General features: G+C 59.4%; 103 protein-coding genes (2 of these 103 cut by a window edge). 42 read left to right on the forward strand and 61 right to left on the reverse strand.

What is annotated here, in order from left to right; genetic code table 11:
• The 5 genes in view from PH558_RS20630 to PH558_RS20650 are tightly spaced (at most 14 nt apart) and all read right to left on the reverse strand, a layout consistent with a single transcriptional unit that may run on beyond the window.
• Nucleotides 1–1029, reverse strand: partial view of an LLM class flavin-dependent oxidoreductase gene (locus PH558_RS20630; protein WP_285206224.1) — the 5' portion only. The gene continues 300 nt to the left of window position 1, outside the view; only the first 1029 of its 1329 coding nucleotides appear in the window; the start codon lies at nucleotides 1027–1029; the stop codon falls past the left edge of the window.
• Nucleotides 1026–2246 carry an acyl-CoA dehydrogenase family protein gene (locus PH558_RS20635; protein WP_285206225.1) on the reverse strand — a complete coding sequence of 407 codons (1221 nt, stop codon included), beginning with the start codon at nucleotides 2244–2246 and terminating at the stop codon, nucleotides 1026–1028. Before PH558_RS20635 ends, PH558_RS20630 begins: the two co-directional genes overlap by 4 nt.
• 14 nt (nucleotides 2247–2260) lie before the next feature.
• On the reverse strand, nucleotides 2261–2599 hold the full coding sequence (locus tag PH558_RS20640) for a DUF3088 domain-containing protein (protein WP_285206226.1): 339 nt from the start codon (nucleotides 2597–2599) through the stop codon (nucleotides 2261–2263).
• 11 nt (nucleotides 2600–2610) lie between these two features.
• Nucleotides 2611–3966: an LLM class flavin-dependent oxidoreductase gene (locus PH558_RS20645; protein WP_285206227.1), complete on the reverse strand. Its 1356-nt coding sequence runs from the start codon at nucleotides 3964–3966 to the stop codon at nucleotides 2611–2613.
• Nucleotides 3967–3977: 11 nt separating this feature from the next.
• Nucleotides 3978–5156, reverse strand: coding sequence for an acyl-CoA dehydrogenase family protein (locus PH558_RS20650; RefSeq protein WP_285206228.1), 1179 nt, complete (start codon nucleotides 5154–5156; stop codon nucleotides 3978–3980).
• 308 nt (nucleotides 5157–5464) lie between these two features.
• Here PH558_RS20650 and PH558_RS20655 point away from each other — a divergent pair, with 308 nt between their 5' ends.
• The 5 genes from PH558_RS20655 to PH558_RS20675 are packed head-to-tail and all read left to right on the forward strand — an operon-like array spanning nucleotide 5465 to nucleotide 10377.
• Entirely contained in the window at nucleotides 5465–6820 is a 1356-nt protein-coding gene (locus PH558_RS20655; RefSeq protein WP_285206229.1) for an LLM class flavin-dependent oxidoreductase, read from the forward strand.
• A gap of 6 nt (nucleotides 6821–6826) precedes the next feature.
• Entirely contained in the window at nucleotides 6827–7657 is an 831-nt protein-coding gene (locus PH558_RS20660; protein ID WP_285206230.1) for an ABC transporter ATP-binding protein, read from the forward strand.
• Nucleotides 7658–7671: 14 nt separating this feature from the next.
• Nucleotides 7672–8748 (forward strand): ABC transporter substrate-binding protein, encoded by a 1077-nt coding sequence (locus PH558_RS20665; RefSeq protein ID WP_285206231.1) that lies wholly within the window; start codon nucleotides 7672–7674, stop codon nucleotides 8746–8748.
• 31 nt (nucleotides 8749–8779) lie between these two features.
• Nucleotides 8780–9598 carry an ABC transporter permease gene (locus tag PH558_RS20670; protein WP_285206232.1) on the forward strand — a complete coding sequence of 273 codons (819 nt, stop codon included), beginning with the start codon at nucleotides 8780–8782 and terminating at the stop codon, nucleotides 9596–9598.
• A 2-nt stretch (nucleotides 9599–9600) separates the two neighbouring features.
• On the forward strand, nucleotides 9601–10377 hold the full coding sequence (locus PH558_RS20675; protein ID WP_285206233.1) for an ABC transporter permease: 777 nt from the start codon (nucleotides 9601–9603) through the stop codon (nucleotides 10375–10377).
• Nucleotides 10378–10607: 230 nt separating this feature from the next.
• On the opposite strand, the gene PH558_RS20680 is transcribed toward PH558_RS20675, so the two are convergent.
• Nucleotides 10608–11450 carry a DUF1236 domain-containing protein gene (locus PH558_RS20680; protein ID WP_285206234.1) on the reverse strand — a complete coding sequence of 281 codons (843 nt, stop codon included), beginning with the start codon at nucleotides 11448–11450 and terminating at the stop codon, nucleotides 10608–10610.
• A gap of 306 nt (nucleotides 11451–11756) precedes the next feature.
• Between PH558_RS20680 and PH558_RS20685 the strand changes: the two genes are divergently transcribed.
• Nucleotides 11757–12131 (forward strand): hypothetical protein, encoded by a 375-nt coding sequence (locus PH558_RS20685; RefSeq protein ID WP_095438997.1) that lies wholly within the window; start codon nucleotides 11757–11759, stop codon nucleotides 12129–12131.
• A 234-nt stretch (nucleotides 12132–12365) separates the two neighbouring features.
• Entirely contained in the window at nucleotides 12366–12620 is a 255-nt protein-coding gene (locus tag PH558_RS20690; protein ID WP_285206235.1) for a DUF982 domain-containing protein, read from the forward strand.
• Nucleotides 12621–12755: 135 nt separating this feature from the next.
• Here the strand turns inward: PH558_RS20690 and PH558_RS20695 are convergent, their stop codons facing one another.
• Nucleotides 12756–14756 carry an ABC transporter ATP-binding protein/permease gene (locus tag PH558_RS20695; RefSeq protein WP_285206236.1) on the reverse strand — a complete coding sequence of 667 codons (2001 nt, stop codon included), beginning with the start codon at nucleotides 14754–14756 and terminating at the stop codon, nucleotides 12756–12758.
• A gap of 334 nt (nucleotides 14757–15090) precedes the next feature.
• Here PH558_RS20695 and PH558_RS20700 point away from each other — a divergent pair, with 334 nt between their 5' ends.
• The 3 genes from PH558_RS20700 (at nucleotide 15091) to PH558_RS20710 (ending at nucleotide 17770) form a co-directional block, all read left to right on the forward strand.
• Nucleotides 15091–15339: a hypothetical protein gene (locus PH558_RS20700; RefSeq protein ID WP_095438999.1), complete on the forward strand. Its 249-nt coding sequence runs from the start codon at nucleotides 15091–15093 to the stop codon at nucleotides 15337–15339.
• A gap of 188 nt (nucleotides 15340–15527) precedes the next feature.
• Nucleotides 15528–17315, forward strand: a complete 1788-nt coding sequence (locus PH558_RS20705) for a thiamine pyrophosphate-requiring protein (RefSeq protein WP_285206237.1) — start codon at nucleotides 15528–15530, stop codon at nucleotides 17313–17315.
• 179 nt (nucleotides 17316–17494) lie between these two features.
• Nucleotides 17495–17770 carry a hypothetical protein gene (locus PH558_RS20710; protein ID WP_095438681.1) on the forward strand — a complete coding sequence of 92 codons (276 nt, stop codon included), beginning with the start codon at nucleotides 17495–17497 and terminating at the stop codon, nucleotides 17768–17770.
• A gap of 19 nt (nucleotides 17771–17789) precedes the next feature.
• On the opposite strand, the gene PH558_RS20715 is transcribed toward PH558_RS20710, so the two are convergent.
• The 6 genes from PH558_RS20715 to budC form a co-directional block, all read right to left on the reverse strand.
• A complete protein-coding gene (locus tag PH558_RS20715; RefSeq protein ID WP_285206238.1) occupies nucleotides 17790–18683 on the reverse strand; it encodes a DUF72 domain-containing protein in 894 nt (297 codons plus the stop codon).
• A gap of 71 nt (nucleotides 18684–18754) precedes the next feature.
• Nucleotides 18755–18964: a hypothetical protein gene (locus PH558_RS20720; RefSeq protein ID WP_095438682.1), complete on the reverse strand. Its 210-nt coding sequence runs from the start codon at nucleotides 18962–18964 to the stop codon at nucleotides 18755–18757.
• Between the two features lie 109 nt (nucleotides 18965–19073).
• A complete protein-coding gene (locus tag PH558_RS20725; RefSeq protein WP_095438683.1) occupies nucleotides 19074–19400 on the reverse strand; it encodes an oxidoreductase in 327 nt (108 codons plus the stop codon).
• Between the two features lie 171 nt (nucleotides 19401–19571).
• Nucleotides 19572–21665 (reverse strand): catalase, encoded by a 2094-nt coding sequence (locus PH558_RS20730; RefSeq protein ID WP_285206239.1) that lies wholly within the window; start codon nucleotides 21663–21665, stop codon nucleotides 19572–19574.
• Nucleotides 21666–21752: 87 nt separating this feature from the next.
• Entirely contained in the window at nucleotides 21753–22190 is a 438-nt protein-coding gene (locus tag PH558_RS20735) for a PPC domain-containing DNA-binding protein (RefSeq protein WP_095438684.1), read from the reverse strand.
• 16 nt (nucleotides 22191–22206) lie between these two features.
• Nucleotides 22207–22971: a meso-2,3-butanediol dehydrogenase gene (gene budC / locus PH558_RS20740; RefSeq protein WP_285206240.1), complete on the reverse strand. Its 765-nt coding sequence runs from the start codon at nucleotides 22969–22971 to the stop codon at nucleotides 22207–22209.
• Nucleotides 22972–23166: 195 nt separating this feature from the next.
• On the opposite strand from budC, the gene PH558_RS20745 reads away from it, so the two are divergent.
• From PH558_RS20745 to PH558_RS20765, 5 genes are all read left to right on the forward strand, one after another.
• Nucleotides 23167–24021, forward strand: coding sequence for an SDR family oxidoreductase (locus tag PH558_RS20745; RefSeq protein WP_483314170.1), 855 nt, complete (start codon nucleotides 23167–23169; stop codon nucleotides 24019–24021).
• A 147-nt stretch (nucleotides 24022–24168) separates the two neighbouring features.
• Complete coding sequence (locus PH558_RS20750; protein ID WP_285206241.1) at nucleotides 24169–24351, forward strand: hypothetical protein; 183 nt, start codon at nucleotides 24169–24171, stop codon at nucleotides 24349–24351.
• A gap of 10 nt (nucleotides 24352–24361) precedes the next feature.
• A complete protein-coding gene (locus PH558_RS20755; protein ID WP_095438688.1) occupies nucleotides 24362–24568 on the forward strand; it encodes a hypothetical protein in 207 nt (68 codons plus the stop codon).
• Between the two features lie 135 nt (nucleotides 24569–24703).
• On the forward strand, nucleotides 24704–25153 hold the full coding sequence (locus tag PH558_RS20760; RefSeq protein WP_285206242.1) for a DUF2231 domain-containing protein: 450 nt from the start codon (nucleotides 24704–24706) through the stop codon (nucleotides 25151–25153).
• On the forward strand, nucleotides 25150–26493 hold the full coding sequence (locus PH558_RS20765) for a PQQ-dependent sugar dehydrogenase (protein WP_095438690.1): 1344 nt from the start codon (nucleotides 25150–25152) through the stop codon (nucleotides 26491–26493). Before PH558_RS20760 ends, PH558_RS20765 begins: the two co-directional genes overlap by 4 nt.
• A 172-nt stretch (nucleotides 26494–26665) precedes the next feature.
• Here PH558_RS20765 and rpsU read toward each other — a convergent pair whose 3' ends face one another.
• The 12 genes from rpsU to PH558_RS20825 form a co-directional block, all read right to left on the reverse strand.
• Nucleotides 26666–26869 (reverse strand): 30S ribosomal protein S21, encoded by a 204-nt coding sequence (gene rpsU, locus PH558_RS20770; protein ID WP_095438691.1) that lies wholly within the window; start codon nucleotides 26867–26869, stop codon nucleotides 26666–26668.
• Between the two features lie 36 nt (nucleotides 26870–26905).
• Nucleotides 26906–27061: a hypothetical protein gene (locus tag PH558_RS20775; protein WP_285206243.1), complete on the reverse strand. Its 156-nt coding sequence runs from the start codon at nucleotides 27059–27061 to the stop codon at nucleotides 26906–26908.
• A 245-nt stretch (nucleotides 27062–27306) separates the two neighbouring features.
• Nucleotides 27307–27837 carry a BON domain-containing protein gene (locus PH558_RS20780; protein ID WP_244575454.1) on the reverse strand — a complete coding sequence of 177 codons (531 nt, stop codon included), beginning with the start codon at nucleotides 27835–27837 and terminating at the stop codon, nucleotides 27307–27309.
• 50 nt (nucleotides 27838–27887) lie between these two features.
• Nucleotides 27888–28037: a hypothetical protein gene (locus PH558_RS20785; RefSeq protein ID WP_095438695.1), complete on the reverse strand. Its 150-nt coding sequence runs from the start codon at nucleotides 28035–28037 to the stop codon at nucleotides 27888–27890.
• A gap of 220 nt (nucleotides 28038–28257) precedes the next feature.
• Nucleotides 28258–28671, reverse strand: a complete 414-nt coding sequence (locus PH558_RS20790) for a curlin (protein ID WP_162751380.1) — start codon at nucleotides 28669–28671, stop codon at nucleotides 28258–28260.
• A gap of 229 nt (nucleotides 28672–28900) precedes the next feature.
• Complete coding sequence (gene csgH / locus PH558_RS20795; protein ID WP_285206244.1) at nucleotides 28901–29299, reverse strand: curli-like amyloid fiber formation chaperone CsgH; 399 nt, start codon at nucleotides 29297–29299, stop codon at nucleotides 28901–28903.
• Nucleotides 29300–29363: 64 nt separating this feature from the next.
• Nucleotides 29364–29801, reverse strand: a complete 438-nt coding sequence (locus PH558_RS20800; RefSeq protein ID WP_095438698.1) for a curlin — start codon at nucleotides 29799–29801, stop codon at nucleotides 29364–29366.
• A 273-nt stretch (nucleotides 29802–30074) separates the two neighbouring features.
• Entirely contained in the window at nucleotides 30075–31055 is a 981-nt protein-coding gene (locus PH558_RS20805; protein WP_113406987.1) for an ABC transporter ATP-binding protein, read from the reverse strand.
• Between the two features lie 3 nt (nucleotides 31056–31058).
• A complete protein-coding gene (locus PH558_RS20810) occupies nucleotides 31059–31883 on the reverse strand; it encodes a carbohydrate ABC transporter permease (RefSeq protein WP_285206245.1) in 825 nt (274 codons plus the stop codon).
• On the reverse strand, nucleotides 31880–32743 hold the full coding sequence (locus PH558_RS20815) for a carbohydrate ABC transporter permease (protein ID WP_285206246.1): 864 nt from the start codon (nucleotides 32741–32743) through the stop codon (nucleotides 31880–31882). Before PH558_RS20815 ends, PH558_RS20810 begins: the two co-directional genes overlap by 4 nt.
• A gap of 56 nt (nucleotides 32744–32799) precedes the next feature.
• A complete protein-coding gene (locus PH558_RS20820) occupies nucleotides 32800–34071 on the reverse strand; it encodes an ABC transporter substrate-binding protein (protein WP_483314176.1) in 1272 nt (423 codons plus the stop codon).
• Between the two features lie 72 nt (nucleotides 34072–34143).
• Nucleotides 34144–36477 carry an alpha-L-rhamnosidase gene (locus PH558_RS20825; protein ID WP_285206248.1) on the reverse strand — a complete coding sequence of 778 codons (2334 nt, stop codon included), beginning with the start codon at nucleotides 36475–36477 and terminating at the stop codon, nucleotides 34144–34146.
• A gap of 137 nt (nucleotides 36478–36614) precedes the next feature.
• Here PH558_RS20825 and PH558_RS20830 point away from each other — a divergent pair, with 137 nt between their 5' ends.
• Complete coding sequence (locus PH558_RS20830; RefSeq protein ID WP_285206249.1) at nucleotides 36615–37637, forward strand: LacI family DNA-binding transcriptional regulator; 1023 nt, start codon at nucleotides 36615–36617, stop codon at nucleotides 37635–37637.
• Between the two features lie 204 nt (nucleotides 37638–37841).
• On the opposite strand, the gene PH558_RS20835 is transcribed toward PH558_RS20830, so the two are convergent.
• The 4 genes from PH558_RS20835 to PH558_RS20850 form a co-directional block, all read right to left on the reverse strand.
• A complete protein-coding gene (locus PH558_RS20835) occupies nucleotides 37842–38864 on the reverse strand; it encodes a LacI family DNA-binding transcriptional regulator (RefSeq protein ID WP_095438704.1) in 1023 nt (340 codons plus the stop codon).
• A gap of 108 nt (nucleotides 38865–38972) precedes the next feature.
• Nucleotides 38973–39980, reverse strand: coding sequence for a zinc-dependent alcohol dehydrogenase family protein (locus tag PH558_RS20840; RefSeq protein WP_095438705.1), 1008 nt, complete (start codon nucleotides 39978–39980; stop codon nucleotides 38973–38975).
• A gap of 10 nt (nucleotides 39981–39990) precedes the next feature.
• A complete protein-coding gene (locus tag PH558_RS20845; RefSeq protein ID WP_285206250.1) occupies nucleotides 39991–40761 on the reverse strand; it encodes an L-iditol 2-dehydrogenase in 771 nt (256 codons plus the stop codon).
• Nucleotides 40762–40944: 183 nt separating this feature from the next.
• Nucleotides 40945–42258 (reverse strand): ABC transporter substrate-binding protein, encoded by a 1314-nt coding sequence (locus PH558_RS20850; RefSeq protein WP_285206251.1) that lies wholly within the window; start codon nucleotides 42256–42258, stop codon nucleotides 40945–40947.
• A gap of 277 nt (nucleotides 42259–42535) precedes the next feature.
• Between PH558_RS20850 and PH558_RS20855 the strand changes: the two genes are divergently transcribed.
• Both PH558_RS20855 and PH558_RS20860 read left to right on the forward strand, forming a co-directional pair.
• Nucleotides 42536–43534, forward strand: a complete 999-nt coding sequence (locus tag PH558_RS20855) for a tagatose kinase (RefSeq protein ID WP_285206534.1) — start codon at nucleotides 42536–42538, stop codon at nucleotides 43532–43534.
• A complete protein-coding gene (locus tag PH558_RS20860; protein ID WP_285206252.1) occupies nucleotides 43531–44799 on the forward strand; it encodes a D-tagatose-bisphosphate aldolase, class II, non-catalytic subunit in 1269 nt (422 codons plus the stop codon). Before PH558_RS20855 ends, PH558_RS20860 begins: the two co-directional genes overlap by 4 nt.
• A gap of 33 nt (nucleotides 44800–44832) precedes the next feature.
• Here the strand turns inward: PH558_RS20860 and PH558_RS20865 are convergent, their stop codons facing one another.
• Together PH558_RS20865 and PH558_RS20870 are read right to left on the reverse strand one after the other, a co-directional pair.
• A complete protein-coding gene (locus PH558_RS20865; RefSeq protein ID WP_285206253.1) occupies nucleotides 44833–45408 on the reverse strand; it encodes a peroxidase-related enzyme in 576 nt (191 codons plus the stop codon).
• Entirely contained in the window at nucleotides 45405–45887 is a 483-nt protein-coding gene (locus PH558_RS20870) for a CMD domain-containing protein (protein WP_285206254.1), read from the reverse strand. The genes PH558_RS20865 and PH558_RS20870 overlap by 4 nt, the downstream gene beginning before the upstream one ends.
• A 160-nt stretch (nucleotides 45888–46047) precedes the next feature.
• Here PH558_RS20870 and PH558_RS20875 point away from each other — a divergent pair, with 160 nt between their 5' ends.
• The 10 genes from PH558_RS20875 to PH558_RS20920 all read left to right on the forward strand — a co-directional run bounded on the left by PH558_RS20875 (nucleotide 46048) and on the right by PH558_RS20920 (nucleotide 56409).
• Nucleotides 46048–47046: a LysR family transcriptional regulator gene (locus tag PH558_RS20875; protein WP_285206255.1), complete on the forward strand. Its 999-nt coding sequence runs from the start codon at nucleotides 46048–46050 to the stop codon at nucleotides 47044–47046.
• On the forward strand, nucleotides 47043–48533 hold the full coding sequence (locus PH558_RS20880; protein ID WP_285206256.1) for an NAD(P)-binding domain-containing protein: 1491 nt from the start codon (nucleotides 47043–47045) through the stop codon (nucleotides 48531–48533). Before PH558_RS20875 ends, PH558_RS20880 begins: the two co-directional genes overlap by 4 nt.
• Entirely contained in the window at nucleotides 48526–49266 is a 741-nt protein-coding gene (locus PH558_RS20885; RefSeq protein WP_285206257.1) for an amino acid ABC transporter ATP-binding protein, read from the forward strand. The genes PH558_RS20880 and PH558_RS20885 overlap by 8 nt, the downstream gene beginning before the upstream one ends.
• A gap of 14 nt (nucleotides 49267–49280) precedes the next feature.
• A complete protein-coding gene (locus tag PH558_RS20890) occupies nucleotides 49281–50099 on the forward strand; it encodes an amino acid ABC transporter substrate-binding protein (protein WP_285206258.1) in 819 nt (272 codons plus the stop codon).
• A 56-nt stretch (nucleotides 50100–50155) separates the two neighbouring features.
• Nucleotides 50156–50863: an amino acid ABC transporter permease gene (locus PH558_RS20895; protein WP_285206259.1), complete on the forward strand. Its 708-nt coding sequence runs from the start codon at nucleotides 50156–50158 to the stop codon at nucleotides 50861–50863.
• A gap of 16 nt (nucleotides 50864–50879) precedes the next feature.
• Nucleotides 50880–51572, forward strand: coding sequence for an amino acid ABC transporter permease (locus tag PH558_RS20900; protein ID WP_285206263.1), 693 nt, complete (start codon nucleotides 50880–50882; stop codon nucleotides 51570–51572).
• 196 nt (nucleotides 51573–51768) lie between these two features.
• The gene (locus PH558_RS20905) at nucleotides 51769–52782 is read left to right on the forward strand and encodes a sugar ABC transporter substrate-binding protein (RefSeq protein WP_285206264.1); all 1014 of its coding nucleotides are present in this window, start codon (nucleotides 51769–51771) and stop codon (nucleotides 52780–52782) included.
• Nucleotides 52783–52845: 63 nt separating this feature from the next.
• Complete coding sequence (locus PH558_RS20910; RefSeq protein WP_285206265.1) at nucleotides 52846–54396, forward strand: sugar ABC transporter ATP-binding protein; 1551 nt, start codon at nucleotides 52846–52848, stop codon at nucleotides 54394–54396.
• Nucleotides 54386–55405: an ABC transporter permease gene (locus PH558_RS20915; protein WP_285206266.1), complete on the forward strand. Its 1020-nt coding sequence runs from the start codon at nucleotides 54386–54388 to the stop codon at nucleotides 55403–55405. Before PH558_RS20910 ends, PH558_RS20915 begins: the two co-directional genes overlap by 11 nt.
• Before the next feature lie 2 nt (nucleotides 55406–55407).
• Complete coding sequence (locus PH558_RS20920) at nucleotides 55408–56409, forward strand: ABC transporter permease (protein WP_285206267.1); 1002 nt, start codon at nucleotides 55408–55410, stop codon at nucleotides 56407–56409.
• A 101-nt stretch (nucleotides 56410–56510) separates the two neighbouring features.
• On the opposite strand, the gene PH558_RS20925 is transcribed toward PH558_RS20920, so the two are convergent.
• From PH558_RS20925 to PH558_RS20950, 6 genes are all read right to left on the reverse strand, one after another.
• On the reverse strand, nucleotides 56511–58559 hold the full coding sequence (locus PH558_RS20925) for an O-linked N-acetylglucosamine transferase, SPINDLY family protein (protein WP_285206268.1): 2049 nt from the start codon (nucleotides 58557–58559) through the stop codon (nucleotides 56511–56513).
• Between the two features lie 377 nt (nucleotides 58560–58936).
• Complete coding sequence (locus PH558_RS20930) at nucleotides 58937–66829, reverse strand: beta strand repeat-containing protein (RefSeq protein ID WP_285206269.1); 7893 nt, start codon at nucleotides 66827–66829, stop codon at nucleotides 58937–58939.
• 290 nt (nucleotides 66830–67119) lie between these two features.
• Nucleotides 67120–68415 carry a flagellar hook protein FlgE gene (locus tag PH558_RS20935; RefSeq protein WP_113353417.1) on the reverse strand — a complete coding sequence of 432 codons (1296 nt, stop codon included), beginning with the start codon at nucleotides 68413–68415 and terminating at the stop codon, nucleotides 67120–67122.
• A gap of 369 nt (nucleotides 68416–68784) precedes the next feature.
• Nucleotides 68785–69606: a bestrophin-like domain gene (locus tag PH558_RS20940; protein WP_244575455.1), complete on the reverse strand. Its 822-nt coding sequence runs from the start codon at nucleotides 69604–69606 to the stop codon at nucleotides 68785–68787.
• 149 nt (nucleotides 69607–69755) lie between these two features.
• Nucleotides 69756–70082, reverse strand: a complete 327-nt coding sequence (locus PH558_RS20945; protein WP_095438722.1) for a hypothetical protein — start codon at nucleotides 70080–70082, stop codon at nucleotides 69756–69758.
• A gap of 205 nt (nucleotides 70083–70287) precedes the next feature.
• A complete protein-coding gene (locus PH558_RS20950) occupies nucleotides 70288–71061 on the reverse strand; it encodes an AraC family transcriptional regulator (RefSeq protein ID WP_285206270.1) in 774 nt (257 codons plus the stop codon).
• 95 nt (nucleotides 71062–71156) lie between these two features.
• Here PH558_RS20950 and PH558_RS20955 point away from each other — a divergent pair, with 95 nt between their 5' ends.
• Nucleotides 71157–72077, forward strand: coding sequence for a DMT family transporter (locus tag PH558_RS20955; RefSeq protein ID WP_285206271.1), 921 nt, complete (start codon nucleotides 71157–71159; stop codon nucleotides 72075–72077).
• Between the two features lie 66 nt (nucleotides 72078–72143).
• On the opposite strand, the gene PH558_RS20960 is transcribed toward PH558_RS20955, so the two are convergent.
• Both PH558_RS20960 and PH558_RS20965 read right to left on the reverse strand, forming a co-directional pair.
• Complete coding sequence (locus PH558_RS20960) at nucleotides 72144–73238, reverse strand: hypothetical protein (protein WP_285206273.1); 1095 nt, start codon at nucleotides 73236–73238, stop codon at nucleotides 72144–72146.
• 400 nt (nucleotides 73239–73638) lie between these two features.
• On the reverse strand, nucleotides 73639–74835 hold the full coding sequence (locus PH558_RS20965; RefSeq protein WP_483314171.1) for an MFS transporter: 1197 nt from the start codon (nucleotides 74833–74835) through the stop codon (nucleotides 73639–73641).
• Nucleotides 74836–74929: 94 nt separating this feature from the next.
• Here PH558_RS20965 and PH558_RS20970 point away from each other — a divergent pair, with 94 nt between their 5' ends.
• Complete coding sequence (locus PH558_RS20970; RefSeq protein ID WP_095438727.1) at nucleotides 74930–75739, forward strand: AraC family transcriptional regulator; 810 nt, start codon at nucleotides 74930–74932, stop codon at nucleotides 75737–75739.
• Between the two features lie 3 nt (nucleotides 75740–75742).
• Here PH558_RS20970 and PH558_RS20975 read toward each other — a convergent pair whose 3' ends face one another.
• From PH558_RS20975 to PH558_RS20990, 4 genes are all read right to left on the reverse strand, one after another.
• Entirely contained in the window at nucleotides 75743–77371 is a 1629-nt protein-coding gene (locus PH558_RS20975; protein WP_285206274.1) for an MFS transporter, read from the reverse strand.
• Nucleotides 77372–77571: 200 nt separating this feature from the next.
• On the reverse strand, nucleotides 77572–78513 hold the full coding sequence (lepB, locus tag PH558_RS20980) for a signal peptidase I (protein ID WP_285206275.1): 942 nt from the start codon (nucleotides 78511–78513) through the stop codon (nucleotides 77572–77574).
• Between the two features lie 315 nt (nucleotides 78514–78828).
• Nucleotides 78829–81231 carry a putative bifunctional diguanylate cyclase/phosphodiesterase gene (locus PH558_RS20985; RefSeq protein WP_113406970.1) on the reverse strand — a complete coding sequence of 801 codons (2403 nt, stop codon included), beginning with the start codon at nucleotides 81229–81231 and terminating at the stop codon, nucleotides 78829–78831.
• A gap of 12 nt (nucleotides 81232–81243) precedes the next feature.
• Entirely contained in the window at nucleotides 81244–81711 is a 468-nt protein-coding gene (locus PH558_RS20990; RefSeq protein WP_095438730.1) for a putative pterin-binding protein, read from the reverse strand.
• Between the two features lie 225 nt (nucleotides 81712–81936).
• On the opposite strand from PH558_RS20990, the gene PH558_RS20995 reads away from it, so the two are divergent.
• On the forward strand, nucleotides 81937–82152 hold the full coding sequence (locus tag PH558_RS20995; protein ID WP_146214439.1) for a hypothetical protein: 216 nt from the start codon (nucleotides 81937–81939) through the stop codon (nucleotides 82150–82152).
• A 110-nt stretch (nucleotides 82153–82262) separates the two neighbouring features.
• Here PH558_RS20995 and PH558_RS21000 read toward each other — a convergent pair whose 3' ends face one another.
• The 4 genes from PH558_RS21000 to gcl are packed head-to-tail and all read right to left on the reverse strand — an operon-like array spanning nucleotide 82263 to nucleotide 87049.
• Nucleotides 82263–83531, reverse strand: coding sequence for a glycerate kinase type-2 family protein (locus PH558_RS21000; protein ID WP_285206276.1), 1269 nt, complete (start codon nucleotides 83529–83531; stop codon nucleotides 82263–82265).
• 15 nt (nucleotides 83532–83546) lie between these two features.
• On the reverse strand, nucleotides 83547–84431 hold the full coding sequence (gene glxR / locus PH558_RS21005; RefSeq protein ID WP_285206277.1) for a 2-hydroxy-3-oxopropionate reductase: 885 nt from the start codon (nucleotides 84429–84431) through the stop codon (nucleotides 83547–83549).
• A 5-nt stretch (nucleotides 84432–84436) separates the two neighbouring features.
• Nucleotides 84437–85252 (reverse strand): hydroxypyruvate isomerase, encoded by an 816-nt coding sequence (gene hyi / locus PH558_RS21010; protein ID WP_285206278.1) that lies wholly within the window; start codon nucleotides 85250–85252, stop codon nucleotides 84437–84439.
• Nucleotides 85253–85264: 12 nt separating this feature from the next.
• Entirely contained in the window at nucleotides 85265–87049 is a 1785-nt protein-coding gene (gcl, locus tag PH558_RS21015) for a glyoxylate carboligase (RefSeq protein ID WP_285206279.1), read from the reverse strand.
• Nucleotides 87050–87243: 194 nt separating this feature from the next.
• Here gcl and bhcR point away from each other — a divergent pair, with 194 nt between their 5' ends.
• Nucleotides 87244–88071, forward strand: a complete 828-nt coding sequence (gene bhcR, locus PH558_RS21020; RefSeq protein WP_285206280.1) for an HTH-type transcriptional regulator BhcR — start codon at nucleotides 87244–87246, stop codon at nucleotides 88069–88071.
• Nucleotides 88072–88133: 62 nt separating this feature from the next.
• On the opposite strand, the gene guaD is transcribed toward bhcR, so the two are convergent.
• A complete protein-coding gene (gene guaD, locus PH558_RS21025) occupies nucleotides 88134–89477 on the reverse strand; it encodes a guanine deaminase (RefSeq protein WP_285206281.1) in 1344 nt (447 codons plus the stop codon).
• Nucleotides 89474–90712 carry a urate hydroxylase PuuD gene (locus PH558_RS21030; RefSeq protein WP_285206282.1) on the reverse strand — a complete coding sequence of 413 codons (1239 nt, stop codon included), beginning with the start codon at nucleotides 90710–90712 and terminating at the stop codon, nucleotides 89474–89476. The genes guaD and PH558_RS21030 overlap by 4 nt, the downstream gene beginning before the upstream one ends.
• Before the next feature lie 155 nt (nucleotides 90713–90867).
• Between PH558_RS21030 and PH558_RS21035 the strand changes: the two genes are divergently transcribed.
• The 3 genes from PH558_RS21035 to PH558_RS21045 all read left to right on the forward strand — a co-directional run bounded on the left by PH558_RS21035 (nucleotide 90868) and on the right by PH558_RS21045 (nucleotide 92582).
• Complete coding sequence (locus PH558_RS21035; protein WP_285206283.1) at nucleotides 90868–91806, forward strand: LysR family transcriptional regulator; 939 nt, start codon at nucleotides 90868–90870, stop codon at nucleotides 91804–91806.
• A gap of 81 nt (nucleotides 91807–91887) precedes the next feature.
• Nucleotides 91888–92139 (forward strand): type II toxin-antitoxin system Phd/YefM family antitoxin, encoded by a 252-nt coding sequence (locus PH558_RS21040; RefSeq protein WP_285206284.1) that lies wholly within the window; start codon nucleotides 91888–91890, stop codon nucleotides 92137–92139.
• 2 nt (nucleotides 92140–92141) lie between these two features.
• A complete protein-coding gene (locus PH558_RS21045; RefSeq protein ID WP_285206285.1) occupies nucleotides 92142–92582 on the forward strand; it encodes a PIN domain-containing protein in 441 nt (146 codons plus the stop codon).
• Here the strand turns inward: PH558_RS21045 and xdhC are convergent.
• The 4 genes from xdhC to uraH are packed head-to-tail and all read right to left on the reverse strand — an operon-like array spanning nucleotide 92572 to nucleotide 97639.
• Entirely contained in the window at nucleotides 92572–93423 is an 852-nt protein-coding gene (gene xdhC / locus PH558_RS21050; RefSeq protein ID WP_285206286.1) for a xanthine dehydrogenase accessory protein XdhC, read from the reverse strand. The genes PH558_RS21045 and xdhC overlap by 11 nt on opposite strands.
• Before the next feature lie 4 nt (nucleotides 93424–93427).
• On the reverse strand, nucleotides 93428–95782 hold the full coding sequence (gene xdhB / locus PH558_RS21055) for a xanthine dehydrogenase molybdopterin binding subunit (protein WP_285206287.1): 2355 nt from the start codon (nucleotides 95780–95782) through the stop codon (nucleotides 93428–93430).
• Nucleotides 95783–95785: 3 nt separating this feature from the next.
• Nucleotides 95786–97270: a xanthine dehydrogenase small subunit gene (xdhA, locus tag PH558_RS21060; protein ID WP_285206288.1), complete on the reverse strand. Its 1485-nt coding sequence runs from the start codon at nucleotides 97268–97270 to the stop codon at nucleotides 95786–95788.
• Nucleotides 97271–97273: 3 nt separating this feature from the next.
• Nucleotides 97274–97639 (reverse strand): hydroxyisourate hydrolase, encoded by a 366-nt coding sequence (gene uraH, locus PH558_RS21065; RefSeq protein WP_113406957.1) that lies wholly within the window; start codon nucleotides 97637–97639, stop codon nucleotides 97274–97276.
• A gap of 580 nt (nucleotides 97640–98219) precedes the next feature.
• On the opposite strand from uraH, the gene PH558_RS21070 reads away from it, so the two are divergent.
• Nucleotides 98220–98705, forward strand: coding sequence for an ureidoglycolate lyase (locus tag PH558_RS21070; RefSeq protein ID WP_285206289.1), 486 nt, complete (start codon nucleotides 98220–98222; stop codon nucleotides 98703–98705).
• Between the two features lie 150 nt (nucleotides 98706–98855).
• On the opposite strand, the gene PH558_RS21075 is transcribed toward PH558_RS21070, so the two are convergent.
• The 7 genes from PH558_RS21075 to PH558_RS21105 form a co-directional block, all read right to left on the reverse strand.
• Nucleotides 98856–100148 carry an NCS2 family permease gene (locus PH558_RS21075; RefSeq protein WP_095438746.1) on the reverse strand — a complete coding sequence of 431 codons (1293 nt, stop codon included), beginning with the start codon at nucleotides 100146–100148 and terminating at the stop codon, nucleotides 98856–98858.
• 446 nt (nucleotides 100149–100594) lie between these two features.
• Complete coding sequence (locus tag PH558_RS21080) at nucleotides 100595–102247, reverse strand: GMC oxidoreductase (RefSeq protein ID WP_285206290.1); 1653 nt, start codon at nucleotides 102245–102247, stop codon at nucleotides 100595–100597.
• Nucleotides 102248–102277: 30 nt separating this feature from the next.
• Nucleotides 102278–103360 (reverse strand): ABC transporter ATP-binding protein, encoded by a 1083-nt coding sequence (locus PH558_RS21085; RefSeq protein WP_285206291.1) that lies wholly within the window; start codon nucleotides 103358–103360, stop codon nucleotides 102278–102280.
• A 4-nt stretch (nucleotides 103361–103364) separates the two neighbouring features.
• Entirely contained in the window at nucleotides 103365–104249 is an 885-nt protein-coding gene (locus PH558_RS21090) for a carbohydrate ABC transporter permease (protein WP_285206292.1), read from the reverse strand.
• Nucleotides 104249–105136, reverse strand: coding sequence for a carbohydrate ABC transporter permease (locus PH558_RS21095; RefSeq protein ID WP_285206293.1), 888 nt, complete (start codon nucleotides 105134–105136; stop codon nucleotides 104249–104251). The genes PH558_RS21090 and PH558_RS21095 overlap by 1 nt, the downstream gene beginning before the upstream one ends.
• Before the next feature lie 70 nt (nucleotides 105137–105206).
• Nucleotides 105207–106439 (reverse strand): ABC transporter substrate-binding protein, encoded by a 1233-nt coding sequence (locus PH558_RS21100; protein ID WP_285206294.1) that lies wholly within the window; start codon nucleotides 106437–106439, stop codon nucleotides 105207–105209.
• Nucleotides 106440–106498: 59 nt separating this feature from the next.
• Nucleotides 106499–107452: a sugar phosphate isomerase/epimerase family protein gene (locus tag PH558_RS21105; protein WP_285206295.1), complete on the reverse strand. Its 954-nt coding sequence runs from the start codon at nucleotides 107450–107452 to the stop codon at nucleotides 106499–106501.
• Nucleotides 107453–107673: 221 nt separating this feature from the next.
• On the opposite strand from PH558_RS21105, the gene PH558_RS21110 reads away from it, so the two are divergent.
• Nucleotides 107674–108750 (forward strand): LacI family DNA-binding transcriptional regulator, encoded by a 1077-nt coding sequence (locus PH558_RS21110; RefSeq protein WP_285206296.1) that lies wholly within the window; start codon nucleotides 107674–107676, stop codon nucleotides 108748–108750.
• Here PH558_RS21110 and PH558_RS21115 read toward each other — a convergent pair.
• Complete coding sequence (locus tag PH558_RS21115) at nucleotides 108739–109638, reverse strand: helix-turn-helix domain-containing protein (protein WP_285206297.1); 900 nt, start codon at nucleotides 109636–109638, stop codon at nucleotides 108739–108741. The two genes, PH558_RS21110 and PH558_RS21115, sit on opposite strands and share 12 nt — an antisense overlap.
• Nucleotides 109639–109749: 111 nt before the next feature.
• Between PH558_RS21115 and melA the strand changes: the two genes are divergently transcribed.
• From melA to PH558_RS21140, 5 genes are all read left to right on the forward strand, one after another.
• Nucleotides 109750–111066 (forward strand): alpha-glucosidase/alpha-galactosidase, encoded by a 1317-nt coding sequence (melA, locus tag PH558_RS21120; protein WP_285206298.1) that lies wholly within the window; start codon nucleotides 109750–109752, stop codon nucleotides 111064–111066.
• A gap of 187 nt (nucleotides 111067–111253) precedes the next feature.
• A complete protein-coding gene (locus tag PH558_RS21125) occupies nucleotides 111254–112048 on the forward strand; it encodes a DeoR/GlpR family DNA-binding transcription regulator (protein WP_095439007.1) in 795 nt (264 codons plus the stop codon).
• Nucleotides 112045–113043 carry an N-acetylglucosamine kinase gene (locus PH558_RS21130; protein ID WP_285206299.1) on the forward strand — a complete coding sequence of 333 codons (999 nt, stop codon included), beginning with the start codon at nucleotides 112045–112047 and terminating at the stop codon, nucleotides 113041–113043. The genes PH558_RS21125 and PH558_RS21130 overlap by 4 nt, the downstream gene beginning before the upstream one ends.
• Nucleotides 113036–114292, forward strand: a complete 1257-nt coding sequence (locus tag PH558_RS21135) for an ABC transporter substrate-binding protein (protein WP_285206300.1) — start codon at nucleotides 113036–113038, stop codon at nucleotides 114290–114292. Before PH558_RS21130 ends, PH558_RS21135 begins: the two co-directional genes overlap by 8 nt.
• Nucleotides 114289–115028, forward strand: the 5' portion of a protein-coding gene (locus tag PH558_RS21140) for a carbohydrate ABC transporter permease (protein WP_285206301.1). It continues 178 nt past the right edge of the window; the window shows 740 of its 918 coding nt (coding positions 1–740); its start codon is at nucleotides 114289–114291; its stop codon lies beyond the right edge, outside the window. Before PH558_RS21135 ends, PH558_RS21140 begins: the two co-directional genes overlap by 4 nt.

Genomic DNA, 115028 nt, shown 5'->3' on the forward strand with positions numbered 1-115028 from the left:
GCGTCGCGCCAGGGCGAGGGTGGCGCGAAAGAAAGTGTGGCCACCATCGGCGGGTAGGGGAATATCATCCGGTAGGGGCTCATCGAGTTTCAGCCTACCTGGATCGACCTGCAGAACGCCGGACAGGCGCGCAAGGCTGTATTCCAGCGGAATGAGTTCGCGCAGTTCCTCCTGCCGCCGCCTGGCTTCCGCCTCGGTGCTGCCGATGATGGTGGCAAGGCCGGCAAGCACCAGCAGGCTGTCGGGCCTGCGGCCATAGCGGGCGGCTCTCGTTCGGAGGTCGCGGGCGTAATCGAGCGACTCCTCAAGGGATTGCGAGGCTGAGAACACCGCCTCGGCATGCCGGGCGGCAAGCTCACGCCCGTCATCCGAGCCGCCGGCCTGCACGATGACGGGATGTCCTTGCGGCGGGCGAGGGACGTTGTGGGGGCCATGAACGGAGAAATGTTTGCCGCGATGGGCAATCGCATGGACCTTGCTGGTGTCAACGAACCGCCCGCTTTCTACATCGCCGATGAAGGCGTCTTCTTCCCAGCTGTCCCACAGGGCCTTGACGACCGATGTAAACTCTTCTGCGCGCTCATAGCGGCTCTGATGCGCGACCGGCTTTTCCAGCCCGAAGTTCCGGCTTTGCGAGAGATCGGCGCTGGTGACGACATTCCAGCCGACGCGACCGCCACTGGCGTGATCAAGCGTCGCGAAGCGACGGGCGATATTATAGGGCTCGTTATAGGTCGTCGATGCAGTGGCGATCAGGCCGATATGCTCGGTATGGGCGGCAACCGAAGCCAGCACGATAGTCGGCTCGAGAGATGTCAGCGGCCGGAAATCGACGCGATCGGAAATGGCGGCCTGATCGGCAAGAAAGATCGCGTCGAAAGTGCCGCGCTCGGCAATGCGGGCGACATTAATGTAGTGATTGATATCGAAGGATGCGCGCGGATCGCTTCCCTGCATGCGCCAGGCAGCCGGCGAAAAGCCGGAATGCAGGATGTTGATGTTGAGATGAAGCTCGCGTTTCCTGCTCATTGGAATATCCCCGGTTCCGGAAACTCGCCATCCAGGAACCATGTTCCGACGTTGCGGGTCTTGTATTCGGCGGGGTTGTGCAGCGTGTGGATGCGCACATTGCGCCAGAAGCGATCGAGTCCGAGCGGCCTGACGGCGGACCGCGCACCCATGACCTCGAAGATCTCGCTGGTCACTTCAAGGGCGACGCGGCCGGCAAGCACATTGGCGGAGGCGACCGCGATTGCCGCCTCGCCGCGCTCCTCTGCTGTCAAATCGTGCCCCTTCGCATAGACGGTATCGACGGCCGCAAGCGCCCGATCGGCAAGCGCCGTTGCGGCCTGCACCTTGATCCACAGCTCGCCATATTGCCTCTTGATCCATGGGTCGTCGGAATGCCGTTCGACGCCGGAATAGATCCATGGGCGCGATTTCGTGACGGTATAGTCACGCGCCGCCGCCAATGCCCCTTGCGCGGAACCGACGAAGACATTCAGCAACACGCTTTGCTGCTGCAGGGGTGCAAGCAGCGCGATCGGATCCTTGGGGCGATCCGGCAGGATCTCGCTCCCGTCGATCTCGACATCCTTGTAGAGAACGCGGCCGCTTCCCGTCTGCCGCTGGCCGATCCCGTCCCAATCGTCGGTGATGGTGATGCCTTTGCGGTCAGCCGGGATATAGGCAAAGCTCCGCTTGTTGGTCGTCCCGTCTTCCCATGCGACCATCAGATAGTCTGCGACATGCGAGCCGGAGGCAAACGGCCTGAAGCCGTTGAGAATGACTTTCCCGGCCTCCTGTCGGCCGAAGAGGCTCTTGGAAAAGCTATTCGTCGTATTGCCCCAGAACCAACGTCCGGCGGCCGAGCGGCGCAGGATGTCCTGGGATCGCTCGTCGTGGAGCGTGGTAACGGCGTTTTGCAGCGGGCTGAAATGATAGCCATAGAGGTGACCGAGCGAGCCGTCCACCTTGGCGAATTCGCGCACGATCCGCATAGCGGTGGAATAGGGTTCGCCGGCGCCGCCGAACTCTTTCGGGATCACCAGATTGACCAGGCCGCTTTCCTTGAGGAGCCTGATCTGCGCCTCGGGCCTGCCGCCGGATTGATCTCTCTCGATGGCATCGCGGGCGAATATGTCCCGCAATTCGACGGCCTTGGCGAGATGGGGATTCGATTTATCGGCCTCGAAGAGAGAGGGCAGTGGATGGGGTGGTTCGAAGCCGTCTGGTTTTATGGTCATGGCGCGCCTCGTCCCTAATGTAGGCGCGGAAAGCCGTGCCGCTCGGCAAGCAGCTCGAGGATGCGATCGGTCGAATTGACGAAGCGCGTGTCATTCCAGTCGGCGGCGTCATCAGGCGGGTTTTCCGCGAGAATGAGAAGCGGCAGCGACTGGTTTTCCTCGCCGGCAACCTCGATCACCTTGTGTCGTGGTCGCAGGAAGGCAACCCTTTCGACATCGATCGCCGCGGCAAGATCCGGGAATGAGGCGAGCAGTCCCTCAACGGCGTTGCAATAGGGGCAGACGAAGCTGACGCCTGGATGTTTCGGATCGGCAAAGCCGGGTGAAATGAGGAACAGCTTGTCACGCGCCATTTGGTCTTCTCCTATTCTGCTGCGACCGCATTGCCTGCGGAAAAACGATTGGCCGGACGCTTGAGCCCGAGATTTTCGCGCAGCGTCGTGCCTTCATATTCGGTGCGGAACAGGCCGCGGCGGCGCAACTCCGGCACGACAAGCGTGATGAAATCGGCAAGTCCGCCGGGCATGATCGGCGCCATGATGTTGAAGCCGTCGGCGCCGTAATTTTCGAAGCGTTCTTCCATCACGTCGGCGATCTGTGTCGGCGTGCCCACCACCTGCCAATGACCACGGGCACCGGCAATGCGCAGATAGAGCTGTCGGATGGTCAGGTTTTCGCGGCGGGCGAGATCGAGCACCAGTTCCTGGCGGCTCTTGCCGGCATTGGTGACTGGCGGCTCCGGCGGCACGGGACCGTCAAGCGGATAGGAACTTAAGTCGACGCCGGTCAATTGCGAGAGGAGGTTAAGACCCACTTCCGGCTGGATAAGGTTCTGCAGGGCCTGGAATTTGTCTTGGGCTTCTGCCTCGCTTCGCCCGACGACCGGAAAGATTCCCGGCAGAATCTTCAAGTCGTCGGGCGAACGGCCATATTTGCCGAGCCGGCCCTTGACGTCGGCATAGAAGGCTTTTGCCTCGTCAAGCGTAATTTGTGCAGCGAAGATCGCCTCGGCAGTGCGCGCAGCCAGTTCCTTGCCAGGCTCGGAGGCTCCGGCCTGCACGACAACCGGGTGCCCCTGCGGCGAGCGCGGAATGTTCAACGGCCCGCGCACCTTGAAGTGACGCCCCTTATGGTCGAGCCGATGCAGCTTCTCCGGATCGAAATAGCGGCCGCTCTCGCGATCGCGGATGAAGGCATCGTCCTCCCAGCTGTCCCAGAGGCCAAGCACGACATCGGCGAATTCCTCCGCGCGGTCGTAGCGGTCGGCATGCAGGACCTGTGCGTCATGGCCGAAGTTGAAGGCGGCGTCCGGATCGGAAGAGGTCACGAGGTTCCAGCCGGCGCGGCCGCCGCTTAGGCGGTCGAGCGAACCGAACTGGCGCGCAAGGTTGAAGGGATCGGAAAAGCTTGTCGAGGCGGTGGCGATCAGGCCGATATTGCGGGTGACGCTGGCAAGGGCCGAGAGCAGCGTGATCGGTTCGAACGGATAGATGCCGCTATGCGCCTTCCGGCTTGCCGCATCCAGGTCCTTCAGACGAGCAGCAACACCGTCGGCAAAGAAGATGGTATCGAACTTGGCGGCCTCGGCGAGTTTCGCGAGTTCCAGATAGTTCTCGAACTCGGTCCCGACTGATGCCTCGAGATGCCGCCAGGCGGCGACATGGTGGCCGGTGAAGAGCAGGAAGGCGCCGAGCTTGATCTGATCCTTGCGTGTAGCCATGGAATGTCCTTTCAGCGATACATCGCCGGAATGGGGAATTCACCCGTCAGCAGCCATGTGCCGAGCGTGCGCTTCTTGTATTCGGCAGGATTGTGCAGTGTGTGGGTGCGCACGTTGCGCCAGAAGCGATCGAAACCGTTTGCCGTCGTTGCCGATCGCGCGCCCATGACCTCGAAGATCTCGCTGGAGACGGCGAGCCCGACCTCACCGGCATAGAGGTTTGCCGTGGCGATATCGATAGCGGCAGCGCCACGATCTTCATGCGTCAGGCCCGGTCCCTGGTTGAAGGCCTCGTCGAGGCTGCGTGCGGCTTTGTCGGCAAGCTCGGTGGCTGCGAGCGTGCGGATGTAGAGATCGCCATACTGCCGCTTGATCCAGGGATCGTCGGTGTGTTTGTCGACACCTGAATAGATCCAGGGTCGGGACGATGCCGTCGTATAGGTCCGGCCTTCCTCCAGCGCTCCCTGTGCGCTGCCGACGAAGACGTTGAGGAGGACGCTTTGCTGCAGCAGGGACGTCAGCGACGTGTAAGGGGTCAGCGGAACCGCCGGAGAGCTGATAAGCTCGTCGTCGGCGATCTCGAGATTATGAAAACTCACCGTGCCGCTACCGGTCTGGCGCTGGCCGATGCCATCCCAATCATCTTCGATGACGATACCCTGGCGATCGGCTGGCACGGCCGCCGTCAGGCGCTCGCCCTCGGCATTTTCGAAGGAGATCTGAATGTAGTCGGCAACGTGGGAGCCTGAGGAGAAGGGGCGCTTGCCGTTGATGAGCCAGCCATTGTCGATGCGCCGTCCCGATGATGTTTTCGACATGGCGTTGCCGGAATTGCCCCAGACAAAATTGCCCGCCGCGGAGGCTCTGAGCAGCCGCTCCCGCTGTACATCCGACCCCCGAAACAATACGAGGTTCAGGGGAAGGTGGTGGTAGCCGAAGAGATGTGCGAGCGAGCCGTCAGTGCGGGCAAATTCCCGCACGACCCGCAGGATGGAGAGCCAGGAAGCGCCGCGACCGCCATATCGGGTCGGAATTTGCGCCGAAGGCAATCCGCTCTCCTTCAGCAGGCGGATCTGTTCGGTCGGCCTGCCACCCAATCTGTCGCGCTCGACCGCATCCCGGTCGAAGGCTTGCCGAAGCTCGACGGCTTTTGCGACGAGGGGATCGGATGTGTCTGATTGGAAAGACATGTCTGCTCCACGCCCATGGATTTGAACGGCGCATCGCCGCTTTGAGGCATGAAGGGTTCGGTGATTGCAGACCTAAGTCCAGCAATATCTATTTGATCGGGTAGGAAGAAATTCTTTCCCTCTCTATCGGAAAAACTTGGGCGACCCAATTTCCAGCCGTTACGAGCAGTTGCCGTGAAACGATCTCCGCCGGTTCGGCATGTCGCGTGACGAACAAATCCGAACTGGCGGCGGTAAATAGAATATAATTTCTATAGATTATAATCTTTAGCGTTTAGCCTTCTTCCGCAGCGATGATGGAGAAGACGATGACGGGCAGACAAAAGCAACTAAAGCTCGGGGCTTTCCTTTATCCGACCGGGCACCACATTGCTGCCTGGCGGCATCCACTGACGCAGGCTGATGCCGGTTCCAACTTTGTCCATTATGTCGAGCTTGCGCAAATCGCCGAAGCGGCCAAATTCGATCTGATCTTCCTGGCCGATGGTGTTGGTACCCGCGGAGATGATACCGAGGCGTTGCAGCGTACAGCGCAGCGCTATGTCGCGCAATTCGAGCCGATCACATTACTGTCGGCACTCGCGGCGGTGACGAAGAATATCGGCTTCGTGGCGACCGCCTCGACGTCCTTTAACGAGCCATATCATATCGCCCGCAAATTCGCCTCCCTCGACCATATCAGCGGCGGCCGCGCTGGCTGGAATCTGGTGACCTCCTCCAGCGATCATGAAGCGCATAATTTCGGCAGGGACGAACATTATGCCCATGCCGAGCGCTACGAACGGGCTGAAGAATTCGCGGATGTCGTTCTTGGCCTTTGGGACACCTGGGAGGAGGACGCTTTCCCCCGCAATAAGCAAAGCGGCATCTATTATGATCCGCAAAAGCAGCACATCCTCAATCACAAGGGTAAGCACTTCAAGGTGCGGGGGCCCCTGAATGTGTCGCGCACGCCGCAGGGCCACCCAGTGCTCGTGCAGGCGGGCTCCTCTGAGCCTGGAAGGGAGCTTGCCGCGCGTACAGCGGAAGTCGTCTTTACCGCCCATCAGACCATCGAAGATGCGCGAGCCTTCTACGCGGATATCAAGGGTCGCCTTGCGAAATACGGCAGGGACCGGGATGACCTCAAGATCATGCCCGGCATCTTCCCGGTCGTCGGCAGAACGCGCGAGGAAGCGCAGCAAAAGTTCGCCGAACTGCAGGATCTCGTCCATCCGGTGGTCGGCCTTTCCCTGCTGAATGGCATGGCAAGCGGTGTCGATCTCTCCCAATATCCGCTCGACGGTCCCATTCCGGCTCTGCCTGAGACAAATGGCAGCAAGAGCCGCCAGAAATTGCTGCTCGATCTCGCCAGGCGCGAAAACTTGACGATCCGGGAACTTTATCTCCGCATCGCCGGCGCGCGCGGGCACTGGCAGATCGTCGGAACCCCGACTGAAATTGCCGATCAGATGGAGGAGTGGTTCAAGACGGGTGCGGCCGACGGCTTCAATGTCATGCCGCCGCAGCTGCCGACCGGTCTTTATGATTTCGTCGAGCATGTATTGCCGGAACTGCGGCGCCGCGGCCTTTTCCGTAGCGATTACGAAGGTTCGACGCTGCGGGAAAATCTCGGATTGAGAGTGCCTCTACATCCGGCGCGGCATGCCGTTGCTGCGGAGTAATCGGCTATGGGCAATTCCCTGCATCTCCAAATCAGCCACGTCACCCGCCAGTTCAAGGTGAATGGCGAGATATTGACCGCGCTGGACGATGTCAGCCTCGATATTGCCGAGGGCGAGTTTGTCACCATCGTCGGGGCGAGCGGCTGCGGAAAGTCGACGCTTTTGCGCCTCGGTGCCGGTCTTGATCTTCCGACATCAGGATTCGTTGGTCACGCGGGGCGGCCCGTCAAGGAGCCGAGCCTCGATCGTGGCATCGTCTTTCAGGAGCCGAGACTTTTCCCCTGGCTGACCGTCGCCCGCAATATTGCGCTTGGGCTGGAGAATTCCGGGCTGCCCAAGGCAGAGAAGAGCAGGCTCGTCGAATCCCACCTCGAACTTGTCGGGCTTTCCGGTTTTGCCAAAGCCTATCCGCACCAGCTTTCCGGCGGGATGGCGCAGCGCGCCGGCATCGCGCGGGGATTGGTCAACCGTCCCAATGCTTTATTTCTCGATGAACCCTTTGGTGCGCTCGACGCCATCACCAAGGCAAGGCTGCAGGACGAGTTGCAGACGATCTGGGCGAAGGAACGCATCACCATGGTTCTGGTGACGCATGATGTCGAGGAAGCCGTCTATCTCGGCGATCGCGTCGTCGTCATGTCACCCCGGCCGGGTCGCATCCGTGACATCGTTCCGGTGGACTTGCCGCGCCCACGTGATCGCACCTCTCCCCAGCTAGTCGAAATTCGCAACCGGGTTCTCGAGAGCCTCAACGCCACGACGTCAACGCCTCGCCCGCCATCGAGCATTGCAAGTCCGGCGGTTGAAACCCGGCCTGCCGTCGTCGCCGCAGAATAATCACGGAGCAACAGATGAAACTGTCCATTATTTCCCGCTTGGTCGCCGGTGCGGCGGTCGCCCTGAGCTTGTTATCCGCCTCGGCCTGGGCGCAGGATCCCCTCGTCATTCACGTCGGCTACGCCGCGATTGGCGTCGACAACAAACCCTATGCCGAGGGAACGTCGGCTGCGACGGCGCGCGCCGGCGAATTTCTGGAAAAGGAATTTGCCAACGATCCGAACGTCAAGATCGAATGGACCTTCTTCAAGGGCGCTGGCCCGGCGGTCAATGAAGGCTTCGCCAACGACCAGCTCGACTTTGCCTATCAGGGCGATCTTCCCGCACTGATTGGGCGGGCAACCGGCCTGAAGACGAAGTTTCTGCTGGCGAGCGGGGCGCGTAAGCCGCTCTATCTCGCTGTTGCCAAGGGATCCGGCATCAAGACGATCGAGGATCTGAAGGGCCGCAAGGTCGCGCTGCAGCGCGGCACCAACGGCCATCTCTCCGCAATCAAGATCTTGCAGGCACATGGGCTGACGGAGCGTGACATCCAGGTCGTCAATCTGGATACTGCCGGTACCGTGGCGGCCCTGACCAGCAAGGATATCGATGCGGCTTTCGGTGACACGCAGCTCATCAATCTGGCGGCCAAGGACAGCGCCGATGTCATCTACACGACCAAGGGCGACGATCCGCGCTTTGGCCGTAACGCCGGGATCATCGGCCGGGAGGCCTTTATCGAAGCCCATCCGGAGATCACCCAGCGTGTCGTCGACGCTTTCGTCAAGGCGGCGCAATGGTCGTCGGAAGAGCAGAACCGCGCGGCCCTCTTCGAACTCTGGCACAAGTCCGGCACGCCCGTTCCGATCCTGGAGGAATATTTCCGCAATGATACGCTCACCTATCGCAACTCGCCGCTGATCGATGATCTCCTGGTCTCGCAGTACAAGGAGCAGGCGATCAAGAGCAAGGAATACGGGCTGATCCGCCGCGATGTGGATCTTAACGGCTGGTTCGAACCGAAATATCTCAACAATGCGCTGGAAAAGCTCAGGCTGACGAAATTCTGGCAGCCCTATGGTGCCGACGGAAAGCCGGTTGCCTCCTGATCGGAGACGCGATCAAGACAGGGAGGCTGGCGTGAGCGCTGTTGTCGAAACTACCGGCCGGGCCGGCTTGCCGCTATCACCGGCAAGGCTCCAGCGCTTTGTCGTTCTCGTGACCGGCCTGATCTTTCCGCTTGGCCTGTTTGGCCTCTGGTGGGTAGCCTCCGCCAGAGGCTGGCTGCCGGAGCAGATCCTGCCGCCGCCGGCCTATGTCTATCAGACCGGCCGCGACATGATCCTGAGCGGCGAGCTTCTCTATCATACCGGAGTGAGCCTCGGCCGTGTCGTCATCGGCTTTGCCATAGGTGCCGGGCTCGGCCTGTTGCTCGGCATCGCCATGGGGCTTTCCGAAACGGTCGAGGACTATGTAAAGCCGCTCTTCCTCGCCTTCGCCCAAATCCCGACGCTCGGATGGATTCCGCTCTTGATGCTGCTTGTCGGCATCGAAGAAACCCTGAAGATCATCATCATCGCCAAGGGCGCCATCGTGCCGATGACGATGAATACGCTCGCCGGAATCCGCGGCGTCTCGCCGAAATATCTTGAGGTCGGCAGAGCGCTGCGCTTCAGCCGCTGGCAAACCCTGCGTCTGATCGTGCTGCCGGCTGCCGTTCCCTCTATATTCACCGGTATCCGTTACGGCCTTACCCATTCCTGGACATCGCTTGTCGGTGTCGAGTTGCTCGCCTCTTCCGAAGGGCTCGGCTATCTTCTGGTCTGGGGGCGGCAGATGTTCTGGCTCGATACCGTCATCGTCGCGATGATTGCCATCGGGCTTGTCGGCTTCGTCATGGACAAGGGGCTGGATCGCACTGAACTGCTGATCCAGCGGTGGAAGCGGCAGGAGCTTTGACAATGGCAAGAGCAAGCCGTTTCGTACGTTTCCGGAGAGGCATAACGTTGCCGATCCTTCTCCTTGTGGCCTGGGAGGTTTCAAGCCGGACGGGTCTTGTGGATGCGCGCTTTCTGCCGTCGCTGGAGGATGTCGTCGGCACGGCCAAACGTGAGCTGATCGACAATGATCTTGTCGGCGAACTGGGTTTCAGCCTGATGCGCAATATTGCCGGCTTCCTGATTGGGTGCGTGCTCGGTGTCGCTTTTGCGAGCCTGCTGGCGCTCTCGCGGATTGCCGACCGGCTGATCATGCCCACCTTCAACGGACTGAAGCAGATCTCCCTTCTCGCCTGGATACCGCTCATCTCGGTCTGGTTCGGCTTTGGCGAACAGGCGAAGATCGTCTTCGTCGCGCTCGCCGCCTTCATTCCTATCGTTCTTAATACCTATGACGGCATGCGCGAGGCCCCGGCCGAACTGCTCGAGGTCGCAAGGGCGCTAAGGTTCAATGCGCGGCAGAAAGCATTGCGGATCTATATTCCGGCGGCAATGCCATCGATCGCAACGGGCGTCCATCTGGGCCTCATCTATGCCTGGCTGGCAACGGTCGGTGCAGAATATTTCCTGGCTGTCGGTCCGGGCATCGGCGGGCTGGTCATCGCCGGTCGGGAGCGGTTCGACATGGCGCTCGTCATGGTCGGCGTTTTCGTGCTCGGCTTCGTCGGCTTCACCCTAAACCGTCTCGCCTATGCGCTTGAAGCTTATTTGTTGCGCTGGCGGCCTAAGCAGACCGCCTAGCTACAAATCTCATGCTCGATGCATCAAGCGGCTAAACCCGGTTGCTCGGTTACTTCTATCGGAACCGTTCCCGGTCTTGTCCCTGCCAGACAAGTTTAATCGTCCGATGCTGACGCAATGGCTGGCAGGATCACAGTTCCTACGGCTTTTGTCTTGCTTGCCCTCGGGCTTCGGACAAGACACATGCCGGCGGACGCCATGAAAACTCTGGCGTCCGCAAACTTCGAGAACTAGGCATCGATGATGTAGACGATCGTGAATGTCGAAGGATCGACGATGACGATTCGCCCGTCTGCAAGGACGAAGAAACGATACGCCTTGTATTGCGGAACTATCTGGACGATGCGCGGCGGCAGCGGCTCCAGCTGGATCTTCCGGGGAATGGCTGCGCCTACCGATACCGAGAAATCCGTCTCGCGAACGGGAGCGACATGGACCTCTTTAACCACCTGCCGGATCTGTGTTTGTTGCTCGACGGATACCTGGACTTGCGAGCCGCTCTGCGTATTTGTTTTTGTCGTTGTTTTGTTTCCCGTCTCACTTCCGGTCGTGTCTGTTTGCTGATCCTGCTTCGTGCCACTGGGGGATTTCATATTGCTGTCCGATCCCCCCGTAGAACCTGCTTTGTTGGTATCTGTACCAGCTTGACCTGTCCCTTGCTCATCGTTCGAGCTGTTGGTGCTGCGGGATTGTGGAGATGCTGAGTTTTTGTTCGATCCTCCCTTGGTACCATTGTCCTGTTGGGTTTGAGCCCCGGATTGGCCTCCTGTCTGGTCTGTTGATCCGGTGCCTGTCGAGCTGCCGCTCTGGCTGCCATTCGACTTCGAATCCTGCTTGCCCGGCGTAGATTGAGCGGGTGCCTGGCCGGAGGAACTATCTGAATTTCCTTTCAAGTCTTTGGTGGAGGTTCCGGACTGTGGCTGTTGCTCGCTGGTGGATGGCTTACTGTCGCGCGCTGTGCCGTTCTTGGGGATGACCTGGGTATCCTGTGCGCTTGCGGGTGTGGTCGCTGCGAAGGAAACACCGATTGAAAGGGCCGTCATCAGGATGGCAAGTCTGTTGGTCGTCTTCATGATTTTCTCTCTTCTTGCTGTTGAGTACATAACGGCGTGCCTCCGCCGCTATAGGACGAACAAGGTGACGGGCCCCATGTTCCGGCATTGGACTTCAGTCGCACAAGCATGCGACTGAAGGCCCGATCGTGAGCTTCCAACGTGCTGCAGCTATTATTTGCGGTGGCTAAGCCTTCTCGGACTGTGTCGGCATGGCGCAACTTTTGGTCACTCCAAGCGGGCTCTTTGAAGGAACTTTGCAACGCGATCGGCATTCCCTTCTTTGTTGTTTGCGTTCTGAAACAAACCCCGCTGAAGGAGGTCACTGTGATCAAACCCCTAATTCTATTTGGCCTCGCGCTGATGCCGACAGCGGCTTTCGCGCAATCCGCCGATCTTGAGGCAACCTGCAAAATCGTAGCCAAGAACTTCTTCCTGTCGGATAGCCTTGCAATCGGCGCTATCCAATCCTTTCCGGAACTGAAGCCGCCTGGTGTGCGCATGGCCTATTCCACCCGTCAGGGAACGTCTCCCGCGGAAATGACCGACACTTTCGAATGTGAATTCGACAAGCCTGACAAACCCCATAATCTCGCTAAGTTCTGCGTATCGACCACTTGCTATACGCCCAACGAGAGCGATGCGGACCGCAAGCGACGGTTCGAGGAAATGCGCGTTCTCTTGCAGCGGGCAGAAAAATAGTCGTGTGAACGGTGAAAGAATGTTGGGTTTTGTACTTGCCTTGGAAGCCCAAGATTTACCTGTCGATCAGAGCGATCGTTCGGTCGGGATGATCACGGTCCGCACGGCGGGGAAAGGGCTCGCCGAGTTCGCTCTAACGAAAGTTCGAGGTTGGATAGACTTCGCTTGCAGTCTTGGCAAGAACCGCGGCGGAACATTCAGATTGTGGTGCCGTTTTGCCGTAAGAGGACAGTCATGACACAACAATTGTGGAGCAAGCCAATCACCGTCGAGACGCGCAAACCCGGTCAGCGTCTGACGATCGCCAACACGGAGACTGCGACCTATTACTTGCTGCGGAACTGGCCGGCAAAGTCGCACGGAATCGCCTTCAAGAATGCGAAGCGAACGTTGATCAGCGCCCACGAAGGTCACGTGGAGGCGCTCGTAGCAAGAGCCGCATTCCTCGCTGCGCTTGAAGAAAGCGGAATCCAAATATTTGAAGCATGATGGGCGACTCGCGATCGATCCGGCTTTGAACCTTGCTGGCAGCCATATTCTCAGCGGCCATTCGCTCCTTTAGGCTACACGAAAGAGCACGTGTTGTTCACGGTGCTACCGAACTGACAATCAGGCAAACGTCTGTCAATCCGAAAGGCGCTGCTTTCCATGAGCCAAGTTGCCTTTTGGTGCAGGCCTTTGGTCATCCAAGAGGCGCAGAAGAAGGTTCCGCCTTTTCCCGCGTTGCGCAAGATCAATGTCGCTGACAAGCATTGCGCCACCCTCACGCCGCTCCAGGGTGATCTTGCGGCTATGGAAGGCCTCCAGCTCGGCTCTGTGCCCGACGCTGATAATGGTGACCTTCGGCAGTTCGCGGATCACCATCTCCATCATCTTGTCCTGGCTCTTTTCGTCGAGCGCTGATGTTGCCTCATCCAGGACGATGATATCGGGATCGTGTAGCAGAAGACGCGCGAATGCGAGTCTCTGTTTCTCGCCGCCCGACAGCGTCTGGTCCCATGGCGCATCTTCCTCAATTCTGTCGTTGAGATAGTCAAGGCCGACCTTCTCAATGGCCGCTTTGATCTCGTCCAGAGTCCAGTCCTCAGCTGCTCGGGGATAGGCGACGGCGCGGCGAAGTGTGCCTGATGGGATATAGGGTCGCTGTGGCAACATGAACAATCGGCTATCGGGATGAAAATCGACGCTGCCGTGGCCCCAGGGCCAAAGACCGGAAATCGCCCGTACGAGCGTGCTTTTTCCCGTGCCGGATTCTCCGGCGACCAAAACCCGTTCACCAGGATCGATCTCGACCTCCGTTTCCTTGACCACGGACGTGCCATCGTCGAGCGTGACGGAGAGATCATTCAGGCGCAACATCGCCTTGCCTTCGGTTTCACCGTGCTTGATGCGTCCGAGGGAATCGCTCTTTTCGGCGCGTTCCAAGCCGTCAAGGGACGTCATGAGTGAAGCGACGCGATGTGCGGAGGCATTCCAGTCGGCAAGTCGCGGATAGTTGTCCACCAACCATCCGAACGCACTCTGCACGATGGCGAAGGCAGAGGCGGACTGCATTACTTGACCGAGCGTCATACTGCCTTCGAGAAATTTCGGTGCGCAAAGCAGGACCGGCACGACGGGCGCGATCAGCATCGATCCCTGCGAGATAAGTGTCGTGCGCATGTATTGGTGCGCCAACCGTGCCCATTGCCTCAGCACATTGCCAAAAGTCCTTTCGAGGTCATTACGCTCCTCCTCTTCGCCGCCGAGCAATGCGATGCTCTCGCCGTTTTCGCGCACATGTGTCAGCGTATAGCGAAATTCGGCTTCCACCTGGTTCTTGACCTCGGAAATCTCCACGAAGTGGCGGCCTATGACTGCCATCGAGGTGGATGTGATCACGGCATAGAGAACCGCGGTGACGACAAGAAAGCCAGGGATTGTGATGACTGAACCAGCGATCTGGAACGATAGGGCGCCGCCGATCGTCCACAGGACTACGATGAAGGTCGATGCCGACAGGAATGCAGAAATGACGCCGGCCAGGAAATCGACTGGGGACTCGGTGGCGATCCGCAAATCCTCGGAGAGGCGCGCCTCCGGGTTCTTGTGGCCTTCACCGCCGATCAGATTCAGCTGATAATAACGGCCGTTCGCGAGCCAGCGCGCGATGAGCCCGGTCGTCAGCCAGGAACGCCATCGCCTCTGGATCATCATGCGAATGTAGACTTGTACCGTAACAAGGGCGACACTTCCGAGCACCAGGGGCAGAAACACCGCGCTCAGGACATAAACGGTGTGGGCATTGCGTTGCTCAATGGCGTCAAAAATCGCGCGATTCCAGATATTAATGCCATACTGGACGCAGACGTTCAGGCCGATCAGCGCAAGTAGTCCGATCGTGCACGGCCACGCAAAGCCGTCTCCGCGGCGACTCCAGTAGCCCCGCGCACTGATCCAGAAACGTGCAAGCAAGTACCCTTTGCGTGCCCGTTCTGCCTCCTCAGGCGTCATGTCCGGATCGGGTTCAATGATATTTGCTGGTGGCTCGACATCAATAGCCGGGCCTTTCTCCCGGCGTGGCCTTTCACGCCCAGGCGACTTGGCGCCATCGACCGATTTCGAATTGGATTTAACGTCGGTCATAAGCATGACAACGGACTAAAATTCAAAAAGTTTCACAATATGAATGTAGTCGATGGTGGCGGCCATGTGTCGGGAAAATGAGGCAGTTGTTACGCGAACCCTCGGCAAGTAACGGTAGGTACATGTAAAAGCGTAAGTGGATTGGTTACCGTATCTCACCCCCCGAAGAAGGAAGGTTCACTCTCGCCGCTGGAAGAACGTATCTCATGGACGGATCGCGTGCCCTTGCCTCGTCTTAGCCAGTGCTATTGCGCAGATGGCAGCGCCAATGATGAGACGGCTTCAGGGAACCCGTCCATCGTAAATGGCGTTTCAATGTCAGGAGGAATTCATCATGTGCCCGCAAAAGCCAATCACAGCTTCGCTTTTCGCACCCGCGCTTGGGCTGCCGAATCCGATACAATACTATCCCGAGCAATCACCCCGTCTTCCCGCTTCAGAGAGTGAAAAAGAAGCGTATGAGGAGGGAGTCAAGGCGGGAAAATGTGAAGCCGAGAATAGAAAGAACCCTTATCCTGACAACAGCGAACAGGCCAAAGCCTACGAGCACGGTTACCTCGATGGTCAGAAGATCCGGTCGTAGCTACACTGCTTTTGAATGAAATGTCATAGAGCCGCGTCGGACGACGATCGATGCGATGGGCGGCGGTGAAAGCGCTCCGGACGCCCGGCTTTTCCAATGACTACGTCTTCTGATAGTGGGAACATAAGGGGTCTCTGCTTGTTGGACCGCCACGCGCTTTGATGGCGCGCGACAAGTGGAGACGGATCATGGCAAAGACAGTTGGCGACTTTATCGTGCAGCGCCTTTATGATTGGGGCGTGCGGCGCATCTTCGGCTATCCCGGAGATGGCATCAACGGTCTCTTCGGGGCTTTAAACCGGGCTGAGGGAAAGATTGAATTCATTCAGGCTCGTCACGAGGAGATGGCCGCCTTCATGGCATCGGCCTATGCCAAATTTTCGGGCGAGCTTGGCGTTTGCGTCGCGACGTCTGGACCGGGTGCCACGCATCTGGTGACCGGGCTCTATGATGCACGGTTGGATCATCAGCCTGTATTGGCGCTTGTCGGCCAGCAGGCTCGTCGGGCGCTTGGCGGTCACTATCAACAGGAAGTCGATCTCGCATCGCTCTTCAAGGATGTTGCAGGCAACTTCGTCCATCAGGCATCAGCTCCCGCACAGGTACGCCATCTGGTCGATAGGGCCGCGCGCATCGCGCTGGCGAACAAGACGGTCACTGCCGTCATCTTGCCGAACGACCTGCAGGAGATGCCCTATGAGACGCCGCCACGCAAGCATGGCTCGGTCATGTCGGGCGTCGGCTATGTGGCACCGAGAACGGTGCCGCATGAGATCGATCTGAAGCGCGCCGCGTCGGTCCTGAATGTCGGAAAGAGGATCGCTATGCTCGTCGGTGCCGGCGCGCTCGGCGCGACCGAAGAGCTGATCGCGGTCGCGGACCGGCTGGGAGCAGGAGTGGCGAAAGCCTTGCTCGGCAAGGCCGCCCTACCGGACGATCTGGCGTGGGTTACCGGCTCCATCGGCCTCCTGGGTACCGAACCGTCCTGGGACCTGATGCGAGACTGCGATACCCTGCTGGTCGTCGGCTCCGGTTTTCCCTATTCGGAGTTCCTGCCCGAAGAAGGTGATGCAAAAGGGGTCCAGATCGATATCCGGCCTGACATGCTCTCCCTGCGTTATCCCATGGAGGTCAATCTTGTCGGCGACGCCCGGGAGACTTTGCAGGCACTGTTGCCGCTTCTCAAGCAGAAGCAGGATCTCTCCTGGCGCAAGGAGATCGAGACTAATGTCGGCGAGTGGTGGCGAACGCTGGAGGCGAGGGCGCACGCGGAAGCCAATCCGGTCAACCCGCAGCGTGTCGTCTGGGAGCTTTCGCCACGCCTGCCCGACGGTGTCATCGTCACGAGCGATTCCGGTTCGTGCGCCAATTGGTACGCGCGCGATTTGCGCATGCGCCGCGGCATGATGGCGTCTTTGTCCGGCGGTCTCGCATCCATGGGGGCGGCGGTGCCCTATGCGATCGCCGCGAAAGTCGCGCATCCGGATCGGCCAATCGTCGCCCTGGTCGGTGATGGCGCCATGCAGATGAACAACATGGCGGAGTTGATCACCGTGACGAAATACTGGCGCAAATGGTCCGACCCGCGCATGGTCATCTGCGTCTTCAACAATGAGGATCTCAACCAGGTAACTTGGGAGCAACGCGTCATGGAAGGCGACCCCAAATTTGATGCCTCGCAGCGGATTCCCGATGTCCCCTATCATCGCTTCGCCGATATGATCGGCCTTCAGGGCATTTTCGTCGATCGACCAGAGGCGCTTGGCGCCGCCTGGGATGAAGCGCTTGCCGCCGAGCGGCCTGTCGTGCTCGAGGTCAAGACGGATCCTGAAGTCCCGCCAATACCGCCGCACCTGACTTTCGAGCAGATGCGCAACCTGACCGCCGCCCTGCTGAAAGGGGATCCTGAAGAAAGCGGTGTGGTCAAAGGGACGCTGAGACAGGCGCTGAGTGCGATCCTTCCCGGTCGGCGCTAAATAGGTGAACGACGACAGGCAAATGGCGGCCGAGATGAGGTGCTGCGGGAACCAATGTGGGGAAGGGTGGTTTGGATCGATATCAATCGATCCAGCAGGTTCCGAATGAGATGTGAGCATGGCCGAGACGGCGAAGTGCTCCGGACGCAGCGACAGGCGACAATTTCAGGAGGTGTAAGGTGGAAACCTATCACAGATATCGCAAGAACGACGCGCCGCCAGGCTCCATCGTCATCAAGTTCTACCATTCCGGCGATCAGATCCGAGGATTCCTGCGCAAGGTCACATCGCCGGGGGAAGATGACACGATTTTTCCGGGTGAGGAAATGGAGCCAGAGGACGCCTTCCGAGCCGCTCGCAACAAGATGTCCGATGAACTTATGCGGCCCATCTATGTCGAACTGTCGGAAGGCGTGAATTGGAATCCGGCCTGGGGGCGGCTTGAACAAGCATGATGCCGCCGCATGCTCTTCCTTATGGGCTCTTTTGCCAGACCAGGCCAAGATACCGGCTGAGCCGCTGCGCATCGGCTGGCGCCCGCACTTTCACATCATTATCGAAATAGACATAGACATCGCGGCCACGTCGTGACCGCTTCAGCGGCTTCAGGACACGATTGGCATTGTCCGGCTCGCGCCCATGCGCCCAATCGTCGATGCGCTCCGCCCATACGCTCAACGCTTCGTCATCGTAACCGCTGACATATAGCTCCTCCGAACCATGCAGACGGCAATAGACAAAGTCCGCGGTGACATCCATCAGCAACGGCCATTCGACGGTATCGGCGCAAACGAGCCCGATTCGATGTTTCCGCAAGAGTTCAATGAAGTCGGCATGCACGAAGCTCTCGTTGCGGATTTCGAATGCATGCCGGATCGGTCTCCTTTTGTCCGCAATCAGCCAATCTCGGCCGTTCAAGCGCTCATCATGCCGCTTGGCCAGGGAAATTGCCTCATCCGTGTTCTTTGGCAGCATCTGAATGAAATTGGAGAACAGTTCTCGATCGAACCGCAGCCGGGGTGGAAACTGCCATAGGATGGGACCGAGCTTTGCTCCCAGCCGCAATAGGCCGGAAGCCATGAAATTGGCAAGCGGCACCTCGATATCGCGAAGCCTTCGCAGATGAGTTATGTAGCGTGATCCCTTGACCGCAAAAACGAAGTCATCCGGAGTGGCCTCCCGCCATCTTGCGAAGGTTTCGGGTGTCTGTAGGCCGTAGAATGTGCCGTTGATTTCGATGGATGGAAATTGCGAGGAGGCGTAGGACAACTCGTTTTTCTGAGCGAGTTCCTTCGGATAGAAAACGCCGCGCCAGGGCGCGTAGGTCCAGCCGGAAATTCCGATGCGGATCGTTCCAGTTTTTACCATGGTTCATATCGCGTCCGGATCGGCTCGCCTGTGCAAGAGACGATATCGCAATTCACTGCCTATCGACCCTGTCAGGTAACGTTGATGGACGGCAGGAACGACATGACCTCGTTGCGTTGCCTTGGTGTCAGACTTTCGATTTCCCTTTTCCAAAAGGTTTCAGCTTCAGGCGGATCAGCCTCCCAGCTGTTGGTCGACAGGATGTTGTCATCCATTACCAGAAGTCTTTTTCCACCGAGTCTTAGATATTCCTCGGCAAGTTCCTGGGCGCCGTTCATCATGATTTTTCTCCTTGACCGGGCTGCCTGCTGCCGGTGACCCACACCACGGACACCGGCAGCTAGGAGGCGTGCGAAATGCGGGTAGCATTCCGGATTTCGCACGCCGTTATTATTGCGGGCAATTTTTGCTGGATGTGGTGTCGCTCGACTGGCTGTTGTTTTGCGTATCCGTACCTTGCGTCGTGTTCTTGCCGGTTTTCATGGCATTGCAGTCCTGGGACTGGCCGTTGGAATTTGGAGTGCCATTGGTTCCAGTCGTATTGCTATTGGCACCTCCATTTCCGTTGGAGGTGCCATCGTTCTGCGAACCGGTGCCGGCGCCGTTACCACTTCCGGAACCGCCCGTGCCTGTTCCGCCGGAGCCTGATTGCTGAGCCATGGCTGCTGTAGCCATGCCGATCGAAAGGGCACAGACTGCGATCATTCTCGTCAACATTGGTATTTCCTTTCTTTGGCTTTGCCGCCTTCCAACTCCAACGGCGGGCAGTTGTTTCCGGATTTTCCGATATTTGCTCGCCGAAATCAGATCAGGGGTGTGTCGGGATAACCGGTGGACACCGCTGGTTGCCAATGGAGGCGGTCGGCGATGTCAAGAGAGGTCGCGCCATCAGGCGAGCATGCGGATACGGGGCTCGCGGTCCCAGTAACGCTTGGGTGCGGCACTCAGGAAGGAGGCGAGATCCACGATACCGGCGTCGGGTTGAATGCCCGCCTTGTCGAGAAGCGCCTTGGCGGCAGGGTTATGACCGATCGCCTTTAGGTGTCCGAAAGCATCCATCACCCATTGCACGGCTGCGCCCTCGTTGAGGAGCGAGGCTGCGCCTTCCTTCGAGAGGATGACGGCAACGGCATCGAAAAGCTGCGAAGGCGAACCAAGGAGCTGTCCGTCGGCACGGATCGTATTTCCGTCGGAAAGCTTCGTCTCCCCGACCTTGGGAGCGACGATAAAGGGCCTCGCCTTGGCATCGTTCAGGGCGCCGACGAGATCGGAGATCGCCTTGGCGTCGCTTCCGCCGGCGATCAATATGCCGATCAGCCGTCCCTCCAGTGTCTCCTTCATGTTCTTATGAATGGAAAGTGCGGCGGACGCATCGAGATCGATCGGTTCACGCGCCGGCAAATTCCTGGTCGGGTTGATGAGCCCGAGGCCCGCGGCGACCCTGTTGGCAAGCCCTGCATCGACATTCATGAGGTTTCCGACCATGCGGGGCGGGACGTGCTGAAGCTGCACCTTCGATAATTCGAAGACGAAGGCTGATGCGATGTGAGCCTGTTCCGACGGCGTCTGGGATTTCCAGAAAAGACGCGCCTGACTGTAATGGTCGGCGAAGAGTTCACTGCGCACGCGCAGCTTGTCGCCCTGTTCATCCTTCGCAGCCTGATGCTCATAGGTGCGGAAACCCGTCACCGGACATTCGCGCGGGCCGCCGGTTTCGCTGTTCTGGCCAAGGCTATTCGGTTCGTAGTTTGCGCGGCCCTTCGGCACTTGCATCTGCATCTGCCCGTCGCGCTGGAAATTCATGACGGGGCATTTGGGCGCATTGATTGGCAGTTGATGGAAGTTCGCGGTCCCGAGGCGGGATTTCTGCGTGTCGAGATAGCTGAAGAGCCGGCCCTGCAGCAGGGGATCGTTGGTGAAATCGACGCCGGGGACGATGTTTGCCGGGCAGAACGCCACTTGCTCGGTCTCCGCGAAGAAATTGTCCGGATTGCGATCGAGAACCAGCCGTCCGACGATCTTTACCGGCAGTACCTCTTCCGGGATAATCTTTGTGGCATCGAGGACGTCGTAGGGAAGGTTTTCGGCAAAGGCATCGTCGAAGAGCTGAAGGCCCAGTTCCCATTCCGGAAAATGCCCGGCCGCAATCGCTTCGAACAGGTCGCGGCGATGATAGTCGTTATCGGCCGCCTGCAACTTCAATGCCTCGTCCCAAACGAGCGATTGGATGCCGAGCTTCGGTTTCCAGTGGAATTTCACGAATGTGGATTTGCCGGCATCATTGACGAAGCGAAATGTGTGGACGCCGAAGCCTTGCATCATGCGCGGCGAGCGCGGAATGGCACGATCGGACATCGCCCACATCAGCATGTGCGTGGATTCCGGCATCAGCGACGCCCAGTCCCAGAACGTATCATGGGCGGTAGCCGCCTGCGGATACGCGCGGTCAGCTTCCATCTTCACGGCATGCACAAGATCGGGAAATTTCATCGCGTCCTGAATGAAGAAGACGGGGATGTTGTTGCCGACAAGGTCCCAATTGCCCTGCTTTGTATAGAATTTCACGGCGAAGCCGCGCACGTCACGCGGCGTATCCACCGAGCCGGCACCGCCGGCAACCGTCGAAAAGCGGACGAAGACCGGCGTCTTTTCACCCTTGCGCTGAAACAGATCGGCGCTGGTTACATCGGATAGTGATTCATAAAGCTCGAAGAAGCCGTGCGCGGCCGAACCTCGCGCATGCACGATCCGTTCGGGAATGCGCTCATGGTCGAAATGGAAGATCTTTTCACGCAGGACGAAATCTTCCAGCAGCGTCGGGCCGCGAACGCCGGACTTCAGGCTATTCTGATTGTCCGACACCCGGATGCCCTGATTGGTGGTCAGATGCTCCGCGTCGCCAAGAGGACCGCTTTCGGGAATATGCTGGTGCGTCTCTCCGCCTTCGCCGCGCGAGGTTTCGAAACTCGTGTCCTTCGTCATGATATTCTCTTTCTGCCGTTGGAACCGCTGACCGAACCTTTGTTCGGCCGGCAATGTTCCGATTGGCCGAGGTGGCGGCTGGTGGTCTCAAAGTTTGATCAGCGCGATGCCGAGATCGTCTTGATGCCGGCGCTGCAATTCCGCCGGTGTTTCGACGATGGTCGCTTCCAAGGTCGGATGCACGATACCGTCCAGGAAGTGGCCGCCGCGCGTGGAGCCATCCTTGAGACCGAGGACGGCATGAAGATGGAGGCTCGCCTTGCCATCCTCGCCTGTGGCAATATCGCCGATCAGGCTCAGCACCTCGCATTGCTCGGCGATCGGGATCTTGCGGTAGCTTCGCTCGCTAAAGTCGAACCAGCCGACAGTCGCTCGTTCAAATGCGCCGATCGCGGTGATCGAAGCTGTCTTCAGATCCTGATCCGTGGCGAAGCGGGTGAGCGTGGAGAATGCTTCCTCATTCGCATCGAGCACGACGACGTAGGTCTTAAGGCCGTTCCGCAGGTCAACTTTCTTGAAATTCATCGCGCTCGTCTCCCTTTCAATCCTGTGCCGGTTGGCCGTTGGAGGCGGACACGCCACCATCGACGGCGATATTGGCGCCGGTCACGAAGCTTGCATCGTCGCTTGCCAGAAAGGCGATGACGGCAGCGACCTCTTCCGGCTCGCAGACACGACCGAGTGGAATGCGTTCCTTGAATTTGGCAACGAGGGCTTCATCCTTGAGCATGTCTTCCGTCATGCCGGTGCGCGTGAGGCTCGGGCATACGGCATTGACGCGAATTCCCTTTCGGCCGAGATCGAGCGCCAGGGCGCGGGTCAGATTGACGATGGCGCCCTTGGCGGCGTTGTAGGGGCTCATACCCCAATCGCCACCGGTGCCGGAGACAGAGGCAGTATTGATGATCGACCCTTTGGTCTTTTCAAGATGCGGGATGGCCGCGCGACAACCGAAAAACACGCCGTCCAAATCGGTCGCCATGACATTGCGCCATTGCTCGTCGGAAATATCAGCGGGCTCGCCACCCTCATGAATGCCAGCGTTGTTGACGATGACATCAAGGCGACCGAACCGTTCCACCACCGCCGAAACCATCGCAGCAACCGCCGAAGATGCCGATACATCCACCACCTGCTTGAGGCTGCGTTCGGTTGGCAAATCTGCAACGACTTTTTCCAGCGCTTCTGTGCGGCGATCGACCAGGGCGACATTGGCGCCTTCTTTGGAAAAGCGCCGTGCCGTCGCCTCTCCCATTCCCGATGCAGCGCCTGTTACAATGACGACCTTTTCTTCGAAGCGATGCATCGGGCTATCCTTTCAAAATCGGTGAAACGGGATCTATCGAAACGTAGCTTTCGATAGGAACCATTACCGGACTTGAATGTTCCTGCATGCATCCCGCGGATACTGGATGCATCCCACGGATAATGTGCCGCGGATGGAACCGAAAGCGAGTGAGGAGGTTTGGAGTGACAATGCAATCATTACCGGAAGAGCATCATGACACATCCACGACCACCATTTCCCCCGCAGCAGCAGCCCATGCCCGGCTATACCGCTGCCATGCATCCCGCGCCCGATCATGGGGAGGCGACCTATCGCGGATCGGGAAAGCTTAATGGCAAAAAGGCTGTCATCACCGGCGGCGACAGCGGCATTGGCCGGGCTGTCGCAATCGCCTTTGCCCGCGAGGGCGCTGATGTTCTGATCGCCTATCTAAGCGAAGATGACGATGCTTACGAAACCAGAAAATGGGTTGAGGAGGCCGGTCGCAAAGCGGTATTGATGGCCGGCGATATTCAGGATCCCAAACAGTGTCGTGATATCATCGACAAGGCCGTCGCCGAACTCGGTGGGATCGATATTCTTGTCAACAATGCTGCGCATCAGGCGAGCTTTCAAAATATCGGCGATATCAGTGACGAGGAATGGGAATTGACCTTCAAGGTCAATATCCATGCCATGTTCTATCTGGCGAAGGCGGCCGTACCGCACATGAAGCCGGGCAGTGCCATCATCAATACGGCGTCCATCAACTCGGACACTCCAAACCCGACATTGCTTGCCTATGCCACCACCAAAGGGGCCATCCAGAATTTTACAGCAGGGCTGGCGCAATTGCTCGCGGAAAAAGGCATTCGCGCCAATGCCGTCGCGCCCGGACCTATTTGGACGCCATTGATCCCTTCGACGATGGCGTCGAAAGCGGTCGAGAATTTCGGAAAGCAAGTACCGATGAAGCGGCCAGGTCAACCGGCTGAACTGGCAACTGCCTACGTCATGCTTGCCGATCCGCTCTCCAGCTATGTTTCCGGCACGACCATCGCGGTCACCGGGGGCAAGCCTCTCCTTTGACTTCGGCGCATTTGCGCGACATGTCCTCGGATGGCGCTCATTCTCGGAACATTCTGGGCTGAAGTTGGTTGGGTCCCGGCGGCCAATGTCGGAAAGGCCGCCACATAATCGCCGTAGCTTCTGGCAACGCAATGACAGGAGGAGATGATGAGCAGTAAACCACCACCGGTTCCTGAGGAAAATCGAAGCGACAAAGGTGTTGGTGACCACGCCAGACCATCGATATCCGACCCCCATAAGCCTGATATGACAGTAGATCCCGACAAGAAAGGCCAGCAGGGAAATAGCCGGATCAATACCAGTCACCAGGGGCATCAACAGGATCGATAGGGAGGTGCCAATGTCCACATCGACCAAAACACCGGCTAGTATTCGCCAAGGCGGCCCAGGAGCATCCCATGAAAATGCCAAGGCGCCCTTGAACATTCCAAAGCCGCCGGCCGAGCCCGATAAGCGGGATCGCAGCAAGGTTTCCGGCGGCGGCGGCGAACGAGATCGCCATCATAGCCACGATCCCAAGCGGAAAGGTGGCCACGCGGCAAGTTGAGGCTGAATTTCCGCTCGCGTCGAAAAGCCGAGCGGAAAGCCCAATGCAGTTCTTGATACCCCTAAATGTTCGCCTGGAACAAAACAAATCGATAAATGTTTGGCCGGTGCTCTCAGGAATATTGGAGACACCGCCATGGTCGCTCAAGACCTTCACGCTGCACCCCCTCTTCCGCCCCGCCCCCTTCACTCGCTCCTCATTCCAATCCCGATGGTTTGCTTCCTTGGCACATTGGCAACGGATCTGGCCTATTGGGGAACCGCCGAAATGATGTGGGCGGATGCTTCTGCATGGCTGCTTGCGGTTGGCTTGCTGTTCGGTTTGCTTGCTGTCATTGCCATGATAATCGATGCACTCGGCAGGCGCCTTTCCTCGATGCGCGGACCAGTCTGGCTATATTCGATCTGTAACGCTCTTATCCTCGTCTCGTCATTCTTCAACGCGCTTGTGCATAGCCGGGATGCATGGACTTCCGTCGTTCCGACCGGGCTTATCCTTTCATCCGTGGTGGTCGTTCTCCTCCTTCTTAGCGGCTGGATAAGGCGGGCATCGATCTATCGCAGAGGTCCGGGAGTTGAGAGATGAAGATCAGTGTTAGTAAATTGACCGCGCCGTCGTCCCTTGCCGCACTTATCTGCGGCACGATCTTCATCCTCTCCGGGTGCAGTCAGAGCGAAGAGGATCCGAAGGATCAGGTCGGACCAAATCCGACACTGCCGGCCCAGACACAATATCTGCTCCCACCAATGCATGTCGCCAAGGTGATCGGCTGGCAAAACGGTGACAAACCGAAGGTTGCGGAAGGGTTGCAAATAAAGGCGTTCGCGACAGGGCTGAAGCACCCGCGTTCGGTTTACGTGCTGCCGAATGGCGATGTTCTTGCTGTGGAATCTGTTGCGCCGCCTGCGGCATCGATCAAGCGTCCCAAGGACCTGATCATGGGCTGGATCGAGTCGATGGCGACATCTGCCGGCAACAATGAAGGAAGCAACCGTATAACCTTGTTGCGTGATGCCGATGGGGATGGGGTTGCGGAAACGAAGAGCGTTTTTCTCGATCATCTCGCCTCCCCTTTCGGTGTCGCACTTGTCGGTAGCGACCTTTATGTCGCAGAGACGGACAAGATCATGCGTTATCCATACAAGACGGGAGAGACGAGCATCCCCGATCCGGGAACGAAACTTACCGATTTGCCGGGCGGACCCATCGATCACCATTGGACCAAGAGTCTTGTGGCGAGCCCCGATGGGTCGCTGCTTTATGTCGGTGTCGGGTCGAACAGCAATATCACGGAAAACGGCATACAGGCTGAAATGGGCCGCGCCTCCATCTGGGAGGTCGATAGGGGAACGGGGCGTCATCGCATCTTCGCGGATGGATTGAGAAATCCGAATGGTCTTTCCTGGGAGCCGCAAACGCACGCTCTCTGGGCAGTCGTCAACGAGCGCGACGAACTAGGTCCCAATCTCGTGCCGGACTATATGACTTCGGTGAAGGAGGGCGGCTTCTATGGTTGGCCGTATAGCTATTTTGGCAAGAATATCGATCCCAGGGTCATGCCGCAAAGACCAGACCTTGTGGCGAAGGCAATCGTTCCGGATTACGCGCTGAGTTCGCACGTGGCGCCCCTTGGGATGGTCTTCTATACCGGTACCAGTTTGCCAGAAGCGTATCGCGGCGGTGCCTTCGTCGGCGAGCATGGGAGTTGGAATCGACACCAATTCAACGGCTACAAGGTGGTCTTCGTCCCATTCGCAGACGGTCGGCCCAAAGGCCTTCCGCAAGATGTTGTGACCGGCTTCTTGAATGGCGACAACGAGGCGAGGGGGCGGCCGGTAGGTTTGGCGGTCGACAAGCCTGGCGCCTTGCTAATTGCTGATGACGTCGGCAATACGGTTTGGCGCGTCAGCTCGGCAGCGCCGTAAACCTTTACCGACGCCGTCGAAAAAGCGGTGCTTGGCCCGCGTTCCGTGCCATGCCGGCGGATCGAGAGGCGCCTTGAAGCGCCAGCATAGTCGCGGTCATCATGGCAAAGCCGCCCCGAACGAGATCAACTTGAGCGTTCATCCGATTTCATCTCGGATCTGACTGGCCTAATCAGCCGCCATCGCGCTTCATTCTTTTCCGCATGGCTTTGCGATGTCTGCTGATGGCTTGCGCTTTTTCCCGAATACGCCGTTGGGATGGCTTTTCGTAGGCCCGTCGTTCCTTCATTTCCCGGAACAAGCCTTCACGCTGCATCTTTCGTTTCAGAACACGGATTGCTTGTTCGATATTGTTGTCTCTTACCAGGACCTGCATTTTGTTCTCCTCACTATTGGTGATGAATGGCAGCCGTCAGCCGAGTTGCTCGGCGATCAGCTTCTGAAGCTCCTCGCGGGTGAGCAAACAGGGATAGGGTTTCCAGTTCTTGTCTGGGAGCTGGTTGATGGGTTGATCGCATTCGCGCGGTTTCACCGCCGCGAGCGCGTCGATTGTGTTTGATTTTTTCAATAAAATCTCCTGCGCTGGCCATTAAGTCAGCGCTCATGTCAATGGATGATGGAAGCGCCCGTCACGTCACCGGACGGAGGGCAAAGAAGGGGCCGCTTAATGGGTCGGGCGATTAAAGCCTGGACCCGCCATTGCAATGCAACGGACGAGCGGAACCGCATATCTCATGGCCGTAAATGGGTATCGAATCGCGATGTTGCAAGGGGACAACATCTCCCGAATGTCAGGGCAGCGGAGGCCGCGTATCACGCATCTGGGGGAATATGGGAATCGACACCGGTTGTTTTCAGGTTGTTGCGAACCTTGACGACACCAGGCGTAGACAGTCCAAGCGCTTCCGCCTGTTCGGCAGCCGCCTGCGTTTCGACACTGCCTTCCAATGTTACGATACCGCCATCGGCATGAACCTCGATGCTGTCCGCATCGATTTCTTTGCTCTCGATGAACCGTTCGGTAATCGCCGCTTCCAGTTCATCGTTATCGATGCGGCTGGGTGGCAATGGCCCCATCGTGTGGGCCGTGTCTTCCTCAAGCCCGTTCGTGTCTGCGTTATCTCCAATCAGGCCAGATGGGGTATCTTCGTCAAAATTCGCTGGAGTGGTGCCGTATTCTCGATTTTCAGGTTCGGTCGAACCCAATGCGCTTTCGTCGGAATATGGCCAGCCTTCGCGGGTGTCGCGATCCTGATAGTCGCGATAATCCTCTTCTCGCGACAGCGATTTCTTCTTTCGAAACTGTGTCATAGCCAATCTCCTTCGCTCCAACTCAAGAAACAAAATCAGCTCGGATTCTGCTTCTCGGGTGCCTATCCGGCTTCGCCGATCCACTAGTGGTGCTTGAAATACTGCACTTCGCGCTCATGCTTTTCGGCCGCCTCGCGGGTCTTGAATGTCCCGAGATTCTTGCGCTTGTGTGTCTTCGGATCGAGCTTGCGTGAGTAGAGACGATATTCGCCCGATTTCAGTTTGCGGATCATGACGGCTTCTCCTTTGCTATGGATATAACCCTTGTCGGCAGCCCTGGTTCCGATCGTACCAAGCCGCGATCAAGCCCATCTGAAACGAGAGAATGTCTTTTCCTTCGACTGTATCGAGAAAGGAAATCATTCCGTGCGCCGTTCGCCGGCGCTTTCACTTTCCGCCAAACTACGCGAAGATTTGTCGCTTGGGATCGCCTCCGGGATGGCCGTGCACGCCTTACCAGCCGTAGCTGAAGGTAGCGCCACTACCATTATCCCCATCCTGCACCACGTCGGTTTCAGTATTTCGTCCATACTGGAAAATGCCATAGGCATTGTTGTCGCCGTTCTGCCGTAAGGTTGCGGAATGACCATTGCCCTGCTGCTGGATGAAGCCGAGATTGCCCCGGCCGGCCTGAGCGATGCCAGCCGCGTTACCCCGGCCCAGCTGCCGGATGTCGGCGTCTTTCAGGCCGCGGTAGAGCGAATAGACGCGCAGTCCGGCCGAGAAAAGATCTGCATCCTCAGCATTATCAGGCACAAGGTTGAACGAGATCCGGCCACCCGCATAGGCTGGCGCGGACAAGGCGGCCTGCCCCAGGCTCCCGGCAAGAAGAGTGACAGTAAGGATCTTAAACACGTTGCGGGTCATCCTGATCTCCATTGGCCGGCTACCTTAGCCGATGATCAACTCTCGCACCTTTAAGCTGAACCCAGTCGGAATTGCCCGTTCAGTTGTCGTTCAGTCGTCTGGAATTGTGTTAAACCAAAGAGACAGAGCGGTTCGGAGGCTCCGTGAAAACCGCTCTAAACCTGATCGAAAGCAAAAGGGCGCCAGGAGCCGGCGCCCTTTAAAGGGATTTGCAGAGTTTGGAGGCCGATTAGTTGTCGCTGACCTGCTTCGAGCAGCTGAAACTCTTATCTCCGATCACAATATCCAGCGTTGCCTTGTATGCGGTTCCTTTGGAGCCGAGCGAGACGGAGCTGAGGATTGCGGCATGCCCCACTGTGGCATCAAAATCGCCACTCTGGTTGATCGTGGAACTTCCACCGTCTCCCGATTTTTTGACGCGAAACGTGTAGGTCCCGCCGACATGCGTGTCGGCGTGGACGAGCGCATCCAGTCTCACCATACCTGCTCCAGGCGTTGCTTTGATTTCGCAAAGCCCCGCATCGTCAGATTGGTTGGCAGTCGTCATGGCCGCAACGGCGCCGACGGGAAGCAGGACCAGCGCGAGGATCGTCATCAGACGGCGTGGATGTTTGATGCTATTTGGCATGAGTCATCTCCCCAAATGGTCTGCTGTTGCGTTTCTGACTGCTTTCAGGTTATCGCGCAGCTGCTTACGGGCAGGCTTGGACGAAAGCCGCGACATTGCCGTTGCCACCCTGGCTCACATTGGCGCTGCAGCCATGGCCGACCTGGACGCCAGCCGCGATGTTGCCATTGCCGTCCTGGGTAAGGATGGTCGTATGGTTGGAGCCAAACTGGCCGATGCCGGCTATGTTGCGGTTACCGTTCTGATAGGTGGCGCCGTAATTGTCATTGCCTTCCTGACCGACAGCCGAAAGGTTGTGGCGACCATATTGATGGCCGACAATATGGTTGTAGCCGCCGTTCTGGTAGGTCCTGATGCGGTTTGCATACCCTTCCTGCGCACCACCGGCGGAGTTCGACCAGCCATATTGTTCGATACGCACATCGTTGGCCATGACGGGGGCTGCGGCGGTGAGGCCGACGAGAGCGACGAGTGCGGTTGCAATGAAAGACGTGCGGATCATGACTGTGTCTCCTCAGGCGGATAAGACCGCGGTTGAACGTCTTTCTTTTAGACGCCGCCTTTGGAACAGAAGCTGAAAGCGCCATTCAGCCCGGGTTCATTCGCCGAGATCGGTGCCAGCCGCGCAGAAATGGCAGGCTGGCATAGAAATGGAGTCTTTGATTGCCGTTATTGCGCAAAGAAGCGAATGAACTGCAACCGCCGCCTTACATTGGCGCAGCACTATGACCTTCGAACCAAGGCCGCCTTGGATCAAGATCAATGTGGCTCGCTGCTATGAAAATCTGTGTTCCTTTCCGGTCAAAGGCGTGGCGAACAAAGCCTCGCCAATCTGGATCGGCCGATCGCCGTCGGTGCGTGCGACAAGCGATATCAGTTCGGGGACATCAAGATGAACGACCGTGTCGGCGCCGAGCCGCTCGATATGGCGCACGCGCCCCTGCCATTTTCCTTCGGTTGTCGAAAGTGCGATATGTTCCGGCCGGATTCCGTAGGTCCCACACCCCTCTCTGGCAGCGACTTCACCTTCAAACAGGTTCATCTTCGGGGATCCGATGAAACCCGCGACGAAAGGCGTGACCGGGTTATGATAAAGGTCCATCGGCCTTCCGATCTGTTCGATCCGGCCACCGTTGAGCACGACGATCTTGTCCGCCATGGTCATGGCCTCCACCTGGTCATGGGTGACATAGATCATCGTTGCCCCGAGCTTGGCATGGAGTTCGGTCAGTTCTATCCGCATCTGCGACCGCAAGGATGCGTCGAGATTGGAGAGGGGTTCGTCGAACAGGAAGACCTTTGGATTGCGAATGATCGCCCGGCCGATCGCGACGCGTTGCCGTTGACCGCCGGAGAGCGCCTTCGGCTTTCGATCCAGCAGATGCGACAGCTGGAGAATATCGGCCGTCTGCCGAACCTTTTCCTGAATCTCGGCCTTGGGGCGCTTTGCGAGCGAAAGACCGAAGCCGATGTTTTCGCTGACCGTCAGATGCGGATAGAGCGCGTAGGACTGAAACACCATCGCGATGCCGCGCTCCGAAGGCTCGGCGTCCGTCACGTCCTTGCCGTCGATGGAGATCCTGCCCGAGGTCGAGGTTTCCAATCCCGCGATCATGCGCAGAAGGGTGGATTTTCCGCAGCCGGAGGGGCCGACGAAGACACAGAATTCCCCGGCTTCGACGGTCAGATCGACACCATTCATCACGGTCAAACTGCCGAAATCCTTGCGGATATTTTGAAGAACGACACTTGTCATGGCTCATCCTTTCACTGCGCCGGCCGTCATGCCTGCCACGATCTGCCTGTTGAAGAACACGAAGACGATGAGCGGCGGGATCGTCACCAACAGAATATTCATGAACAGAAGATTATACTGCGTTTGAAACTGTCCCTGGAAATTATAGAGTGTCAGCTGCACCGTTACGTTTTCCCTGCCAGGCAGGTAATAAAGAGGGTTCGTGAAGTCGTTGAAGATGGCGATCGACTGCACGACGATGATGGTCACGGTCACGGGCTTCAGCAATGGCAGCACGACTCGAAAGAAGATCTGCAGCGGCTTTGCTCCATCGATGATCGCCGCCTCATCGAGATCTCGCGGGATTGTCGCGATGAAGCTACGAAACATGAGGACGGTAAAGGCAAGACCATAGGCAACCTGAATAAGTATCATTCCCGTTATGGACTTGAACAGACCGATCGACTGTAAAACCCAAATGGTTGGTACAACGGCGGGAGGGATCATGAGGCCGGCGAGAACACTGCCGTATATAATTCTATTCCAGCCGGATGGGCGACGCTGCAAGATATAGCCGACCATGGCACCGAGTAGAACGAGGAGTGAAACGGCGGTGACAGTGATGATGGTCGAATTGAAATATGCCAGTAGAAGCATGTAATTGCGGGTTTGAATAACCTCGATGAAATTCTGCAACAGGCGCCATTCCTGAGGCAAGGTAAAAGTCAATGACGCGGCATCCTGCTTTGTTTTGGCAGCGGTTATGAAGATGAACAGGAAGGGCAAGACGAATATCAAGCTACAGGCAATCAGAGACGCTATGCCGATATAAAGCTGACGGCGGGTCAAAGATCCACCTCCTTGCGGTTAAACCAGGCTGTTATCGGCAGAATGATTGCACCGATGAGGATGAACAAGATGACATTTCCGGCTGTCGACAGACCATAAAATCCGGCCTGGTACTGCTTGTAGATAACGCTTGCCAATACATCCGAGGAGAAACCAGGCCCACCGCGCGTCATTGCCCAGATCAGATCGAAGCTGCGCAACCCACCGATCAATGACAAGGTAACGACGGTAATCGTTGCTGGTTTTACCAGCGGAACTGTGACACGGAAAAACATCTGACGGCGTGTCGCACCGTCGATCCTGGCGGCTTCATAATAATCGGGGCTGATCGAGGCGAGACCGGCGATATAGATTACGGTTGCGAGACCAATGCCCTTCCAGAGGTCGACGAAGACAATCGAATAGAGCGCCAGCGCGGGATCCGTCAGCCAGCCGGGTCCGTGAATGCCCATGGCAGCGAGCGTGACGTTGATCAGGCCACGGGTCGGATGCATCAATACGGAAAACGTGATGCCGACGCCGATCGTCGATACGAGAACCGGAAAGAAGATCACGGTGCGCAGCAGGCCCTGCGCCCAGATGCCCGAAGTCAAAAGAACCGCCAGCAGCAGACCCAGGATCGTCTTTGTAACAGAGGTCGTAACCGCATAGATGATCGTGTTGATCAGGCCCTGGATCAGAAATGGTTCCCGGAAGAACTGGCGATAATTGTCCAGGCCGATGAATTGGGTGGTGAAGAGATCCCAGCGCGTCAGGCTGAACCAGAAGGAAGCGGCAGTCGGCACCAGGAAGAGAGCCGTGAATATCACGGCTGCCGGCAGGACGAACCAATAGGGATAGGGTGATTTACGTGTGGCCATGGAGCTACCTTGGACCTCCACCCGGGCCGATGCCGGGCGGAGGATCGGCTGGAAGGTTACCAGTTGGGCAGCCCAAGTTGCTTGGCCTGCTTTTCGACATCCTGATCATAGAGCACTGCGGCGTCCTTGGCGGAGCGAATTCCGGTCCCGACTTCGACGGTGATCTGCTCCAGGGCAGGCCCTTTGACCGGGGAGAGGAACTCCAATGCCGGCGTCGCATGCCCCTCCGTCTCGAAATAGGGCAACATGTCGGAAACGACGGGCGGAATATCCTTCGGCAGTTCGCATCCCCTAACGAGATAGGGGCCGGAGGAAACTACCTTGGCCATCAGGTCGCAGGCTTCCTTGGAGCCGACCCAATCGACGAATTTCTTGGCCTCCTCGACATGTTCCGATTTCGCGGAGACATAGAGTGCGGCAGGCATCCAGACGGTGAGACCGTTCTTGGCCGCATCTGCTCCGGGGAGTGCAAAGAAGCCGAGGTCTTTCAGATTGTCCGGAAAATTCTGCTGTATGTTTCCAATGCCGAAAGTGAGGTTTGGATAGTGCGCGGCCTCGCCCGTGGCGACCATGCGCATGCCGTCGTCGAAGGTTGCCGCGCCGAAATCGGCGTTGAAAAATCCGCCTTTTGCGACCTCTTCCAGATGTTCGAACCCTCGCAGGGCAGCGGGCGTATCGGCGTATTTCTGCTTGTTGGCGGTGTAGTTGGCGGCAAAATCCGGGATCTCCGCCTGGACATTGTGGAAATCGGCGAGCACGAAAAGCTGCGAAGTCCAGGTCGTGCCGTAGGTCTGTGCGATCGCCACCTTGCCGGCCGCCTTGATCTTCTGGTTGTTGGCCATGAAATCCGCCCAGGTCTTGGGCGGTGTAAGGCCGAGCTCGGCATAGATCTTGCGATTGTAGAAGATGCCGCCACCCATGGCCGGGCCGAACGGGATGCCGCGAACGCGGCCATCCGGACCTGTGACGACCCTCTTGAAACTGTCGAGGATTCCGGCTTCAGAGGCGAGGTCGCTGAGGTCAGCCATTGTCTGCTCCGGCTTCAATGCCTGGAACAGCGAGCCGGCATTGTATTGAAAAATATCGGCCATTTCCCCGGTCGCCAGGCGCGTTTTGATGATGTTGTCGCCTTCCGATCCGCCGGCACGCTGTTCGACATCGAAGCTCACATCCGGATGCTTTTCCATATAGGCCTTAGAGACGGCATCGAATGACGCGATGGATTCGGGGTTGGTGTCGATCAGGACGCTGAGCGTCACGTCGGCATGCGCGACACCCGCCGTCAGCGACATTGAAATTGCGGCGAGGATGCACTTCATCATTCTCATAGTCATTTCCTCCTCCTGAAGACCGGAATGAATTGAGCTGCCTGCTTGCGGGATGAGATGCCGCAAGCTGTATCAGATGGCAAAGCTGATCGTATGTTCCCCCTTGCTCAGTTTGAGTTCCCTGCCTGGTTCGATCTCGGCGCCATCCACCGTCAACGATTTTCTATTCTGTCCCGCTGCCAGGCGGGCCGTTATTCCTTCCGGCAGCAACAGACGGCATGTGACGGTTTCTCCCTTGACCGTCCATCCAGCCTCTATGCGTCCGAACCGCGTGTCATGCCAGGCCGAGACCGGCGACAGCGCCGGCAGGATGGTGGGATCGAACGAGATTTCTTCGAAGCCAGGCGCTTCCTCCAGCGGCTTGATCCCGGCGACGTCCTCGAAAAGCCATTGGCACACGGCGCCATAGGCATAGTGATTGTAGCTGTTCATATCAGGGTCGTAGATCGTGCCGTCTTCGGCAAGCGCGTCCCATCGCTCCCATATCGATGTCGCACCTTGATCGACCTGGTATAGCCAGCCTGGAACCTTGCGATTGAGAAACATCTTTTCGGCAAGGTCATGCATTCCGAGCCGCGTGAGAGCCGGAAGCAGCGCGGGGGTCCCTATGAAGCCCGTACCGATGACGCCGTCGGTTTCTTCGGACACGCGCCGGAAATAGGTACGCGCAGCCTCTTCATGCTCTGGCGGAACAAGGCCGTATAGAAAGGCCAGCGCCCATGATGTCTGATCGTTGTGCGCAATACGGCCTGATGGCGTAAAGAATTCGGTCGCGAAGGCGGCCCGGATCTCTTCCGTGCGAGCTTCCAGGCGCTCCGCCTCGCCACGGTCATCAAGGATGCGGGCGATCTTTGCCGTCAACTGGGTCGAAATGAAATGATAGAGGGTCGCTGCGCAATCATCGGCGATTGTGGGTCGCGGTTTACGATTATCACCAACGGGCTGCAGCCAGTCGCCGAAGGTGAAGCCATTCACTCCCCAGACGGCCGGAGGGCGAATGATCGGTCCATTGGAAATGCCCCACAAATAGTCCAGCCAGCGCTGCATGGCCGGGAAGCATTCCCTAAGCACGGCTGTATCGCCATAGTGGAGGTAAAGCTGCCAGGGGATGATGACGATGGCGTCCCCCCAGCCGGTCGATCCAGCCCAGTCGCCACGGCTATCGATCGGGTGAAGCCGTGTCGGGTCCGGTGAAAAATGCGAGATTGCCCCATTGGCGCGTTGATCATGCATGACATCGCGGAGGAATTTCCGCAGGAAGGATTGGCTGTCCGCCAGCCAGCACGCCGTCCCGGCGAAGACCTGCGCATCGCCGGTCCAGCCCAATCGTTCATCGCGCTGCGGGCAGTCTGTCGGCACCTCGATGAAGTTGGAGCGCTGCGACCAGATGGTGTTTTCGACCAGGCGGTTGACCGCCGCGACGCCGCAGTTGAAACCACCGGCCGCCACGGGTACGGATGATATCGGGACCATGGCGATGCCGACCAGTTCCGCCTGGCCAGTGATGTGGACGCGCGCATAGCGGAAGCCCATGAAGGTGAAGAGCGGCGCGTAGACCTCTTCTCCTTCGCCGGCGAGCGTATAGATCAGCTCGGCGCGTGCGCTGCGATAGTTGCGATTGTCGAAAAATCGCCCCGGACCGAGCACTTCGGAATGTTCGATACGGAGCTTGGCGCCTTTCTCACCTTTCACGCGGATGCGGATATAGGCGCCGGCATTCTGGCCAAAATCATAGACGCTGCTGCCGTCGCCCTCGATCCAGCTGTCGATCGGTGTGTGCTCGGGGAGTTCCTTGACGGGGTTCGTCTCGTGCGGAATGAGCAATCCCTTGTCAAAGGCGAGAACGTCGACGCCATGGCTGTCGTATGGCGCAATGCGGGCGTCGTAATCCTCTCCATAGTAGATGCCGTTGCGGGTGACCGGCGTGAAACCGCTCTTCCAGCTGTCGTCGGTCTTCAAGAGCAGCACGCCGTCGGCATTCAGCTCCGCAATTGCTGCCGCCCGTTCGCCCCAGCAATTGAAGACCGGATTAAGCGCCCACATCAGCTGGCTGCGGTACCATCCATCCCCGAGCCAGATCTCGATGCGGTTCTCGCCGGTGCGCAGATGCGCAGCAACGTCGTAGGTCTGGTAGGCAATCCGGTCATCATAGCAGGTCCAGCCCGGCGTGAGCAGATCGTCGCCCACGCGCCGACCGTTGACGAAAGCGCGATAGAGTCCCAGCGCAGAAATAGTCAGCGTCGCTTCGGTTGGCAGCTTTTCCAGCGTGAATTGCCGGGAGACGAATGTCCCTGCGGTTCCCTGGCCGGCATCGCAAGCCGGCGCGATCATCGATGCAGCAAATTGGACTGTGGAATCGACACGGGTCTTGGCCACGGCGGCGCCGTGGTCTGAGCGAATTGTCATTGCTTGCCTCCTCAGCCGCCTGTCCTCCGGCGGGATACGATTTTGTGTATCGTTCTATGTATATCATTCTACACAATCGATTGCGGCGCAAGAGTTTTGTGCCTATAATTTGCCAGGATAGGGGAATGAGACAGTTTATGACGAAAAATCAGATCGTTAACGCGGCGCAGGAGAGGGTGACCATCCGGCATGTGGCAGAAGATGCAGGTGTATCTGTTGCGGCGGTATCGAAAGTCTTGCGCAATGCTTATGGCGTCAGCGACGGTCTGAGAGGCAGGGTCGAAGCCTCGATCGAAAAGCTTCGCTATCGCCCATCGGTTGCGGCGCGAGCGATGCGTGGACGGACGCAGACCGTTGGTGTTTTGGTGATCGAGCTATCGAACCCGTTCCTTCCAGGTGTCATCGAAGAGGCCAATGCCGCTCTGTCGGAAAACGGCTTCAAGGCATTGATCGGCATTGGGCGTTCCGCGAGCTCGATCGAAGCGTCAATGATCGAATCGATGATCGACAACCGGATGGATGGCGTCGTCATCATCGCCCCGCGCATATCCGGCAAGGTTCTGGAGCGCTATGCGCGGCAGATTCCGATCGTGGTCATCGCGCATCACGAGCCGCATGCCGAAACCTATGACACCGTCAATTCGGACGATCGACGAGGCGGATATATGGCTGTCCAGGCCGCGCTGCATGCAGGCTATCGGGATATCGCCATGCTGAGCTATGACCTCCTGGATTCGCCGGCGACCATCGTTGCCGTACAGCGCGAAGAGGGCTATCTCGATGCCATGAAGCAGGCCGGGCTTGAGGGGCGCATCATCCGGCTGCCGCCGGTCGCTGTCGATCGCGAGCAGGCCATCCGGAATTTCCTCGATTCAAAGGACCGGCCGCGCGCAGTTTTCGTATGGTCCGATCTCGATGCCGTCCCCTTGATCAATGCGGCGCGGACAAGCTCAATCAGGGTTCCTGAAGATCTTGCGATCATCGGCTACGACAACTCTCCGATGGCCGCCATACCGCTCGTCGGCCTGACGAGCGTCGATCAAAATCAGATGCAACTCGGGCGGACGGCTGTGGAGGTGCTGCTCAGCAGGATCGATGGCCGGCGCGATGCCAGACATCTGTTGATCGAACCCCGCGTGGAATTGCGCGGCAGCACTTGAGGGCCGGAACGGCCAGGAATGACGCCACGGCGTCGAGGACGAAAACTTGATATGCATAGCATTGAATGGAATAAACCCCGCCCAACCCCATAGGAGCGAAAATGGAGGCGGGATGACGAAGGCAAGCGCCATTGTTGGGGCAATCAGCGGCGCGGAGCAGGCTATATTGCAGCTCGCTGTTTCGGGTTTATGCCGAGCTTGATGCTAGGCCGATTCCCGTAGCATCAGGTCAGCGGACAATAGAAATCGCGCAGTCGAGGTTTCTTCGACCTGATCCTCGCTGTCGTCATTGTCGCCGAGCCTGCTGAGAAGCATATCAACCGCCCGCCGGCCGATTTCGCTGACATTCTGCGCGACCGTCGTGATCGGCGGACAGGCGTATCGCGAAAGGGGATGATCGTCGTGTCCGGCAATGCGAATGTCGGACTTGGCGCCATGCCCGACTTTAAGGCCCATCTTGTAGGCAGCGGCGATCGCACCGAATGCAATTCGGTCGTTTGCGCAAAGGATGGTTTTCGTCGGCAATCGTTTCAGGTCGATGAGGCGCGTCATCTCATCGAACCCGAATCTTTCGAAATCCCACGTTCGGATTTTTGTCGAAGGCAGGATGTGTGGTGTCAAACCGAACCGCGTCATCGCGTTGACATAGGCGGCTTCACGCGTACGCGCGTTCGTGTTCACATCGGGCATGCCGAGATAGCTCGGCGGCTCGCCTGAACGGCACAGATAATCGACGATCAGTCCAAAGCTTTGCTGGTTATCGGTACCGACGAAAGCGGAAGTGTCATCCAATGGCGAATCCACATAAACAAGCGGAACGCTTCTGCCGTATTCCGCCAGAGTTTGCTGGTGGGACTCCACCCCGAGCGGTGCGATGATCGCGCCGGCCACGTTCAACGATTTGAGGGTACGGATCGCCCTGTCCTCAAGGTCGGACTGCCCATCCGTCGACAAGACAAGCGGAAAGAACCCCGCCTCTGTCGCCAGCGCTTCAATCCTTCGGGTGAGCGCCATATAGAACTGGTCGGTCGAGTTTGGAATAACGATCCCAACGATATTGGTCCGGCGCCGATTGAGGTTGACGGCAAAGAGGTTGGGCCGAAATCCTGATTTCTTGAGCGCAACTTCGATAGTCTCGCGCGTTTTCTTTCGGACTGAATTCGGATCGTTGAAGTATTTGGACACCGTGGGACGAGAAAGGCCGACAAATTCCGAGAAGTCCTCCATTGTCCTGATCGGTTTCGGCACGATGTTGTCTCCAGACTCTATGGAAAAGTGTCTATCCGACTCTTTATCGAGGGAAAAGAGAGTTCCTCCCCTTGGGAGGAACCGAGATTATTCCGCGGCAAATTGCACCTTCATCGCGGGCGTACCGCCACTCTTGGTGAAAAAGGGCAATACCTCTTTGAGCGGAAGCCGATGGGAGATCAGGCGTGCCATCGTGCCGTTGTCCTTGCGAAGCAAATCGAGGGCAGCAGGCAGGCTCTGATTCAATGAGTGCGAGCCGGCAATCGTCAACTGACGCCGGAAGATGTCGAAGGGCGATATCGAGACCCGGGCGCCGGGCGCACAGACGCCGAACACCAAGATCGCACCGCCGTCCTGCGCAAATTCCGGCATGCTTTCCACCACGGTCGGAACACCCGTCGCATCGGCCACAAGATCGAAAGATCGTTTGCGACCCTCGAGTTCCGGGGACGCAGGGTGCAGGGCCTCCAATCCCAGCTCGCTGGCAAAGCTCAGCCGGCTTTCATCGATATCGGCAACGACGACGTCGCTGACGCCCTGCGCCCTGATCGACAGGGCAAGTAGAAGCCCGATCGGACCGCCGCCGAATATCAGAGCGTTTTCCGCGCGCCGTGCTCCGGTTGTCAGGCCGATATTGCCGAGCCCGTTAAGCACGCAGGCGAGCGGCTCGGCCAATGCCGCGACATCGAATGAAAGCTCGCCGATATCGTGCAGGTGAGACACCCTGACGATGCTATATTCGGCAAAGCCCCCGTCTTGCGTGACGCCGTAGGCCTTCAGCTCCTTGCAAAGATTTGTAAGTCCCTTCCGGCAAAGATTGCAGGTGCCACACGGCAGGTTGGGGTCGACGGCGACCCTCGCACCCGGCCGCAAGCCGGTGACGTCTTCAGCGACCGCCTCGACCACGCCTGCATATTCGTGGCCGGGAACCAGAGGAAAGCGCCCTTCGCCGTAGCGGCCGTGGAGAACGTCGATATCCGTGTGGCAGACCCCCCCAGCCTTCACGCGGATGAGGGCGTGTCCCGGCGCCAAAGCGGGCAACGGCATATCGGCCAGCCCCGCAACGCCTTTTTCGGTGAAACATATTGCCTTCATGTCGGATCCCTCAGCTCATCCAGTTGCCGCCATCGACATTGTAGGTCTGTGCGAGAATGTAATCGCTGTCCGAGGAGGCAAGAAACACTGCAAGACCCTTGATATCGTCGGGCGTTGCGAACCGTCCGATCGGAACGGACTTGGCAACGGCAGCTTTCTTCTCGCCCGGCTTCAGGCCTTCCCATTTCGCGAAATGGGCGTCGACGATATCCCAGTGCTCGCCATCGACCACGCCAGGTGCGATGGCGTTTACGTTGATGCCGTATTTCACCAGGCCCAAGGCGGCCGATTGCGTTGCCGAAATGATGGCTGCCTTGGATGCGCAATAGAGCAGCACCAATGCTTCCCCACGGCGCCCGGCCTGGCTTGCCATATTGATGATCTTGCCGCCGCGGCCGCGGGCAATCATGACGTTTGAAACGGCCTTCATCATGAAGAGCGGACCCTTCAGGTTGATCGAAAAGACCTTCTCATAACTGGCCTCGGTGATCTCGTTGATGGGAGCCATGTCGAAGATGGCGGCATTGTTCACCAGAATGTCGATGCCGCCGTAGGTCTGGTCGACCTCCTTGACGACGGCGTCGATGGCCTGGAGATCGGTGACATCGAGTTTCATCGCCTCTGCATTCGACCCGAGGTTTCTAGCCGCCTCGGATGCTCTTTCGATATTGATATCGACGATGACGACTTTCGCGCCTTCCTTGATGTAGGCCTCCGCAAAGCCAAGTCCGATGCCACGCGCACCGCCGGTGATGAGTGCGACCTTGTCTTTCAGCTTCATGATATTCCTCCCTGATAGAGGTTGCGCCTGATGCGCAACATTGGTGGTGATAGGATTGGCTTCGAACCTGCGCAGCGCGATGCCGTTTTCATCGAAAAGATGGCTGGAGTTCCGACAGCCGACGCTGCCGGAACCCTCCGGGAGGAAGCCCGCGGTCGCGGCACCGCGGGCAAGCCGGCTCCCTCATTTAGGGTAGCCGGCCTTCTTCATCTCGCGCTCGACCTGCTTCTGGGCATTGTCGAGAGCGGCATCGACGGTTTGCTGGCCCGCAAGCGCCGACGCGATCTGTTGACCGACGATCGTTCCGATCCCCTGGAATTCCGGGATCGCGACAAACTGGACGCCGGTGTAGGGAACCGGATCCTTGGTCGGATGTGCCGGGTCGGCGGACAGGATGGCCTTCTCGACGGTGGCAGCAAAAGGCGCAGCCTTCTGATACTCGGGCAGGTCGTAGGTGGACTTGCGAGTGCCGGGCGGAACGGCAACCCAGCCCTCCTTCTCGCCGACCGTCTTCACATATTGCTTGGAAGTGGCCCACTTGATGAAGGATTTCGCCGCCTCGTCCTTGGTGGAAGAGGTTGGAATCGCGAGGTTCCACGACCATGACCAGCTCGATCCGTTCGGAGTCACGTTGACCGGAGCGCGCGTGAAGGCGATCTTGTCGGCCACCTGGCTCTGCTTGGGATCAAAGACACGGCCGGCTGCAGAGGTGGCATCGATCCACATGGCGCAATGACCGGTCGAGAACAGAGCCTGATTCTCGTTGAAGCCGTTTGAGGTCACGCCGGGAGGGCCGTCCTTCTTCATGAGGTCGACGTAATCGGTGATGGCCTTCTTCCACGGTTCGGAGTTGATCTGCGGCTTCCAATCCATGTCGAACCAGCGGCCGCCATAGGTGTTGATCATGGTTCCGAGGAAAGCCATGTTCTCGCCCCAGCCCGGCTTGCCGCGCAGGCAAAGGCCATATTGCCCCTTGGACTTGTCGGTGAGCTTGTCCGCAAATTCCTTGATCTGATCATAGGTCGGCTGATCGGGCATCTTGAGACCTGCAGCGTCGAACAGATCCTTGCGATAGAGGGTAAACGAGCTTTCGGTGTAGAACGGTATGGCGTAGAGCTTGCCGTCGACAGTCAGGCCGGATTTGATGGGTGCGAGCAGGTCACCATAGTCATAATCATCGCCGAGATCGTCGATCGGCTGAAGCCAACCCTTCTTGCCCCAGATCGGCGCCTCATAGCCGCCGATGGTCATGATGTCGTATTGGCCGCCCTTCGTCGCGATGTCCGTCGTCAGCTTCTGGCGGAGCACGTTTTCTTCGAGAACGACCCAGTTGAGCTTGTTGCCCGTCTGTTTTTCCCACTCGGGAGAAAGCTTTTGCATGATGATCATATCGCCATTGTTGACGGTGGCGATGGTCAATTCCTCAGCCTGAGCCAAACCTGCGGCCAGCGTGCAGCCGGCCGCTGAAGACAGCATTACAGCAAGAATCCTCTTCATCGTCTCGCTCCTCCTTACGAGCGTTGGCGCACAAGATTACGTGCGTAAATATTAAATTCTCCAGCGTGGGCTCAGAGTCAATCGATAATTATTGACAGAAGATGATGCGCTTTGGCGATATATCACTAAACAATTGAAAATAAAACATATTATCCTCAATTTCATATCGATGTGCCTGTTTGTGATTAAAATACGCACTTTTACAAAAATTTTCATGCGTAAACTTATGATTGACGCGAGCCTTTGGAAGACGTACCTGCACAATGCAGCAGGGAGGATGAGCACGATGACGGTTCACAATGGGCGCATAGCCCCGGAAAGCTTTGGCCCGACGATCACGGTCGGGGAGATACTCGTCGAGATCATGGCGCGCACCACCGGGTCCGGATTCAAGGAGCCTCAGGCGCTCATCGGCCCGTTTCCGAGTGGCGCACCGGCAATATTCATCGATCAGGTCGCTCGCCTCGGCGGCGCGGCAGGCATCATCGCAACGGTAGGGGCCGACGATTTCGGCGCTGTGAACATAGAACGCCTCACGCAGGACGGCGTGGACACGTCGGCCATATCCATCTCGCCCGATCGACCGACCGGAAGTGCGTTCGTCCGCTATCGCGACGACGGATCGAGGGACTTCATATTCAACATCATGCATTCGGCGGCGGGCTCGATAACCCTCAACCGCTCGGCGGAAATCTTGATTGCGAAGGCCGGACATGTCCATGTGATGGGATCCGCATTTGCAATTCCAGGGGCAGATAAGGCTATCGATGCCGCCATCAGTTCGGTTCGTTCGCGCGGCGGATCGGTTTCATTCGATCCGAACGTCCGCAAGGAACTCCTCGGGTCCGGAAATTTCCGGAGCCAGTTCGAAACCATGATCCAGAATGCGGATCTTTTGCTGCCATCCGGCGAAGAGCTTTTTGTGGCCGCGGGAACGGACGGGGAGGCCGCGGCCATCAGGGCGCTACAGGCCCGTGGTGTCGGCGAAATTGTATTGAAACGCGGCGAGAAGGGAGCGACCTTCTTCGGGGCCTCGGACGCGAGATATGATTTCCATGGGTTCGAAGTTGATGAAGTCGATCCAACCGGCGCAGGAGATGCCTTTGGCGCGACTTATTTGACGTCGCGCCGGCAAGGCCTTGGCCCGGAAGTCTCCTTGGAGCGGGCCGCCGCAGCTGGGGCCTATAACGTGACCCGGATGGGCCCTATGACCGGTCTGCCCGACATCGCACAGCTTGACTTTTTCCTGTCCACCAATCCACGGAGAGCGGCATGAACCTCTTCCTCAAAAGCCTTGCAGATGCGCGCCGCGCGGGCAAGCCGGTTGGAATTACGTCGGTGTGCTCGGCGCACCCGCTCGTGCTTGAAGCGACGATGTCGCTGGCTCGGCGGGAGGGCGGTCCCATCCTGATAGAGGCTACCTGCAACCAGGTTAACCAGTTCGGCGGCTATACCGGAAAAACGCCGGCGGATTTCGCCGGAGATGTTCTCGCGCTCGCCGAGGCCAACGGGGTGGCGACGTCCGGCGTCATCCTCGGTGGCGACCATCTCGGACCCAATCCCTGGCGGCGAGAGAGCGCCTCCGCGGCAATGGCCAAAGCTGAGGTCATGGTTGCGGAATATGTGAAAGCGGGCTTCACCAAAATCCATCTCGACACTTCCATGGCATGCGCCGATGACCCATCCGCCCTCGACGATGCGATCGTGGCTCAAAGGGCGGCAAGGCTTGCCAAAATTGCCGAGCAGGCTGCGCGGGAAGTGGGCACCAAGCCGCTCTACGTGCTGGGGACGGAAGTCCCGGTGCCGGGAGGCGCGGACCACGCGCTCGATGTCGTTGAGCCGACCGGGGCCGAAGCCGCCAGGGCCACCATCGAGACTCATCGCGAGATTTTCGCAAGAGAAGGGCTATCGGAGGCATTCGACAGATGCATTGCCTTCGTCGTTCAGCCGGGCGTAGAGTTCGGCAATGAAAACGTGGTTGGCTACAGACCTGAGCTCGCTAGGAAACTGACCAGCGTGCTCGATCATGAAGTGGGTCTGGTTTTCGAAGCGCATTCGACCGACTACCAGTCGGAAAGTGCGCTGACCGCACTGGTGCGCGACGGATTTCCAATCCTGAAGGTTGGGCCTGGATTGACGTTCGCGCTGCGAGAAGGCCTCTTCGCGCTCGACTTGATCGCAACGGAACTTGAGCCGGACTACAACCGCAACCTTGCCGTCACCATGGAGCGCCTCATGTTGAAGCATACAGGCGACTGGGCGGGACATTACCACGGCAGCGACGAGGCTATCCGGCTTCAACTTCGCTACAGCTACAGTGACAGAATCCGTTATTACTGGGGTTATCCGGAAGCTGTCGGCGCCGTTCAAAAGCTCACCGATACACTTCATGGCCGCGAAATCCCGCCGACGCTGGCAAGCCAGTTCCTCGGGCGGATGGCAGACAGGATCGGCGCGAAGGACAGTGTAGACAGGATCGCCAAGACGTTTGTCGGCGATGTCCTCGAAACATACGGCCGTGCATGCCGGCAAGCCGGCTGACCGATCCAGAACGGCTCTCTTGGTCTATCCCGCCTAATCGGCTACCGGCTCGCCGAGCGTATGCATAAGACGGTTCGCCCAGCCGAAGATGGCTGACGACAGCACGAGGTCGAGGGATTCCAATTCAGAGAAGCCCACATCGGCCAATGCCTGCGCGTCGGCTTTCGTGGCCTTGGGCGGCGTTGGCGAGAGGCGTGCGGAAAAATCGAAGATCGCCTGCAGGTGCTCGTCGAGTTCCGCATCGAGGCCGTCCGCGAAGATTGCTTCGATCACGTCGGTTCTTTTGGTCTGGCTGATGAACCGGGAGGCGTGAACCGCGGCGCAGTAGACGCAGCGGTTGACGACGGATGCGGCCGTCGCGCCCAGTTCTCGCTCGCTCGAAGCAAGCCCGTCCTTTCCGTACATGATCAGATTGAACAGGGGAGAGCGGACGGTGAGCGATTCCGGATCGTGCGCAAGCGTCAGAACATAGGGTGAAATGCCTTTGTTGGACGGCGTTACCTGCATGGCCGCGCGCTGTTCCTCGGTCGCAGTCTCCAGGTCGACCGGAACGACATAGGGCTGCCAACGCGGAATTTTGGTGGTGAAAGCGTGGACGACTTCGCTCATTGTCTTGCTCCGATCAGTGCCAATCCCGCGATGACGCGCACCTGGTAGTTCACGAAGGCCGCCAGTTCGGAGAGCCGGACGATGTCGGCATCGGTCACGCCGCTGGCGCGCAATGCTTCTATGTTCGCGCGGGTTGCCTCCCTTGGTGCGACGGTCAGCCGGTCGGCGTGACGTACGATCTCGGCGACGCGTAAATCCTCCACAGTCGTGCCCGGTTCGGAGAGCCGGGCAATCGCGGGTTCTCCCGCCCGTTCCACGAGAGCATCATAGTGGCGCGCCAGGGCCACGTTGTGATTTTGCCGGGCCATGCGGGCGGCAAGTGCTGCCCGAAGTCCATGGGACAGACCGCCGGGATCGCGCGGCAGCAGCACGGCGTCATGGGCTGCTTCGCTCAGGCGCAGGATCTCCGCGCGCTTTTCCATGGCTTCGGCGAGCGCCGAGCCAGGCTTCACGGAGACTAGGGTTTCGATGAGTGTCAAAACAGGCTCCTCGCTGCGTCTGTGGGATGGCATCTAGGTAGGCGCAGCGTGTCATTATGTCAAATAATAATGATAGAGCGGTTTCGATGCAAAAAAATTATCTAATTCCGATCGTCAAGTGAGAATTCCTATGCTTTACTCGCATTAAGAGGAGTGGTTTATGTCATATATGCATTCTAACTCTTTCGATATTCGGCAACTTGAAGCCTTCGCAGCCGTAATTTCCGCAGGCAGCGTGACCGGGGCAGCGCGGCTGCTGGGCCGATCGCAACCGGCAGTCACCAGGCTCATCCAGGATCTGGAAGCCGATATCGGCTATGCGCTCCTGCATCGAAGCGGTCCACGGATCACACCGACCTCGCGGGGCGTGCTGTTTCATTCCGAGGTCGAGCGTCATCTCGCCAATCTCACGCATATCCGTGAGCGTGCGGAGGCGATCGGTCGTGATGAGCCGCCGACGCTGACGATCGCGGCCACGCCGTCGCTTGCTGCGGGCGTTCTGCCGCAGGCACTTGCAGCCGTCGCCGCGAATCTGATCCCGCGTCACCTGCATGTGCAGGCGCTTGCGGCCGAAAACGTCGTTCAGGCCGTGCTCGCCCGCTCGGCGGATTTCGGGATTGCAAGCCTGCCGCTCGAACATCCGGGCCTCGAAATACACTGGATCGCGGAGGCGCCATGTGTCGTCGCTATCGGCGCAAACGATCCGCTTGCCGACCGCGACGTGGTGCGTCTTGCCGATCTCGCCGACCGCCGTATCATCACCCTGGCAAATCCATATCGCTTGCGGCACCGGGTCGATGAGGCGCTGGAACGGGCAGAGGTCTCGCCGGACCGGATCATCGACGTCAATGCTTCATTGACGGCGCTTTCGTTGGTTCGGGCAGGACTTGGGGTTGGCATCGTCGAGCCGGCGACCGTGGTCGGCGTGCCGCTTGACGGTGTCGTCATGCGCGTGCTCGATCACACCATCCCCTTCCTGTTTGGCGCGATATCGCCAGCCGCGCTGCCGCTTACTTCAACGATCACAGCCGTGATCGAGGCGGCGCGCGCGGTGGCTTTGGCGATGCCAGGCTGCCGCCTGTTCGACTCGAGCGGCGCAGAAGCGCTGGCCGATACCGTTTACGGGCGGGCTCCGCGACCTGAGGGAGCGTCGATATGAGCGATCTGTCCACCTTGCCGGACGGCCTCGATGCTCTTGAGGCGCGGCTGCGGCAGGATCTCGCCTGGCTGGAACTGCCGGCCAAATCCTGGGTGCCGCCGCGCGTGGTTGACGGTCAGCCTGTCGTCGATGTCGTCATCATTGGTGCAGGCATGGCCGGGCTTGTTGCGTCCGGTATGCTGAAGCGTTTCGGGGTCGCCAACCATCTTGTCCTCGACAAGGCGACTGCTGGTCAGGAAGGGCCGTGGGTCACCTTCGCCCGGATGCGAACGCTGCGTTCTCCGAAGCAGCTCACCGGTCCGGCGATGGGGCTGCCCGCTCTGACGTTTCGTGCCTACTACGAAGCGCGTTTCGGCCGCGAGGCGTGGGTCGCGCTCGACCGCGCGCCGCGTGAGACGTGGATGGAATATCTGATCTGGTACCGCAAGGTGCTCGAGCTGCCCGTCCGCAACGGTGTGACGGTCGATGCGATCCTGCCGCGCGAGGACGGAATGCTTGATCTTGTCTGCATCAAGGATGGCCTCAAGGAGACGATCATTGCGCGTCATGCGGTGTTGGCGACCGGCCGCGATGGTCTGGGCGGCCCGTTCGTGCCTGATGTCGCGAAAAGCATCGGCCGCAAGTACTGGGCGCATACCGCTGAGGATATCGATTTCGCGATGCTGCGCGGCAAGCGGATTGGCGTTGTTGGTGCCGGAGCCTCGGCGATGGACAATGCCGCGACCGCTCTCGAAGCCGGTGCGGCACGGCTCGACATGTTCGTGCGCCGCAGGGAGCTGCCGCGGATCAACAAGTTCACCGGCATCGGCAGCCAGGGCGTCGTGCATGGATTTGCCGGCCTCCCCGATGAGTGGAAGTGGCGCTTCCTCAATTATGCCATGGGTCAGCAGACACCGCCGCCGCGGCCGAGCGTCTTGCGCGTCAGTTCCTTCCCGCAAGCCCATCTCCATCTTGAAAGCCCGATCAGCGGGCTGGAGCAGGAAGGCGACCACGTCATCGTGACGACGCCAAAGGCCAGCTATCCCGTCGACTTCCTGATCTTCGGAACGGGTTTCAAGATCGACCTGAGCAATCGGTCAGAGCTTGCCGCCTTCGACCCGCATATACGCCTGTGGCGCGATCGCTTCCCGGTGCCGGCGGCAATGCCGAACGCCGAACTCGAAGGATCCCCCGATCTCGGAGAGGCGTTCGAGTTCCTCGAAAGGGAGCCGGGCTCGTGCCCGACGCTGGCCAAGATCCACTGCTTCAATTTTCCGGCGACACTCAGTCACGGCAAGCTCACCGGCGACATCCCGGCAATCAGCGAAGGTGCCGACCGTCTGGCGCGTGGCATTGTCCGCGCCCTCTTCGTCGCCGATCGCGATAAGCATTTCGAAAACCTCCAGGCTTTCGACACGCCGGAACTCCTCGGTGACGAGTGGGCAGACGACGATACCAAAGAGCCTTCCGAATATCTTCCGAAAGGACCTGAGACCCGAAATGCTTGAGATCAAGAACCTAAAGCTGTCCTACGGAAGCACGCAGATCCTGAACGGCGTCGACCTGTCGGTGAAACGCGGCGACGTGGTGTCGATCATCGGCCCGAGCGGCACCGGCAAGACCACGCTTTTGAAGTGCATCAACCATCTGGCCGAGCCGTCTTCCGGCTCGATCGCGTTCGACGGCATCCGCATGGATTACGGTCGCCCCGACAAGGCCGCCGTTCAGGCGATCCGTCTTCGCACGGCGATGGTCTTCCAGCAGTTCAACGTCTTCAAGAATATGACGGTCATCCAGAACGTCATGGACCCCCTGATGGTCGTTCAGCGCAAGCCGAAGGAAGAAGCCCGCGCCATCGCCCTTAAGGAGCTTGAACGCGTCGGTCTTGCCGACAAGCTCGACAATTATCCCTCCCAGCTCTCAGGCGGTCAGCTCCAGCGGACCGGTATCGCCCGCGCCCTGGCGGTCAAGCCAGACGTAATGCTGTTCGACGAGCCGACCTCGTCGCTCGATCCCGAGCTGGTGAACGAGGTTCTGAAGGTGATCAAGGATGTGACATCCTCGGGCATCACCTCGCTCCTCGTTACCCACGAGATGCAGTTCGCCAAGAACATCTCGAACCGCATCGTCTTCATGGACCGGGGCGTCGTCGTGGCAGACGGAAGCCCTGCCGAAATCTTTGACACACCCTCCAACCCGCGCCTCGCTCAATTTCTCAATTCCGAACGCGCGATCCAGTAGAAAGGATGCCTGAAATGACTTCCCTGAGTTCAATCTCGCGCCGTGGCCTCGGTCTCGCCGTAGCAGGCGTCGCGATCGCCTTCGCAACCGCTTCGTTCGCCGAGGAGGTCCGCACGATCAAGATCGCCACCGCTGCCGAATCGAAGCCGCTCTCCTGGGGCGCGATCGGCGTCGAGCCGCAGGGCTACGAACCCGACGTGCTGAAGGCGATCAACGCGAAGCTGCCCCAATATAAGTTCGTCATGGAAGGTGCAGCCGACATCGCGCAGGAAACCGGCCTTGCGACCGGCAAGTACGACATCGCGACGGGCGGCTATTACCGCGCACCCGCCCGTGAAAAGCAGTTCCTCATTCCCGACGCGCCGATCGGTGCGAGCTTGATCAAGATCTATAGCCGCAAGGATAGCGGCATCAACGAGATGAAGGATCTGGTTGGCAAGAAGATCGTGCCCGTCACCGCCGGCGGCGGCATCTACAAGTTCGCCACGGCATGGCAGGAGCAAAATCCGACCTACAAGATCGAGATAACCGCCTCGAGCGCCGGCGTTCCTTATCCGGACCGGTTGAAGGAAGTGCAGAACGGCAAATACGATGCGCTCGTGTTGCCATCCAACCTTGGCGAGCAGACCGTGATCGACCAGCAGAAGCTCGAGATCAAGACGAGCGAGCCGGTCGCGATCAATCAGACCTTCGTCCTGATCCATCGCTCCGAGGAGAACAAGGCCCTCGCCGATGGTATCGACAAGGCTCTGAAGGAGCTCAAGGCCGACGGCACGCTTGCCAAGCTCTCGCAGAAGTGGTTCGGCGAGGACATCACCACGTACATGAAGTAACGCCGCCCTCCGATCCCGGCGATCAGGCCAAAGACTGAAAGAAGGAGTGTTCCGAAGTGGACCTTTCCGCAATGATCCCAGAGCTGCTTTCGGCCCTGCCGCTGACGCTCGCGATCACGTTCACGGCCATGATCGCCGGCTTCGTGCTGGCTTTGATTGCGACGACATTTCGGGTTCGCAGGATCCCGGTGATCAGCCAATTGGCGGATCTCTACGTATCCTATGCCCGGAGCGTGCCTGTCGTGCTGCAATTGTTCGTCGCCTTCTACGGGCTTCCGGTGCTTGTGGGTGCGTTCGGCGTCGCGGACTTCGTGTCTCCGACCATCGCCGCGATGCTGGGTTTGAGTCTCTATCACGGAGGCTATCTGTCCGAGGTCATGCGGCCCGCCTATCTCGCCGTCGAACGTGGCCAGCACGATGCGGCGGACAGTCTTGGCTATACGTTCCGCCAGAAGCTCACACGCGTTCTCGGCCCGCAGGCGGTTCACATCGCGCTCCCCGGCTACGGCAATTCGATCATCTATCTGATCCATAACGTCGCGCTCGTCATGTATATCGGGGCGGCCGATGTCATGGCGACCGCACACCTTGTCATGGAGCGTGACTACAACCAGTACCAGTTCGAAACATACCTCGTGCTGGCGGTGCTCTATTCGCTGCTTTGCCTGGTCGCCTGGTCTATCGTCCGCTTTTTCGAGCTTCGTTCCGCGAGATTTTCTCCAGGCGCGAAGCGCGGCAGAACCACGCTGATGGCAAGCGTCTGATCGAGGGAGTTCCTGCATGTTCGATATCGACGTTCTTCTCCCCGATCTTTGGGACATATTGGGTGCAGTACCCCTCACGCTTGCGATGGCGCTTGCGATCTTCGTCTTCTCGACGATCATCGGCAGCCTGTTCGCCATGGTCGAATATCGGCGGATTCCTGTCCTGCGCCAGCTTGTCGTCGCCTACAAGGTCGCGTTCAAGGGTGTGCCGATGGTCGTGGTGATCTTCCTCGCTTACTATGGCCTTCCCTCGACCCTGCAATTCCTGACATCGCTGGTTGGCGTGGACTATAACGGCCATTCGACGCCAAACTGGGTCACGCTCATCGTCGCCCTGACGGCCTGCGTCGCTGCCTTCCAGGCGGAAGTCGTCAAAGGCGCGCTGAACTCTTTCGACACCGGCCAGGCCGACGCAGCGTATTCGCTCGGCTACAAGAAGAGCCAGCTCTTCCGCCGGGTCATGCTTCCACAGGTCATCGTCGCGGCGATACCGGATCTTGCCAATTCCTTCATGGTCATCATGAAGGCGCTTTCCCTGGGGTTCGCCATCGAGGTGGTCGATATCTTCGCGCAGTCGCAGCTGACCGCCGCGCTGAACTTCTACTATCTCGAGGCCTTCCTGGTCGCGGTCGTGATCTACATGGTGATAGCCTATGCCGTAACCCAGATTGCAGACAGGACGGAGCGAGCGCTCAGGGTGCGGACTTGAGCTCGACCCAACGCTTCCGACCCTGCAAGCCAAGATGGTCTCTATGGGCTGATCGCCTTTGAAAACCGCAGCCAGGGACGAGCGCCCGCTCTGTCCACTCTTTTCCCTCGCGATCCTCTTTTTTGGAAATTCATTTCTCCTCTTTCTCGTTAGTCCACTTAATTTATAGACTAAAGTCAAATTGGAGAGAGTGGCAATGCGCATCGACAAGTCCGAAGGCGGTCTGGGAAGACGGGAACTACTGAAATTATCCGCAGCGGCTGGAGTTGCCGTTGCCGGCGCTTCGTTGATCGGGCAAAAGTCCGCCTTCGCAGCCGAGGAAGAGCTGTCCCTGAAGGGTAAGCGCATCGCCATCAGCGCGACCGGAACCGACCACTTCTTCGACCTGCAGGCCTATAATGCCCAGATCGAGGAGGTGAAACGCCTCGGCGGCGAGCCGATCGCCGTGGACGCAGGGCGCAATGACGGCAAGCTGGTCTCGCAGTTGCAGACGCTGATTGCCCAGAAGCCGGATGCCATCATTCAGATCCTCGGCACGCTGAGCGTCATTGATCCCTGGCTGAAGAAGGCGCGCGACGCCGGCATTCCGGTTCTGACCGTCGACGTCGGCTCGACTAATTCGATCAACAACACAACCTCCGACAACTGGGGCATCGGCAAGGACCTGGCGCTACAGCTCGTCTCCGATATCGGCGGCGAAGGCAATATCGTCGTCTTCAACGGCTTTTATGGCGTGACGCCCTGCGCGATCCGCTACGACCAGCTGGTCAATGTCGTCAAATATTTCCCGAAGGTGAAGATCCTCCAGCCGGAATTGCGCGACGTCATCCCGAACACCGTACAGGACGCTTTCACCCAGATCACCGCGATTCTGAACAAATATCCGGAAAAGGGGTCGATCAAAGCCATCTGGTCGGCGTGGGATATCCCGCAGCTCGGCGCGACCCAGGCGCTCGCCGCTGCCGGCCGTACCGAAATCCGCACCTATGGCGTCGATGGCAGCCCTGAAGTGCTGCAGCTCATCGCCGATCCGAAATCGCCTGCCGGCGCCGATGTCGCTCAACAGCCGGCAGAAATCGGCCGAACCGCCATCCGCAATGTCGCGAAGCTTCTTGCCGGTCAGACGCTGCCTCGCGAGACTTACGTTCCAGCACTTCTGGCCAACAAGGCCAATGTCGGCGAGGTCACCAAGAAGCTCGGTATTGGCTGATAGTCCGCGCCGGGCGATGCTGCCATGGCTGGATCGCCCGGAATACGTCCGCTGGAGACCGAGATGAGCGCTATTTCTTTCAAACAGCCCGTGACGGCAAAAGACGACATCGTCCGCTTCGAAGGCATCGTTAAGCGCTTCGGCGGAGCGCAGGCGCTGGCGGGTGCGTCACTGAGCGTCAGGCGTGGAACCATCCATGGTCTCGTCGGCCAGAACGGCGCAGGCAAATCGACACTGATCAAGCTGCTTGCCGGTCTTCACCAGCCGGATGACGGGCGGATCGAGATCGAGGGGCAAGCTTTCGACAGGCTGACCCCGCATCTCGCAGAAGAGCTCGGTATTCATTTCATTCATCAGGATCGCCTGCTCGTGCCGACTTTTACGGTCGGCGAAGCCCTGTTTCTCGGCCGGGAGCCGCGCATACCAGGCACGCCATTTCTCGATCGTCGGCTGATGCAGCGCCGTGCATCCGATATCCTCAACGATTATTTCGGCGTCCGGTTGCCGAATAGCGCGCTGGTCAGCGAATTGTCGACGGCCGAAAAGCAGATCGTGCAGATCACCCGCGCGCTTCTCAACCAGCCTAAGGTGCTTGTCTTCGACGAGCCGACGGCGGCATTGGTGCGTCGCGAGGCCAATATCCTCTTCCGCCTGATCCGCCGCCTGCGCGATGAAGGCGTGACCATCATCTACATCTCGCATTACCTGAACGAAATCGAGGAACTCTGCGACCACGTCACGGTGCTGCGCAACGGGCTGGACGTTGCTTCGGTGCCGATCCGGGATACATCGGCGGCAGCGATCGCGCGCCTGATGGTCGAGCGCGACATCAAGGACATGTTTCCGAAGCCGGTGGTCGCACCTGGCGACGAAATCCTCAAGGTCGAACAGCTTTCGGCGCCCGGAAAATACGAGGATGTCAGCTTCACGCTTCGCCGCGGCGAGGTGCTGGGCCTCACCGGTCTGCTCGGTTCCGGGGCAAAGGAGCTGGTCCGCGCCCTCTTCGGTCTGGATAGGCCGGCCTCCGGTCGTATCGAAATCAGCGGCAAGGCCACCCGTTTCGGCAATCCCAGCCACGCGACAGACCACAGGATCGCCCTGGTGCCCGAAGATAGGCGCCGCCACGGCGTCGCGCTCGACCTCAGCGTTGCGGAAAATATCAGTCTTTCCAGCCTCGATCGCTTCACGCGCCTCGGCTTTCTCGACCGCAAGGGCGAAAGGCACGAAATCGATGCTCTGATTGAACGGCTGCAGGTGAAGACCAGCGGGCGTAATGCCTTGCTGCGCACGCTTTCAGGCGGCAATCAGCAGAAGGTGGCGATTGCCAAATGGCTCAGTCGCCATTCCGAGGTCTACCTCCTCGACGAGCCGACGGTCGGCGTCGACATCGGCTCCAAGGTCGAGATCTATACGCTGATCGGCGAACTTGCGGCGCGGGGCGCCGGTATCATGGTCCTGTCTTCGGACCTGCCCGAACTCTTAGGTATCACGGATCGCATCCTTGTGCTCTTCCGTGGCCGGGTGGTCCGGGAATTCATATCGTCGGAGACGACGGCGGATGCTGTGCTCGCTGAAGCCACCGGATCGTCGGAAGGGCAGCGCCATGTCGGCTGAAGTAGAATTCGCGCCTTCCGGATTTTCGACCGCAGAAGGACCTGCCCGGCCGACCGGCAGTGTCGCAGCCGCGGCATTGCGCTTCGGGTCGCTGATCGCCTTTGCGGCCATTCTGATCGTCTTTTCGCTGACAGCGCCTTATTTCCTCAGCATCGGCAATATCGGCAATGTGCTCGGCCAATCAGCCATTTCCGGCGTGCTGGCGATTGGACTGACGATCGTCCTGGTCGCCGGCGGCTCGAATGTCATCACCGGCGGCATCGACCTGTCGCTCGCCGCCAATATGGGCCTCAGCGCAGCCGTCTATGCCAGCCTGACGCAACTTGGCTTTGGTGACGTCACGGCGATCATGGCATCGATCCTGACGGGTACGCTGATCGGCGCGGTCAATGCCATCGCCGTCGTCTATGCCGGTATCGTGCCGCTGCTCGCCACGCTTGCCGTCATGAACGTCGTTGCTGGCCTGGAACTGGTGCTGACGGGGAATACAGTCCTTCCAGCTTCCACGCCTTTCCTCTCGGCGCTTTCTGCTTCGGACGCCTTCGGCATGCCGATCCTTGCCTATGTGCTTATTGGCTTCACGGCAATTGCAACGGCGATCGTGCAATATACGCCGCTTGGTCTGCGCCTTTATGCCGTCGGCGAGTTTCCGGATGCCGCGCGCGCCGCCGGCTTGCCGCTTCGTCGCCTGCTTGCCGGTGCCTTCGTCGCCAGCGGCCTATCTGGCGGCATCGCCGGTATCCTCTCGGTTTCCTACCTGAGCGGCAGCACGACGGGTTCCGGCGAGATGCTGTTGCCTGTTGTTGTCACCGCTTTGCTCGGCTCGGTCTTTTCACGCCGGCTGGTTCCGACTGTGACAGGAACGTTGCTTTCAGCTCTGCTGGTCGGCTTCCTCACCAATGGCTTTCAGCTGCTCAATATTTCGAGCACGCTGGTCAGCGGCGTTCAGGGCCTGCTCATTCTCATCGTGGTCTCCGCGACCACCCTGTTGCGCCAGCAGGAGGCCTGAACATGTCACTCCATACTTCTGCACACGCCACGGCTGGCTTGCCGCGCCTGATTGCGGGCCACCTCGTGCGCTACGGGCTGATCCTTGCCCTGGTTGCGGTCTTTGCCGCCTTTTCCCTCATCACACCGACATTCCTGACCCTTGCCAACCTGCAGAGCATCCTGGTCAACAATTTCACGCTGCTTGCCATCGTTTCCATCGCCATGACCTTCGCTGTTGGGTCTGGCGGCATCGATCTTTCAGTGGGGACGGCAATGGATTTCGCAAGCTTTGCCTTCGTATCGCTCGTCCTTGCCGGACAGCCGGTGGCACTTGCGGCGTTTGCCGGATTGGGAGCCGGGGCGCTCGTCGGCGCTTTCAATGCGCTGTTGATCTCAGGGATCGGCGTATCCCCGTTTCTTGCGACGCTCGGCACGCTGTTCATCGGCCGCAGCATCCAGCAACTGCTGACCAATGGCGGCAATCCCGTCTATCTGCCGCCGAACGGCGTGCCGGAGGCTTTCCGTTTTCTTGGCCACGGCACGATCGCGGGTTTCCCTGTGCCGCTCGCAATCGCCATCGTCCTCATCGCGGTCGCTGCGGTTATTTTTGCCCGCACGCGCTTCGGCCGCATCATCCTGTCAATCGGCATCCAGCCTGGCGTCGTACGCTATTCCGGCATCGCGGCTCCCGCCTATATAGCGGCCACCTTCGTACTGGTCGGGTTGATCGCAGCCGTCGCTGGTCTCATTCTGACTGCGACCGTCACCGTCTATATCCCGTCTTCCGGCAATGCATTTCTGCTGAATGCCATTGGCGCAACTTTCATCGGCACGACGCTCAGCCCGCTCGGGCGCCCGAACGTCGCCGGCACCGTGCTGGGTGTGCTGCTGCTCAGTATCGTGGCCAATGGGCTGTTACTGACCGATCTGAATTTCTATTGGCAGCAAGTCGGCACGGGAACACTGATCTTCGCCGTGCTCGCCCTGAGTTTCATAAACCGGAAAGCGGCTGACCGCGCGTAAGGCAAGCCGTTAAGAATTATGGGAATCCGGTCTATCCGACCGCTATATCCGCCAAATTCTTCTCGCTCGATCTGATCCTGAAATTTACGCGCGAGGAATGCCTAGATTACCGTGCCATTGGGCCAGAGGCGGCCGTCTCGCTGCAATGGGGAATAATCGTGCCATTCGGCCAGCCGCTTTCCGTATTCGCGCCTGTAAGTGCTATCGTCGCAAAAGGCGATGTTGTCTTGCACCAATCCAACGCCAATCTCATAGTAGACATCGAGGTTGCGCAAGTCCGGCTGAGGAGTGTTTCCTTGCTCCGCTTCCCGTTGCATTTGCCAGAACAGCGTCTCCAGGCGCTGAACGAGGGCCGGAATGTCGCGTAGCACGCTTGTGTCTCGTTGTTCCTGCATGGACGCTCTTATTCTCTTCAGGCTTGTCGGATCCTTTGCAAATCCGATGGCCTTTTCAATGTAGTCTTGCGGATCGGAGCAAATCAGCTGCGTCGCGCCGGCAGCTGCAACGATGCTATGGCAGAAGCGTGCTGCAAAGCTCTTGCCTGGAATGGTGAGGACAGGCAAGCCCATGGTCAGGGCATCGGCTGCGGTCGAATGTGCTCCATAGGGAAATGTGTCGAGGAAAAGATCGGCAAGGCCAATCCTGGCAAGGTGTTTGGCGTTTGGTGCCTTGGGTGCAAAGATGAGACGTTCAGGTGCGACACCAGCTTTTGCCGCGATCTGGCGCAGACGTGCATCGACATCGTCACTGCCGCTCAGCAGCCATAATACGCTGTCGGATGTCGACGCGAGAATTTCCATCCACTGCGCAAACGTCTCCCTCGTGATCTTCTGCATACCGTTGAAGCAGGCGAAGACGAAGGTGCCTTCCGGCAAGCCCGTTTCGGGGCGTGTCGGCTTTTCGGCGATCGCTCTCTTGCGGTCAATAGGCTGGGTACAAGGGATCCTCCGGACCTTTTCCGAATAGAAGATCTCATTTTCCGGGGGAATGACGTGTTCGTCCGCGATGATATAGTGATGAAAAGGACTGCCCATCGTGCCCGGATAGCCGCAGAAATTGACGATGACGGGGGCCGGTCGATATGCAAAGATCTTCGTTCGTGCATGCTTGGTATAGCCATTGACGTCGATGAGGATATCGATGTCATCGTCTGCGATCTGCCGTGCCGCATCCTGATCACTGAGCGTAGCGATATCGCGCCAGCAGTCGACGACGGCTTTCATGCGTGTTTGCGTGGCGTCTTGCTCCACTGGCTCGCCGCAGTAATAGGCGTAGATCTCGACGCTTTGCTTGTCGTGTAGCTCCAGCACTTCCCTGAGTGCGAAGCCGACCGCGTGATCGCGCAGATCCGACGATACGTAGCCGATGCGAAGCCGCTGAGCGGTTCCGGATTTTTTGCGCGGCATCTTGCGAGGAAATCCGCTTATGTCGGGCCGACCGACAAAGGATTTGTTGTATTGATAGGCTCTTGCGAGCTGAAACAGGGGATCGTCGGAATAGCAGGCAAGCGTCAGCGGCGACATGGAATCGAGGAGCTGACGGGTGGAGACGTGGTCGGATGACGCAAGAACGGGCCATTTGCATTGACGCTGCCGCAAGGCGCTCCAATGCTGCCCGGCCTCGCTCTTGTCGGGTCGTAGTTCGATAGCCTGCCAAAGCGCCGCTTCGGCATCATCCAAAAGACCCGCATTTTCCATGACGCGGCCAATATGCTGAAGCGCCATGAGGCGATGTGCGAGCTTGTCGGGAGTGCTTTCAGCCGTCATCTCGACGAAGCTTCGCCATTGCACGATGGCTTGCGCCGCAACGCCGCTATCTTCCAATGCCCGTCCGAGATTGATGTGTGCGGGGCCGAATTGCGGATCGAGCTTCAAGCAGGCGCGCAGCGCCTGAATGGAGCCTGCTATGTCGCCGAGCTGCCGCAGCGTGACCGAATAGTTGAAGTAAACGAGATGCAGGTAAGGATGGCCATCGTTGAACGCAATCCAGACCTTGTAAGCCTCCGCCGCCTCCAGCTTCAGCCCGGCGGCACTCCGCGTTTCGGCAAATTGGAACAGGTCGTTGAAGGAGAGGCGCTGCGAACGCGCCAGGTCCAGGATACCGGCAAGCGGCATGACCGGACTGGTGACTGAAGCATCATTGGTGACCATGGGCATTCCATAAACTGGCGGCAGGCAAGGCAGCCATTTCCATAATGGCTGCCGATGCCTCGACTGTGCTTGGTTGCTGTCGGCATGTCATCAGCCTGCCGCGGGAATCGGCGGTTGCGCGCTAGCAATCAACAGCTTTCGAACGCGCCAAAGCGAATTGCAAACGACCGTGCGGGTGTCCAAGACCATGAGAGCCAGTCATACGCCGCGGATGCTGCTCGCTATGGCCCAGGCAGCTTCTGAAATCGCCCGCCGCCAGGCGCTCTGTCGCGTGATTCGATCCAGCAATGCCGGGGCATATCGCGAGCTTCAGGGTTCGCCTTCCGCGCCCTGGCTCTCGATCTCGCCTATTGCCGTCGCAAAGCCTTTGTGCCGGTTCACGTCACATAGCTCGAGATGACCGCCGCGATTTGATCCGAGTTCAGATATGCCATCTGCGAACGCATCAACGCGAGCAACTGCGTGCTGGAAAGGCTCGCAATATCCTGCGTGGACAGGCCCGCTATGCCATTCGAGCTAAAAGCCGCGATATCCTTGGTCGAGAAGGTCGAGAGCTCCTGGGTCGTCAGGGCAGCGACCTGCGCCGAGGTCAGCCCGCTGACCTGGGATGGTGCGAGAGCCTCGGCCTGCCCCGTCGTCAGCGCCGCGATGACCCGCGTGGTCAATCCGGCGACCGCCCCCGAGTTCAATGCGGCGATATCATCGGTCGTAAAGACCGAAATATCGTCCGTATCCAGGGCCGCGACCTGAAGGGCGTTCAAGGCCCCGATCTGCGACGTTGAAAGAGCGGCGATCTGGCCCGTGCTCATTGCCGCGATCTGGCCGTAGCTCAATGAAGCGATCTGAGAGGTCGTCAGGACAGCGATCTGGTCGCTGCTGAGGGCTGCGACGACCGCCGTAGACAGTCCCTGGATCGCATCCGAGTTGATCACGGACAACTCGGCGGTGGAAATGGTTGCCAGATCCGCCGTGGTCAGTCCCGCCAGACCGGCTGAACTCAACGCTGCGATCTGGGTCGTCGAAAGCGCTTCGAACTGTTCGATGCTGAGCACGCCGACCTGGGTACTGCTCAGGCCGGCAATGCTGCCCGTGCCGAGTGCCGCGATCTGAGCGGTGGAGAGGGAGGCGATAAAGTCGGTCGACAGGCCCTGAACCGAGCTGGAACTGATCGCTGCGATATCGGAAGTGGAGAAGGTTGCCAGATCGGCTGAGCTGAGGCCCGCGATACCGGCGGAACTCAGGGCGGCAATCTGGGCCGCCGAAAATGCCGCGATCTGATCGGCGCTCATGGCGGAGACTTGGGTACTGCTCAAGCCGGCCACGCCCGCCGTGCTCAAGGCGGCGACCTGGCTTGTCGATAAAGCGGCGATATCGGCGGTGCTCAGGACCGCGATCTGCTTTGAGCCAAGTACTGCGACTTGCGCCGCCGTCAAAGCCTCGATTTGATCGGTGCTGAGCACGGCAATCTGCGCCGTCGTCAATCCGGCGATGCCGCCCGTACCCAAAGACGTAATCTGGGCCGTTGATAGTGCTGCGACAATGGCAGTCGTCAGACCAGAGATGCCGTTTGAACTGATTGCCGCGATGTCCGCACTCGAGAAGGTCTGAAGATCGTCAGTTCCGAGAGCGGCAATCTGCGCGGAGCTGAGTGCTCCGACCTGGGTCGGTGTCAGGGCTTCGGCCTGGTCCGTGCTGAGAGCAGCCATCTGGCTGGTGGTGAGGCCCGCGATGCCGGCCGTGCTCAAGGCGGCGATCTGTTCTGTCGACAAGGCTGCGATTGCGGCGGTTGACAGGGCGGACATCGCGAGCGAACCGATGGCTGCCATGTCCGCGGTCGAGAAGGTCGCGAGATCGTCTGTCCCGAAGGTGGTGATCTGCTTCGAGGTGAACGCTCCAACCTGGGTCGGCGTCAAGGCTTCAGCCTGATCCGTGCTGAGTACCGCAATCTGATCGGTTGTAAGTCCGGCAATCCCGCTGGTGCTCAGCGCTGCGATCTGATTGGTGGAGAGGGCTTCGATGCCGCTCGTGCCGAGTACCGCAATCTGTTTGGAATTGAGCGCCGCAACCTGAGCCGTGGTCAAGGCCTCCAATTGCCCGGTGCTCAGAGCCGCTATCTGCGATGTTGTCAGGCCTGCAATGCCCGATGCGCTGAGCGCTGCGACCTGATCCGTCGAGAATCCGGCGATCGTTGCCGTCGACAGGCCTTGTATCGCGCCCGAACTGATGGCCGCGATATCGGCGGTAGAAAAAGCGTCCAGATCATTCGCGCTCAAAGCTGCAACCTGGGTCGAGCTCAATACGCCGATCTGTGCCGTCGTCAGGGCCTCCGCCTGGTCGACGCTGAGCGCTGTCAGCTGTGCCGTTGTCAGGCCAGGTATCCCGGCTGTGCTCAGCGCGGCGATTTGCGCGGTCGACATGGCTGCAATATCAGCTGTTGTCAGCGCCGAGATCTGCTTGGAGCCAAGAGTGCTGATCTGGGCTGTCGTGAGCGCCCCGACCTGGTTGGCGCTGAGAGCGGAAATCTGTAGGGTGGTGAGGCCCGCGATGCCGGCGGTGCTGATTGCCGTGATCTGATCTGTCGAGAAGGCAGCGACAGTGGCCGTCGACAGGCCGGAAATGGCGCTTGAACTGATAGCCGCAATATCGGCCGTCGAGAATGTCTGCAGATTTGCCGCATCCAGTGTCGCAATCTGGCTCGAACTGAGAGCGGCGACCTGGGCCGAGGTTAGGGCTTCGGCCTGGGCAGTGTTCAAGACTGCGATCTGAACGCTCGTCAGCCCCGCAATGCCGAGACTGCTCAAAGCGGCGATCTGCGCTGTCGACATTGCTGCCATGTCGGCTGTTGTCAGCGCGGATACCTGCTTGGAGCCAAGAATATTGATCTGGGTCGTCGTCAGAGCTTGCACCTGACCCGTGCTCAGGGCGACGATCTGCAGGCTCGTCAGTCCGGCTGTGCCGGACGAGCTGAGGGCTGCGATCTGGGCGGTCGAAAGCGAGGCTATGTCCGCTGTGCTCAAGGCGGAAACCTGTGCGGAACTCAGCGCAGCTATCTGCTTGCTGCTCAGGGCATGGATCTGGGCGGTATTCAAGGCCGCGATCTGTTTGGTCGACAAACCGCCGATCCCCAGCGTGCTGAGGGCTGCGACCTGGTTTGTCGTCAGTGCCGCTATCGCACCCGTGGACAGGCCAGATATGGCGTTCGAGCCAATGGCCGCAATGTCCTGCGTCGAAAACACCGCTATATCGTCTGTCGTTAGCGCGGAAAGCTGGGTCGAGTTCAAGGCCGCGACCTGCGCTGTCGTCAATGCTTCGGCCTGGATGGTGCCGAGCGCGGCGATCTGTTTCGTGGTGAGGCCGGTAATGCCCGAGGTGCTCAGGGCCGCCACTTGGCTCGTCGACAAAGCGGCGACTGCTGTCGTGGAAAGACCCGATATGGCGGCGGAAGTGATGGCTGCGATGTTCTTGGTCGACAGAGCAGCTATGTCATTCGTCGTCAATACGGAAAGCTGCGCAGAACTGAGCACTGCACTTTGTGCCGTCGTCAGAGCCTGGAGCTGCCCGGTGCTCAAAGTGGCAGTCTGCTGGGTGGTCAGCCCCGCAATGCCCGATGTGCTGAGAGCCGCAATCTGGGCTGTCGACATGGCGGCGATGGCATCTGTCGACAAGCCGGAGATGGCGGCTGCGCCGATGGCGGAAATATCTTTGGTCGAGAAAGTAGCGATATCGGCAGCACTCAGGCTGCTGATCTGTTTGGAACTCAGAGCCGCGACTTGGGCTGATGTAAGCGCCTCCGTCTGGCTGGTGTTGAAGGCAGAGATCTGTGCGGTGGTCAGGCCTGCGATGGCCGAGCCGCCGAGGGCTGCAATCTGCGCAGTCGAAAGTGTCGCGACGATGGTGGGGTCCAAAATTCCGACCTGCGCCGAGCTCAGGGTTGCGATTTGCTTGGTCGATAGCACATCTACCTGGCTGCTGTTGAGGGCACTGATCTGGTCAGTGGTCATGCCAAGGATGCCGGTCGGGCTGAGCGCGGCGATCTGCGCCGTCGAGAAGGCCGCCAAGGCTGCCGTGGACAAGCCGGAAATGGCACTCGAACCGATGGCGGCAATATCCGCGGTCGAGAGGGCCGCGACGTCGCTCGAACCGAGGACGCCAAGCTGGGCCGAACTGAGCGCGGCGATCTGCGTCGTGATCAAGGCGGCAAGCTGCGCACTGCTCAGGACGTTGACCTGGTCGGTGCTCAGTCCGGAAATTCCGGCAGTGCTGAGCGCAGTGATCTGGACAGTCGTAAGTGAAGCGATCCCTCCTGTGCCGAGCGCTCCCACTTGCGCCGAACTCAGCGCCGCGATTCGCGTCGTAGCCAAGGCGGCCACCTGTGCCGTGCTCAAAGCAGCGACCTGATCGGTCGTCAGGCCTACGACGGTGGTCGTGCTGAGCGCTGCGATCTGTTCCGTGGACAATGAACCAATGACGGACGAGCTGAGACCCGACACTGCCTTGTTCGAAATCGCGGCGATGTCGGCGGTCGAGAAGGTTGCTATATCATCGGTACTCAAGGCGCCGAGCTGGACGGAGCTGAGTACCTTGACCTGCGCGGTGGTCAGCGCCTCTACCTGTGCCGTGCTAAGCGCGGCCATCTGCCCTGTTGTCAGGCCTATTATCCCGGAGGTGCTGAATGCAGCGATTTGTGCGGTGGAGAGGGAGGCGACGATATCCGCATCCATGATCGCAAGTTGCGATTGGCTGAGAGCCGCGATCTGATTGGTGAGCAGCGCATCGACCTGACCGGAGCTCAAGGCGCTGATCTGCGTGGTGCTGAGACCCGCAATTCCTGCTGTGCTCAAGGCCGCAATCTGAGCGGTCGTCAGCGCGGCAATCGCATCGGTCGACAGTCCCGACATCGCAGTCGAGCTGATCACGGCGATATCGGCGACCGAAAGGGCGGCGACATCATCGGTCCCGAGCGCGGATAGCTGAGCGGTCTTCAGAGCCGCGACCTGATTTGTTGTCAGGGTCGCGACTTGGGTGGTGCTGAGCGCATTGACCTGATCGGTCGTCAAACCGCTAATCCCCGACGTGCTTATCGCGACGACCTGTGCCGTGGACAGAGCGGCGATGGCGTTGGTGTCGAAGGCCGCGATTTGCGTGGCACTGAGAGCCGTCATCCACGATGCCGGCAGGGCGGTGATCTGCGCCGTGTTGAGCGCAGCAATCTGGCTCGTCGTCAAACCGGCAATGCCGACGGCACTCAAAGAAGCGATTTGTTGCGTCGAAAGGGTCGAAATGACGCCAGTGCTCAAGCCTGTTACCGCCTTGCTGGAAAGCGCGGCAATTTCATCGGTCGTAAAGGTCGCGATATCATCGGTTCCAAGAGCGGAGACCTGGGTCGAACTCAGTTTGGCAATCTGGGCCGTCGTCAACGCCTGCGTCTGCTGCGTGCTCAAAGCTGCGATTTGATCCGTCGTCAGACCCGTGATGCCGGATGTGCTGAGGGCCGCAATCTGGTTGGCGGTAAGGGATGTAATGGTGCCGGTGCCGAGGGCTGCGATCTGGCTCGACGTCAGGGTCGCGACCTGTGTCGTGCTGAGTGCCGCGAGTTGCGCGGTGCTCAAGGTTGCGATCTGATTGGTCGTCAAGTTCGCGAGCGTGCTCGTGCCCAGGGCGGCAATCTGTGTTGTCGAGAGAGCAGCGACGGCGCCGGTGCTCAAGCCTGCGATTGCCTTGCTGGCAATAGCCGCGATGTCGGCCGTCGAGAGGGTGGCCATGTCGTTTGCCGTCAGCGCCGCCATTTGCGTCGAACTCAATGCCGCGATCTGGCTGGTCGTGAGGCTTGCCAGCTGAGCAGTACCCAGCGTCGATATCTGAGTGGTCGTCAGACCGGTGACGGCACTCGTGGTCAAGGCCTCGATCTGCGCACTCGAAAGCGACGCAATGACGCTGGTTGTGAGGCCGCCGATCGCCTTGCTGGAAAGCGCGGCGATTTCGTCCGTCGTGAACGTTGCCACATCATCGGAACTCAAGGCGGCAAGTTGAGTGGAACTCAGTATTTTGACCTGGCTCGACGACAGCGCCTCGACCTGCGCTGTCGTGAGCGCGGTGATCTGGCCCGTCGTCAACCCTGTGATCGCGGTCGTGGTCAATGCGGCAATCTGGGCAGTTGAAAGGGCTGCGATGTCATTCGTGCTGAGAGCCGCAATCTGGGCTGTTTTCAGCACGCTGATCTGGGTGGCCGTCAAGGCCGCGACCTGTTGCGAACTCAGGCTTGAGATCTGGCTCGTTGTCAAGCTCGCGATGGCACGCGTCGCAAGGCCCGCGATCTGGGTGCTCGAAAGTGCGGCGACCTGGGTCGTCGTCAGACCGGTAACCGCGCTCGAGCTGAGGGCGGCGATCTGATCGGTTGAAAGGGAGGCGATGATCTCTGTGCCCAGCCCCGCCACAGCCTTGCTGGTAATGGCCGCAATTTCCGTCGTCGAGAAGGTGGCAATCGCATCCGGTCCGAGGGCCGAGAATTGGCTCGAGCTCAGCGCGGCAATTTGAGCACTGGTGAGTGCCTCCACTTGCTGCGTACTTAGCGCGGCGATCTGATCTGTCGTCAAACCGGTAACGGTGGCTGCTTTCAAAGCTGCGATCTGTCCTGTCGAAAGCGCCGCAATGACATCCGTGCCCAACACGGCAATTTGGCTTGAGCCGAGTGCAGCGACCTGTGCCGTCGTCAGGGCGCTTGTTTTTGCCGTGCCCAGAATCGCAATCTGGGCGGTGCTCAACCCGGCAATCCCAGCCGCGCTTAGCGCCGCAACTTGTGCTGTCGACAGGGCAGCAATGGCCGTCGTGTCGAGACCCGATATGGCCTTGCTGGTGATTGCCGCGATGCTGGCGGTCGAGAGTGCGGCGATATCGTCCGTACTCAATGCGAACATCTGGGTCGAAGTCAGCGCTGCGACTTGTGCCGTTGTCAGAGCCGCAATCTGCGCTGTGGTCATCGCGCTGATCTGGCTCGTTGTCAGCCCGGCGATGCCGCTTACGCTGAAGGCGGCAATTTGCGCGGTTGAAAGCGCTGCGATATCACTCGTGCTCAAGGCTCCGGTCTGCGTCGTCTTGAGCGAATTGATTTGACTTGTCGTCAATGCACCGATCTGCGCCGTGCTCAACGCGGTGATCTGGACGGTGGACAGGCCAGCAACGGCCGACTTGCTGAGGGCTGCGACCTGTGAGGCCGAGAGGGCGCTAACATCGCCCGTGCTCATGACCGCAACCTGGGTTGAGGTGAGCGCCGCAATTTGCGCCGTTGTCATCGCTGCGATCTGCGCCGTGCCCAAGGCAGCTATCTGAGCCGTTGTAAGGCCGGAAATCGCGGCCGTGCTCAAGGCGGCAACTTGGTTCGTCGCAAGAGAGGAAATGGTTGCTGTCGAGAGGCCTGCGACCGCGGCAGCCGTAATCGCCGCCATGTCATCCGTCGAAAACGTGGCGATACCGCCGGTAGACAGCACGGAGAGCTGCGCCGAACCCAGCGCTTTGACCTCGCTGGAGGTGAGAGCTTCGGCTTGCGCGGTGCTCAGGGCTGCGACTTGCGCCGTCTTCAGGCTGGCAATCGCACTGGCCGTCAGGGCCGCAATCTGAGCAGTTGAAAAGGCCGCTATATCGCTCGTGGGCATGGCTGCGACTTGCGTCGTCTTGAGAGCGGCGATTTGCGCCGTCGTCAGGGCAGCAATTTGCGCCGTGCTAAGCGCCGCGATCTGGCTCGTCGTCAGATTGGAAATGCTGCTGGTGCTCAATGCCGCGACCTGGCCGGTCGAAAGCATGGCCATTGCAGCGGTCGAGAGGCCCGCAATCGCCTTGCTGCTGATCGCGGCCATATCGTCTGTCGAAAAGGTAGCCAGATCCGCGGCGCTGAGTGCAGCAATTTGCGACGAGCTCAAGACCCGGACCTGCGACGTCGTCAGGGCTTCCGCCTGCTCGATTGTCAGGGCCTGGAGTTGCTGTGTCGTGATCGCGGTGATCTGCACGGAACTGAAGCTCTCGATTGCAGATGTTGACAGGGCGGCCAACTGATCGAGCGTGAGCCCCGGAATGGCGCTTTGCGAAATCGCGCTCAACTGCTGGGAGGTAAGAACTTCCACATCCTCTGTATCCAGCGCCGCGATCTGCGCTGATGTGAGAACGCTGATCTGCTTGGTGGACAGTGATGCCACATCTTCCGTGGTCCAGGCCGCCACAGCTGATGTTGAAAGAGATCTGATCTGAGTGAGGCTCAAGGATGAAACGATCGAAGTCATAAACAGGACTCTTTCCGTAGCCACGTTGCACTGTCAGCATGTTCAAAGCCGACCAAGCTTGCCTCGCCGAAGCGTTGGCAGATTAACACTCTCTAAAATTCACGCCCCACGCTTGCAGCGTAGTTCGACTGGCTTGCCTGAAGCTGTGGTTGAACTTGTGATTGTCGTTGTGAGTATCGAATTCCCCGACTGGTCGAAATCCGATCATGCCGATCGAGCAGCAGGCTTCGTCGCCGGACCGTACGACGAAAAGGGCCCTGGAGGGCCCTTCTGATTAAGCAGGCGGAAGATCAGCGCTGGAGGTTGACCAGCACGTCCAGCAGGTCGGAGCCCGTCTGGAAGACCTTGGAGTTCGCCGTGTAGCTCTTCTGTGCCTGGATCATATCGGTGAGCTGGCCGGCCAAATCGACGTTCGATGCTTCCAGCGAGTTCGACTGGATATAGCCGAGACCGTTGCTGTTGGCGAAGCTGGTGACCGTCACGCCGGAATCGGCATTGGCCTGATAGACGTTGCCGCTCAAGAGCGTCAGCTTGTCCGGGCTTGCAACGGTCGCGAGCGGGATCTGGTAGATCGCCTTGGGGTCGCCGGTCTTGTAGTTTGCATAGACAATGCCGTTCTTGTCGATGGTGACGCCGGTAACGGGGCTTGCCGCCTGACCGTTGGTCGAGCCCGTCGAGCTGAAGTCGCTGGCCTTCTGCGTCATCCCGCTCAGATCCATCGCGATGGACCCGCCCGTTGTTGGATCGGTGATGGTGAATGTCCCACCGCTCGTCATGTTGCCGTTTGCGTCGAATGTCAATGTGGATGGATTGGGAACATTGACTGGGTCTGACGAATAAGGGAACGAGGAGCTGCCTGACGTGCTCTTGTCGGCATTGCGATAGACGCTGACCTCCCACTGATCGGTCGCGCCCGTCGTGGAATCGGCGGACTGAATTTTGGTGTAGTAAACGTCATACATGACGGAGTTGCCGAGTTTGTCATAGGCAACAACCGAGCTCTTCTGGGTATTTGAAGTAACCGAGGTCGGATTGGCGCTCGGCAATGTCGCTGTATCGGTAACGACCGTTGCGTTCGAATTGAGGTTACCGGTGAAGGTACCCGTTGTTGAGGGCGAGCTGGCAAGACCGCTCTGATTGACGTTAATGGGCACCAGGCCGTCGAAGCCGTTGACGACGACAGCGGGCGCTCCCGAAGCATAGGAATAACCCATCAGGGTATAGCCAGCGGAGTTTACAAGGTTGCCGTTTGCGTCAGGCGTAAAGTCGCCTGCGCGGGTCAGGACGGTCTTGCCGTCGGCGCCCTGCACGACGAAGAAGCCGGCGCCCTGAATCGACAAGTCGCTGCTCGACGAGGTGGAGACCGTATCGCCCTGCTGCGAGACCGAATAGCTGACGTTGGTTTCGACGCTGCCTGAATTATAGTTGCCGCCGCCCGAAGGGAGAATCAACGACGAAAAGCTGGTGCTCGCCGACTTGTAGCCCGTTGTATTGACGTTCGCGATGTTGTCCGACACGGTGCTAAGCTTATTTGCCTGCGCGTTCATGCCGGAAACTGCCGTTTTCATGCTACCAAAGATGCTCATTGGTTCCTCGCACGTTGCTGATGCTGGGATGGTAGCGACAATGACTTGTGTGAAGCTGGCTTTTTGGCGCGCGCCGCCAGTTTGAATCAGTTCAAAACATTCGACGATCCTTGAGCCGACGGCTCAATCGCCGGTGCGGAATTCCTTGGGGCGCGCCTTTGCCGCAGGGAGTGTTTTCCAGGCCGAGCGAAAGAATGCCAGACGGGCGCTTTGCAGGCCTCGCATCTGTCGTTGTCGAGACTGCGAACGATATTCCCAGGCCGATTGATGAGTGAGTGGTTGAGAGATGCTTGCCGGAACTTGGCTGTTCCAGGGCGATGTTTTGCGTCAGCTGCCTGATCGGCAACGGATACACCACCCTGTGGACTGCTATTGTGCCAGCATATCGGTGAGCGCATGCCGCATGGATTCGCTCGAAATGCCGAAGAGACCGCCATAGGGAAGATCAAGATCGAGGATGACAAACATGACGCTCGCCACCGAGACGATGGCGACAGCGACAATGGAACCCGCGAGCGGGTTTCTGGGAGCTTGAAGACCAAAGCTTAGGAATACCAGCATAAGCCAGAAGATCAGGACGCCGAGAAACGGTGTTGAAAGCGAGCCGTGCGCGTCCTCGATCACGGTCCATCGCGCTGCCAGGAGATCGCTGAAGAGCTGATTGCAACGGGTTACGAGCAGTTGATGCAAGGCATCGGTTGGCTGCTCGCGGGCGATGCCGAGACCCATATCGTTGAGAATTGCTCCAAGAGCAGGCGCTTCGCCAGTCAAAGGCAATTTTGATATGTCGGGATATGTCATCCCCGCCGGAACTGGCTCACCCGGCCATGTGCTGGCAATGACGGCGGTTGTATAGCTGCGCAGAAGTTGTCGCTCATTATCCAATGCCGGGCCGTAATTCCTCAGACAGCGGTCCATCTCTGCGAGACTGGCGGCGTAGCGGTTGCGATCGTGAGACGCCGTTGTGAATGCGTTCAGTTCCGATGCCAGAAGCAAGCTCATGACGAGTGCGGCAAAAGTGACAAGAAGGGCTGTGACGACCCGGAGGAAGTCTATTGTCTCGTTGCCGCGATGGGGGGCAGGTAATCTCGCGCGCAATATCGAACCGACTGCGGCGCTAAACACAAGGAGAACAAACAAAGCCAGCGTCCACACTGCTTCGCGCTGCATCGAAAAATGCTCCAGCTGCATATGGCCGTCGATTATGTCATGTATAGCGAGGAAGCGGGGAGGATAAAAGCTCCGTGTCCTTTCATGGGTGTTCGCATAGCCCAGCAGGCCGGTGTCCCTTGCTGCCGGGGAGTTTTGAAATCAGCTATGGTACAAGTCGGCAGAATGGATCAGGTGCATACCGCGATGCAAACGGACAGCCAGATTAAGGCAACCCCAAGTGCCAACGCGCGCCTGGCACCGACAACTTTCTCTGCCTCTTCTTCCGCTACCGGCGTCGTTACGATCCAGGGCACGGAGCCGAGAGCCGCGAATCCGATGATGGCTAGGGCCACTACGAAATAATCGGATATGCGCCAAGGCCCCTGATCATACACCCCCCAGTAGCCCAGAAAGGCCATTCCCACTGCAAACATCGTCGCGGACGCGGAGCAAAGCCCCGTAACAGAGCCCGCAGGTGCCCGCAACTTGCTTTTTTCCGGTGTTGACCCGTTCATGACGCCATATCCGCGACGGCAAGTCGCCTCTCCGCATATATGTCAGGAATTGCGCGCGAGGTGAAGCGATTGAAATCGCCAACAGCTGAATTGCGACAATGGCGATTGTCGTGTTGATCTCCAGCCTACAGTTCGTCTATTGCGACTTCGATTCTCTAAAGCAGGTCAGTGGGCCGGTATTTCTTCGGATGCCGGCAAAGCGCACCTAACGATAAAACTCCGACGGCGGCTTGCCGAAATGCCGGCGGAACATGGCGGTAAAAGCGCTCTGGCTGGCGTAACCGCAGTCGAAGGCGACGTCGATGATGCGTTCGCCATTTGCCAGTTTGCGCAGTGCGGACAGGAGGCGTGCCTGTTCGCGCCATTGCGCGAAACTCATGCCCGTTTCCCTGGCAAAGAGGCGGTGCACCGTCTTGGCCGTTACATTCAAACGTTCGGCCCATCGCCCCGCAGTCGACGTATCGGCAGGATGCGCGGTGATCGCCTCGCAGATTCGTCTGATACGCTCATCCTCCGGCATGGGAAGATGCAGGGGCAAGACATCGGAGACCCGTACTTCATCTAGGAGCAATTGCATGAGACGATCGTCTCGACTGCCTTCCCCATAGTCGAGCGGAACTTGGACGGCGGCAACGATGAGCTCGCGCAGCAGCGGCGAAACCTCGATCACGCAGCTTTCCGCCGGCATGTGGCGGATTGCTGTCGCATCGATGAAAACGGTTCGGATCTTAACCTCGCCGGACATCTTCACGTCATGCTCCAGCCCGGCGGCGAGCCACAGCGCCCGGTTCGGCGGCACCACCCACGACCCTTCTGCCGACCGCACGATCATTACCCCCTCGATCGCATGCAGCAACTGGCCGCGCGGATGCGAATGCCAGCCGGTGGAAGCGCCGTCAGGATAGTTGACGTCCATAGCCGCCATGGCGCGATGGGTATTATGAAACTCAAGATGTTTGCGCCTCGGATCGCTTTGCATGTCCTAATCTCTACAGTCATGGTCATCATAGAGCGATACGGACTGGCTTCAAGGCGATAAGTCAGGGCGTTCGAATTGGTCCATGGTTATCGCACATGAAAAATAAGCTCGTATTTCTCTATCCCCTCGTCGCCATCATCCTCTGGTCCGGAAACGTCATCGTCTCCAGACTGTCAGCCCACACGATCGGGCCGGAGGCAATCACCTTCTATCGTCTGCTTCTCGCCGTCTTTTTGATGAGCACCTTCGTCGCCATCCCCGCCTGGCGAAACCGCTTCGTCATCTGGCCGCATCTCGGGCAATTCGCCATTCTCGGCTTCCTCGCCATGTGCTTCTTCCAGAGCCTATCCTATCTGGCGGCGGAAACGACCACGGCGACGAACATGGCGGTGTTCACGGCCTTGACGCCGCTGCTTACGGTGGCTTTGAGCGCCTTTGTGCTGAAGGATACGCCGACCGTCGGCATGGTCGGCGGCGGCGTTCTGTCGCTTGCCGGGCTTATCTATCTGGTGAGTGCCGGCGATCCGGCAGCGCTTGCTCGCAATGGCGTGCATCTCGGCGATCCGCTGATGTTCATAGCGGCGTTGAGCTATGCCGTGTATGGGGTTCTGCTCAAGCGCTGGAGCCTGCCAGTCGCCGGCTGGCAATCGACCTATATGCAGGCGATCTGCGCTCTGGTCATCATGTTTCCGGCGTTCCTTGCAACGCCTGCGCCCTTGCGTTCGCTGAATGCCGAGACCTTGCCGCTGATTGCCTATGCCGGGGGCCTTGCCTCCGTCGTTCTTCCGTTCCTGTGGGTGCGCGGCGTCCACATTCTTGGACCCAATCGTTGCGCGGCCTTCATGAACCTCTTGCCGGTCTTCACCGCGCTCGGCGCCATCGTGATGCTCGGCGAGCCCGTGCGCGCCTACCATGTCATCGGCGGCGGCGCCGCTCTTGTAGGCGTTGCCTGCGTCGGGCTTTTCCGCCGGCCGTTGCGTGGCTCATCGCCACTTGTCGCGGAGATCGTCGAGTAACGGTCTAAGGCATGGCACGTGAACGCGGACTCGTTGGAGGCCGCGTCCATCTCTGTTGGTCGAACGTCACTTCCAGCTCGTAAAATCCGAGGCGGCGCAGCCGAAGGGCGCGCGTTGATCACCAAAGCGCTTCTTCAACTGATCGCAGCCCCAGCGGTTGAGTGGCGCCGGCATCATATTGTTGAGGTCCATGGCGGGCGAGGTGAATTGCGACTCGGCGCTGGTCACATACCAGACCCAGTAACCGAAAATGCCGACGATGAAGAGAAGTATAACCAGGAAAACCCTGGCGAGCCGCGCCATGACGGTCGGTCCTTTTTTCCCTTGGGCAATGAGCTCCAGCGGCTGGCCGCCAAGCTCTGCCGTCAGCGGGGCGAGAATGCTCGCGCGCTCTTGCGCGGCCATGTCGATCCGCTCCAGTCGGCTGTCCAAAAGTACCGGGAGAGCCGTATTTCCATGCCAGACGGCGAGCGCCACGGGCTTGCCATCCTTTGCGCCGACAACCAGAGGTTCCTGCCCTGGCTCGAAGTTCGTATGGGCCGCCCGTCCGGTTTTTCTGACGGCGATCTTGTCAGTATAAGTCACCGTCAGCCGCTTGCCTCGTCGCTGGAAGGTCGTGATTTCCACCGGGACCGGCGCGAGTTGAGCAGCCCGGTGCAATTGCCCGCGAGCACGCCAGACACGCAGGATCTGGAAGATCATTGCGATGCAGGCGCCTCCAAGAAGTGCGACGAAGACGGCAAGCGTTATGATTCGGTTCCAGAGCATATCCAGCCCGAGGCTGAGGGTCGCCAAGTCCGGATGGTCGCCGGAGATGACGAGGTCCGTGTCGTAGTCACCGGCGTGGATGTCGACGAACATGATCTCGACATCCCTGTCATAGGTCTGGCCATTGTAGGCGTAGTTGAGGTGCGCCTCGCAGGTTGTGAAGAAACCCTTCCGGGTCGAGCATTTTCCATCGCGGATATCGCCGTTGACGAGCTTGACGGGATTTTGGCTGATCGTCCAATCCCTCAATATGCCCGGAGCTTCGGAAACAGCCATGAAAACGGTCAGGCCGATCAGGATCGGCAGCGAGAAATAGACGGCCTTCGGCATTGAAATAAGGTTCTGAGCAAGCCGCAGGGCTCTCTCGGGAAGTTTGATCGTCGGGAATGTCATTGTCTGCCTGAAACTCCGAGTGGTTGTGTAGGCATCCGCAAAGCAGGAAGCGAAGCGGGAGCTGCGCAAAATCCTGGGGTCCGACTTTGCACCCACATCTGCAGCGCGAGGAAATAGACACTCTACCCGTCAGCTCAATACCCGGTTGTAGGCCATTCGACGATTTCATGGTGATGCCCACAGCAAACCCGCATGGGTGTGACCTTTTTGTACCGCAACTTTGACCGGTGCAGACGAGCCCGTTTAAAGCGCGTCGCGATCTTTCAGATTGGGCGGGTACAGGCCGACATGGGCAGCGGCGATGACATCGAAGCTGGGTGAAGAAAATCTCCGCCTCGTGAAAGGTAGAGGGCGAAGCGCCGATGTCCCACCTCGGCGCCTTATCCCTTTCAGGTTGCCCTTAATCTTCGACGTTCGGCAGCAGGATCGTCAAAAGTCCGATCAGCGGCAGGAAGGCGCAAAGCTCGAAGACGAACTCGATGCTGGTGTGGTCGGCAAGCACGCCGAGCGCGGCCGCACCAATGCCGCCCATGCCGAAGGCGAAGCCAAAGAACAGGCCGGACACCATGCCGACGCGACCCGGTAGCAATTCCTGCGCGTAGACGACGATCGCGGAAAAGGCCGACGCAATGACCGTGCCGATGATCGCGCTGAGGATGATCGTCGTTTCGAGATTGGCATGGGGCAGAACGACGGTGAAGGGCAGGATGCCGAGGATCGAACCCCAGATGACCTTCTTGCGGCCGATGCGGTCACCCACGGGGCCGCCGACCATCGTGCCGACGGCGACCGCGGCGAAGAACACGAACTGGCAGAGCTGAGCCGTCCGTTCCGTCACGCCGAACCGGGCCATGAGATAGAAATTGTAGTAGCTGGTAAAGCTTGCCAGATAGAAATACTTCGAAAAGATCAGCGCGATCAGGACGGCAATGGCAAGACCGACGCGGGCGCGCGATAGGCTCAGCGCCTTATGAGGCTTGCCGGATTTTGCCGGCGCCCGCAGATGGCTGCCATTCAGCTGATACCAGCGGCCGAGGCCACCGAGAATAAGAATGCCGGCAAAAGCCAGGCTCGCAAGCGCCGCCATTCCATGCTGGCCGTGCGGAAGGATGAAGAAGGCTGCGAGCAGCGGGCCGAGTGAGGTGCCGAAATTGCCGCCGACCTGGAACAGGGACTGGGCGAAGCCATGCTTTCCGCCTGATGCCAGGCGGGCGATGCGGGACGCCTCCGGATGGAAGATCGAGGAGCCGAAGCCGAGCAGTATTGCGCCCATCAATAGTGTTGGGTAATTGGGCGCCATGCCGAGCGTGATCATGCCGGCGCAGCTGCAGATCATGCCGAACGGCAATGAATAGGGCTGGGGCCGTCCATCCGTGTACCAGCCGACGAAGGGTTGCAGGATCGAGGCCGTGATCTGGTAGACGAATGTCAGCACGCCGAGCTGGGCGAAGCTCAGGTCAAAGCCGGTCTTGAGCACTGGATAGCTTGCTGGCAGCAATGCCTGGGTGACGTCGTTGATGAAGTGGCCAAGGCTCGCCACCATAATGACCGGATATATCGTCGTTGCCGCGCGGGGCGGATTCATCGCTTGGCTCATGACTGTCACTTTTCAATGTTCCGTTGCGCTGATATTAGAAAACAAAATTGCCCGCTACCGCGACAGGGCGTAATTCTTACGAGACTGGGCCAGAATGGTCAGGAACAGCCGCATAGATCCATTCATCGATGTCGACCGGCCACTCATCGCCCTCGGCAATGAATATGGCGACGGCCACCGCGTCGAACCGCACCAGCATCGCCGTGCCCAACTGCTCTATGGTTTTTCCGGCGTAGTGGTCGTGACCACGCCTGACGGCACGCTCGTCATGCCGCCGGAGCGCGGGATGTGGATCCCTCCGGGCGTGATCCATAGCGTGCGCATGCTCGGAAAGGTAAGCATGCGTAGTCTCTACATTGAGCCGGAAGCGATCGAGACGATGCCGGATCACTGTCAGGTGGTCGAAATCTCGCCCCTGCTGCGCACGCTCATCGCCGAAGCCGTCGATATTCCGGTCGATTACGACGTCAATGATCGGGCCGGTGCCTTGATGGCATTGCTTCTGCACGAACTGGCAAGATTGAGGCCGTTGCCCTTGTCCCTGCCGATCCCGCGCAACAGGACTTTGGCTCAGAAATGCCAGGATTTCCTCAGGCGGCCGGCAACGCATGATACGATCGATCTATGGGCCAGCCACATGCGCATGAGCCGCCGCGCATTTACCCGCATGTTTCGCCTGGAGACGGGGCTGAGCTTCGTCAAATGGCGCGAGCAGGCCTGTCTGCATGCCGCGCTTCCGCGGCTTGTCGCCGGCGTGCCGGTGACGACGATCGCGATTGACCTTGGCTATAAGAACCCGGCCGCCTTCACGACCATGTTCAAGCGCGCCTTCGGTTGTTCGCCACGCGAAATGGCGCGCCAGCACGCTGGAAGCGGCTCCGCCGTTACAAGTCCCCAGCCATGACCATCATGTCGCGTCGAGATAGGGCTTCAATGGCATGTCGTCGTGCCTGGGCACCGTCTGCCGTTCGATCATGTGGTGGATGACGGGCGGGCGGTCGCCGCGATGCAATTTGTCCAGGCGTTCGGCGACCTCGACATCGGCATGCGTCTGGCGCTGGCTGTGGCGAACATAATCGATCCAGGTCGGCAGATGGTAGCTTTCCGTCCAGGTGTTCGGCTTTTCCAGATCGCGTAACAGCGACCATTGCTTTGCCCCGTCGCGGATTCTCATCCGGCGACGCTGAGCCATGACGGCCAGAAATTCCGCCACATCCTCCTGATCGATGTCGTAGTCCACCATGACCAGGATGGGGCCGCTTCTGGAACGCAGGTCGAGCTGCAATTGTGGTTCGCTGAAGGTGTTGGTCGGATCGAGATTAAGCGATTCGAAATCCGGCTGGCGCAGCAACAGGCCAAGCAGGCCGCCTATTGCCAAGCCGACGCTTGCGATGAAAAGCGCGCCCGTGATACCGTGGGCGTCGGCCAGTGCACCCCAGAGCCAGCTTCCGACCGCCATGCCGCCAAAGGTGGCGGTCTGATAGAGCGACAGAGCGCGGCCGACGACCCAGCGCGGCGTGGAAAGCTGAACCGTGACATTGAAGAGCGAGAAGGCCTGCACCCAGGCGACGCCGGCCGGCATGAGAATAAGACAGCTCAGCCATACCTGGTTGCTTAGCGCAAGCAACAAGCAGCTCACCGCCAATGTGAAGAAGGCACCGCGGATCACCCATTCATTGCTCAGGATATCGCGGATGCGGCCGATCAGCATCGCGCCGCAGATGGCGCCGAAGCCGAAGAAGCCGAGCATGATGCCGTAGGTGATCGCCGTGCCGTGGACATGATCGCGCGCGACGAGGGGCAGGAGTGCCAGGATGACGATCGCCGTCAAGCCGAAGACGAAACTGCGGCACATGACCTTGAGAAGGTTCGGCGACATCAGCACATAGCGAAAGCCTGCCGACATGGCGCTGCCGAACGGCTCGCGCGGCAGCGTATTGCGGACGGGCGCGGTCTTCCAGCGCCATAGGGTGATGATGAGCGCGAAGTAACAGAAGACATTGAAGAGGAACGCAAAGGCCGCACCGGCGGCCGCGACGATGACGCCGCCGATGGCAGGCCCGATGCTGCGCATGAGATTGTAGCTCATGCTGTTCAGCGCGACCGCACCCGGCAGGTGCTCGCGTGGCACGACATCGCCCATCGACGCCTGCCATGATGGATTGTGAAGCGCGCCGCCGCAGCCAATCAGGAAGGTGAAGCAGAGCAAAAGCCATGGGGTCAGCGCATTGCTGTAGGACAAGATCGCCAGCGTCGCCGAGACTGAGAGCATCAGCGTCTGTGCAATCAGCATGATCCGCCTGCGGTCGTAATTGTCAGCCAGCGCTCCGGCCGCAAGCGAGAAGATCATGACGGGTAGGGTGGTGGAGGACTGAACGAGCGCCACCATGCCATGTGATGTCGCAAGGCTGGTCATCAGCCACGCGGCGCCGACGCCTTCGACCAACCCGCCAAGATTGGAGATGAGCGTTGCTGACCAGAGAGAGCGGAAGGTCTTCGACTGGAACGCGACGAGCGGAGAGGGTCTATTGGGCATGTCGGCTTTTCTTCGCAGGATTATCTTGCTCGGCGGCGCAGCGAGCCGCTCAAAGCGTAAGCGCAGCCGAGTCGAAATCGAGCCTATAGTGATTTGCTAATTTCCGAAACGATTTTGGAATAATATTCTCGCAAATAAAGGCGGAATTCAGCAATTGCATGGATGAGGCCTCGGATGGCAAAAGCTGCGAAGAGCGATTTTCACTCGAGCAACGTGCCAATTCGATCGGGGTCGGGAGAAACCAAGATGATCGCGGCCTTCCCGAAGACATCCTTGGCAGAAACAAATCCGTTTTCGCCGAACTGATCTGGAAAGCGACTGTCGACAGAATTGTGCCTGTTGTCGCCCAGCACGAAATAATGACCCGCGGGTACTTCGAATGGACCTGTTTCGTCCTGGCCAGCGACCGCTTGATCCGTCATTGAGGTCCTGTAGCGTCGTCCTTCCGGCGTCGTCTCCTCAAGAATTCTAGCTGTATTGCCGAAGAGATCCGTCATCGTGCGATCCGTCGGCGCCACCGAAAAGGCCTTGCCGTCGACGAAAACCGTACCATGGTGCAATTCCACTTTTTCACCAGGAAGGCCGATCAGCCGCTTGACGTACAAGACTGCCCTGTCCGGAGAGGCGTAGTACCTGCTGGAAAAGACGATGATGTCGCCGCGCTTGGGTGCGGTGTCTTTATAGGGCTTCATCATCAAGACTTCTTTTTCCTGGATGCTCGGCGCCATGGAAGATGCAGGCATCGTTCGCATGGACATGCCGCAGAAATCGCGCTGGAAGCCGGCAGCGTCGCAATCAACTGGAGCCACAGCCGATAGCGCCCTGGCTGCCTTGCCCGCCAGTTCCTGCATCTCGGCCGGATTTGTCTTCCACAGACCCGCCTTCGCAAGAAGAAGAGGATAGGCTGGGCCGATAAATCGCATGAACTCTTGTTGGCGCGCATCATCGACCGCCATAGCCTCTCCCGCGATGAGGAGAGCCGACAATCCTGCTAGCAGCACACTACCGCGAAAAGAGAAACTCACATTGTTCTCGCAAGTTACGAACCGACATGAAGCGTCAAGATTGCGCGTGGGGCGGCAAAGGCAAGGGCAAAATGATGTCACGCGCTTATCAGCGCAATTTCGAAAATAACAATCCATTCGAAGGTAGTGAAGGCGCCGCTGGCCTTGCCAAACCTGCGATCGATCGATGCCGCACGATCAACACAAAGGAACTGCTGCTACCCGCCTTCCAATCCAATTGGGTAGCTCACCTAAATCTACGGTAGATGCTAATATTCTAATTGCCGGCCTGAATGCCACCCTCGGGCTGGACAGTGCAGCGTCCGACGACTGCCCCCATCCTTTGTCGTCGGACGCACCCCTCATTATTGACATCAGCTTTGAACGGCAGGTCGCTTTCCGCGAGAGCTTGTCATTCATCCATCAGGTCAATGCCATGCAGTCGGGGATGGGCTAGTACTGCCCGTCCGCAGAATCAGCGTCTGCAGCCTTCTCGGAACCTCTGTCTCTGCCAGGTTTGGGGCTTCGACCGTTTGAGGCTTCGCTGGCATCGCTGTTCTTGCGGTCGATCATGGCGCGGAATTCGACTTCCGGGACGGGCGGGCTGAAGTAATAGCCCTGACTCTCCGAACAACCGGCCTTGATGACCATGTCGAGCTGGGTCTGCGTCTCGACGCCCTCCGCCGTGGTGAGCATCTTGAGATTGCGACCGAGCGTAGCGATGGACTGGACGATGGCAAAGCTGTCGGGCCGGTTTTCCAGGTCGCGCACGAAACTGCGATCGATTTTCAATTTATCGAAGGGGAAGCGCTGCAGATAGTTCAGGGAAGAATAGCCGGTGCCGAAATCGTCAAGCGCAATGGTCAAGCCGAGCGAACGTAGCCGGCTCAGTACCTCGATGTTCGCGGCATTGTCCCGCAAGAGTACCGACTCGGTGATTTCCAGTTCCAGCCGCCGCGCATCGAATTCGGTAAATTCCAGGACGGTCTTGACCATATCGACCAGATCCGTCTGACGGAACTGAACCGGAGAGAGGTTGACCGAAACGCGCACGTCCTCGGGCCAGTTCAGAGCGTCCTCGCATGCCTGTTGCAGCACCCATTTTCCGAGCGTGTCGATGAAACCGGTTTCCTCCGCCAGCGGGATGAAATCGGCTGGCGGGATCAGCCCGCGCTCTGGATGGCGCCAGCGCACCAGTGCCTCGCTGGCAACGATCTTGCGGGTCTTGTGCGAAATCTGCGGTTGATAATGAACCTCGAATTGTCCGAGCTTGATGCCGTGACGCATGTCCACCTCCAGATTGCGCCTGTTCTGGAGATCCTCTTCCATCTGCGGGGAGAAGATGCGGTAGATTCCCTTGCCATCGGCCTTGGCCTGGTATAGCGCCAGGTCGGCGTTCTTCATCAGTTGGCCGGTATCACCGCCAGCGCGCGGTGCAACCGCGATGCCGATGCAGGTGCTGACAACGATCTCGTTGCCATCGATACGGTAAGGCCGGCTGATGCTGGCAATGAGGCGCTCCGACAGATCGCGGGCACTGTCGAGTGTGGAATCCAGACACCGGTGCAGCACGGCAAATTCATCACCGCCCAAGCGCGCCACGATGTCATGTTGTGATGCGGTGTTACGCAGCCGCCTGGCGACCTTGCGCAGCAACACGTCGCCGACGGGGTGGCCTAGCGTGTCGTTGACTTCCTTGAAGCGGTCGAGATCGAGATAAAGTATGGTGAATAATTGGCCGCCGGCTGCCAATCCGCGCAGTGCGTGACCGACGCTCTCCCAGAACAGCAATCGATTGGGCATATCGGTCAGCGCGTCGTGATGGGCCATGTGCACTACGCGATCCTGCGCGCGATGACGCTCGCTGACATCTTCGAAAGTGCAAACCCAGCCGCCTTCACCCGTCGGCTCGTGCGATACGGCCAGCACCATCCCATTTGCGAGATGATGGATATGGTCGCTGAGCACGGCGATGTCGTTCCGGACACGAGCCTTATCGCCAGCGATGCCGCCCGGGCCGCTGGTTGACAATCCAGGAGGCAGCAATTCGGGCGCGATGAGATCAGCCAAGGGGGTGCCGATCCTTGCCCGGACTTCGTCCAGACCGAACAGGGCCAGGAAACGGGGATTGTGAACAATGACGCGATATTGGTCGTCGAGCAGGCAAAGACCGAGCGACATGGCCTCCATTGCCGCATCGAACCGGGCATTCTGGATCGCCAGGGTCTGCTCCTTGGCCTGCAGAATCTTCTGCGCACGGCCCAGAAGGCCATTGTGGATGAGCAGTAGCAGAATCAGCAGGCAACCGCCGATGAGCATGCCGACGGTGACCCATGTCAGGGCCAATTGCAGCCCGAGGAGACCGCGCCGATCTTCGGCAATGCGCGCCGAATACCACATGTTGCTGTCGCTGGAGAGCCGCGCCAGCTTCGGATAGATCGGCTCCAGGATCGCCAGGATCCGCGCCGGTGTGCCGGGCACTGAAAGCTGGCTAAGCAGTGGCCGGGTCTGGTTGAGCGCCTCTTCGAGGTCGTCGAGGGTCTCGCCGATATGCGGGTTGGATTGTACGAACTTCTCGACCCCGTTGGACCGAAGGGTCTTGAGACGATTGACGACGATATCGAAGCGCAGCCTGACCTCGTGGGCATCGACCTGCCCATCGTTCATGCCGATGGCACTGACGCGCTGTTCGAGCCGGGTGAACTCACTCGGAGCTTGGGCTATCGTCCAGGTGATATTGCCCAAGCCGACATCTTGCAGTGCGGTCTGGCGCTGGAAGACCAAGGCGGAAATATAGATCGCCGAGGTGATGAAACCCAGGATCACAATGATCAGCGCTGTGCGGAGGTAGCGCATGCGGCCCCGGGGCTATTTCACGGAGATTGCCTTGACCTGCCAGACGGCACGACCGTGATAGGGCTGTCCCTGCAGGATGGGGTTGCTGTCGAATGGATACATAACAAAGAACGGGCCTTGATCGTCGATAGGCATATATGCGCCATTGCGCTTGACGGCAAGGATCGTGCCGAACTTGGTGAAATCGCTGGTCGGAATATCGACGCTATAATCATTGAGGGCAATGACGGTGGCTGTCGCACCTTGGGCCTTGGCCTTTTCAAGCAACAGCGCCATTGGGACGCCTTCGAAGTTGACGACACCTTCGTTCCAGGGCGTCGAAGTCTTGATCGACACGAGGCCCATCGCCTCAAGCTGATTGCGATCGAACGTCACCGAGCCCGAGGAACCGGTAACCGTCACCGACGGCACGTCCTGCGCCAGGGCGGGCGCGACGAACGCAGCAAGGACTGCAAAAATGACTGAGGCGAGAAGACGCATTGAGGGTCCGATGCTTTCGGGGTATGGGCCTTGCCCGTTCTATCTCCAGCCTGCACAACTGGCTGTTAAAGATCGGTTAAGTTCCACAGGGCAATGGAAACAAACTTAACAGCTCAAGATTTAGCGTAGCATTTGTCGGAACTCGCTGATCTATTTTCAGCTCGGTAAGATCCGGGTTACGTGCCACTGACCTGCACTTTTGCTATGAAGTCGACGGATGCCGATATGGATTTTCTCGGCAGCTTCGGCGGCTTTAAGGGCGTTGCGATTTCATCTCCCCATCAATCATCCCGAAGACGTGCGGTGACCGGACCAAAAAGTGACTGGCGCGACAGCACTTTCTCCTTGCTACTCCTCGATAGTGAGCAAGTGCAACAAATTCATGATAGATACGATCCCCGGCTTGCCCGCAACGGTTGGCGTTGCCAGCAAGAAAAATAGTTCAGCTTTTTGTTGAACTCATACGCTTTCCAACTGCGCCGCTCAATACAGAATGCGTCACGCCACCGGCTGAGCAACTCCGAGTCGCTCGATTGGCGGGCGGCGATGATCTATTGCAGCAGGATCGCGCGGAAGTCGTTGACATTCGTGCCGGTCGGGCCGCTGACGAAGAGGTCATCGAGAGCTGCGAAGGCCGACCAGCTGTCGTTATGATCAAGGAATTCGGCGGCATTTTTTTTGAGCTCGGCGAGCCGCGAAATTGTGGCGCCATCGGCAAAAGCACCGGCATTGTCCTCGGAACCGTCGATGCCGTCCGTGTCGGCGGCGAGCGCTGAAATGCCCTCCTGGCCGGAAATGGCGCAGGCGAAGGACAGGAGGAACTCGCTGTTGCGGCCGCCTTTGCCCTTGCCCTTGATCGTTACCGTGGTTTCCCCGCCAGATAGAAGAAGCATGGGGTCTTGCGACGCCAAGCCCCGCTGCAGGATCTTGGCTACGATCGCCGCATGTTGGCGACCGACCTCCGATGCTTCGCCCTCGATGGCATCGGACAGCACGATGGTCTCGACGCCGGCCTTGCGGGCGACGTCGGCTGCGGCATCCAGCGCGATGGCCGCCGAAGCAACGAGCCTCACCTCGTTGCGGGCAAAACGAGGATCCGAGGGCAGGGGAGGCTCATCCGTGCTGTCCTTGAGGTGACGCATCACCGCGTCAGGCAGATCGAGACCGTAATGTTCTATGATCGCCCGTGCATTGGCGCGGGTCGTCTCGTCGGCGATGGTCGGGCCGGAGGCGACCAGTGCAGGGTTGTCGCCGGGGATATCGGAAACGACGAGGGAGACGACCTTTGCAGGATAGGCAAGGACCGCCAGCCGGCCTCCCTTGATGCGCGAGACCTGCTTGCGCACGGCATTCATGGCGCCGATCGGTGCGCCGGAGGCAAGCAAGGCCCGATTGACGGCGATTTCGTCGGCAAGCGTGAGATCCCCTGCCGGCGCGGGCAACAGTGCCGAGCCGCCGCCGCAGATGAGGGCGACGACCAGATCGTCTTCCGTGAGACCGTTGACCGCTGCCATCAACCGATCTGATGCGCGCAGGCCACCTTCGTCCGGCACCGGATGCGCGGCCTCGAGAACCTCGATGCGCTCACACGGCACGGCATAGCCGTAGCGCGTGACGACAACGCCGGACAGCGGAGCGTCCCAGAGACGCTCGAAGGCACGCGCCATCTGTGCTGCCCCCTTGCCGGCACCGACCACCACCGTCCGACCCTTCGGCTTTTCTGGCAGGTGGGCGGCGAGCGCCTTATCCGGATCGGCCGCTGCGACCGCCGCATAGAACAGCTTTTCCAGAAAGGCGCGGGGATTGGGGATATCAGCCATCGAGTCTCTCACATGTTACGCGACGGGATGGTTCGCCATGCGCTCCAGCGCCTTGACGAGACCGGAATGATCGAGCCCGCTATCGCCATTGGCGGCGCATTGGTTGAAGAGTTCCTGCGTTGCCGCGGTGTTCGGCAGCGAGACGCCGAGCGCCTTGGCACCCTGCAGCGCAAGGTTCAAATCCTTCTGATGCAGCGAGATGCGGAAACCGGGCTCGAAGGTGCGCTTGATCATGCGCTCGCCATGCACTTCGAGGATGCGCGAGGAGGCAAAACCACCCATCAGGGCCGAGCGTACGCGGGCCGGATCGGCACCGGCCTTGGAGGCGAAGACAAGTGCCTCCGACACGGCCTCGATCGTCAATGCGACAATGATCTGGTTGGCGACCTTGGTGACCTGGCCATCGCCGCAATCACCGACGAGCGTGATGTTCTTGCCCATCAGCTGGAAGAGCGGCAGCGCCCGCTCGAAACTGGCTTCAGAACCGCCGGCCATGATGGAAAGCGAGGCGTTCTTTGCGCCGACTTCGCCACCGGAAACCGGCGCGTCGATATATTCGGCGCCGGTCTCGCGAATCTTTCTGGCGAATTCTTTGGTCTCGATCGGCGAGATCGAGCTCATATCGATGACGAGCTTGTCCTTGGACAAGCCGTAGGTAACGCCGTTCTCGCCGAAGAGCACGTCCTTGACCTCAGGCGTATCCGGCAGCATCAGTATGATGGTGTCGACGGTTTCGGCGAGCGCCTTCGGCGTTTCGACGAATTGCAGGCCGTTGTCGAGCAGCTCCTGGCGCGGCGGAATGGCAAACTTCGATGTGACGACGATGTGGCCGGCATTTTGTAGATGACGCGCCATGGGAGTACCCATGATGCCGAGGCCGATAAATCCGATATGTGCCATGGTTATTAGCTCCTGATATTGAGAATGGCTGCGCTTTCGGCGTGGCGCCTGGCTGCGGCAAACCAGCCGAGCCCCGCTGCGGTCGTGGTGCGCGGCTTGTATTCGCAGCCGATCCAGCCGTCATAGCCAAGCGCGTCGAGCGCTTCAAAGACAAAGGGGTAGGCGATCTCGCCGGTGCCCGGTTCGTTGCGACCGGGATTGTCGGCAAGCTGCACATGCGCAATCCGTGCCTGATGCTTCTTGAAGGTGCCGATCAGTTCGCCCGCGGTGCGTTGCTGGTGATAGAGGTCGTACTGAATGAACAGGTTGTCGCTGCCGACCTCGGCGATGATCGCGGCCGCCTGGCCCGGCGTGTTCAGATAAAAACCCGGAATGTCGAACCTGTTGATCGGCTCGATCAGCAGGCGGATCCCGTGCTTGCTGAGCTCTTCCGCCGCATATTTGAGGTTGACGACGAAAGTGGTCCGCAGCACCTCATCGGGCACGCCGGCCGGCGCGATGCCGGAAAGGCAATTGATCTGGCGGCAGCCGAGCGCCGTAGCATAGTCGATCGCCGAGGCAACGCCGCGGCGGAATTCGTCGATACGATCGGGCAGGATTGCGATCCCCCGCTCGCCGCCGGCCCAGTTGCCGGCGGGCAGATTGTGCAGCACCTGGATCAGGCCATGACGATCGAGTTCGGTGCGCAGCGCTTCCTTCGCAAAATCATAGGGAAACAGATATTCGACGCCCTCGAAGCCCGCCTTGGCGGCCAGCGCGAAGCGATCCAGAAACGGCGCTTCGGTGAAAAGCATGGTGAGATTGGCCGCAAACTTCGGCATGTTATTTCTCCTTCAGTCCAACAGAGCGAGGATCGCGGTCGGGGCATCCTCGCCGCGTTCGGCAAGTTCCTCGAACTCGACGACCGAATTGATGTCGGCGCCCATGGCGATGTTGGTGACACGCTCCAAGATGAACTCGATGACGACGGGAACCTGATGCTCCGCCATCAGCTGCTTTGCAGTCGTGAACGCTTCCTGAAACTCGTTCGGGCTGCGCACGCGGATCGCCTTGCAGCCAAGCCCTTCGGCAACGGCGACATGGTCGACGCCATAGCCCGGCTCCGCGTCATCGGATGCGTTTATGTTCTCGAAGGCGAGGCTGACTTCGAAATCCATGTTGAAGCCGCGCTGGGCCTGGCGGATGAGGCCGAGACAGGAATTGTTCACGACCACATGCAGATATGGAAGCTTGTGTTGCGCCCCGACGGCGAGCTCCTCGATGAGGAACTGGAAGTCGTAGTCGCCTGACAGCGCGACGATCGGGCGGTCCGGATCGGCGGCACGCACGCCGAGCGCTGCCGGCAAAGTCCAGCCGAGCGGGCCTGCTTGCCCGCAATTGATCCAATTGCGCGGCTTGTAGACGTGCAGGAATTGCGCGCCGGCGATCTGGCTAAGCCCGATGGTCGAGACATAGCAGGTGTCGCGATCGAAAGCCTTGTTCATCTCTTCGTAAACGCGCTGCGGCTTCAGCGGCGTTTGGTCGAAATGCGTCTTGCGCAGCATGGTGCGCTTGCGATCGCGGCATTCCTCCGCCCAGGCCGACCAGTCGCGCAGCTTGCCTTCGGTCTTCCATTCCGTCGCAACGTCGAGGAAGAGCTTCAGCGCAGCACCGGCATCGGAGACGATGCCGAAATCAGGAGCAAAGACACGGCCGATCTGGGTCGGCTCGATATCGACATGAACGAAGGTTCGCCCTTCCGTGTAGGTCGAGACATTGCCGGTGTGGCGATTGGCCCAGCGATTGCCAATGCCAAAGATGAAATCGGAGGCAAGCAGCGTCGCATTGCCATAGCGATGCGAGGTCTGCAGTCCGCACATGCCGGCCATCAGCGGGTGATCGTCCGGGATCGCGCCCCAGCCCATCAGCGTCGGGATGACCGGAACGCCGGTGATCTCGGCAAATTCCACCAGCAGGTCGGAAGCATCGGCATTGATGATGCCGCCGCCTGCGACGATCAACGGCCGCTCGGCCGCATTCAGCATGGCAAGCGCCTTTTCGGCCTGTGCCCGCGTCGCCGAGGGCTTATAGGGGGCGAGCGGCGCATAGGTGCCGATGTCGAACTCGATTTCGGCGAGCTGGACGTCCACAGGCAGATCGATGAGGACCGGGCCGGGGCGACCCGAGCGCATCGTGTGGAATGCCTTTTGGAAGACGTAAGGAACGAGCGCCGGCTCCATGACGGTCACGGCCCATTTGGTGACGGGGGCTGCGATCTTGGCGATATCGACGGCCTGGAAATCCTCCTTGTCGAGGCGGGCGCGCGGCGCCTGGCCGGTGATGCAGAGGATCGGGATCGAATCGGCAGAGGCCGAATAAAGGCCGGTGATCATGTCGGTGCCGGCAGGCCCCGACGTTCCGATGCAGACACCGATATTGCCGGCGCGAGCGCGGGTGTAGCCCTCGGCCATATGGCTTGCGCCCTCGACATGGCGGGCAAGTACATGGCGGATCGAACCACGTGCTTTCATTGCGGAATAGAAGGGGTTGATCGCAGCGCCGGGAACGCCGAAGGCGCAATTGACGCCTTCCTTTTCCAGAATCAGCACTGCGGCATCGACTGCGCGCATCTTCGCCATGAGATTTCCTCCGTTTCTGGATCGAAGGTACCGCATGGGTGAACAGGCGCAATCTAAAAATGGAAATCAATCCCATCATATGGAAATAAACATTTTCAACGAATCTGGAACAATCGCAGCGAAGCGGATATGTCATGAAGCCCAAGCGGGCCGCGCCGAATTGTGCGGCATGCGTTTGGTCTAAAGTGAGCGTCATGGCGGAAAATCGGGAAAAGACGAAGGGCAGGCCGGGCCGGAAACCGGCAGGGAATGCGGCGGCTTCATCCGTCCAGGTGCTCGATCGCAGTCTGAAACTCTTGGAGCTGGTGGCGGAAGCCGACGGCGCGGTTTTGACCGATCTCGCCGACAGATCGGCCATGGCGCCTTCCACTGTTCATCGGCTTCTGACCTCTCTCGCCCAGCATGGCATGGTGGCGCATGATGCTGAGACGGGTGCCTGGACGATCGGGGTGAAAGCCTTCGAGATCGGAACGGCCTACTTGCGCTTCCGCAAGCTTGGCACGATCAGCCGGCCTTTCCTCAAGCAGTTGATGGAGGCATCCGGCGAGACCGCCAATATCGCCATCGAGGAGGACGGTGACGTCGTCTTCATCTCCCAAGCGGAAAGCCATGCGCCGATGCGCGCCTTTTTCCGCCCTGGCCGTCGTGGGCCGATCCATGCGTCGGGTATCGGCAAGGCGATCCTTTCCACCTGGTCGGACAGCCAGATAGAGGCTTTGCTCAAAAGGCGGTCGTTGCAGCATTTCACCGATAAGACCCGCGATACGCTGCCCGTGCTGCTTACGGATATGGCCGAGATCCGCTCGCGCGGCTGGTCGATCGACGATGAAGAACACACACTCGGCATGCGATGCGTCGCCGCACCGATCTTCGACGAATATGGCGAGGCTATTGCCGGCATTTCGATTTCAGGCCCGGCTGTGCGGCTGCCGGATGAAAGGGTTGCTGCGCTTGGTCCTGCTGTGCGGGCCGCGGCGGAAGAATTGACGAAGGCGATGGGCGGACGCTCGAAGCGAGCCTGAACGTCTTCGTCGCCGTCTCCTATCCAGAGACGACGGCGCTACCGGTTCGCCACATTTATTGGTTAGGCGAGCTGCAATTGCTCGCGTACGATCATGTCTGCTTTCTTGCCCTTGGTCTTCATCGCCTTGCCGGCGACATAGACTTCGGCAATGCAACGATCATCGCCCATGGTCTGCAGGATAAAGAGTTCCTCGGCCAGCGACGTGGCGGTGCGCATGCGAAATTCCATCGCCGACTTGGCGCTGGAATCAAGCACGACGATATCGGCATCCGCGCCCGCCTGCAGCGAGCCGATCTGCTTTTCGAGACCGAGCGCCAGCGCGTTGCCGCGTGTCATGCGATAGAAGGAGTTGAACGGCGTCAGTCGCTGCCCCTGCAGATGCAGCACCTTGTAGGCTTCATCCATCGTTTCCAGCATGGAGAAGCTGGTCCCGGCGCCGACATCGGTTGCAACCGACCAGCGTGCGCCAAGCCTGTCAAACTCCGCGGCGTTGAAGAGCCCGGAGCCGAGGAAGAGGTTGGAGGTGGGGCAGAAGACGCCGACCGCGCCAGTTTCGGCGAGCATCGCGACTTCCCGTTCGCTCATATGGATGCAATGGCCGAGCAGCATGCGGTCGTTGAGCAGATCATAGCGGGCATAGATATCCGTATAGTCCTTGGCCTCCGGATAGAGAGAGGTGGCAAAGACGATCTCATCGCGATTTTCCGAGAGATGCGTCTGGACATAGCAATCCGGGTGTTCGGCGACGAGCGCCTTGCTCATCTCCATCTGCTCGGGCGTCGAGGTGATCGCAAAGCGTGGGCTGATGGCATAATGCGCGCGTCCGCGGCGGTGCCATTTGTCGATCAGCCGCTTGGTGTCGTCATGGCCACGCTGAGGTGTATCGCGCAGTGCATCCGGCGCGTTGCGGTCCATCATCACCTTGCCGCCGATCATGCACATGCCGCGCGCTTCGGCTGCCGCGAAATAGGCATCGACGCTTTCCGGGTGCACCGAACAATAGGCGACGGCCGTCGTCGTGCCATTGGACAGAAGTTCGTCCATGAAACGGTCGGCGACTTCGGCCGCGTGGGCGGCGCGAGCAAACTTCTGTTCCTCGACAAAAATGTATGTATTCAGCCACTCAAGCAGCTGGGCGCCATAAGACGCGATCGCTTGCGTCTGCGGGAAATGCAGGTGCGTGTCGATAAAGCCCGGCAGGATGAGGTTCGGACGGTGATCCGCGATCCTGACGCCGGCATCTGCCAGCTTGCGAATGTCGCCATAGGTACCGATTTCCACGATCTTGCCATCGCGAACGAAGACAGCGCCGTCTTCGATATAGTGATAGGACGCGGCATCATCGATGCCTTGCGGCTCGGCAAGGAAGGTCAGCACTCGGCCACGGATCAGGATCTCACTCATTGGGTCTTCTCCCCATTGATGGCACTTTCGTACCAGGAGACGAGCAGGCGGCGCTCCTCGTCGGTAATGTGCGAGGCGTTGGCCGGCGGCATGGCGTGGCTGCGGCCGGCCTGCAGGTAGATCTCACGCGCATGGGCGGCGATATCGCGATCGGTTTCGAAGACGACGCCCTTGGGAGGGGCGATGATGCCCTGCCAGCTCGGCTCCTTCGCATGGCACATCGAGCAGCGCCCCATGATCGTGTCGCGAACCTTGGGGAAAGCCTCAGCCGTGACGAAGGGCTGCTGGATTGCCGAGATCTTCGTGACCGGCTCGCCCGTCAGGATCTTCGGCACTGTGGAAAGCCACATGATGATGATGAACAGCACGACGGTGGCGAGCCAGGTCCAGGTCGGGTTGCCGGCATTGGCATGGCGGGTGTTGAACCAGTGGCGGATCGTGACGCCCATCAGGAAGACGAGCGAGGCGATGATCCAGTTGAATTGCGTGCCGAAAGCCAGCGGGTAGTGGTTCGACAACATGAGGAACAGCACCGGCAGCGTCAGGTAGTTGTTGTGCGTGGAGCGTTGTTTGGCGATCCTGCCGTATTTCGCATCTGGCGTACGCCCGGCAAGCAGGTCGGCGACGACGATCTTCTGGTTCGGGATGATGATGAAGAAGACGTTGGCCGACATGATCGTCGCGGTGAAGGCGCCGAGATGCAGGAAGGCCGCGCGCCCGGTAAAGAGATGCGTATAGCCCCAGGCCACCGCGACCAGGATGAAATAGAGCGCCACCATCAGCCGCGTATTGTCGTTGCCGAAGGGCGATTTGCAAATCAGGTCGTATAGGAGCCAGCCGCCGGCGATCGAGCAGAGCGAAATGGCGATCGCCACCGGCTTGGAGACGTCGAGCACGGCAGGGTCGATCATGTAGAGATCGGCGCCGGCGTAATAGACGAGACAAAGCATGCCGAAGCCCGACAGCCAGGTGACGTAGCTTTCCCATTTGAACCAGACGAGGTGGTCCGGCATGTTGGCCGGCGCCACCAGATACTTCTGGATATGATAGAAGCCGCCGCCGTGGACCTGCCACTCCTCTCCGTAGGCTCCAGGCGGCAGCGCCGCATGCTTTTTGAGGCCGAGGTCGAGTGCTACGAAATAGAACGACGAACCGATCCAGGCGATGGCGGTGATGACGTGCAGCCAGCGGACGGCGAATGTCAGCCAGTCCCAGGCGATGGCATATTCATACATGGGAACTCCTCCCGGCCTTCATGGGCCTGATCTTCACGGGACTGTTTGCCATCGGGTGATTTTCTCGAAAATCCCGGTGAATCCACCAACACTTTCAAAAAAATCTATAAGATGAACCCTGGTTTGTTCCGCGCGCCAATGTGGTAGAAAGAGCCATGTCCTATCTTGATAATGTCCGCGTCTTCGTTCGCGTGGTCGAACTCGGTACTCTTTCGGCGGCAGGGCGCGACCAGCGCGTCACGCCCGCGGTCGCGAGCAACCGCATCAAGGAGCTCGAGCGCCATCTTGGCGTGCGCCTCTTCAACCGCACGACACGTAAGCTCTCGCCGACCGAACATGGTCGCGTTTTCTATGAAAAGGCCGTGAAGATCATTGAGGCCGTCAATGAGGCGGAAGCGGCGATTGCCGATCTCTCTCGCAATCCGAAGGGGTCGCTGAGGATCACAGCGCCGCTCGGCATCGGCCGGCGGCTGATCGCCTCGGGCATTCCGGAATTTCACGACAAATATCCGGATATCGAAGTCCGCTTGCGCCTGTCCGACCACAATGTCGATATCCTGGCCGAAGGCGTCGACGTCGCCTTCAAGCTCGGCGTGCTCGAGGATTCAAACCTGCGCATGCGCGGCATCCTCAATTGCGAGCGGGTGCTGTGCGCTTCGCCTGCCTATCTTGCAAGTCGTGGCGTGCCGGCGAGCGCGGATGCCCTAATTGCCGACAAGCATGACTGTCTTCTGCTGCGCTATCCCGGATCGAAGGAATATTACTGGACGCTGATGACGGCGGAAGGTGTCCGCAAGTTCGAGGTTGCAGGCCCCTATGACAGCGACGACGGCGATGTGCTCACCCAATGGGCGCTGGAAGCCCGTGGCATCATCAACAAGCCGCTGTTCGAGGTGAAGGCCTATCTCAGGGAAGGGCGATTGGTGGAGATCCTCAAGGAGAGTCCGCCGGCTCCGGTCCAGCTTGCCGCCATCTATCCGCACAAGCGCTTCCAGGATCCGAAGGTTCGCCTGATGATCGATTTCATGGCTGAACGCTGTCAGCGGCTCATCGGCAAGCTGCTCGAGGACGAGCCAGTGCTTGTGGCCTCGTGATCCGAGGGCACAGATTGATCTGCGCTTGAATCAAGCCAGCGAGATCATATATGACTATTGGTAGTCATATGGAGAACGGCTATGAAGGAAATCCAGCTCAAGGATGCGAAGGCGACGCTTTCGGCCGTGGTCGATCAAGCGGTGGCCGGCGAGCCGACCGTTATTACCCGCCATGGCCGGAAGGAAGCGGTGCTGGTTTCCTTCGAGGAATGGCAACGCGTCTCCAGGGTACCTGATTTCGCCGATCTGCTTCTCGCCTTTCCCGGCGAGCCCGCCGATATTCCGGAGCGATCGCGAAAACCCGCACGTTCATTGCGTGGAAACTGCTTCTGATCTTGTATCTTCTGGATACCAATATCGTATCGGCCGATGCGCAGACCAAGCGCCAAGTCGGCGTTGAGGCATTCGCGGCCTGGCTGCGCGCGAATAATGACCGGCTTTATCTTTCGGCGATCACCATCGCCGAGATCGAGGCAGGCATCGCCCGCATGGTTAGGATTGGGGCGACGACAAAGGCGGAGCGCTTGCGCCGCTGGCTCGCTGCGGTGGAACATTTCTATGCCGGCCGTATCCTGCCCTTCGGAGTTGAGAAGGCGCGGCATGCTGGTCTGATGCTTGACCGGGCGCGTGCTCACGACGCCGGCTTCGAGGACATTGCCATCGCTGCGACTGCTGCCGCTCATGGTTTCACCGTTTTGACGGCCAATGTGCGACATTTTGAACCGCTTGGCGTGCCTCTCGCCAATCCCTTAAAGCAGTTGCCTGTTATCCGATAACAGGTTTTGTCGGGGCCAGCTGTGCTGCAGCCGTCCAGCTCAGCGCTGCCGTCATAATCTCGGCGGCGGCAAGCGTGGCGATGACCGTGGGACGCTTGTCCTTTACTGCTGTTCCGCCGATCGGGCAGACGAGGCGATCGAAAAGCTTCGCATGCCCGGTTTCGCGCGACAGCCAGTTGCGGAAGGTGGCGCGCTTCGTCTTGGAGCCGATCATACCGACATAGGCTGCATCGTTACGTTTGAGCGCCTCGGCGGCAATCAGGAAGTCGAGCGCGTGATCATGGGTGAGAATGACGAAGCTGCTGCCGGCCGGCGCATCGCGCACGACAGCCTCAGGCATGGCCGTGAGACAGGTTTCAACGCCCGGCACGGTGCTGGCGATGAGCTCTTCTTCTCGCGTATCGACAAGCACCACGCGCAACGGCGCCAGCGAAAGCGCCATGGCGAGGGCATCGCCGACATGACCGGCGCCGAAAACATAGACATGTGGGCGTGCGGCCATCTCGCGATCACTCCGGGCTATGAGATCATTCGCAAGCCTGGGGCTGACGGCGGTGAAGGCGAGGCCCACCCGGCCGCCGCAGCACTGGCCGATCTCCGGACCGAGCGGTACGTTCATCGGCTCCGCCGCGAGGCCGGAGCGCAGTGCCCGCCGTGCCTGGTCGATCGCCATATATTCCAGCGTCCCGCCGCCGATCGTCGCAAAGATTGCTCGTTCCGATACCAGCATCCAGGCATCCGCGTCGCGCGGCGCGGAGCCTGCGACCCCCGTCACCTCAACAAGAATCGATGCCGGTTCGCGGCGGAGAAAATCCCGGATATCTTCACGGGCGGCAGGCATGATCTTACTCCTTCTTCGCCGCCTTGAGACGCTCGATTGCCATCAGCACCCGCTCGGGTGTCGCCGGCGCGTCGAGACGCGGGCAGATCTTGTGGTCAGCGACGCTCGCCACGGCATCCGAAAGGGCATGCAAGACGGAAAGGCCGAGCGGCAGCGGCGGCTCGCCGACCGCCTTGGACCGATGGATCGTCGGCTCATAGGCCTCCGACCAATCGGTCAGCGCTACATTGAAAATCTTCGGGCGGTCGGATGCAAGCGGGATCTTGTAGGTCGAGGGCGCATGAGTGCGCAGCCGCCCCTTGTTATCCCACCAAAGCTCTTCCGTCGTCAGCCAGCCCATGCCCTGAATGAAGCCACCCTTGACCTGGCCGATATCGATGGCCTTGTTGAGCGAGCAGCCGGTATCGTGGAGGATATCCGTGCGCTCGACGACATATTCGCCGGTCAGCGTATCGATCGATACTTCCGAGCAGGCAGCACCATAGGCATAGTAGTAGAAGGCATGGCCGCGGCCGGCCTTGCGATCCCAATGGATCTTCGGCGTCTTGTAAAAGCCGGCGGCCGAAAGCTGGACGCGGGCCATATAGGCTTTCTTGACGAGATCGTCGAACGGCATCTCGATGTCGCCGATGCGCACCCGGTTGGGCAGGAAGAGAACCTTATCACGCGGCACCTGATGGCTTTCCGCCGCAAAGGCGATCAGCCGTTCCTTGATCTGGCGCGCTGCATTTTGCGCAGCCATGCCGTTGAGATCGGCGCCCGAGGAGGCCGCGGTCGGCGAGGTGTTGGGCACCTTTGCCGTCGTCGTCGCCGTGATCTTCACCCGGTCGAGATCGATCTGGAATTCTTCCGCCACGACCTGCGCGACCTTCAGATGCAGACCTTGCCCCATTTCGGTGCCGCCATGATTCATATGCACGGACCCATCGCTATAGACGTGCACCAGCGCGCCGGCCTGGTTCGATTCCGTCTTGGTGAAGGAAATGCCGAACTTGACCGGGGTCAGAGCGATGCCGCGCTTGACGATGCGGCTCTTGGCGTTGAACTCGGAAATGGCCTTGCGGCGCCCGGCATAGTCCGCGCTTTCCTCCAGTTCGGCAACGATGCGCTGGATGATGCAGTCTTCGACCTTCTGGTGATAGGGGGTGAGGTTGCGTTCGCCATCGACGCCCATTGCATCATAGAAATTCAGCTTGCGAATTTCGAGCGGATCCTTGCCGACGGCGAACGCCACCTCGTCGATAACGCGTTCGGCACCGACCATCCCCTGCGGACCGCCGAAGCCGCGGAAGGCCGTGTTGGAGACGGTGTTGGTATAAAGCGGCGCCGACTTCGCCTGAACATGCGGAAAGAAATAGGCATTGTCGCAATGAAACAGCGCACGATCACCGACCGGGCCTGAAAGGTCGGCAGAGAAGCCGGCGCGAAGCGCGAAGGTGTAATCGACGGCGAGGATGCGGCCTTCATCGTCGAAGCCGACATCGTAATCGATGGCAAAATCATGCCGCTTGCCGGTCGCCACCATATCTTCGTCGCGGTCGAGCCGGACCTTGACGGCACGCTTCAGCTTTTTGGCGGCAATGGCTGCAATTGCGGCACATTGGTTTGCCTGTGTTTCCTTGCCGCCGAAGCCGCCGCCCATGCGGCGAACCTCGATGGTGACAGCATTGCTCGGGACGCCCAGCGCATGGGCGACCATATGCTGCGTCTCGCTCGGGCCTTGGGTCGAGCAATGGACGACGACCTCGTCATCTTCGCCAGGCACGGCCAGCGAGACCTGGCCTTCGAGATAGAAATGATCCTGGCCGCCGAGCCGCATGCGGCCCGTCACGCGCCGCGGCGCATTTGCAAGTGCGGCCGCCGCGTCGCCGCGCTTCAGTGTCAGCGGCGTGACGACCTGCCTATGGATCGAGACATCGAGATCCCAGATGTCGATATCAGCAGGCAATTCCTCGTACTCGATCTTTGCCAGCCTTGCGGCGCAGCGAGCCTGCTCGCGCGTTTCGGCGATCACGCAAAAGATCGGCTGGCCGTGAAACTCGACCTTACCTGCCGCAAGCACCGGATCATCGTTCATGTAGGATGGGGAGATATCGTTGACGCCGGGCACATCCTCATGGGTGAGCACGGCGACGACGCCGGGGGCGGCCTGCACGGCTGAGAGATCGACGGATTTCAGGATGCCGTGCGCGACGGTGGACAGGCCGAGACCGGCGTGAAGCGTACCGGTTGGTTCCGTTATGTCGTCGATATAAACGGCCGTACCGGAGACGTGCTTATGAGCGGAGTCATGACGAGGGCTGGTATGAACCCCGCCGACGATGGTGTCGGCCTTGATATCGGAAGCGTGTTTGTTCATGGCTTATGCAGCCTCATATCTGGACACCTGAGCCGGTGCCACGCTGGAGGTCGTTTCCAGATAGAAACGCAAGAGAAGATTCTTCGCGGCGAGCGCCCGATACTCTGCCGTGGCGCGCATATCGGTCAGCGGCGCATAGTCCTCAGCGTATTTTTCCATCGCCGCTTCCACCGCTGCCTCGTTCCAAGGCTGTCCGAGCAGTGCTTTTTCAACTGCGAAGGCTCGTTTCGGCGTCGCGGCCATGCCGCCATAGGCGATCCGGATTTCGGCAACCGTGCCGTCTGCGGCAAGTGCCAACTGGAAGGCGCCGAGCGTTGCGGTAATGTCCTCATCCCGACGCTTTGTCACCTTGTAGACCGCGAATTTCTCGTCTGCCGCTGGAACTGGAATATGCACTGCCTCGACGAACTCGCCGGGCTGGCGGTCCTGCTTGCCATAGGCGATGAAGAAATCTTCAAGCGCGATGGTGCGCCGGACGGAGCCCTTGCGCAAGGTCAGCGACGCGTTGAGCGCGATCAGGGCCGGCGGCGTATCGCCGATCGGCGAGCCGTTGGCGATGTTGCCACCGATCGTTCCCATGTTGCGCACCTGCTGGCCGCCGATGCGGGTAATCAAAGGCCCGAGCGCCGGGATATGCTGCGACAGCGTCGAGATGGCCTCCGAATAGGTGACGCCGGCGCCGATAGTGATGACGCCGTCCTTCATCGCGATGGACTTCAACTCCTGCAGCCCGGCAATGAACACGACCGGCGTGATGTCGCGCATATGCTTGGTGACCCAAAGACCGACATCGGTTGAGCCGGCGACTATGGTCGCAGTCGGTGAGGCTTCGAGAACATCAGCGAAATCGTCGAGGTCGGCCGGCACGATCAGGCGATGGCGACCCTCGCCGATTTCGATACGAGCACCATCGGCAAGAGCCTTCAGCCGCGCGATTATGGTGTCGCGCTCGACAAGCAGGGGATCGTTCTGCGTACTGCCATAGTTGGAGATTGCGCGGGCTGCGCGCAAGATCGGCTCGTAGCCGGTGCAGCGACAGAGATTGCCCTGGAGCGCCGTTTCGATCTGTTGATCCGTTGGGTTCGGCGTCTGCATCCAAAGTCCGTAGAGCGACAAGACGAAACCTGGTGTGCAGAAGCCGCATTGCGAACCGTGAAAGTCAATCATGGCTTGCTGCACCGGATGCAGGGGCTCGTCGCTCTGAGCGAGATGCTCGACGGTGACGACATGGCAGCCGTCGAGAGAGCCAAGGAAGCGGATGCAGGCGTTGACGCTCTCATAGACGAGGCCGCCCGCCGACGTCAGCCGCCCCACAAGCACGGTGCAGGCGCCGCAGTCGCCCTCGGCGCAACCTTCCTTGGTGCCCTTCAGCGAGCGGGAGAGACGCAGCCAGTCAAGTAGCGTCTGATCCGGCGCCACGTCGGTGAGAGCGATGTCCCGACCATTGAGGATGAAACGCAGTTCGGAGCGGATTGTCGTCGATATCATTGCTCAGCTCCCGCGATAGGTGGAGTAGCTGTAGGGCGAGAGGAGGAGCGGCACGTGGTAATGGGCGCCTACGTCGGCAAGACCGAAACGGATCGGGATGATGTCGAGAAACATCGGGCCATCCGATGTGCGACCGAGATAGTCGCCGGCATGAAAGCGCAGCTCGTAGGTGCCGGCCTGCATGGTTTCGCCTGACAGCAGCGGCGCATCGCAGCGACCGTCGTCGTTGGTCTCGGTAGACTTCAGGAGGTGCAAAGCATCGCCCTCGATCCGGTAGAGTTCGATGCGCAGGCCCCGGGCGGGCTTGCCAAGCGCCGTATCCAATACATGGGTCGTGAGCCGTCCGGCTCCTGGCGAATGAGACTGCATATTCTTCTCCCGAACGTAGCGCTCCTGTCTCCACTATCCGCCAGGCCCATTCGCATGAAAAGCAGCTGTAACGTTCGAGACTTTCAAATTTTCCAGGGGGAATGGCGCGTGCGATTTGCGGTTAGACATTGGGTATCGAAAACGTTTGGAGGAACGTTTCATACGATGTCGCGGCGGGACGGATGAGCTCGGCCTGCGCACTTCGCATGCACCGAGGCGGCGAAATGCGTGCCGATATTGCGATATGCATTTCATGAAAAGGCAGGTTTCCGCCGGTCTCGCTGCATGGCGGAAGTGATGAGTGCGCCGATTTTCGGCTGGCCCTGATGGATATCGGGTCGAAGCGCTTGGCTGCAGAAAAGCCTTGCCGCAGCTAGCGGGAAACCGATGTCGCGGTCTTCGCGATCATCATCGGTACTGATCGACCATGGAAATAGCCGCGGCATGACGGCTGCCGAAGTGCCAGCCGCGCTCCGGTCGATTTCCGCCGTCCGCACCGCGGGTCAGGCATCGAACCCAAGCGAACATATCGTCGATCGAGGAAGAGGTGACTTCGGAGAATGGAAACGGGAGACCATGAATGAAAGTGATCGAAATTCAACCATTGACGAGAGCCGCATTCGCGCCTTTCGGCGATGTGATCGAAATGGAGGGTGCGCACAGCTATCCCATCAATGCCGGCAAATGCGTTCGCTACCATGACCTCGCAAAGGTCGAAGCGATCGGCGAGGAGGCACACACGATGATCAGCTGGCTGCGCGGCGAACCCTATGCGCTGCCGCTGGAACTGCATATGGTCGAGCGGCATCCTCTGGGCAGCCAGGCGTTCGTTCCGCTGTCCAGCCATCCGTTTCTCGTCGTTGCGGCGCCGCAGACGGACAATGGTCCGGGCGAGCCGGTGGCGTTCCGCACCAGGCCCGGACAGGGTGTCAACATCTGGCGCAATGTCTGGCACGGCATTCTGACGCCCCTCGACGGCCTTTCCGACTTCATCGTCGTCGATCGTGGCGGCAAGGGGATCAATCTCGAGGAGCATTTTTATGAGGAGACGTTTTTGATCCGCTGAAAGGAGCTGGGACCGGTTCAGATATTGGAGGGGGCGCTGCCGTCGCAACGCCCCTTATTTGCTAGGGTAAATTCCGTTTTCACCAGCCGGCAAATGCAGAAAGACCGGGTCAACTAAGCGAATGATCCGGTCTTGCATTTAATACCTGTGTCAATCCGCAAAGAAGGCGAAGCGCACGACGAAAAGGGCGGCGACGATCTGCGTTGCGGGATGCAGCATCGACCAGCGGCCGGTGAAGACCTTCACGGCGACATAGGTGATGAAGCCGAAGGCAAGGCCGTTGGCGATCGAATAGGTGAAGGGCATGGCAAGCGCGGTGATTGCTGCCGGTGCCGCCTCCGTCAGGTCATCCCATTCGATCTCTGTCAATTCGCGCATCATCAGGCCGGCGACATAGAGCAGTGCCGGAGCCGTCGCATAGGCGGGAACGGAAGCTGCGAGCGGCGAGAAGAAGAGAGCCGCAATGAAGAGCGCGGCGATGGTGAGAGCCGTCAGGCCCGTGCGGCCGCCGGCCTGAACGCCTGACGCGCTTTCGACGAAGGCCGTCGTGCTGCTGGTGCCCATCAGCGAGCCGGCGACGATTGCGGCGCTGTCGGCAAGCAGAGCTCTGCTTAAGCGGTTCGGCTTTCCTTCCTGGATCAGGTTCGCGCGCTTGGCGATACCGATCAGCGTGCCGGTGGCGTCGAAGACTTCGACCAGCACGAAGACGAGGATGATGTGGACCAGACCGCCATGGAGAGCGCCGACAATGTCGAGCTGCAAAAAGGTCGGCATGATCGACGGCGGTGCCGAAACGATGCCGTGAAACTCGCTGACGCCGAAGATCCAGGAGAGGATGGTAACGGCGAGAATGCCGATGAGGATCGACCCCCTGACCTTCAACGCATCGAGAACGGCGATGACGAAGAAGCCGAAGATCGCGAGAAGTGGGCCGGTCTGCTTCAGGTCGCCGAGGCCGACGAGGGTCGCCTTGTTGGCGACTACGATGCCGGCGCTCTTCAGCGCGATGATCGCCAGGAAGAGACCGATACCGGCGGCGATCGCGCTTCTGAGCGAATGCGGAATGCCGGCGATCAGCCAGCTGCGTACGCCGGTCACTGTCAATAGGACGAAGATGGAGCCGGAAATGAAGACGGCACCAAGCGCCTGCTGCCAGGTAAAGCCCAGAGCCGAAACCACGGTGAAAGCGAAGAACGCATTGAGCCCCATGCCCGGCGCCATGCCGATCGGCCAATTGGCAACGAGGCCCATGACGATCGAACCGAGCGCGGCTGCGAGACAGGTGGCGACAAAGACCGCATTGCGGTCCATGCCAGTCGTCGACAGAATGTCCGGATTGACGAAGATGATGTAGGACATCGTCAGGAACGTCGTCACGCCGGCAATAAGCTCCGTGCGTACGGACGTGCCGTGCTCACTCAATTTGAAAAGTCGTTCAAGCATTGTTCCTCCCTAAGCGTTCCCGACGCTCGTGAAATCATGGGGCTTGCCTCGCATCTCCTCCAGATGCGGGCCGCGAGAAGCGGCTTTCAACGCTTCGTGGCGAGGGGGGATTGTGCGCTTTTAATGGCTTTACGCGCTAGAGCCGGATTTCCCCGCAATTCGCGAAAGACCTTCTAAATTTTCGAGCTATTTCCGCGCGAATTTCTTCCGATTTTGGAACCGCTAGCGGATGATCGAAGCCAGCCCTTCGTCCCGCACAATCGCCCGATTGCAGCTTGGCAAGAAGATATGCGCGATACTTATCGCAGCAAGGTGAGAAAGCCAAACTATTTCCGTCGCATGGCCAAACCCGCACAGACGGCGGCTATGGAGTGACGCGGCGAGCCTCCATATCTAAAATGGAGGCCGACCGAAATTGTGAACGCTAATCCGAACGGAGCGTCTGATCATATTTGTCCGGCGCGATATTGATCGGCAATGTTCCTGCAGGCACGGATGGTCAGGGCCATCACGGTGAGCGTGGTGCCGGCAATGCCGCTGCCCGGAAAGGCGGAAGCATCCGTCACGAGCAAATTGGGGATGTCCCAGCTCTGGTTATGGGCATTGAGGACGGATTCATGGCTCGATGTCCCCATGCGCGCGCCGCCGGTTTCGTGGATGGCAGCTCCCATGCACATGGTCTTGCGGAACCATGCGCGGAACATGAAGCGGCTGAAAGGATCGGCATCGGGAAAGGCGCCGCGGCCCATTTCTCTGAGGCCAGTGGGCGAGCCGATGAATTCCAGATCGCCGCCGACGCCACGCACCATGTCGATCAGCACTTCTTCCTGCCGGCGCAGCAGGGCATGTTCTTCTTCGCCCATGACGCATCGGATATGGGGCACCGGAATCCCCCAGGCGTCCTTGCGCTTTGCATCGAGCGTGATGCGATTGTCGGCATAGGGCAGCATGCGGCCGAAGCCGAAGAAGGCCAGCCGCGAAGGCTCGTCATCCGGTGTCGGCGCTCGGCCGATGCTTCCCTGATAATCGAAATCGCCGCGGCTGGCCTCACCTTCTCCAAAGCGCGGCACGAAGATGCCGCCGGATGGATTGTAGAAGGGATCGACGGGCGCGGAATCATCGGCCGCCCATCCCTTTGCCTTGGAGAAGGAGCCGAAGGCAAGGCATGGCAGCTGGTCCATGAAATAGCGCCCGAGCGCACCCGAGCTGTTGCCGAGCCCATGAGGATGGCGAGCCGTCGCCGAATTGAGAAGTAGCCGCACGCTTTCGATCGGCGACGCCGAGAGCACGACGATGGCGGCGCGTGCGGCCTCGACCTTTCCAGTGGCGCGATCGATGAACTCGGCACCTGTCGCCCGGCCGCCGGCATCGTCGGTGGTGATACGGCGTACGATGGCATCATGGCGGATCGTCAGCCGTCCGGTCGCCATCGCCTCGCGCAGCGGCTTCGGCGTCCGCTCGGCATCGGGCGCGATATAGCGCCAGGAAACGACATGCCGCTTCGGCCAGCGTCCTTCGACTTCCGTCTTGAAGATTTCTTCAGCTGGCGTCAGCTTTGCCGGATGGGCATAGACGCCGTCGGGCAATGTCTCCACACCGTCCTCATTACCATAAAGGCCAAGGCTCGCTTCGACCTCGGCGTAATAGGGCGCGAGCTCCTCATAGGAAACCGGCCAGTCAACACCCTTGCCGGTCTTCGAGCGGATCTTGAAATCATCGTCCGTCCAGCGCAGCAGCACCCGGCCGAAGCTATGCAGGCGGCCGCCGCCCTGACGGCCGCGTATCCATAGGAATGGCGCATCCTTCGGCGTCGTATACGGGTTCTTGCGATCGTTGACGAAGAAATGGCTGAAGCGCTCGGTAAAGAAAGCGGCGCGCGCCTGAATGGGCTGGCCCTTGAGCGTGGCCCGGGCGCGTTCCCAGATGTTGATGCTGCTTGCCGGCGCCTTCTTGCGGTTCGGAGCGAAATCCTTCTGCGTCACCGCAGGCCCCGCTTCGAGCAGCAATACCGATAGCCCTTGGGCGGTCAATTCCTTGGCGGCGAAGGAGCCGGCGGCGCCGGAGCCGATCACCAGCGCGTCATAGATAGTCTGAGACATGGATAATTTCCGTATGCTGTGGAAGTGGTCTTAAAGACGTGCGCCATCAGCGCCGAAGAAGGAGGCCTTGGCGATATCGAGGCCGGGCGTGATCGCCGTACCCGGCTCCAGGATGGCATCTCCCATGATGCGGTAGGAAAGGCTCTGGCCGGCCCAGTCGAACCAAAGCACGGTATCCGCGCCCATCGGTTCGACGACCGAGACGGTGCCGGGAATGGTGGGCCCACCCGCGTCTGCGCCATTCGGCGCGATATGCTCCGGCCGGATGCCAAGCGTCGCGAGACCTGCCTTGGGCGCGCTGAGGAAAGGATAGCCCGCTAGATCGATGGCAAGTCCGTTGCTTTCGAATACCGGTGCGTTCGCCTTCAAAACAATCTCGCCCTTGATGAAGTTCATCGCCGGCGCGCCGATGAAGCCGGCGACGAAGAGATTGGCCGGGCGATGGTAGATTTCGGACGGGCTGGCGAGCTGCTGGATCACGCCGTCCTTCATGATGGCGATGCGATCGGCAAGGGTGAGCGCCTCGACCTGATCATGGGTGACATAGATCATCGTATTGCCGAGGCTCTGATGCAGCTTCTTGATCTCGACGCGCAGCTCGTTGCGCAGCTTGGCATCGAGATTGGAGAGCGGCTCGTCGAACAGGAAGACGTTGACCTCGCGCACAAGAGCGCGGCCGATCGCGACACGCTGGCGCTGGCCGCCGGACAGTTCCGAAGGGCGGCGATCAAGTAGCTTGTCGAGGTGCAGAAGCGAAGCCGTGCGGGCGATGCGCGCCTCGATCTCGGCCTTGGGAAGACCCGCCACGCGCAGGCCGAAGGAGAGGTTCTTACGCACCGACATGCGGGGATAGAGCGCATAGGACTGGAAGACCATGCCGATGCCGCGATCCTTCGGCTCAGCCCAGGTGACGTTCTTGTCCGATATCCAGATCTCGCCGTCGGCAATGTCCTGCAGGCCGGCAATGGAGTTGAGCAGGGTCGACTTTCCGCAGCCGGATGGTCCGAGCAGCACCAGGAATTCGCGAGGCGCGATGTCGATCGACATCTTGTCGATGACGGTGTGATCTCCATAGGCGATCTTGAGATCCTTGACCGAGACGGCAGGCTGCATGGCGTTACCCCTTGACGGCGCCGGCGGCGACACCACGCAGGAACCAGCGGCCGGAGAAGAAATAGATGGCGAGCGGAACGACGGCGGTCAGAATGGTGGCGGCCATGTTCACATTGTAGGCACGCTCGCCCATGGTGGTGTTGACGATGTTGTTGAGCTGCACCGTCATCGGCAGATTGTCGCGCCCGGCGAAGACCAGGCCGATCAGGAAGTCGTTCCAGATGCCGGTAAACTGGAAGATCGAGGCGACGACGATCATCGGCACAGACATGGGCAGCATGATCTCGAGGAAGATCCGCCAGAAGCCGGCGCCGTCGACGCGGGCCGCCTTGCAGAGTTCCTCGGGAATGGCGACGAAATAGTTGCGGAATAGCAGCGTCACCAGCGGCAGGCCGAAGATCACGTGAACCAGGACCACACCTGCCACTGAGTTGTAAAGGCTGAGATTGGCGAGCAGCCGCACCAGCGGATAGAGAAAGATCTGGTAGGGGATGAGGCCGCCGGCCATCAAAAGCCCGAACAGCAGGTTCGAGCCTCTCGGCCGCCAGAAGGAGAGGGCGTAGCCATTGATGGCGCCGATAAAGACAGAGATAGCCACGGCCGGCACGGTGATCTTGACCGAATTCCAGAAGCCGATGCGCACGCCCAGGCATTGCGTGCCCATGCAGGCGCCCGACCACGCCGTCTTCCAGGCGTTGAAGTCGATCGTATCAGGCAAGGCGAAGATACGGCCCTGGCGGATTTCCTCCATCGTCTTCAGCGAGGTGACGAGCATCGTATAGAGCGGCAGCAGGAAGAACAGCGCTGACAGGATAAGGAAGGCATAAAGCCCAATTTGGCCGGCCGTCAGCCGCGACGGCTTGGGACCGCGAGGATGAGGAGCCGCCATCAATGTGCTCCCCTTCGTCTGGCGCGCATGTGGAGCGCGTAGCGAAACGGTGCGACGGCCATGACGACCGAGAGCACGAGCACGGTGGCGCCGGCGCTCGCAAGGCCGAGGTTCTGGCGCTCGAACAGATTGTCCATGATGAATTTTGCCGGCACCTCGGTCGAATAGCCGGGACCGCCGCCGGTCTGCGCGACGATGAGGTCATAAGTCTTGATCACGCCCATGGAGAGCAGCATGCCCGATGCGGCAAGCGCCGGGCCAAGCTGCGGCAGGATGATGGAGGTATAGATGCGCCAGATCGGAATGCCGTCGATCTGGGCCGCTTTCCATTGCTCCTCGCCGATCCCGCGCATCCCTGACAGTGCGATGACCATGACGAGGCCAGCACCCTGCCAGACGCCGGCAAAGACCACCGTATAGATCGCCATGTCGCGATTGACGATCCAGTCGAAGACGAAGCTCTGCCAACCGAGCGCCCTGACGGTCGCCTGAATGCCAAAGGTCGGGTTCAGCATCCACTGCCAGATGAGGCCGGTAACCACGAAGGACATGGCATAGGGATAAAGGAAGATGGTGCGAAATAGGCTTTCGAAGCGAACCTTGCGATCGAGCGCTGCAGCGAGCACAAAGCCGAGAACAAGGCAGCCGGCGACATAGAGAACGCCGAATATCAGCACGTTCTCCAGGGACGCGAGCCATCGCGATGTCCGGAACAGCTTGGCATATTGGGCAAAGCCGACATAGTTGGACGACGGGAAGATGGTCGAGTCCGTGAAAGACAGGCGCACCGACCAGACCATGGTGCCGATATAGACGACGATCGCGGCAATCCATGTCGGCAGCAGAGCAAAGGTCGCAGCAAGGGGACGTCTGCGCTTGGTTTGCATAGGCAAACTTTCTCGAAAGGATGGGCGGAGCCGACCGACAGGTGACTTAGGCGGTCGGCTCGCTGGAAGGCTATTCGAAGATCGCGAAGAATTTCTCCGCACCCGAGGCGCTGTCCTCGGACGGATTGCTCCAGAACTCGTCGACGAAGTCGTTGAGGGCGCCGGCCTGCTGCGGCGAAAGGATCAGAGCCTGATCCGGCACGATCTTGCCGGCGCTCATCAGCTCAAGGCCTTTTTGTGCACAGGTGTCGAGCTTGGACTTGTCGACATCGGTCCGCATCGGCACCGAGCCCTTCTTCAGCGAGAATTCGACCTGCACGGCCGGATCCATGGCGACCTCTGCAAGCAGGGTCTGACCCTTTTGCGCGGACGCATCAGCGATCTTCGGGAAAGAGAAGGAATCGGCGACATAAACCATACCCGGCGATTGCGGTACGAGCATGCAGCCATAATCCTTGCCTAGTTCCTTGCCGGCGGCAACGAATTCGCCCTTGGCCCAATCGCCCATGAATTGCACGCCGGCCTTTCCGGTGATGACCATGGCGGTCGCGTCGTTCCAGTTGCGGCCGGCGGCACCCTCGTCGACATAGGCGCGAAGCTTGCCGAGAATATCCAGCGTCTTCTTCACGCCCTCGACGGATGTATCGCCCTTGTCCTTGTTTGCATAGATCTTGAGGAAGCCGTCAATGCCGACCTGCGTCAGCAGGATCATGTTGAAGACCTTGGCCTCCTGCCAGGATTGGCCGCCCCAAGCGACAGGCTGAATGCCTGATGCCTTCAGTTTGTCGAGGGCTGCGAAGAATTCGTCCCAGCTCTTCGGCTCGCCGGTGAGGCCGGCCTTGGCGAAGGCATCCTTGGAATAGAATATCCAGCTCTCACCATGAGCGCCGGTCGGAGAGAGGTAGACCTTGCCGTTATAGGTGATGAGGTCGTAGATCGATTTTGGCAGCACATCGGCCCATTTGCCGGCTTTCGCCACATCGTCGATCGGATTCATAAGTCCCTGATTGACGAAATCGGCATTGGCAAGGCCGAGCACGGCCTGCTTGGCGGTCGGCGGGTCGCCGGCGACCAGACGGTTCTGGAAAGCGGCATCGGCCGCTCCGAAGCCGGCGATGGAAGAGTCTTTCCAGGCGCCGCCGCGCTTTTCGAACTCCTGTTTGACGACGCTGAGGGCCGCGGCTTCGCTGCCTGATGTCCAGGAGGTCATAACTTCGGCCTGCGGCTTGTCTTCCGCATGGGCAGGGATAGAGGCCGTAACGAGTGCGGCACCCATCAATAGCAATTTCACTGTATCTTTCATCGTTCCACCTCTTCAGGAAAGCCCTCTTGGCGGGGCTATTCGTTTTCGGATCGTTGGTATCAGCGATAAATCGGCAAGAGCGCCTGTCTGACCAGCGTCAGGCCGTTGGCGATATCGCCGACCGGATCGGGCGCTGCATCCAGCTCAAGGATGGCCCAGCCTTCATAGCCGCGGTCGCGCAGTAGCCTTGCCCAGCCCGGCCAGTCGACCCGGCCGAGACCGAAGCCACAGAAATAGGGGCGATGACGGTCATGGATATGCTCGTCGATAACAGTATCGGCTGGCATCGGGCCAAGCGCATCCTTCCAATGGGCGATGATGATGCGCTCATGGTGACGATCGACAAGCTGCAGCGGATCGGAGCCGGCAACGATGATATGCGCCGTATCCGGGCACATATGCACATAGGCGGGATCGGTCAGCAGCATTAGTAGATCGACATCGCGCGCTGCCGCGAAAATCGAATGTGCCTCGGTGTGGAGCGCGAGCCGCACACCCTTGGCGTAGAGAGCGGCGCCGAGGCGATTGAGGAAATCGGCAATCTTGCGCGCCTGCTCGAAATCGAAGAACCGCACCGGCTGAGCGCCGAGCGTTTGGCGAAGCGGCGCGCCGATGACCATGATATCGCTGCCGCACGCCTTGAGAAACTCGGCATATTTTTCCGCCTTGTCGATGATGGCGGCCTGGGCGGATGCCTCGGTGAAATCGCCGGAGGCTTCGAGTTCTGCGAAGAAGCCGCTCGCAAGCGTCAGCCCGCGGCTGGAAAGCTCGGCGGCAAACTTCTCGACCGAACCATAGGTCTTCGTCGCATCCTGCCAGTTGAAGGGCGAGAAGGTCAGCTCCACACCGGTGACGCCGGAGGCTTGCACGGCATCCAGTATCTTGTCCCAGAAAGCACGCGGCTCATTGCGCGAAAGCGCGATGATACCGTCATAATCCTCCACGCCCCAAAATCCGGGGTGGAAAAAAGTGACGAGATCGACACCAAAACGCAGCCGTTCCGTAGAGGTCATGAGATTATCCGTTCTTAAGGCACAGAAAATCGCTCGCGGAACCATGATCCGCGGCCAACAATCCATAATGATTTCAATGCACTGTGGTTGGCAAACGTTTGCCGTGCCTAGATAGTAGACAAGTCGTTTTTATATGCAAGCGATTTTTGGCAAACGTTTGCTAAACGACAGGGATTGCCGTAGCATCCCCGCGCAACAGGCATTGGGGAGGACGCCAAAAAGTGAAGAATAACAAGGATCTGCCGGCAGAAGAGCATTCCGGCCCTTTGATGGCGGATGTCGCTCGGCTGGCAGGCGTCGCGATATCCACGGTGAGCCGGGCACTCGCCAACCCCGGTCGCGTAAACGAGAAGACGCGCGCCAAGATCGATGCTGCTGCCAAGCAGCTCGGCTATACGCCCAATGCCATGGCGAGGGGGCTTCGTGTCGGTAAATCCAATGTGATTATGATCATTCTGCCGGGCTCGCTCTATTATGGTGTCTCGCAGGTCATTCCCTTGGTCTTGCAGGGGATAAACCGCTCGTTGAGCCAGAACGGCTATCATCTGATGATTGCCAACCTCGATCGCGACGAGGCTTCCGAGCGCCATATCCTCGATCTGGCTTTCGGCGGCACGGTGCGTGGTGCCATTATTCTCTCTTCGGATCTTCCGGTCGATGGCAGCCGCTCGTTTAAGGATTCGGCTCTGCCTGTCGTCTCGCTCCTGTACGATATGAGCCATGCCGCCCTGCCGAGCGTCGTGACCAATGATCGGCAGGCCGTCCGCGAGGCCACGGCCGAATTGCTTGCTCTCGGCCACCGGCGTTTTCTTTATCTTGCCGGTCCGGAGGGCAATTATCACGACAGGGAACGCTATCTGGGTGCCGTTGACGCGCTTGCCGCTGCGGGTCTGCCGGAGACGGCGATCGTCAGGTCCGGCGGCAGCCTCGACTATCAGCATGGTTTCCAGATCGGCGTCGCCGCGGCGGCGGAATTTGCCGATCTCATCTTGAAGCCGACGGCCGTCATTGCCACCAGCGACGACATGGCGATCTCCTTCATGAGCTGCGTTCAACGCATGGGTTGGAAAATTCCGACCGACCTTTCCATCGTGTCTTTCGACGGCGCTCCGGTCTGCGAATATTCGCTGCCGCCATTGTCGACCATCGAACAGCCGGTCGAGGAAATGGGGCAGATGGCGGTGAGCTTGCTGATGGAGCGGATCGATGCGCCGGATAAGGCAACGGCCCTGCGTCACGTCATCGAAAGCAAGCTCATTCGGCGCGAAAGCTTTGGTCCTGCGCCGTCAAATATTTAGGGACGGCATTGCATCGCTCTCATCGCCTTCATCCCGTCCGAGCGACGAGCGGAACAGTCTCGGCGTTGTTCCGGTCCGCCGTTTGAAGATGTCGTAGAACCGGCTGCTGGAGCCGAAGCCGCAATCATAGGCGATCTGCAGGACCGGGCTGTTGGTTTCGGCGAGCTGCTGCATCGCTCGGGCCAGGCGATAACGCGTCAGATATTCGTTGACCGAGATGCCCAATACGCTGTGAAAGATCTTGTTGGCCGTGCTGGGATGAATGCCGGCGAGCTCCGCCAACATCGGCAGGCTTACCGATTCGCAATAGCGGGTATGGATAAGGTCGGTCAATGTTTCGGTGCGCTGCACGGCAATACTGGCGGCCGGTGCCGAGCGCCGTCGGGCGAAGTCATGATTGTCGTCGGGAGCGTCGAGAACGAAACGCCGTATTCTGAGCTTGACTTCGTCGAGGATCAGCCGACGCCGAGCCATGTCGCCGTGCTCCCAGTCGGCCACCCATTGCGGCAGGAGCACTGCGTCGGCGGGGTAGGGGCGGCTATCGGCCGAAAACCGTCCCTGCATGATCGACTGCCGCACGTCACGCTCGATCGGCAAACTCAGGAAGTCGACGAGCGGAAGATAGATGCAGATGAGTGGAGCATTGGGGGTGACCGCAATCGTCCTGTGCGGAATGGCGGCCCAGAATAGCACCAGTCGCCCCGCTTCCACCTGCTCCTGCCTTCCGTTGAAAATATAGGTCATCTGCCCTTCCATGAGGAAGTTCAGCTCGACATGGTCGTGCCAATGCGCAGCGCTCATGGCATTGGCGATGTGCCGCTCGATCAGAAAGCCGCCGGCGGATGTGATGAGAGCTTCGCGCTCGACTGAATTGCTGGGTTTCGGCATGGGGCCCTATCTTGTGGCGCGGATCCGGGAATAATTTCATTGATAGCAGGAAGAAATTCCGAATTGAAAGAGGCATTGAGGTTCAAAGCCATTCCATGCGGAGATCCCTTCATGCCAAAGATCTGCCTAATCGGTGCCGGCAGCACCGTCTTTGCCCAGAATATTCTAGGCGACGTCCTTTCCAGTCAGAGCGGTGGCGATTACGCCATCAGCCTTTTCGACATCGATCCGGAGCGCCTGAAAACATCCGAAATCGTTGCCCGCCGGCTCTGCGAGACGCTTCGCCTCGACAAGGTGCGCATCGAGGCGACGCTTGATCGCCGGCAAGCGCTGAAAGGTTCGGATTTCGTCATCCTGATGATGCAGGTCGGAGGCTACAAGCCGGCCACCGTGACTGATTTTGAAATCCCGAAACGGCATGGCCTCCGGCAGACCATCGCTGATACGCTCGGGATCGGCGGCATCTTCCGTGGGCTTCGCACCATTCCCGTTCTCGAAGAAATCTGCCGTGATATGGAAGAGATGTGCCCCAACGCCCTGCTGATGCAATACGTCAACCCGATGGCGATCAATTGCTGGGCGATCAAGGAGATTGCGCCCAACATCCGCACCGTCGGGCTTTGCCACAGTGTGCAGCATACGGCAGCCCATCTTACCGATTGCCTTGGCGAAGACGTCGCCGATATCAATTATCTCTCGGCCGGCATCAACCATGTCGCCTTCTTTCTCAAATATGAAAAACTGCATGCGGACGGCAGCCGCGAGGATCTCTATCCGCGCCTGCGCGCCCTAGCCAAGGAAGGCCAGGTCCCCTCGGATGATCGGGTGCGTTTCGACGTTTTGAAACGGCTCGGTCACTTCGTCACGGAATCGAGCGAGCATTTTTCGGAATATACGTCCTGGTACATCAAGGAAGGCCGTAGCGATCTGATCGAGCGACTCAATATTCCCCTGGATGAATATATCCGCCGCTGCGAGGTCCAGATTGCCGAGTGGCACGAGTTGCGCCGCGACCTTGAAGGCGGCAAGCCGATCGATGTCTGCCGGAGCAATGAATATGCGGCCGGTATCATTCACGCGGCAGTCACCGGCCGGCCCGCGCTGATCTACGGAAATGTCCCGAACAACGGACTGATCCAAAATCTGCCGAACGAATGCATTGTCGAAGTTCCATGCCATGTCGATCACAACGGCATTCAGCCCATGCGCATCGGGCGGATACCTTCGCAGCTCGCCGCCGTAATGAACTTGAGTATTTCCGTGCAGGAGCTGACGGTCGAGGCGGCACTGACGAAGAAACGGGATCGCATTTATCAGGCGGCTCTGCTCGATCCGCATACCGCAGCGGAGCTGTCACCCGATCAAATATGGACGCTTGTTGACGATATGATTGAGCAGCACGGCAATCTTTTGCCCGCCTACCACTAGCCCACCACGTCTTGAGCAACTGTAATTGATGAGCGCGGTCTCTTCGAGAGAAGAGGCCGCGCGTTTGCATTTTAGGTTCAAGACGAATCGGAAATTAGATCAAAAAAAATCAGAATTATGATTGACATTGATCTTATTGAGTGGAAACTTGAGCGAAATAGAAGCCTTCATGGGACAGGAGTTTTCGTTGAGCCAAGCTGGAGGAGTGAAAGTCGATCGTCTCGACGCTATTCGCAGCCATCTGTATGCGAATGGATTTTCGACCATTCAGGCGCTCGCGGATGCCATCGGTGCTTCCTTGGCAACGGTGCGCAGGGACTTGCAGGTTCTCGAGCGGGAAGGCGCCATCGACCGCGTGCATGGCGGCGCCCGGATCGCCGAGGGATCGTCAGTGGAGCTTGCCTTTCAGGAGCGGGCCAAGCGGCATCTGTCGGCCAAGCGCGCGATCGCAACGGCTGCCTACGATTTGCTGGCGCCGCGCACGGCCATTTTTCTCGATGCTGGTACGACGGTTCTGCAACTGGCACGGCTCATCCGTCTGAACCCGATGCCGCTTCGTATCTTCACCAATGGCCTGACGGTGGCGCAGGAATTCCTCAACATCCCCAATCTAGAAGTCGTCTTGCTCGGTGGCCAGCTTCGCAGTGAAAATGCTTCGCTCGTCGGGCCGCAGGCCGAAGCGATGCTTGAGAGCATCTGGTTCGATCAACTCTTCCTCGGCGCAAGCGCCATCAGTCCGGATGGCGCGATCTATAGTGTCGACAGCGCCGAAGCGAGCCTCAACAGATGCATGCTCAGCCGGTCGGCGCACCGCTTCGTGCTCGCCGATTCCTCGAAGTTCGGCACGATGGCGACCTATAAGGTCGCCCCCTTGAGTGCAGCGAAGGTGATTACCGATGCGGGCCTTTCCGCGCATTGGCGCGGCGAGCTCGTCAATCTCGGCGTCGAGACGACGATCGCGGATCTCGGAGCGCCGGAATGAGCGACGACCTGATCCTCGGTGTCGATGGCGGCGGCAGCAAGGTGCTGGCGGCACTTGCCGACAGAGCAGGCAACGTGCTGCTTATGTCGCGTAGCGGCGGCGTCAACCCGATGGACAATCCGAACTGGCGGCGCGAACTGGATCTTGCCCTGCGTCCCTTCCTGGAGCGGGAGCAGCCGGCGGCCGTCGCCGCCGCGCTGCCGGCCTATGGCGAAGTGGCGCGCCTGTCGGAACAGCAGCGCGAGGCGATCGAGAGCAGCTTCCCCAAGGCGAAGCGGCATATTCTCAACGATGTCGATGCGGCTCATCTCGGCGCTTTCGCCGGAAAGCCTGGTATTCTGATCCTATCCGGCACGGGTTCGATGGCTTGGGCACGCAATAGCGCCGACGCATCTGCGCGCGTCGGCGGATGGGGCGACGTCATCGGCGACGAGGGCAGCAGCTATTGGATCGGGCGGGCAGCTCTCAGCCTCGTCAGCCAGAGCCTCGACGGGCGGGCACGTCCGACCGCGCTGGCGAAGGCCATGTTCGAATTCCTGAACCTCGACAGCATCGACCCGGTCAATGCGCTGGGAGGTTGGGTGAGCGAACTCAAAAACCCTCGCGCCGAGATCGCTGCCCTATCGATTCTCGTCGATCGCGTTGCGCGCTCTGGTGACCGAGCAGCGAAACAACTGATCGAACAGGCCGCATCCGAACTGGCAAAGCATGTTGAAGCCATAGCGCCGCATTGCGATCCGGCGGCAGACTGGACCTATGCCGGCGGAACATTTGCAAGCCGCGCCCTGCTTGCCGCGCTCGAGCGGCACATCGGCCGTCCAGCCGTGAGCCCGAAGCTTCCTCCCATCGGCGGCGCCCTTCTGGCGGCCGCCTGTTTTCTCGACTGGCCGGTGGATGACGGCTGGATCACGCAAATCGCCGCGACGGCAAAGACCGCAGCGGTGCATTCAGGTGAAGCAGACCTCAATAACAAGGAAAGAAGGGAACATGCGTAAATTTACTTTGCCATTCGTCGCTTTGGCGGCGCTCGTTGCCGCCGTTCCGGCTCTCGCTCAGGATGCGAAACCGCTTGCCGGACAATCGATTACGGTGCTGATGCCTTCGCCGCAGGCACCGAACATTCCCGGCGACTTCGAAGCCGAGACCGGCATTCACGTCAATATGCAGACACTCTCTTGGGACGATATCCGCCCGAAGCTCGTCACCTCGCTGATCGCAGGCACAGCACCGGCCGATGTCACCGAGTTCGACTGGTCGTGGACGGGCCAGTTCAGCGCCGCGGACTGGTATCTGCCGCTCAACGACGTGATCGACGCCGATACGGTCGAGGATATCAGTGTCTCCAAGATCTTCACGGTCAACGGCAATCTGCTCGGCGTGCCCTATACCAACGACTTCCGCGTCATGCTGATCAACAAGAAGCATTTCGCCGACGCGGGCATCACGACAATGCCGAGGACACTCGACGAGCTTGTAGCCGCCGCCAAGCAGATCAAGGAAAAAAAGATCGCGACCTATCCGATCGGCCTGCCGCTTTCGGCGACCGAAGGTGCATCGACGAGCTGGTATCTGCTGACGAAAGCCTTTGGCGGCGAACTGTTCGACAAGGATTTCAAGCCGCTCTTCGTCTCGAAGGATTCCGCCGGCTACAAGGCGCTGGCCTTTGAATTGATGCTGCTGAAGGAAGGTCTCGTCGATCCCGCCTCCACCGGCCTCAAGGACAGCCAGATTAATGAGAGCATGTTTGCCCAGGGTGTGACCAGCATCATGATCTCAGGCGAGCCGGGCAGGATCGGTCAGATGAACGATCCCAAGCAGTCGAAAGTGGCAGGTCAGATCGAGGCGATCCTGGTGCCGACAGCAAGCGGCGAGACCCGCAGCTTCGGCCTTCCCGAAGCGCTCGCAATCCCCCGCGTTTCGCAGAACAGGGAAGCCGCCATCGCCTTCATCAAATGGTTCACGAGCAAGGACTTCCAGAAGAAGAACGCGGCCAATGGCGCATTGCCGACCCGCACATCGGCGCTTTCCGAACTCAATGCCGCCGGCCAATTGCTGAGCGGTGATACGCTGGTCGCGCAATCGAAGACGGTCGAGCCGCTGTTTCCGCAGGGCACGCCCCCCTGGTATCCGGAATTTTCGAGTGCAGTAAATACGGCCATCAATAGTGCGGCGAAGGGCCAGGTCACCGTCGACCAGGCCATGCAGAACATCGCCGACGCGGCAAAGCAGGCCATGTCGCAATGACCATTGCAATCTCTGCCGGTGGCAGGAGCAGGCGCGGTGCCGGCGTGAAAGCCGACACCATGCTGGGCATACTGCTTGTTTCGCCGATCCTGATCACGATGGCGGCCCTGGTTTTCTATCCGATCGGAAGAACGGTGTGGGACAGCCTGCACAGGGTCAATCCGATGCAGGCGGGAGCGCCCTTCGTCGGGCTGGAGAACTACACTCGCATGTTCTCCGATGCCGCGCTTGGCACGACGTGGATCAACACGTTTCTGTATGTCGTGCTTGCGGTTGTCGCCGAAACGGTGTTCGGCGTGCTTGCCGCCGCTCTTATCAATCAGGTCAAGGTCGGCCGGCAATGGCTGCTCGCAGCTGTCGTCCTGCCCTGGGCGCTGCCCGGTGTCGTCAACGCGGTGATCTGGCTCTGGATCTACCAGCCCGGTGCGGGATTGCTGAACGGCATTCTTTCGGCCGTAGGGTTGCCGTTCGAAAACCACGTCTGGTTCAACGATCGCACCAGCGCCATCATCGCAGTCACGGTGGTTCACGTCTGGCGCATGATGCCCCTGACCGTCGTTATCGTGCTGGCCGCTATGCAGAGCATTCCCGCTCATCTCTATGAGGCCGCGCGCATCGATGGCGCAACGCGCACACAAATGTTCGCCCTTGTTACGCTTCCGCTGGTGCGCAGTGCCATTGCCGTTGCCATGACCAACGCGACCGTCAATGCATTCAACCTCTTCGATGAGGCCTG

It is taken from the genome of Rhizobium pantanalense (genome assembly GCF_030182525.1).
Taxonomy (GTDB): domain Bacteria; phylum Pseudomonadota; class Alphaproteobacteria; order Rhizobiales; family Rhizobiaceae; genus Rhizobium.

What these genes read in the sequence shown, in the direction of transcription:
- PH558_RS20635 (WP_285206225.1), bottom strand. Translation starts at nt 2,246, where the DNA reads ATGACCATAAAACCAGACGGCTTCGAACCACCCCATCCACTGCCCTCT.
- PH558_RS20640 (WP_285206226.1), bottom strand. Translation starts at nt 2,599, where the DNA reads ATGGCGCGTGACAAGCTGTTCCTCATTTCACCCGGCTTTGCCGATCCG.
- PH558_RS20645 (WP_285206227.1), bottom strand. Translation starts at nt 3,966, where the DNA reads ATGGCTACACGCAAGGATCAGATCAAGCTCGGCGCCTTCCTGCTCTTC.
- PH558_RS20650 (WP_285206228.1), bottom strand. Translation starts at nt 5,156, where the DNA reads ATGTCTTTCCAATCAGACACATCCGATCCCCTCGTCGCAAAAGCCGTC.
- PH558_RS20655 (WP_285206229.1), top strand. Translation starts at nt 5,465, where the DNA reads ATGACGGGCAGACAAAAGCAACTAAAGCTCGGGGCTTTCCTTTATCCG.
- PH558_RS20660 (WP_285206230.1), top strand. Translation starts at nt 6,827, where the DNA reads ATGGGCAATTCCCTGCATCTCCAAATCAGCCACGTCACCCGCCAGTTC.
- PH558_RS20665 (WP_285206231.1), top strand. Translation starts at nt 7,672, where the DNA reads ATGAAACTGTCCATTATTTCCCGCTTGGTCGCCGGTGCGGCGGTCGCC.
- PH558_RS20675 (WP_285206233.1), top strand. Translation starts at nt 9,601, where the DNA reads ATGGCAAGAGCAAGCCGTTTCGTACGTTTCCGGAGAGGCATAACGTTG.
- PH558_RS20680 (WP_285206234.1), bottom strand. Translation starts at nt 11,450, where the DNA reads ATGAAGACGACCAACAGACTTGCCATCCTGATGACGGCCCTTTCAATC.
- PH558_RS20690 (WP_285206235.1), top strand. Translation starts at nt 12,366, where the DNA reads ATGACACAACAATTGTGGAGCAAGCCAATCACCGTCGAGACGCGCAAA.
- PH558_RS20695 (WP_285206236.1), bottom strand. Translation starts at nt 14,756, where the DNA reads ATGACCGACGTTAAATCCAATTCGAAATCGGTCGATGGCGCCAAGTCG.
- PH558_RS20700 (WP_095438999.1), top strand. Translation starts at nt 15,091, where the DNA reads ATGTGCCCGCAAAAGCCAATCACAGCTTCGCTTTTCGCACCCGCGCTT.
- PH558_RS20705 (WP_285206237.1), top strand. Translation starts at nt 15,528, where the DNA reads ATGGCAAAGACAGTTGGCGACTTTATCGTGCAGCGCCTTTATGATTGG.
- PH558_RS20715 (WP_285206238.1), bottom strand. Translation starts at nt 18,683, where the DNA reads ATGGTAAAAACTGGAACGATCCGCATCGGAATTTCCGGCTGGACCTAC.
- PH558_RS20720 (WP_095438682.1), bottom strand. Translation starts at nt 18,964, where the DNA reads ATGATGAACGGCGCCCAGGAACTTGCCGAGGAATATCTAAGACTCGGT.
- PH558_RS20725 (WP_095438683.1), bottom strand. Translation starts at nt 19,400, where the DNA reads ATGTTGACGAGAATGATCGCAGTCTGTGCCCTTTCGATCGGCATGGCT.
- PH558_RS20730 (WP_285206239.1), bottom strand. Translation starts at nt 21,665, where the DNA reads ATGACGAAGGACACGAGTTTCGAAACCTCGCGCGGCGAAGGCGGAGAG.
- PH558_RS20735 (WP_095438684.1), bottom strand. Translation starts at nt 22,190, where the DNA reads ATGAATTTCAAGAAAGTTGACCTGCGGAACGGCCTTAAGACCTACGTC.
- budC (WP_285206240.1), bottom strand. Translation starts at nt 22,971, where the DNA reads ATGCATCGCTTCGAAGAAAAGGTCGTCATTGTAACAGGCGCTGCATCG.
- PH558_RS20745 (WP_483314170.1), top strand. Translation starts at nt 23,167, where the DNA reads ATGACACATCCACGACCACCATTTCCCCCGCAGCAGCAGCCCATGCCC.
- PH558_RS20750 (WP_285206241.1), top strand. Translation starts at nt 24,169, where the DNA reads ATGAGCAGTAAACCACCACCGGTTCCTGAGGAAAATCGAAGCGACAAA.
- PH558_RS20755 (WP_095438688.1), top strand. Translation starts at nt 24,362, where the DNA reads ATGTCCACATCGACCAAAACACCGGCTAGTATTCGCCAAGGCGGCCCA.
- PH558_RS20760 (WP_285206242.1), top strand. Translation starts at nt 24,704, where the DNA reads ATGGTCGCTCAAGACCTTCACGCTGCACCCCCTCTTCCGCCCCGCCCC.
- PH558_RS20765 (WP_095438690.1), top strand. Translation starts at nt 25,150, where the DNA reads ATGAAGATCAGTGTTAGTAAATTGACCGCGCCGTCGTCCCTTGCCGCA.
- rpsU (WP_095438691.1), bottom strand. Translation starts at nt 26,869, where the DNA reads ATGCAGGTCCTGGTAAGAGACAACAATATCGAACAAGCAATCCGTGTT.
- PH558_RS20785 (WP_095438695.1), bottom strand. Translation starts at nt 28,037, where the DNA reads ATGATCCGCAAACTGAAATCGGGCGAATATCGTCTCTACTCACGCAAG.
- PH558_RS20790 (WP_162751380.1), bottom strand. Translation starts at nt 28,671, where the DNA reads ATGACCCGCAACGTGTTTAAGATCCTTACTGTCACTCTTCTTGCCGGG.
- csgH (WP_285206244.1), bottom strand. Translation starts at nt 29,299, where the DNA reads ATGCCAAATAGCATCAAACATCCACGCCGTCTGATGACGATCCTCGCG.
- PH558_RS20800 (WP_095438698.1), bottom strand. Translation starts at nt 29,801, where the DNA reads ATGATCCGCACGTCTTTCATTGCAACCGCACTCGTCGCTCTCGTCGGC.
- PH558_RS20805 (WP_113406987.1), bottom strand. Translation starts at nt 31,055, where the DNA reads ATGACAAGTGTCGTTCTTCAAAATATCCGCAAGGATTTCGGCAGTTTG.
- PH558_RS20815 (WP_285206246.1), bottom strand. Translation starts at nt 32,743, where the DNA reads ATGGCCACACGTAAATCACCCTATCCCTATTGGTTCGTCCTGCCGGCA.
- PH558_RS20820 (WP_483314176.1), bottom strand. Translation starts at nt 34,071, where the DNA reads ATGAGAATGATGAAGTGCATCCTCGCCGCAATTTCAATGTCGCTGACG.
- PH558_RS20825 (WP_285206248.1), bottom strand. Translation starts at nt 36,477, where the DNA reads ATGACAATTCGCTCAGACCACGGCGCCGCCGTGGCCAAGACCCGTGTC.
- PH558_RS20830 (WP_285206249.1), top strand. Translation starts at nt 36,615, where the DNA reads ATGACGAAAAATCAGATCGTTAACGCGGCGCAGGAGAGGGTGACCATC.
- PH558_RS20835 (WP_095438704.1), bottom strand. Translation starts at nt 38,864, where the DNA reads ATGGAGGACTTCTCGGAATTTGTCGGCCTTTCTCGTCCCACGGTGTCC.
- PH558_RS20840 (WP_095438705.1), bottom strand. Translation starts at nt 39,980, where the DNA reads ATGAAGGCAATATGTTTCACCGAAAAAGGCGTTGCGGGGCTGGCCGAT.
- PH558_RS20845 (WP_285206250.1), bottom strand. Translation starts at nt 40,761, where the DNA reads ATGAAGCTGAAAGACAAGGTCGCACTCATCACCGGCGGTGCGCGTGGC.
- PH558_RS20850 (WP_285206251.1), bottom strand. Translation starts at nt 42,258, where the DNA reads ATGAAGAGGATTCTTGCTGTAATGCTGTCTTCAGCGGCCGGCTGCACG.
- PH558_RS20855 (WP_285206534.1), top strand. Translation starts at nt 42,536, where the DNA reads ATGAGCACGATGACGGTTCACAATGGGCGCATAGCCCCGGAAAGCTTT.
- PH558_RS20860 (WP_285206252.1), top strand. Translation starts at nt 43,531, where the DNA reads ATGAACCTCTTCCTCAAAAGCCTTGCAGATGCGCGCCGCGCGGGCAAG.
- PH558_RS20865 (WP_285206253.1), bottom strand. Translation starts at nt 45,408, where the DNA reads ATGAGCGAAGTCGTCCACGCTTTCACCACCAAAATTCCGCGTTGGCAG.
- PH558_RS20875 (WP_285206255.1), top strand. Translation starts at nt 46,048, where the DNA reads ATGTCATATATGCATTCTAACTCTTTCGATATTCGGCAACTTGAAGCC.
- PH558_RS20880 (WP_285206256.1), top strand. Translation starts at nt 47,043, where the DNA reads ATGAGCGATCTGTCCACCTTGCCGGACGGCCTCGATGCTCTTGAGGCG.
- PH558_RS20885 (WP_285206257.1), top strand. Translation starts at nt 48,526, where the DNA reads ATGCTTGAGATCAAGAACCTAAAGCTGTCCTACGGAAGCACGCAGATC.
- PH558_RS20890 (WP_285206258.1), top strand. Translation starts at nt 49,281, where the DNA reads ATGACTTCCCTGAGTTCAATCTCGCGCCGTGGCCTCGGTCTCGCCGTA.
- PH558_RS20900 (WP_285206263.1), top strand. Translation starts at nt 50,880, where the DNA reads ATGTTCGATATCGACGTTCTTCTCCCCGATCTTTGGGACATATTGGGT.
- PH558_RS20905 (WP_285206264.1), top strand. Translation starts at nt 51,769, where the DNA reads ATGCGCATCGACAAGTCCGAAGGCGGTCTGGGAAGACGGGAACTACTG.
- PH558_RS20910 (WP_285206265.1), top strand. Translation starts at nt 52,846, where the DNA reads ATGAGCGCTATTTCTTTCAAACAGCCCGTGACGGCAAAAGACGACATC.
- PH558_RS20915 (WP_285206266.1), top strand. Translation starts at nt 54,386, where the DNA reads ATGTCGGCTGAAGTAGAATTCGCGCCTTCCGGATTTTCGACCGCAGAA.
- PH558_RS20920 (WP_285206267.1), top strand. Translation starts at nt 55,408, where the DNA reads ATGTCACTCCATACTTCTGCACACGCCACGGCTGGCTTGCCGCGCCTG.
- PH558_RS20925 (WP_285206268.1), bottom strand. Translation starts at nt 58,559, where the DNA reads ATGGTCACCAATGATGCTTCAGTCACCAGTCCGGTCATGCCGCTTGCC.
- PH558_RS20930 (WP_285206269.1), bottom strand. Translation starts at nt 66,829, where the DNA reads ATGACTTCGATCGTTTCATCCTTGAGCCTCACTCAGATCAGATCTCTT.
- PH558_RS20935 (WP_113353417.1), bottom strand. Translation starts at nt 68,415, where the DNA reads ATGAGCATCTTTGGTAGCATGAAAACGGCAGTTTCCGGCATGAACGCG.
- PH558_RS20940 (WP_244575455.1), bottom strand. Translation starts at nt 69,606, where the DNA reads ATGCAGCTGGAGCATTTTTCGATGCAGCGCGAAGCAGTGTGGACGCTG.
- PH558_RS20945 (WP_095438722.1), bottom strand. Translation starts at nt 70,082, where the DNA reads ATGAACGGGTCAACACCGGAAAAAAGCAAGTTGCGGGCACCTGCGGGC.
- PH558_RS20950 (WP_285206270.1), bottom strand. Translation starts at nt 71,061, where the DNA reads ATGCAAAGCGATCCGAGGCGCAAACATCTTGAGTTTCATAATACCCAT.
- PH558_RS20955 (WP_285206271.1), top strand. Translation starts at nt 71,157, where the DNA reads ATGAAAAATAAGCTCGTATTTCTCTATCCCCTCGTCGCCATCATCCTC.
- PH558_RS20960 (WP_285206273.1), bottom strand. Translation starts at nt 73,238, where the DNA reads ATGACATTCCCGACGATCAAACTTCCCGAGAGAGCCCTGCGGCTTGCT.
- PH558_RS20965 (WP_483314171.1), bottom strand. Translation starts at nt 74,835, where the DNA reads ATGAGCCAAGCGATGAATCCGCCCCGCGCGGCAACGACGATATATCCG.
- PH558_RS20970 (WP_095438727.1), top strand. Translation starts at nt 74,930, where the DNA reads ATGGTCAGGAACAGCCGCATAGATCCATTCATCGATGTCGACCGGCCA.
- PH558_RS20975 (WP_285206274.1), bottom strand. Translation starts at nt 77,371, where the DNA reads ATGCCCAATAGACCCTCTCCGCTCGTCGCGTTCCAGTCGAAGACCTTC.
- lepB (WP_285206275.1), bottom strand. Translation starts at nt 78,513, where the DNA reads ATGGATTGTTATTTTCGAAATTGCGCTGATAAGCGCGTGACATCATTT.
- PH558_RS20985 (WP_113406970.1), bottom strand. Translation starts at nt 81,231, where the DNA reads ATGCGCTACCTCCGCACAGCGCTGATCATTGTGATCCTGGGTTTCATC.
- PH558_RS20990 (WP_095438730.1), bottom strand. Translation starts at nt 81,711, where the DNA reads ATGCGTCTTCTCGCCTCAGTCATTTTTGCAGTCCTTGCTGCGTTCGTC.
- PH558_RS20995 (WP_146214439.1), top strand. Translation starts at nt 81,937, where the DNA reads ATGGATTTTCTCGGCAGCTTCGGCGGCTTTAAGGGCGTTGCGATTTCA.
- PH558_RS21000 (WP_285206276.1), bottom strand. Translation starts at nt 83,531, where the DNA reads ATGGCTGATATCCCCAATCCCCGCGCCTTTCTGGAAAAGCTGTTCTAT.
- glxR (WP_285206277.1), bottom strand. Translation starts at nt 84,431, where the DNA reads ATGGCACATATCGGATTTATCGGCCTCGGCATCATGGGTACTCCCATG.
- hyi (WP_285206278.1), bottom strand. Translation starts at nt 85,252, where the DNA reads ATGCCGAAGTTTGCGGCCAATCTCACCATGCTTTTCACCGAAGCGCCG.
- gcl (WP_285206279.1), bottom strand. Translation starts at nt 87,049, where the DNA reads ATGGCGAAGATGCGCGCAGTCGATGCCGCAGTGCTGATTCTGGAAAAG.
- bhcR (WP_285206280.1), top strand. Translation starts at nt 87,244, where the DNA reads ATGGCGGAAAATCGGGAAAAGACGAAGGGCAGGCCGGGCCGGAAACCG.
- guaD (WP_285206281.1), bottom strand. Translation starts at nt 89,477, where the DNA reads ATGAGTGAGATCCTGATCCGTGGCCGAGTGCTGACCTTCCTTGCCGAG.
- PH558_RS21030 (WP_285206282.1), bottom strand. Translation starts at nt 90,712, where the DNA reads ATGTATGAATATGCCATCGCCTGGGACTGGCTGACATTCGCCGTCCGC.
- PH558_RS21035 (WP_285206283.1), top strand. Translation starts at nt 90,868, where the DNA reads ATGTCCTATCTTGATAATGTCCGCGTCTTCGTTCGCGTGGTCGAACTC.
- PH558_RS21040 (WP_285206284.1), top strand. Translation starts at nt 91,888, where the DNA reads ATGAAGGAAATCCAGCTCAAGGATGCGAAGGCGACGCTTTCGGCCGTG.
- xdhC (WP_285206286.1), bottom strand. Translation starts at nt 93,423, where the DNA reads ATGCCTGCCGCCCGTGAAGATATCCGGGATTTTCTCCGCCGCGAACCG.
- xdhB (WP_285206287.1), bottom strand. Translation starts at nt 95,782, where the DNA reads ATGAACAAACACGCTTCCGATATCAAGGCCGACACCATCGTCGGCGGG.
- xdhA (WP_285206288.1), bottom strand. Translation starts at nt 97,270, where the DNA reads ATGATATCGACGACAATCCGCTCCGAACTGCGTTTCATCCTCAATGGT.
- uraH (WP_113406957.1), bottom strand. Translation starts at nt 97,639, where the DNA reads ATGCAGTCTCATTCGCCAGGAGCCGGACGGCTCACGACCCATGTATTG.
- PH558_RS21070 (WP_285206289.1), top strand. Translation starts at nt 98,220, where the DNA reads ATGAAAGTGATCGAAATTCAACCATTGACGAGAGCCGCATTCGCGCCT.
- PH558_RS21075 (WP_095438746.1), bottom strand. Translation starts at nt 100,148, where the DNA reads ATGCTTGAACGACTTTTCAAATTGAGTGAGCACGGCACGTCCGTACGC.
- PH558_RS21080 (WP_285206290.1), bottom strand. Translation starts at nt 102,247, where the DNA reads ATGTCTCAGACTATCTATGACGCGCTGGTGATCGGCTCCGGCGCCGCC.
- PH558_RS21085 (WP_285206291.1), bottom strand. Translation starts at nt 103,360, where the DNA reads ATGCAGCCTGCCGTCTCGGTCAAGGATCTCAAGATCGCCTATGGAGAT.
- PH558_RS21090 (WP_285206292.1), bottom strand. Translation starts at nt 104,249, where the DNA reads ATGGCGGCTCCTCATCCTCGCGGTCCCAAGCCGTCGCGGCTGACGGCC.
- PH558_RS21095 (WP_285206293.1), bottom strand. Translation starts at nt 105,136, where the DNA reads ATGCAAACCAAGCGCAGACGTCCCCTTGCTGCGACCTTTGCTCTGCTG.
- PH558_RS21100 (WP_285206294.1), bottom strand. Translation starts at nt 106,439, where the DNA reads ATGAAAGATACAGTGAAATTGCTATTGATGGGTGCCGCACTCGTTACG.
- PH558_RS21105 (WP_285206295.1), bottom strand. Translation starts at nt 107,452, where the DNA reads ATGACCTCTACGGAACGGCTGCGTTTTGGTGTCGATCTCGTCACTTTT.
- PH558_RS21115 (WP_285206297.1), bottom strand. Translation starts at nt 109,638, where the DNA reads ATGCCGAAACCCAGCAATTCAGTCGAGCGCGAAGCTCTCATCACATCC.
- melA (WP_285206298.1), top strand. Translation starts at nt 109,750, where the DNA reads ATGCCAAAGATCTGCCTAATCGGTGCCGGCAGCACCGTCTTTGCCCAG.
- PH558_RS21130 (WP_285206299.1), top strand. Translation starts at nt 112,045, where the DNA reads ATGAGCGACGACCTGATCCTCGGTGTCGATGGCGGCGGCAGCAAGGTG.
- PH558_RS21135 (WP_285206300.1), top strand. Translation starts at nt 113,036, where the DNA reads ATGCGTAAATTTACTTTGCCATTCGTCGCTTTGGCGGCGCTCGTTGCC.